Source organism: Spirosoma jeollabukense, assembly GCF_054777855.1.
In genome coordinates, this window is sequence record NZ_BAAHAD010000001.1 from 230,687 (window position 1) to 346,029 (window position 115,343).

Annotated in this window: 89 protein-coding genes, 1 tRNA gene and 1 riboswitch (1 of these 91 cut by a window edge); of the genes, 46 read left to right on the plus strand and 44 right to left on the minus strand. The window is 49.4% G+C overall.

The genetic code is table 11. The features are described 5' to 3' along the window. Positions 1 to 19 precede the first annotated feature (19 nt). Genes ACYVEA_RS00905 through ACYVEA_RS00915 form a run of 3 tightly spaced genes read left to right on the plus strand, consistent with a single transcriptional unit; the run spans position 20 to position 4,764 of the window. A complete protein-coding gene (locus ACYVEA_RS00905) occupies positions 20 to 2,497 on the plus strand; it encodes a DUF5686 and carboxypeptidase-like regulatory domain-containing protein (protein WP_461111413.1) in 2,478 nt (825 codons plus the stop codon). Between the two features lie 18 nt (positions 2,498 to 2,515). Further along, complete coding sequence (locus ACYVEA_RS00910) at positions 2,516 to 3,805, plus strand: DUF4833 domain-containing protein (RefSeq protein WP_461111414.1); 1,290 nt, start codon at positions 2,516 to 2,518, stop codon at positions 3,803 to 3,805. Between the two features lie 23 nt (positions 3,806 to 3,828). Next, positions 3,829 to 4,764 (plus strand): phosphatase PAP2 family protein, encoded by a 936-nt coding sequence (locus tag ACYVEA_RS00915; protein ID WP_461111415.1) that lies wholly within the window; start codon positions 3,829 to 3,831, stop codon positions 4,762 to 4,764. Between the two features lie 208 nt (positions 4,765 to 4,972). On the opposite strand, the gene ACYVEA_RS00920 is transcribed toward ACYVEA_RS00915, so the two are convergent. The 3 genes from ACYVEA_RS00920 to ACYVEA_RS00930 form a co-directional block, all read right to left on the minus strand. Further along, positions 4,973 to 7,453 (minus strand): hypothetical protein, encoded by a 2,481-nt coding sequence (locus ACYVEA_RS00920; RefSeq protein ID WP_461111416.1) that lies wholly within the window; start codon positions 7,451 to 7,453, stop codon positions 4,973 to 4,975. A gap of 44 nt (positions 7,454 to 7,497) precedes the next feature. Beyond that, positions 7,498 to 8,982, minus strand: coding sequence for a RagB/SusD family nutrient uptake outer membrane protein (locus tag ACYVEA_RS00925; protein ID WP_461111417.1), 1,485 nt, complete (start codon positions 8,980 to 8,982; stop codon positions 7,498 to 7,500). A 136-nt stretch (positions 8,983 to 9,118) separates the two neighbouring features. Further along, the gene (locus tag ACYVEA_RS00930; protein WP_461111418.1) at positions 9,119 to 12,286 is read right to left on the minus strand and encodes a SusC/RagA family TonB-linked outer membrane protein; all 3,168 of its coding nucleotides are present in this window, start codon (positions 12,284 to 12,286) and stop codon (positions 9,119 to 9,121) included. 173 nt (positions 12,287 to 12,459) lie between these two features. Here ACYVEA_RS00930 and ACYVEA_RS00935 point away from each other — a divergent pair, with 173 nt between their 5' ends. Further along, a complete protein-coding gene (locus ACYVEA_RS00935; RefSeq protein WP_461111419.1) occupies positions 12,460 to 13,812 on the plus strand; it encodes a hypothetical protein in 1,353 nt (450 codons plus the stop codon). Positions 13,813 to 13,942: 130 nt separating this feature from the next. Here the strand turns inward: ACYVEA_RS00935 and ACYVEA_RS00940 are convergent, their stop codons facing one another. From ACYVEA_RS00940 to ACYVEA_RS00950, 3 genes are all read right to left on the minus strand, one after another. Beyond that, entirely contained in the window at positions 13,943 to 15,028 is a 1,086-nt protein-coding gene (locus tag ACYVEA_RS00940; RefSeq protein ID WP_461111420.1) for a glycoside hydrolase family 43 protein, read from the minus strand. Between the two features lie 45 nt (positions 15,029 to 15,073). Continuing rightward, positions 15,074 to 16,240 (minus strand): glycoside hydrolase family 43 protein, encoded by a 1,167-nt coding sequence (locus ACYVEA_RS00945; protein WP_461111421.1) that lies wholly within the window; start codon positions 16,238 to 16,240, stop codon positions 15,074 to 15,076. Positions 16,241 to 16,457: 217 nt separating this feature from the next. Beyond that, a complete protein-coding gene (locus ACYVEA_RS00950) occupies positions 16,458 to 18,116 on the minus strand; it encodes an SMP-30/gluconolactonase/LRE family protein (protein ID WP_461111422.1) in 1,659 nt (552 codons plus the stop codon). A 931-nt stretch (positions 18,117 to 19,047) separates the two neighbouring features. Here ACYVEA_RS00950 and ACYVEA_RS00955 point away from each other — a divergent pair. After that, positions 19,048 to 20,034 (plus strand): glycoside hydrolase family 43 protein, encoded by a 987-nt coding sequence (locus ACYVEA_RS00955; protein ID WP_461111423.1) that lies wholly within the window; start codon positions 19,048 to 19,050, stop codon positions 20,032 to 20,034. Positions 20,035 to 20,096: 62 nt separating this feature from the next. Beyond that, the gene (locus ACYVEA_RS00960) at positions 20,097 to 20,219 is read left to right on the plus strand and encodes a 30S ribosomal protein THX (protein ID WP_461111424.1); all 123 of its coding nucleotides are present in this window, start codon (positions 20,097 to 20,099) and stop codon (positions 20,217 to 20,219) included. 68 nt (positions 20,220 to 20,287) lie between these two features. On the opposite strand, the gene ACYVEA_RS00965 is transcribed toward ACYVEA_RS00960, so the two are convergent. Beyond that, positions 20,288 to 22,879, minus strand: a complete 2,592-nt coding sequence (locus ACYVEA_RS00965; protein WP_461111425.1) for a hypothetical protein — start codon at positions 22,877 to 22,879, stop codon at positions 20,288 to 20,290. A 139-nt stretch (positions 22,880 to 23,018) separates the two neighbouring features. Here ACYVEA_RS00965 and ACYVEA_RS00970 point away from each other — a divergent pair, with 139 nt between their 5' ends. Then, complete coding sequence (locus ACYVEA_RS00970; RefSeq protein ID WP_461111426.1) at positions 23,019 to 23,273, plus strand: hypothetical protein; 255 nt, start codon at positions 23,019 to 23,021, stop codon at positions 23,271 to 23,273. Between the two features lie 283 nt (positions 23,274 to 23,556). Here ACYVEA_RS00970 and ACYVEA_RS00975 read toward each other — a convergent pair whose 3' ends face one another. The 4 genes from ACYVEA_RS00975 to pyrH form a co-directional block, all read right to left on the minus strand. Then, a complete protein-coding gene (locus ACYVEA_RS00975; protein WP_461111427.1) occupies positions 23,557 to 25,548 on the minus strand; it encodes a hypothetical protein in 1,992 nt (663 codons plus the stop codon). An 879-nt stretch (positions 25,549 to 26,427) separates the two neighbouring features. Continuing rightward, the gene (locus tag ACYVEA_RS00980) at positions 26,428 to 26,655 is read right to left on the minus strand and encodes a hypothetical protein (protein WP_461111428.1); all 228 of its coding nucleotides are present in this window, start codon (positions 26,653 to 26,655) and stop codon (positions 26,428 to 26,430) included. A gap of 31 nt (positions 26,656 to 26,686) precedes the next feature. After that, positions 26,687 to 27,247, minus strand: coding sequence for a ribosome recycling factor (gene frr, locus ACYVEA_RS00985; RefSeq protein ID WP_093823093.1), 561 nt, complete (start codon positions 27,245 to 27,247; stop codon positions 26,687 to 26,689). A gap of 139 nt (positions 27,248 to 27,386) precedes the next feature. After that, the gene (pyrH, locus tag ACYVEA_RS00990; RefSeq protein WP_461111429.1) at positions 27,387 to 28,127 is read right to left on the minus strand and encodes a UMP kinase; all 741 of its coding nucleotides are present in this window, start codon (positions 28,125 to 28,127) and stop codon (positions 27,387 to 27,389) included. A 193-nt stretch (positions 28,128 to 28,320) separates the two neighbouring features. Here pyrH and ACYVEA_RS00995 point away from each other — a divergent pair, with 193 nt between their 5' ends. The 5 genes from ACYVEA_RS00995 (at position 28,321) to ACYVEA_RS01015 (ending at position 33,648) form a co-directional block, all read left to right on the plus strand. Next, on the plus strand, positions 28,321 to 29,421 hold the full coding sequence (locus ACYVEA_RS00995) for an SMP-30/gluconolactonase/LRE family protein (RefSeq protein WP_461111430.1): 1,101 nt from the start codon (positions 28,321 to 28,323) through the stop codon (positions 29,419 to 29,421). Positions 29,422 to 29,458: 37 nt separating this feature from the next. Beyond that, positions 29,459 to 31,570, plus strand: a complete 2,112-nt coding sequence (locus ACYVEA_RS01000; protein WP_461111431.1) for a TonB-dependent receptor — start codon at positions 29,459 to 29,461, stop codon at positions 31,568 to 31,570. 103 nt (positions 31,571 to 31,673) lie between these two features. Then, positions 31,674 to 32,309 (plus strand): ABC transporter ATP-binding protein, encoded by a 636-nt coding sequence (locus ACYVEA_RS01005; RefSeq protein ID WP_461111432.1) that lies wholly within the window; start codon positions 31,674 to 31,676, stop codon positions 32,307 to 32,309. An 8-nt stretch (positions 32,310 to 32,317) separates the two neighbouring features. Continuing rightward, complete coding sequence (locus tag ACYVEA_RS01010; protein ID WP_461111433.1) at positions 32,318 to 33,391, plus strand: hypothetical protein; 1,074 nt, start codon at positions 32,318 to 32,320, stop codon at positions 33,389 to 33,391. Between the two features lie 56 nt (positions 33,392 to 33,447). Further along, entirely contained in the window at positions 33,448 to 33,648 is a 201-nt protein-coding gene (locus ACYVEA_RS01015) for a hypothetical protein (RefSeq protein ID WP_461111434.1), read from the plus strand. Between the two features lie 128 nt (positions 33,649 to 33,776). On the opposite strand, the gene ACYVEA_RS01020 is transcribed toward ACYVEA_RS01015, so the two are convergent. Beyond that, a complete protein-coding gene (locus ACYVEA_RS01020; RefSeq protein ID WP_461111435.1) occupies positions 33,777 to 36,434 on the minus strand; it encodes an ABC transporter permease in 2,658 nt (885 codons plus the stop codon). Continuing rightward, a complete protein-coding gene (locus tag ACYVEA_RS01025) occupies positions 36,431 to 36,766 on the minus strand; it encodes a PadR family transcriptional regulator (protein ID WP_461111436.1) in 336 nt (111 codons plus the stop codon). Before ACYVEA_RS01025 ends, ACYVEA_RS01020 begins: the two co-directional genes overlap by 4 nt. 496 nt (positions 36,767 to 37,262) lie before the next feature. On the opposite strand from ACYVEA_RS01025, the gene ACYVEA_RS01030 reads away from it, so the two are divergent. Further along, positions 37,263 to 38,231, plus strand: coding sequence for a hypothetical protein (locus tag ACYVEA_RS01030; RefSeq protein ID WP_461111437.1), 969 nt, complete (start codon positions 37,263 to 37,265; stop codon positions 38,229 to 38,231). A 513-nt stretch (positions 38,232 to 38,744) separates the two neighbouring features. On the opposite strand, the gene ACYVEA_RS01035 is transcribed toward ACYVEA_RS01030, so the two are convergent. Beyond that, positions 38,745 to 39,722, minus strand: coding sequence for a Gfo/Idh/MocA family protein (locus tag ACYVEA_RS01035; RefSeq protein WP_461111438.1), 978 nt, complete (start codon positions 39,720 to 39,722; stop codon positions 38,745 to 38,747). Between the two features lie 83 nt (positions 39,723 to 39,805). Beyond that, positions 39,806 to 41,125, minus strand: a complete 1,320-nt coding sequence (locus ACYVEA_RS01040) for an aminotransferase class V-fold PLP-dependent enzyme (RefSeq protein ID WP_461111439.1) — start codon at positions 41,123 to 41,125, stop codon at positions 39,806 to 39,808. 125 nt (positions 41,126 to 41,250) lie between these two features. Between ACYVEA_RS01040 and ACYVEA_RS01045 the strand changes: the two genes are divergently transcribed. Next, a complete protein-coding gene (locus ACYVEA_RS01045) occupies positions 41,251 to 41,649 on the plus strand; it encodes a VOC family protein (RefSeq protein ID WP_461111440.1) in 399 nt (132 codons plus the stop codon). Between the two features lie 32 nt (positions 41,650 to 41,681). After that, the gene (locus tag ACYVEA_RS01050; protein WP_461111441.1) at positions 41,682 to 42,503 is read left to right on the plus strand and encodes a DUF5694 domain-containing protein; all 822 of its coding nucleotides are present in this window, start codon (positions 41,682 to 41,684) and stop codon (positions 42,501 to 42,503) included. A 196-nt stretch (positions 42,504 to 42,699) separates the two neighbouring features. On the opposite strand, the gene ACYVEA_RS01055 is transcribed toward ACYVEA_RS01050, so the two are convergent. From ACYVEA_RS01055 to ACYVEA_RS01100, 10 genes are all read right to left on the minus strand, one after another. After that, positions 42,700 to 44,679, minus strand: a complete 1,980-nt coding sequence (locus ACYVEA_RS01055) for a heavy metal translocating P-type ATPase (RefSeq protein WP_461111442.1) — start codon at positions 44,677 to 44,679, stop codon at positions 42,700 to 42,702. 7 nt (positions 44,680 to 44,686) lie between these two features. Beyond that, positions 44,687 to 45,313, minus strand: coding sequence for a hypothetical protein (locus ACYVEA_RS01060; RefSeq protein WP_461111444.1), 627 nt, complete (start codon positions 45,311 to 45,313; stop codon positions 44,687 to 44,689). Positions 45,314 to 45,331: 18 nt separating this feature from the next. Further along, on the minus strand, positions 45,332 to 46,522 hold the full coding sequence (locus ACYVEA_RS01065; protein WP_461111445.1) for an efflux RND transporter periplasmic adaptor subunit: 1,191 nt from the start codon (positions 46,520 to 46,522) through the stop codon (positions 45,332 to 45,334). Continuing rightward, the gene (locus ACYVEA_RS01070; RefSeq protein ID WP_461111446.1) at positions 46,519 to 50,937 is read right to left on the minus strand and encodes a CusA/CzcA family heavy metal efflux RND transporter; all 4,419 of its coding nucleotides are present in this window, start codon (positions 50,935 to 50,937) and stop codon (positions 46,519 to 46,521) included. The genes ACYVEA_RS01065 and ACYVEA_RS01070 overlap by 4 nt, the downstream gene beginning before the upstream one ends. 97 nt (positions 50,938 to 51,034) lie before the next feature. Then, positions 51,035 to 51,370: a DUF6660 family protein gene (locus ACYVEA_RS01075; RefSeq protein WP_461111447.1), complete on the minus strand. Its 336-nt coding sequence runs from the start codon at positions 51,368 to 51,370 to the stop codon at positions 51,035 to 51,037. Positions 51,371 to 51,693: 323 nt separating this feature from the next. Further along, positions 51,694 to 53,703, minus strand: a complete 2,010-nt coding sequence (locus tag ACYVEA_RS01080) for an FAD-dependent oxidoreductase (RefSeq protein WP_461111448.1) — start codon at positions 53,701 to 53,703, stop codon at positions 51,694 to 51,696. A gap of 147 nt (positions 53,704 to 53,850) precedes the next feature. Beyond that, complete coding sequence (locus ACYVEA_RS01085; RefSeq protein ID WP_461111449.1) at positions 53,851 to 55,284, minus strand: RagB/SusD family nutrient uptake outer membrane protein; 1,434 nt, start codon at positions 55,282 to 55,284, stop codon at positions 53,851 to 53,853. Between the two features lie 114 nt (positions 55,285 to 55,398). Beyond that, entirely contained in the window at positions 55,399 to 58,875 is a 3,477-nt protein-coding gene (locus ACYVEA_RS01090) for a SusC/RagA family TonB-linked outer membrane protein (protein WP_461111450.1), read from the minus strand. After that, positions 58,872 to 59,891 (minus strand): FecR family protein, encoded by a 1,020-nt coding sequence (locus ACYVEA_RS01095; protein ID WP_461111451.1) that lies wholly within the window; start codon positions 59,889 to 59,891, stop codon positions 58,872 to 58,874. The genes ACYVEA_RS01090 and ACYVEA_RS01095 overlap by 4 nt, the downstream gene beginning before the upstream one ends. A 24-nt stretch (positions 59,892 to 59,915) precedes the next feature. Continuing rightward, positions 59,916 to 60,611 (minus strand): RNA polymerase sigma-70 factor, encoded by a 696-nt coding sequence (locus ACYVEA_RS01100; protein ID WP_461111452.1) that lies wholly within the window; start codon positions 60,609 to 60,611, stop codon positions 59,916 to 59,918. 397 nt (positions 60,612 to 61,008) lie between these two features. Between ACYVEA_RS01100 and ACYVEA_RS01105 the strand changes: the two genes are divergently transcribed. Next, positions 61,009 to 62,238 carry a hypothetical protein gene (locus ACYVEA_RS01105; protein WP_461111453.1) on the plus strand — a complete coding sequence of 410 codons (1,230 nt, stop codon included), beginning with the start codon at positions 61,009 to 61,011 and terminating at the stop codon, positions 62,236 to 62,238. 336 nt (positions 62,239 to 62,574) lie between these two features. Here the strand turns inward: ACYVEA_RS01105 and ACYVEA_RS01110 are convergent, their stop codons facing one another. Further along, the gene (locus tag ACYVEA_RS01110) at positions 62,575 to 63,498 is read right to left on the minus strand and encodes a TolB family protein (RefSeq protein WP_461111454.1); all 924 of its coding nucleotides are present in this window, start codon (positions 63,496 to 63,498) and stop codon (positions 62,575 to 62,577) included. Positions 63,499 to 63,608: 110 nt separating this feature from the next. Here ACYVEA_RS01110 and ACYVEA_RS01115 point away from each other — a divergent pair, with 110 nt between their 5' ends. The 4 genes from ACYVEA_RS01115 (at position 63,609) to ACYVEA_RS01130 (ending at position 67,638) form a co-directional block, all read left to right on the plus strand. Then, positions 63,609 to 64,796: a DUF819 family protein gene (locus tag ACYVEA_RS01115; RefSeq protein WP_461111455.1), complete on the plus strand. Its 1,188-nt coding sequence runs from the start codon at positions 63,609 to 63,611 to the stop codon at positions 64,794 to 64,796. A 148-nt stretch (positions 64,797 to 64,944) separates the two neighbouring features. After that, entirely contained in the window at positions 64,945 to 66,498 is a 1,554-nt protein-coding gene (locus ACYVEA_RS01120; protein ID WP_461111456.1) for a hypothetical protein, read from the plus strand. A gap of 105 nt (positions 66,499 to 66,603) precedes the next feature. Further along, on the plus strand, positions 66,604 to 67,065 hold the full coding sequence (locus ACYVEA_RS01125; protein WP_461111457.1) for a VOC family protein: 462 nt from the start codon (positions 66,604 to 66,606) through the stop codon (positions 67,063 to 67,065). A gap of 168 nt (positions 67,066 to 67,233) precedes the next feature. After that, positions 67,234 to 67,638 carry an iron chaperone gene (locus ACYVEA_RS01130; RefSeq protein WP_461111458.1) on the plus strand — a complete coding sequence of 135 codons (405 nt, stop codon included), beginning with the start codon at positions 67,234 to 67,236 and terminating at the stop codon, positions 67,636 to 67,638. A gap of 269 nt (positions 67,639 to 67,907) precedes the next feature. On the opposite strand, the gene ACYVEA_RS01135 is transcribed toward ACYVEA_RS01130, so the two are convergent. After that, a complete protein-coding gene (locus ACYVEA_RS01135; RefSeq protein ID WP_461111459.1) occupies positions 67,908 to 68,471 on the minus strand; it encodes a dihydrofolate reductase family protein in 564 nt (187 codons plus the stop codon). 170 nt (positions 68,472 to 68,641) lie between these two features. Here ACYVEA_RS01135 and ACYVEA_RS01140 point away from each other — a divergent pair, with 170 nt between their 5' ends. Further along, positions 68,642 to 69,079 carry an EVE domain-containing protein gene (locus tag ACYVEA_RS01140; RefSeq protein ID WP_461111460.1) on the plus strand — a complete coding sequence of 146 codons (438 nt, stop codon included), beginning with the start codon at positions 68,642 to 68,644 and terminating at the stop codon, positions 69,077 to 69,079. Continuing rightward, the gene (locus tag ACYVEA_RS01145; RefSeq protein ID WP_461111461.1) at positions 69,072 to 69,953 is read left to right on the plus strand and encodes an alpha/beta fold hydrolase; all 882 of its coding nucleotides are present in this window, start codon (positions 69,072 to 69,074) and stop codon (positions 69,951 to 69,953) included. Before ACYVEA_RS01140 ends, ACYVEA_RS01145 begins: the two co-directional genes overlap by 8 nt. Positions 69,954 to 69,955: 2 nt before the next feature. On the opposite strand, the gene ACYVEA_RS01150 is transcribed toward ACYVEA_RS01145, so the two are convergent. Then, positions 69,956 to 71,008, minus strand: a complete 1,053-nt coding sequence (locus ACYVEA_RS01150) for a S1C family serine protease (protein WP_461111462.1) — start codon at positions 71,006 to 71,008, stop codon at positions 69,956 to 69,958. A gap of 256 nt (positions 71,009 to 71,264) precedes the next feature. On the opposite strand from ACYVEA_RS01150, the gene ACYVEA_RS01155 reads away from it, so the two are divergent. From ACYVEA_RS01155 to ACYVEA_RS01180, 6 genes are all read left to right on the plus strand, one after another. After that, positions 71,265 to 73,373 (plus strand): outer membrane protein assembly factor BamB family protein, encoded by a 2,109-nt coding sequence (locus ACYVEA_RS01155; protein ID WP_461111463.1) that lies wholly within the window; start codon positions 71,265 to 71,267, stop codon positions 73,371 to 73,373. Positions 73,374 to 73,459: 86 nt separating this feature from the next. After that, complete coding sequence (locus tag ACYVEA_RS01160; RefSeq protein ID WP_461111465.1) at positions 73,460 to 74,497, plus strand: Gfo/Idh/MocA family oxidoreductase; 1,038 nt, start codon at positions 73,460 to 73,462, stop codon at positions 74,495 to 74,497. A gap of 2 nt (positions 74,498 to 74,499) precedes the next feature. Next, complete coding sequence (locus ACYVEA_RS01165) at positions 74,500 to 75,786, plus strand: MFS transporter (protein ID WP_461111466.1); 1,287 nt, start codon at positions 74,500 to 74,502, stop codon at positions 75,784 to 75,786. A 140-nt stretch (positions 75,787 to 75,926) separates the two neighbouring features. Beyond that, complete coding sequence (locus tag ACYVEA_RS01170; RefSeq protein WP_093823642.1) at positions 75,927 to 76,196, plus strand: ArsR/SmtB family transcription factor; 270 nt, start codon at positions 75,927 to 75,929, stop codon at positions 76,194 to 76,196. 104 nt (positions 76,197 to 76,300) lie between these two features. Continuing rightward, entirely contained in the window at positions 76,301 to 77,410 is a 1,110-nt protein-coding gene (locus ACYVEA_RS01175; protein WP_461111467.1) for an alkene reductase, read from the plus strand. Between the two features lie 372 nt (positions 77,411 to 77,782). Next, on the plus strand, positions 77,783 to 78,508 hold the full coding sequence (locus ACYVEA_RS01180) for a hypothetical protein (RefSeq protein ID WP_461111468.1): 726 nt from the start codon (positions 77,783 to 77,785) through the stop codon (positions 78,506 to 78,508). 25 nt (positions 78,509 to 78,533) lie between these two features. Here ACYVEA_RS01180 and ACYVEA_RS01185 read toward each other — a convergent pair whose 3' ends face one another. Next, entirely contained in the window at positions 78,534 to 79,526 is a 993-nt protein-coding gene (locus ACYVEA_RS01185; protein WP_461111469.1) for an MFS transporter, read from the minus strand. 434 nt (positions 79,527 to 79,960) lie between these two features. Between ACYVEA_RS01185 and ACYVEA_RS01190 the strand changes: the two genes are divergently transcribed. Together ACYVEA_RS01190 and ACYVEA_RS01195 are read left to right on the plus strand one after the other, a co-directional pair. Next, the gene (locus ACYVEA_RS01190) at positions 79,961 to 80,461 is read left to right on the plus strand and encodes an anthrone oxygenase family protein (protein WP_461111470.1); all 501 of its coding nucleotides are present in this window, start codon (positions 79,961 to 79,963) and stop codon (positions 80,459 to 80,461) included. A 203-nt stretch (positions 80,462 to 80,664) separates the two neighbouring features. Further along, positions 80,665 to 81,066 carry a Dabb family protein gene (locus ACYVEA_RS01195; RefSeq protein ID WP_461111471.1) on the plus strand — a complete coding sequence of 134 codons (402 nt, stop codon included), beginning with the start codon at positions 80,665 to 80,667 and terminating at the stop codon, positions 81,064 to 81,066. 223 nt (positions 81,067 to 81,289) lie between these two features. Here the strand turns inward: ACYVEA_RS01195 and ACYVEA_RS01200 are convergent, their stop codons facing one another. Next, the gene (locus ACYVEA_RS01200; RefSeq protein WP_461111472.1) at positions 81,290 to 82,762 is read right to left on the minus strand and encodes an MFS transporter; all 1,473 of its coding nucleotides are present in this window, start codon (positions 82,760 to 82,762) and stop codon (positions 81,290 to 81,292) included. Between the two features lie 161 nt (positions 82,763 to 82,923). Here ACYVEA_RS01200 and ACYVEA_RS01205 point away from each other — a divergent pair, with 161 nt between their 5' ends. From ACYVEA_RS01205 to ACYVEA_RS01240, 8 genes are all read left to right on the plus strand, one after another. Further along, the gene (locus ACYVEA_RS01205) at positions 82,924 to 84,072 is read left to right on the plus strand and encodes an acetamidase/formamidase family protein (RefSeq protein ID WP_461111473.1); all 1,149 of its coding nucleotides are present in this window, start codon (positions 82,924 to 82,926) and stop codon (positions 84,070 to 84,072) included. Positions 84,073 to 84,140: 68 nt separating this feature from the next. Beyond that, positions 84,141 to 84,479 (plus strand): YrdB family protein, encoded by a 339-nt coding sequence (locus ACYVEA_RS01210; RefSeq protein WP_461111474.1) that lies wholly within the window; start codon positions 84,141 to 84,143, stop codon positions 84,477 to 84,479. Between the two features lie 397 nt (positions 84,480 to 84,876). Further along, positions 84,877 to 85,293, plus strand: coding sequence for a hypothetical protein (locus ACYVEA_RS01215; protein ID WP_461111475.1), 417 nt, complete (start codon positions 84,877 to 84,879; stop codon positions 85,291 to 85,293). 595 nt (positions 85,294 to 85,888) lie between these two features. Next, positions 85,889 to 86,302 (plus strand): hypothetical protein, encoded by a 414-nt coding sequence (locus tag ACYVEA_RS01220; RefSeq protein ID WP_461111477.1) that lies wholly within the window; start codon positions 85,889 to 85,891, stop codon positions 86,300 to 86,302. Positions 86,303 to 86,316: 14 nt separating this feature from the next. Then, positions 86,317 to 87,582 carry a hypothetical protein gene (locus ACYVEA_RS01225; RefSeq protein WP_461111478.1) on the plus strand — a complete coding sequence of 422 codons (1,266 nt, stop codon included), beginning with the start codon at positions 86,317 to 86,319 and terminating at the stop codon, positions 87,580 to 87,582. A gap of 469 nt (positions 87,583 to 88,051) precedes the next feature. Then, positions 88,052 to 88,684: a hypothetical protein gene (locus ACYVEA_RS01230; RefSeq protein WP_461111479.1), complete on the plus strand. Its 633-nt coding sequence runs from the start codon at positions 88,052 to 88,054 to the stop codon at positions 88,682 to 88,684. Positions 88,685 to 89,077: 393 nt separating this feature from the next. Next, positions 89,078 to 89,335, plus strand: coding sequence for a hypothetical protein (locus ACYVEA_RS01235; RefSeq protein ID WP_461111480.1), 258 nt, complete (start codon positions 89,078 to 89,080; stop codon positions 89,333 to 89,335). Between the two features lie 544 nt (positions 89,336 to 89,879). Continuing rightward, positions 89,880 to 90,455, plus strand: coding sequence for a hypothetical protein (locus ACYVEA_RS01240; protein WP_461111481.1), 576 nt, complete (start codon positions 89,880 to 89,882; stop codon positions 90,453 to 90,455). Positions 90,456 to 90,605: 150 nt separating this feature from the next. On the opposite strand, the gene ACYVEA_RS01245 is transcribed toward ACYVEA_RS01240, so the two are convergent. Next, the gene (locus ACYVEA_RS01245) at positions 90,606 to 91,046 is read right to left on the minus strand and encodes a WapI family immunity protein (protein ID WP_461111483.1); all 441 of its coding nucleotides are present in this window, start codon (positions 91,044 to 91,046) and stop codon (positions 90,606 to 90,608) included. Positions 91,047 to 91,239: 193 nt separating this feature from the next. Between ACYVEA_RS01245 and ACYVEA_RS01250 the strand changes: the two genes are divergently transcribed. Both ACYVEA_RS01250 and ACYVEA_RS01255 read left to right on the plus strand, forming a co-directional pair. Next, positions 91,240 to 92,454, plus strand: a complete 1,215-nt coding sequence (locus tag ACYVEA_RS01250) for a saccharopine dehydrogenase family protein (RefSeq protein WP_461111485.1) — start codon at positions 91,240 to 91,242, stop codon at positions 92,452 to 92,454. Between the two features lie 97 nt (positions 92,455 to 92,551). Beyond that, positions 92,552 to 93,316 (plus strand): hypothetical protein, encoded by a 765-nt coding sequence (locus ACYVEA_RS01255; protein ID WP_461111486.1) that lies wholly within the window; start codon positions 92,552 to 92,554, stop codon positions 93,314 to 93,316. Positions 93,317 to 93,324: 8 nt separating this feature from the next. Here the strand turns inward: ACYVEA_RS01255 and ACYVEA_RS01260 are convergent, their stop codons facing one another. Further along, positions 93,325 to 94,128, minus strand: a complete 804-nt coding sequence (locus ACYVEA_RS01260; RefSeq protein WP_461111487.1) for a hypothetical protein — start codon at positions 94,126 to 94,128, stop codon at positions 93,325 to 93,327. Positions 94,129 to 94,386: 258 nt separating this feature from the next. On the opposite strand from ACYVEA_RS01260, the gene ACYVEA_RS01265 reads away from it, so the two are divergent. Then, the gene (locus ACYVEA_RS01265) at positions 94,387 to 95,922 is read left to right on the plus strand and encodes a Gfo/Idh/MocA family protein (protein WP_461111488.1); all 1,536 of its coding nucleotides are present in this window, start codon (positions 94,387 to 94,389) and stop codon (positions 95,920 to 95,922) included. A 68-nt stretch (positions 95,923 to 95,990) separates the two neighbouring features. Here the strand turns inward: ACYVEA_RS01265 and ACYVEA_RS01270 are convergent, their stop codons facing one another. The 10 genes from ACYVEA_RS01270 to ACYVEA_RS01315 all read right to left on the minus strand — a co-directional run bounded on the left by ACYVEA_RS01270 (position 95,991) and on the right by ACYVEA_RS01315 (position 108,727). Beyond that, on the minus strand, positions 95,991 to 96,398 hold the full coding sequence (locus ACYVEA_RS01270) for a hypothetical protein (protein ID WP_461111489.1): 408 nt from the start codon (positions 96,396 to 96,398) through the stop codon (positions 95,991 to 95,993). Positions 96,399 to 96,477: 79 nt separating this feature from the next. Next, positions 96,478 to 97,617, minus strand: a complete 1,140-nt coding sequence (locus ACYVEA_RS01275) for an FG-GAP repeat domain-containing protein (RefSeq protein WP_461111490.1) — start codon at positions 97,615 to 97,617, stop codon at positions 96,478 to 96,480. Between the two features lie 43 nt (positions 97,618 to 97,660). Continuing rightward, positions 97,661 to 99,292 carry a glycosyltransferase family 39 protein gene (locus ACYVEA_RS01280; RefSeq protein ID WP_461111492.1) on the minus strand — a complete coding sequence of 544 codons (1,632 nt, stop codon included), beginning with the start codon at positions 99,290 to 99,292 and terminating at the stop codon, positions 97,661 to 97,663. 62 nt (positions 99,293 to 99,354) lie between these two features. Next, positions 99,355 to 99,918 (minus strand): hypothetical protein, encoded by a 564-nt coding sequence (locus ACYVEA_RS01285; RefSeq protein ID WP_461111493.1) that lies wholly within the window; start codon positions 99,916 to 99,918, stop codon positions 99,355 to 99,357. Further along, complete coding sequence (locus ACYVEA_RS01290; RefSeq protein WP_461111494.1) at positions 99,918 to 101,015, minus strand: AAA family ATPase; 1,098 nt, start codon at positions 101,013 to 101,015, stop codon at positions 99,918 to 99,920. The genes ACYVEA_RS01285 and ACYVEA_RS01290 overlap by 1 nt, the downstream gene beginning before the upstream one ends. Positions 101,016 to 101,049: 34 nt before the next feature. Continuing rightward, entirely contained in the window at positions 101,050 to 104,841 is a 3,792-nt protein-coding gene (gene metH, locus ACYVEA_RS01295) for a methionine synthase (RefSeq protein WP_461111495.1), read from the minus strand. Between the two features lie 110 nt (positions 104,842 to 104,951). Then, positions 104,952 to 105,060, minus strand: a riboswitch (SAM riboswitch). Positions 105,061 to 105,130: 70 nt separating this feature from the next. Continuing rightward, positions 105,131 to 105,493: an SxtJ family membrane protein gene (locus ACYVEA_RS01300; RefSeq protein ID WP_461111496.1), complete on the minus strand. Its 363-nt coding sequence runs from the start codon at positions 105,491 to 105,493 to the stop codon at positions 105,131 to 105,133. A 3-nt stretch (positions 105,494 to 105,496) separates the two neighbouring features. Continuing rightward, positions 105,497 to 105,646, minus strand: coding sequence for a DUF5989 family protein (locus ACYVEA_RS01305; RefSeq protein WP_177236522.1), 150 nt, complete (start codon positions 105,644 to 105,646; stop codon positions 105,497 to 105,499). Between the two features lie 17 nt (positions 105,647 to 105,663). Continuing rightward, a complete protein-coding gene (locus ACYVEA_RS01310) occupies positions 105,664 to 106,830 on the minus strand; it encodes an SGNH/GDSL hydrolase family protein (RefSeq protein WP_461111497.1) in 1,167 nt (388 codons plus the stop codon). Positions 106,831 to 106,864: 34 nt separating this feature from the next. After that, positions 106,865 to 108,727: a carbamoyltransferase family protein gene (locus ACYVEA_RS01315; protein WP_461111498.1), complete on the minus strand. Its 1,863-nt coding sequence runs from the start codon at positions 108,725 to 108,727 to the stop codon at positions 106,865 to 106,867. A 174-nt stretch (positions 108,728 to 108,901) separates the two neighbouring features. Between ACYVEA_RS01315 and ACYVEA_RS01320 the strand changes: the two genes are divergently transcribed. The 4 genes from ACYVEA_RS01320 (at position 108,902) to ACYVEA_RS01335 (ending at position 113,335) form a co-directional block, all read left to right on the plus strand. Continuing rightward, complete coding sequence (locus tag ACYVEA_RS01320; protein ID WP_461111499.1) at positions 108,902 to 109,789, plus strand: Ppx/GppA phosphatase family protein; 888 nt, start codon at positions 108,902 to 108,904, stop codon at positions 109,787 to 109,789. Further along, the gene (locus tag ACYVEA_RS01325; protein WP_461111500.1) at positions 109,786 to 110,751 is read left to right on the plus strand and encodes a GNAT family N-acetyltransferase; all 966 of its coding nucleotides are present in this window, start codon (positions 109,786 to 109,788) and stop codon (positions 110,749 to 110,751) included. Before ACYVEA_RS01320 ends, ACYVEA_RS01325 begins: the two co-directional genes overlap by 4 nt. 140 nt (positions 110,752 to 110,891) lie before the next feature. Continuing rightward, positions 110,892 to 111,797: a hypothetical protein gene (locus ACYVEA_RS01330; RefSeq protein WP_461111501.1), complete on the plus strand. Its 906-nt coding sequence runs from the start codon at positions 110,892 to 110,894 to the stop codon at positions 111,795 to 111,797. A 17-nt stretch (positions 111,798 to 111,814) separates the two neighbouring features. Then, complete coding sequence (locus tag ACYVEA_RS01335) at positions 111,815 to 113,335, plus strand: sulfatase family protein (RefSeq protein ID WP_461111502.1); 1,521 nt, start codon at positions 111,815 to 111,817, stop codon at positions 113,333 to 113,335. A gap of 95 nt (positions 113,336 to 113,430) precedes the next feature. On the opposite strand, the gene ACYVEA_RS01340 is transcribed toward ACYVEA_RS01335, so the two are convergent. Then, positions 113,431 to 113,502, minus strand: a tRNA-Arg gene (locus ACYVEA_RS01340). A 68-nt stretch (positions 113,503 to 113,570) separates the two neighbouring features. After that, entirely contained in the window at positions 113,571 to 113,894 is a 324-nt protein-coding gene (locus ACYVEA_RS01345) for a hypothetical protein (protein ID WP_461111503.1), read from the minus strand. A gap of 681 nt (positions 113,895 to 114,575) precedes the next feature. On the opposite strand from ACYVEA_RS01345, the gene pseB reads away from it, so the two are divergent. Next, positions 114,576 to 115,343: the 5' portion of a UDP-N-acetylglucosamine 4,6-dehydratase (inverting) gene (gene pseB / locus ACYVEA_RS01350; protein WP_461111504.1), read on the plus strand. It continues 258 nt past the right edge of the window; the window shows 768 of its 1,026 coding nt (coding positions 1-768); its start codon is at positions 114,576 to 114,578; the stop codon falls past the right edge of the window.

A 115,343-nucleotide genomic window follows, 5' to 3' on the forward strand; every position in this document is an offset into this window, starting at 1 on the left:
TGGTTTAACCCGCGCACAGGTGACTACTGTTACTGGAATCATTATCGACGGGGCTACAAATCAGCCCCTGTCGTTTGCCAATATCGTTTTTGTGGGTACGACCATCGGTACGACCAGTAATGAACGAGGTGCTTATACGTTAACGGCTACTGGAAATTTTACGAAAGTAGCCGTTTCATTTATCGGTTATAAATCCGTCACCAAAACGATTACCCCCGGCACAAGCCAGCAAGTGATTATGAGGCTGGAACCGGACTCTCAACTCCTGAATGAAGTCGTTATCCGTAGCGGCAAACGGGAGCGCTACCGGAATAAAAACAACCCGGCGGTCGAACTGATTCGAAATGTGATCAGCCACCGGGAGCAGAATCAGATTGGCCATTATGACTTCGCGTCGTATGAGGAATACGACAAACTACAATTTTCCTTAAGCAGCCTGTCGACAAAAGTATCGGAGCGGAAAATCTTCCAGAAATATAAATTCCTGCTCGATAACCGGGATACCCTTACGTTGCCGGGCAAATCACTGTTGCCGGTTTATCTGGAAGAAAAAGTTTCCGATACGTATTATCGCAAAAGTCCGCAAAAGGAAAAGGTCATTGTCAAAGGCAAAAAACGGGTTGATTTTGGTCAGTATTTCGATAATAATGGACTCAGTCTCTACTTAAACCGGATGTATTCGAAAGTCGATATTTATTCGAATTCGATATTTCTGATGACCAACCAGTTCCTCAGTCCCATTGCCAGCAGTGCGCCCACATTTTACCAGTTTTATCTGGCGGATACCCTTATAGTTGGCAAAGTCAAACTGATCGGGTTGAACTTCGTGCCCCGCAATGCTACCGACATGCTGTTTGAAGGCAAGATGTACGTAACGATGGACAGCAATTATGCGGTGCAGCGAATCAACCTGTCGATCAACCCGAAGATTAACCTCAACTGGGTACGCGATTTACAGATTCATCAGCAATTTGAGCAGAATACGGATGGCCGGTATTATCTCAGCAAAAGTGATTTGCTAGCCGACTTCGGGATAAGCAAAGGCAAGGGGGGCGGCATCTTCGGTCAGCGAACCCTCTCCTATCGAAACTATAAAACAAACGAAGCCCACCCCGATGAATTTTATGATGGTCAGCAGCAGGTCGTAGCAGCCGATGCCGATGCCAAGCCCGACCAGTTCTGGAGAGAAAGCCGCCATGATACCCTCTCGGCCGCTGAATCGAAGGTATATGCGAATATTGATAGTTTGAAACGAATGCCCTCGTTCCGGCGCACAATGAGTACGCTGACGTTCTTACTGGCTGGCTACAAATCATTCGGTGCCTTTGAGGTAGGACCGGCCAATACGTTCTACAGCTTCAATCCGGTCGAGGGGTTTCGATTACGGCTGGGCGGACGTACCACACCTGAATTAAGCAAACGCTACTACGCCGAAACGTATGCGGCTTATGGTTTTAAAGACGAGCGCTGGAAGTATTTTCTGAGTGGAACGTACTCGATCAACAACAAGTCAATATACCAGTTTCCGCAAAATTATGTTCGGGCGAGCTTCCAGCGCGACACGAAAATTCCGGGCCAGGAGCTTCAGTTTGTGCAGGAAGATAACTTTCTACTGTCTTTCAAACGGGGCGTTAACGACAAGTGGCTTTATAACGACACCTGGCGCATTGACTACGTTCATGAGTTTGAAAACCACTTCTCCTACAGCTTTGGCTTTAAGAACTGGCAGCAGGCGCCCGCAGGCGCATTGCAGTTCAAGCGAGCCACCGACGATGAAAATACGCCGTCGCCTACGGTGATAACGTCTGAGTTTTCGGTGGAAACGCGCTGGGCGCCTAATGAACAATTCTATCAGGGCAAGATTTACCGGGTGCCTATTGTGGGCAAATATCCAGTCTATACCCTGCGATTTGCCGCTGGTGTAAAAGGGTTGCTCAATAGTTCATACAACTATCAAAACCTGACCGGCAGTATCAGCAAACGCTTTTTCCTATCCCAACTGGGGTATTCAAACGTAACACTACAGGGTGGCTATATTTTCGGTCAGGTGCCGTTCCCTCTCCTGACGATTCACCGGGCCAACCAAACCTATGCGTATCAGTTAAATTCGTATAACCTGATGAATTTTCTGGAATTTGTCAGCGATCACTACGCCAGTATAGCCGTAGACCACTCTTTTAATGGATTTTTCTTTAATAAAATCCCGTTATTCAAAAAGCTCAAGTGGCGGGAAGCGGTTTCGATCAAAGCGTTGTACGGCGGTTTACGGAGTCAGAATGATCCACAGCAGCATCCATCCCTGTATCAGTTTCCAACCGATGCCCAGGGTGTGCCTTCTACGTACACGTTAACCCGAACGCCCTATATCGAAGCCAGTGCTGGTGTAGCTAATGTGCTGAAGTTTTTCCGGATTGACCTGGTCAAACGACTTAATTATTTAGATCATCCAAACGTGTCTCAATGGGGTATCCGCGCCCGCGCCACCTTTGATTTTTAACATAAAACGCCTACCACTATGCAACAGGCACTTCCTTTCCGCACAAAAATTCAGTTGGGCATTTATACTGTCATCAACCCCTTTGTCAGAGTACTGATTCGGTTGGGACTAACCCCCAATATGATCACGACCATCGGTCTGGTTTTAAACATGGGGGTAGCAGGAATCTTTATTCTGGGCGCCCAACAAGGCAACCGGGGCGATTTGAGCTACGTTGGCTGGGCTGGAGCACTAGTGCTGTTCGCCGGTTTATTTGACATGCTGGACGGGCAGGTAGCGCGGCTGGGGAAGATGAGTTCACTTTATGGAGCTCTCTTCGATTCGGTACTGGATCGGTACAGCGAATTGATTATGTTTTTAGGCATATGCTATTACCTGATTGCTCATCACTATTTTTTTGGTTCGCTATTTGCCTTTATTGCCCTGATCGGTTCGATGATGGTCAGCTATACCCGCGCCCGCGCTGAAGGGCTGGGTATTGAAAGTAAAGGCGGTCTCATGCAGCGTCCCGAACGGGTCGTTACGATTGGCGTGTCAGCGCTGGCATGCGGCTGCCTGGCTCCTTTGCTGGGCCCTGATTTTAAAGTGTATGTACCAGGCATTCCGGTACACGTCTTTGAAACGATGTCGATTTTTACGTTACCGTTAACTCTTATGGCGTTCATGACGAATATAACCGCCTATAACCGGTTGATGGATGCCAAGAAAGCACTGGCTCAAAAAGAGAAATCTGCGACCCGGCAACCGGTGCTGATGCTGGCATTTCTTATATTGACGTCTGTAATGGGCCATTCGGCGGTAGCGAAGGGAGTAGCTTCCGGGCTCAGTCAGGAAAAGCCGAAACTAACTTTCCCCGTGCCCAAAAACATTCCCAATCAGTTATTCTATCTTCAACGGGACCCCAATCCGAATACGATTATCTGTGCATTAAACCTAAAAAATGGTCAATTGGACAGGCACGATCCCGTTCATGTTTTCTGGATTCGGTATACCGAGCAAAGCCAGCCGAAGGAGCTTTCCTATATTCAGCGTACGTTTGCCTACGGCATCAAAGCGCGCGCGCTGTCGAATGAAGAATACGAATTGAACTTTGTATCCTACAAAAAATTTCCGTTACGTCTGGTCAAATCGGAGCGGGACGCCGGCTACTACGTTTATGCAAATGTGAACCAGAAAAAAGTGATTTTGAGACGTCTTTATCTACACATAGAAGGTGGAACCTTGTGGATGCCGAATGTAAAGTACATCCAGGTAGAAGGTATTAACGCGTCTACCGGTGAAAGTACCGTCGAACGAATTATGGTCTGATACCGTACTTGTTTACCCATAAAATGACACCTGATTCTTCAATTGCCAGTCCATCTTTTTATAAGCAGGTGCTGACCTTAAGCCTCATATCACTTGGCTATCTGCTGTTGTCCTTTGTGCTGGTTGGGTTTAAATCAGATCAGTTGTTTCTGGTTGGGTTAGTGAATGGATTGTATTTTGCGTCAGCCCAAAGCCGCAAATTTGTTATCGGTTTTTCTATTTTCATCGTGTATTGGATCATTTTCGATTACATGAAAGCGTTTCCAAATTACCGATACAATGCGGTGCACCTTGAATCACTTTATTCGCTGGAGAAAGGCCTGTTCGGCATTGCCAACGGAGCTTCAATTCTAACGCCTAATGAGTACTGGCTAATTCATCGAACTACGCTACTGGACGTATTGACTGGCTTATTTTATGTAAGCTGGATTCCAATTCCGCTCCTGTTCGCTACGTATCTTTTTTTTAAAGACCGGCCATCGTTTTATCCCCTGGCGCTGACGTTTGTGCTGGTCAATCTGTTAGGGTTTATCATCTACTACCTCTACCCTGCCGCCCCCCCCTGGTACATACAGCACTACGGCTTTACGTTTCATCCGAACACGCCTGGCAATACGGCTGGCTTAGCTAATTTCGACCGGTACTTTGGCATCAATCTCTTTAGTTCCATTTACGCCAAAAGCTCCAATGTTTTTGCCGCGATGCCTTCATTACACTCGTCATATCCGGTGATTGTTTTGTACTATGGTATAAAGAATAAGGTAGGCCTGATTAATGTATTCTTTTTGATTGTGATGGGGGGCATCTGGTTTTCAGCCGTCTACACAAGCCATCACTACGTACTGGATGTGTTGGCAGGCATCAGTTGCGCCCTGGTCGGCATTCTTCTGTTTAACCAGTTGTATAAAACACGCTGGCTAACTGCTTTTAATCGGCGATTGGTTGCTTTAACAACCTAACCCTACTGCTCCTCACCAAAGATAATGACGATGTCAGGGCATTTATCCAGTCGTCAGATGGCTGAAACAGATGGATATAACCCTCCTTTTTCATTCCATTTTAAGAAACAGGCACAATACAAAGCCGTGTTCATGTTCTTTAAACACGGCTTTGTACGATCAGGTAGCGTTCGTTTGTCAGCACCTATTTCCAGCCAAAGGGCCAAGCTCACTTATAAATTAGAGACGTCGTCGCTTCACAGTCTTTGTCCGTTTTGAAGCGAATCCAGCGAGCTTGAAAATCCTTCGGAAATTCGTAATCGACCGATTTTCCAGGAGCGACCGTAAATGACTTATACGTCATCCAGACGCCTGAACCGACCGGATCTGCCTCGATGGTAAAGGTTATGGGCTGAGTAGCTTTGTGCGTAAGTTGCAGGCTGCGTTGGTCGTAGAAGCCGATCAGGTACGGATCAGAGGTTTCATTGGCTTTCACCGATGCATTTTTCCAGGGGCCACCGTGACCCGTTGGCTTGCCCAGCTTCCACAGATCATCAATGGCACCTGCCCAAATGGCCGCCTTTTTGTCGTCCGAAACAATGATGTGTTCGTTCTTTCCGGCCTCATTTAAATTTATACCGGTCATAACCAAAAGCCCACGATACGACGCATAATCATTGATGCGCAGATTATGAGACGAAACGGGGCGCATTTTAGCGTAGCCATCGGCATTTTCGGCAGGCAATTCGTAGAATGTGCCGTGGCAGTTGAGCAGGTCGCGTTCGGTGGCTACTTCCCGACAGATACGAAGAGCGGCCTGATTGGTCAAACCCGTATAGGCATCATTGCCGAGGGGTAACCGCCAGCGTCGTCCTTTGTCGTCAACAATCAAAACGCTCGATTCATCAATCGTTACTACGTTCTGCGGAATGGCAAACTTGGACTTAATAACATCTACCGTTCCGGCATCCTCCTTCCGAACGAGCTGCATGTCGGCGTTCAGTTCATAATACCCAACATCCGTGGCTTGTCCACCTTTGTAGGTCGACGCGGCCATGCCCAACGCCCGTCGATTAGCCCCTAATCCGTACATCAAACCACCTGATGTATTAACGGCTGCTACGTTGCTAAGCCCGGCAAATAATGAACCGGCCGTCGTATTGCGTGTATCGTTGGCTGAATATGAGAAGTGAGCGGATAGATTGGCCGCTTTGTCTGCCTTAATCCGAATCCACTCGCCGAGGACCTCTGCGCCGAAGGGGACATAGGTAGACTTATGCGCCCCAACGGTCACGGTTTGCTGCGAAGCCCAGCTACCCGTTCCAGTTTTATCGACCTCGAACGTGATCCGGACATCCGTGTCGCTGTTGTTTTGAATCCAGGCTGAACGGTTGGCCCAACCAGCAAATAAAAACGGCTCGGAGGTCTGATTCGCTTTGATGGGTTCATTGAGCCAGACGGCGCCTTCGGCTGTAGTTGGACCAAGTTGATCAGGTAGATTCAGGGAGGTGAACCACAGATTTGAATTCGATTGGCCGGGACCTTCCAGGCTACCCTTTACTTTTCGTTTATTCAGAAATTCTTTTTGCGCGGAATCATCGCAGCCAAAAACCAACTGATCATTCCAGCGGGCGTAATCACCAATCACTTTCAGATACGCAGATCGGGGCCTGATACCAGCCGTATTCGTTGCGGTGAAGCCACCGGGAAACCGCCAGAACATACCGTGCATGGTCATCAGATAGTCAGGTTGCTGGGTCGTACCAACATCCCGGATGCGGGGCCACTCGGTATTCCAGCCATGAGCGCCGTCGTATGAATGACTGGCTTTAGGAAGCCGAAAAAAATGCCAGCCCGTCGTTTTGTCACGCACGCCCAGCAGCACCGATTTATGGTCCCAGCCGGTGGCCCAGATGGGGTCCGTTTCCGGATTTTTGTTGCCGTAAATGCCACCCGGACCTGTCACCTCAACGAACTGATTTCGCCGGACTACTTTCCAGTCTTTGCCGTTCCATTCTGAAAGAGAGCCCGCATCCACATCGAACTGGACCAGCGCCTTAGCCCCCGGTTCGCCATTATTGGAATACACCATAACGCCCTGCCCCGAATAGACGCCTTTGCCGTGCGCACCGGGCAACAACGTGTTTTGCAGGTTATTCGATTCGTCCGATTCTTTTTTCCGATTGACATTGCCATCTTCATAGAGCATTGTCGGAGCCAGCGTCGTTACGTCCACTTCGTAAAACCCTTCTTCCATCGTTCCGTAGTAGATTTTTCCTTTCGGATCGGTCAGATGGCGCGCATTCCCCGTATGACGCCCAGGCATCGTTTTGTACGGAATAACCCGAACATGTGCCTTACTGTCAATAGCATAAGGGCCAATGAATAGCTGATTACTTTCGGGATGAATCATTCGGTTGGCGGGGGTGCCCCCAATGCTTTCAGCCCGGACGATCTGCTTTTTATCAGAGGTTATTTCGTATAATTTATCGGACGATCCGAACGGCAAATGGGGTCCATAGGTGACAACCCAGAGATTACCCGCCCAAGGAACAACGGCCCCCGTGCCACATTCACCTTCATTATTATACATGGCCAACTGCGGGTAAATTCCGCTGTAGGACGGCACCTTTTTAGACTGAGCGACGCCTAAATTACCGTGTGCAAGCAGCCATCCAATCAGGCCAACCGAAAGAAAAATCTTTTTCATTGCATTAAAAATAAGTTGATTACGGGACAGTAGCCGGAGTCGATCTACTCCCAGCCAGGATTCTGTGTTAACTTCGGATTGGCCTGAATTTCTTCCAGTGGAATGGGATAATACCGGTGCTTGGCCTGTGGCGTACGAGTGGGATACACATCGTTTACCGCTTTAGGAATTACGGTCAGGAACGTGTTCGTCCGGGTTAGATCGAACCAGCGGTCAGCCTCAGCAAACAGCTCCCACGAACGCTCCTGCAAAACAGCATCAATGAACGCGTCTTTGCTCAGGCCCGGAGTCAGGTCGCCTAACCCCGCCCGCTTCCGAACCGTGTTGATGTACCCGTAGGCTGCGGCTGTTGCTCCATTCTGCCGAGCTTCGGCTTCGGCGGCAACCAGATACACGTCGGCCAGCCGGATAATGGGAAAATTGCAGTTGTTGGCTTCGGCGATGGAATTTGGGTCGCGGTATTTACGAATCAAAACTCCTTTGGGCGTCACAGGCGTGATATCCCGTTGCGGAACGATCTTGCCCGACACATCACGATACGTCGTATCCAAGAGCTGTCGTCGTTTGTCGCTGGGTGAAAACGAGTTGAAGAAATTCTGATAAGCAAACCAGGAACCGAAGGAGACTTTGGCATAATCCGGGCCAGAGCTGTTGCGGGGGCCAGCAATACCCATGACGGTCAACCAGCGGCTGGGCGTTACCCGATCTGCTTCAACGGCCCACATATTCTCGATACGGGCCGCATCTTCTTTGTCCACATCGAACACATCCAGTACGTTCGGCATTAGCGAATACTTGCCTGAATTGATCGTTGCCTGCGCCATCTGCAACGCCTTTGTCCAGTCTTCGTTGTACAACGCCACTTTGGCATAGAGCCCCTGAATCGCTTCTTTGGAAGGTCGACCTTTTACCAAACTGGCTGAGTAAGATGGTAACCCGGCAATAGCCTGGTCTAAATCGCTGTAAATCTGCTTATAGATGTCGGCCCGTGAACTTTTGGTGATGAGCGCTTCGGCTTCACTGGAGCTGGCTTTTGTCTTCACTGGAATCTCGTTAAACGTTTTCGTAAGCGTCCAGTGATATAAGCCTCGTAAGGCATAGGCTTCAGCAACGATTTCTGTCCGGCGCGAGGCATCCATTGGAATGGCAGGAACCTTCTCAATCACCCAGTTGGCGTTTTCGATACCCTTGTAGCTAAAGCGCCAGACACCCTGTGGCCCTTCGGTTTCATGGCGTCCCGAGTTCCGTTGGGCGGTGTAATACGGATCGTAGGAAAACAGCGTAATGGTATTCCGGCCCACCACGGCACGCGGATACGCCTGATCGGCCGCGAAATCAGACACGGCCACTAACGGAAAGCCATACAGGTTGATGAGTGAACCCGCCGAGGATGCAATTCCCGCTTCGGCATCGGACACTGTTTTGTAGAAATTGGTCGTAAAAATGGATGAATACACCGTTTCATCTAGTTTGCTGCACGAGATCGTCAGGCCCGACATAGCCATCAGCAGCAGAATTTGTTTCTTCATGGTATTCGAGAGGTTGTCAGAACCGCATCGGCGGCCCGGCGGAATTAGTCTGATTTAATTGACCGACTATGATTTTTGAGTTCAGTTTTCTGAAAACAAAATCAGTGTAATCACTCAAATCAAAAAAAATCCCGGTTTATAAAGTGATTTGAAGACCGCCCAGAAACGACCGGGCAATTGGATACGTACCGTTGTCGACAAACTGCGTCGTGGCATTCCCGAAATTGTTCACTTCCGGATCGAAACCCGTATAGTTGGTGATGGTGAACGCGTTGTTGGCGCTGACATAAACCCGAATCTGGTTGATGCCTTTAATTTTAGGCAGGGTGTAGCCCAACGACACATTTTTCAGCCGAACAAAGGACGCATCCTCCACGTATCGATCTGAAATAGGCAATCGCCCGCCCTGAAATCCGCTGGAATACTCATTGTTCGGGTTCGTCGCCGACCAGCGATTGGCCATCCCCGCCAGTACATTCTGCTGACCAAGCGCCGTTTCGAAGGTATAGCGGAACAGATTCATGAGTTTGTTTCCCTGCACGCCCTGTACAAACATATTCAGGTCGAAGCCCCGATAGCGGAATGAAGACGAGAAACCAACCGTGTATTTCGGTTGGGAGTTGCCCACGATGAGCTGGTCAGCTGCCGTGATCGTGCCATCCCCGTTGACGTCTTTCACCTTTTGGCCACCAATACGTCCGTCATAGCCGGGTAGAACTGTCTCTCCGGTTTGACTGATTCCGTCGAAAATATAAGTCCGGTAAAGGCCCATCGGATACCCGATTTTGAGCAGCGCAAACGCCGAGCGAGGTAATTCATCCAGAATGCCGTCGAGGGCCAGCACTTCGTTTTTGTTGAACGTGATATTTGCCGACGCGTCCCATTGAAGCCCTCGTTTACCACCGGGCAGAATACGGCCGTTGACGGCCAGCTCAACGCCCCTGTTCTGGATTGACCCAAAGTTACCAGTGATGAACGTATAGCCCGATGACATGGGTAATACTTTCTCGAACAAGAGGTTATCAGTGCGTTTGTTATAATAATCGGCCACAATCGATAGGCGGTTATTAAACAAACTGACATCAAGCCCCACATCGACCTGCGTAGAGCGTTCCCATTTCAGATCCGGGTTCGGAATGGCGATAGGATTGATGCCGGTGACCGGGTTGTGATTGTAATTATAGTTCAGACCCGACGCGCTAACGGTAGCCAGCGATTTGTAGGGATCAATGGCCCCCGCGTTGCCGGTAATGCCCCAGCTACCACGTAGTTTCAGATCAGAAATAGCTGAAACCGACTTCATAAAGGGCTCTTCCACAAGGCGCCAGGCACCGGCGATAGCCGGAAAAAAGCCGTATTTATTGTTCTCGCCAAATTTGCTGGACCCATCGACCCGTGCCGTCAAATCCAGGAAGTATTTGTCTTTGTAGCCGTAGTTGATACGTCCCAGGTACGAGTCCAGTCTGGATTTGCTTTTTTCGCTGCTCAGGCGCTGGTTCACCGCCAGGCCAACGGAATTATTTTCGGTAATGTCGTTCGGAAAGTTAGTCGCGGTCTGCGTGTAGCTCTGATTTACATTGGCCTGGGTGGCTAGAACTGCGGTAGCCGCCAGGGTATGATGCTCCGCCAGACGGGTCCGGTACGTAAAAATACTTTCGTGCAGGAGCGTCCGGGCATAAGCGCTAATATTCGATGCACTACCACCTCCTGACGCTAACTGCGACTGACTCAGGAGCGACAACGGCGAGTAAAATTCAGATAGCGTGTTGCCCAGATCGACGTTGAAACTAGGCCGGTACGTGAAACCTTTGAACAGCGAAAAGTCAACGTAGATATTGGCCAAAATCCGCTGGCTCGTTTGTCGGTTGATGGGCGTGATGAAGTTGAGCGGGTTGGTTACTTCCTGATATTGCCCATTCATCTGGTCCTGAAACGGATACACGCTGCCATCGGCCCGATAAGGCACCAGCGTTGGTGGAGCCGCCACAGCCGCTCCGAGTACACCCGCCCGGCTGCTGGTTACGTCGGAACCCGTTCCGCCCACACTCACGCCATTACTAACCGAATAGCCATAGTACAAACTGGTGCCAATCTTCACCCGATCAGTCAATCTATGGTCGATGTTGGAGCGAAATGAGTAGCGATCGAAACTTGAGTTTCTGATTATCCCATCCTGATTGAAGTAATTCAGGGACAGGGCTAATTGTGTTTTCTGATTACCTCCCGTAACCGAAAGCTGATGGCTCTGGATAGGTGCTTTCCGGAAAATCAGATTCTGCCAGTTGGTGCCTTCACCAAGGGTCGTCGGGTCAGCATAGATCGATCGTTTGTAGACCTCATTTTCGAGCTGGGCAAACTGCCGGGCGTTCAGTACGTCCAGCGTTTTGTTAACCTGCTGTACACCGCCGTAACCGTCATAACTAACACGGGTCGCCCCATCTTTGCCGCGCTTGGTCGTGATCAGAACAACGCCGTTGGCTGCCCTTGCGCCGTAAATGGCTGTCGATGAAGCGTCTTTCAATACTTCAATCGATTCGATGTCATTCGGATTGATCTGGGAAAGCGGACTTACGTCGGTGATGCCCCCTGTGTTCGCAATCTGAATACCGTCAATGACATACAACGGCTCGGAGCTGCCATTAATCGAGTTTGTCCCCCGGATACGAACGCTGACATTACCACCCGGAGCGCCTGAATTCTGCGTGATCTGCACGCCAGCTACCCGAGCCTGTAACCCCTGCGCTACGTTTGCAACAGGTGTTTGCAACAAATCGGCAGCTTTGACAGAAGCGATGGCCCCTGTCGTTTCAATTTTTCGCTGTGTGCCATATCCTACCACAATAACTTCTTCCAGCGCTTTCGTATCGGGGGCGAGTTGAATGTTAATAGTCGACCGACTGCCAACCGCTATTTCCTGGGTCAAATAGCCAACAAAGCTCACAACAAGCGTGGCGCCATCGGGTACGGCTAACTGGAACATGCCTTTGGCATCCGTAACGACGCCACGTTGCCGACTCGTCGCGGCTCCTTTAAGCAGAACACTCACACCCGGAAGCGTAGCTCCTTTTTCGTCGGTGATGGTCCCTGTGATAAGCCGATCCTCTGCCTGAATCTGAGTGCTCTTTGCAGCTTGGGACAGGTCTTTTCCAGGCACCTGTTTCGCGCGGTCAACGATGGCGCTGGCACTAAGAAGACCTTTTGACGTTTTGCCTGGACCAAAACCAAACCGCTGCTGACCCTGCGTCAACAGCGGCAACAGAGACCCGAACAAAACGACGTAGTACAGTAAACGCTTTTGTCGCATATTATTGAGATATTTATAGAGTAAAGGACTAGTGTTCCCGAGTGATACTTACACCAAATGCGAGTATACAAAGGTAATTTTGCATTATACGACGATGGCAGGAGGTGCCTGACCATTTTGCTTGCCAAAATTTTGGACAATTCAACTTACTGGTTGACAGATCGTTACCTTGAATGATCACCGAGAATGGACAACCCGGAAAAGCCGAAGTCTTTGCGCTTTTAGATAGTAGCTGTCGACGGGTTAGCGAAACTTATGGCAAGCCCGACTGGGACACGTGGACGAACAGCGACTACGTTAGCCTGAGTCATATCCTTTTTAAGCAGACGCGTGTACGGATTAGCCCGAATACGCTGAAACGTATTTTTGGTAAAATCAAAACCGATTCCCGGTATTACCCCCAGAAGGCCACCCGGGACGCGCTGGCTACTTACATCGGACACCCCGACTGGGATCATTTTGTGAAAGTGCAGGAATGGACGACCCGGCATGCCGGGCGGATACCCGATGAATTTAGGCCGGAGGAGGCCCAACCTCCGTTAATTACACCTGTCAATTCATCTGTTCTCACTTTGGGGGGCAGAACGAAGCGTAACCGGCGACTGCCTTTATTGATTGGTGGCGCTATTTTGCTCACTATCGTCATACTGCTCATACAGCAGCGAAGCACAGGTCGCAAATCAACTCAGCTCATCTGTCGAAATCCGCTTGGGGAAAACCCGCATTCAGCCGTATTTCAACTCAAACACCCAGGTTCAAAAGTCGAAACAGGCACGTATTCGATTCTGTTTGGCGATGGCAAACGGGAACATCTTAACGCTACCGACAGCATTGCCACGCACTATTATGAACGGCCGGGCCGTTATTTTGCCATCCTGCAACGGGACGGCGTAAATATTGATACGTCAACTGTCTACTTGCAGACGAAAGGCTGGACGGTTACGGCCAACATGATGCACGATACCAGTCGGGTTTACCCGATTGAGGTTGAGCATTTATTCACCAAAGGACGCCGGAGTGTTAGCGCCCCCGAAGCCGCCCGCGCCGGTATTGACACGAACCGCACGTTTTTTATGGAGTTTATCAATAGCCATCCAACTCAGATTGATGGCGATAATTTTGAACTAACGACCCGTATAAAGACCTCTCTGGATAGAGCGGGGGTTCGCTGCTCGCAGGTCGGTATTACGGTATGGGGGGAATCGTCACAGCACATGTTTGAAGTGATGAGACCGGGTTGTGCACACTGGATTCTGATCCAGAATTCTGATATTCAGAAAAGCGGACAGCGCGACGATTTGAGTTTTATGGGTGCTGATTTGCGGTCGGGCGGCACATTGACGTTGCGGGTTGTCGATAAACAGGCCGTTATTTTTATTAACAATCGACAAGTTTACAAGACACGCTACACCCAGCCTCTTCACAAAATTTATGGCGTCAAAATCCGTTTTGCCGGCGTCGGAACCGTTGACTCCTTTTCGTTAAACGATTTAAAAACACGGTCTATATTCGATGGAAGCTTTTAACGTACGGATTAGCTGACTCTCAGATCGTGGCAGATTTTGGCACTTATGAAAACCATTTGTTTCGGGGATATATAAAATGTATGGGGGCGAAGGCTTATCCCTTTACACTTTTTAGGCCATTGGGCCTTTCTCAATGAGTCGTTGAATACGTTTTAAGTAAAGTCCTGGCTTCCTCAGGGGTTAATAGCGAAACGCAACCATGCCTGGCTTCAGACGGGAAACGTACATCTTCTTCCACTGTCCAGTGAATTAAATCAGGTGAATAGGAAGCCCCAAAACGGTTCGTCATGCAATAATCATATAGCAATAACCAACCCGGTCGGAGCGGGTCTTTTATAACCGTAGGCCCTTCGGTGATTACCGGAACAATTTGTCCCTTATTCAAGGGGCCCTCCACAAGGCTATAGGGCCCCTCAATGTTTTTCGATGTGGCTACTCGAATGGCCCGCCGTTCACCCGTTTTGACGCCAAATTCCTCCTCTTTATGAAACAGATAATAGGTTCCTTCATGGTCTAGCAATGTTCCATCGATCACGGAGTAAGGCGGAGCAAAAAATACTTTCGCCGGTGTAAATGTTTTCCAATCCCGTGTCCTGCAGGACCAGAGCCGACTTTCCTTCCAGCCCGCATCTTTAAAGGACGACGACCAGAGTAAGACATACTCCCCTGTTTTAGCATCGTAAAACCATTCGGGAGCCCAAATATTTCCAGCTAAGGCGCCTGACTCATCCCGTATGCCTTTCATTAAGGGCAACGAACCTTCAGGCTGCCAATGAATCAAATCTTTAGAGGTGATATAGAGACAGCTTGGTCCCACGTTCTCCCGTTCTTTACTTCTTCCGCCACCCGTTGATAGTATCCGCCAGAGCCCATCCGGCCCCCGACGAACGTATGGATCACGAACATGCTGCTCCCACACGGGTTTATTGTCATTTAACGGTGTCCAATGGCGTCCATCCGTAGATAAGGCTATGTGCAACTTATTAATCAGCATGGGATCTGGTAAGGGAACTTCAACTGTATTTCCCTTCGCATCAATCTCAATACGGGTTGGGTACCGCTGCCGAAAGTAAGTCAGCATCCAGACGTTTTTAGTATCGTCAATTTTAAGCTGTTCCTGGCCGGTTACGGCCTGGGATGCTACGTCGCTTTTAGGTTGTGCCAGGGCTTCCCCAAAGAAAATAAGCAAGGCAATAAATACTGTTGTAAGCCGCATCATTACTAAATTTTAACCTAGAGTCCTTTATCTAAACGAATGTTATCAATGGCCATAAACCGCCGTTGCAACACCTGAAGGGCGCTTTTGGGGCGTTGTGGTAGGCCCGTAGATTGTTATTTTTCCGTTTTTCACGTCCATACGATCAATACAAACCACTCGTTCTTCTCCGGTTTTTTCGGTCCTTGCGTGGTAGACACAGAACATTTCTTTACCGTCCGGCGAGTAAGCAATGCTGTTGTGCCCCGTGCCCGTTACCGCTCCTCCCTGATCGGTATTTTTCTGCAATACCGGATTATTGGCTGCTTTTTTAAACGGACCTAAGGGCGAGTTTGACGTAGCATACCCAATGGCGTAGTACTGACCACCGAAGTGATTAGCCGAATACATGATGTAATAGGTGTTGCCTTTTTTGAACGTAACCGAGCCCTCCGTCCAACGGCGGTTGACTTCGCGAGCCGTAACCGATCGACTTTCCCATTCGGCCTGTTTGTCGCTGAGGGCAACGGGTGGCCGTAGTAGTAAAACGGGTTCACCAATGACGCCGGAAAAATCGGGTTTGAGTTCGATGCCGTATACCCAGCTCTCTTCGATTTCGCTGAACCACCCTTTTTCCCGGGCTAATGTGGCCACTTCACTTTTGACCGGATGTTTGTAGCAGCAACGCGAGAAGTATAAATACGCTTTGCCACTGGGCTCAAACAACACATTGGCATCAATAACAGGGTATCCCGGATCGAAAAGTGGTTGGGTAGCCAGGTCAATAAACGGGCCGGTAGGCTTATCGGCCACGGCCACGCCAATCCGGAAGTTTTCCACTTCCCGGGTTGGGTTTTTCCGCCACTGGGCGCTGTAAAAAAGGTAAAACTTTCCCTTTACCTCATATACCTCAGGTGCCCAATAGGCACCATCCCATTTGGCGTTTGGATCGCTCCAGCCATTTTTATTCGTATGAAAATATACCTGTCCCTGCGGTTTCCAGTTCACCAGATCTGTTGATGAATACGTGACAAAACCCTTATCGGCCCCACCGCCGGTTCCGTACATATAATAGGTACCCTGGGTGTACAAAACGTAGGGGTCACCAAACTGGACGGGTAGTGGATTGGAATAGGTGGTTTTGACCGTAGTGATACGTTGTGGCGTTTGGGCCGTCAACTGGCCAAAAAATAGGGGTGCAAAAAAGCAAAGCAGGAGCCGTGAATAGTTCATGATACCGATTTTTTTAGTCGTGAGCCCGGGGCAAATACCTTCCTGAGCCGCTCGTCTGACAAGAAAGACATGAACGGGCTGTAGCCTACTACTTAAAATTGGCCCTAATCAAAACATTCACCCACTCTTCATCGAGTTCTAAATACAATCAAGTATCGATAAAAAAGTGAACGTTCGTAAGGCCACTGATTAGCAGGCTCAATCCTGTCAAATCAACTTATAACTTCGGTGCAACAGGCTTGCTGGGTTTTTCCCAGGCGTTAGCACCTTTGACATTCAGTTTGCGTTTGTACACGTTATCACCGCAGGTCGCATAGAGAATATCGAAGTTTGCTCCGCCAAAGCAGATATCAGACACGTTTCCATTGGGAGTCGGCAGGATGGCATTGACCCGTCCTGCCTGGTCGCATACCTGAATGCCCAGTCGTGAAGCTACATACAGTCGTCCGTCGCGGTCCGTTTTGATTCCGTCCGCACCCGCATCGTCGGCCGTATCCGGCGAATGAAGCCAGTAATATTTCTGTTTATTCGCCAGCGTCCCGTCGGGCTCGATTGAAAAACTGTATACCCAGTGCGAGCGTTTATCGGCAACATATAACAGCGTTTGGTCAGGTGAAAGCGCTACACCGCTAGCCCAAATAAGGCCCGTATCGACCTTAACTTTTTTACCACCGGGCCGAATCAACCACACGTTACTCCGCTCATTGGCATTCGGAGACGAGCTGGTAACGTAGCCGTTTCCCCGGCTGTCTACAACACGGCCATTTCCCGTAAGCCCCCCAGCAATAGGAGTAACTTTTTCAATGGTCTGATCAACCCGGTTTAGTTTACCGTCCAGGTCAATCTTCCATCGTCTAGCGCCCGCACCATCCTCAAAAAAAACGTCTCCTTTAGCATTAGCACGAAGCCCTGCTGACAGTCGATAGCCTTCGCCAACCAGTTGCCAGCCTTCATTGGGCACCAGAATATCGGTAAGCATCTGATTTTTAGACACTCCCGTTTTGATAGGCTCGGGCCAGCCTTTCCATAAGTAGCGCATGGCATCCGGAAAAATGGCCGTTCCGTGTTTGCCGTTATGGCCGCCCTCCCCCCAGACATGCTGCACATCGTAGCCCGCAAACGTCAACGCTCGTTCCATGGTCTGGTTCGCCATCCACCAGTCGCCCCCATAAATATTGAGGTCGTTGGCACCGTCCTGTAGAAAAATACGTAGTGGTTTGGGTTCAAACTTTCGTATCAGTGTATGATCCCGATCGGCCCCGCGCAAACCCACATATGTACCAATCGTGCTGAACACCCGGCTAAAGGCATCGGGACGTTCCCAGGCGGCCGTGAACGCACAAACGGCCCCACTGCTCGATCCGCCAATGGCACGATCATTGCCCCTGTGAGACAGGCGAATGGGGCGTCCGTCAGCCGTTTTTTTAGTTTCTACGTCGGGAAGAAGCTCCTCGAGCAAAAACCGGACGTAGTTATCCCCCAATCCGTCATACTCATAACTACGATTGAATCGGTCAAGGGCAGCGTCAGCATTGGCCGCTTTGACGCGCCCATGCATGACGAATATTCCAATCGTCACGGGCATTTCTTTTTTATGAATCAGATTGTCAAAAACAACAGGGGCCTGCCACTGAATACCGTCCTGATTGACATACACACAAGCCGGTTGGGAAGGCTGATACTGGGCGGGAACATACACCCAGTACTCACGCCATGTGCCGGGAAATATTTTGGACGTTTCAAACGTAAATTTAAGAACTTCACCTTTGGGAGTTCCTTCCTGTGGCTGCGCATCGGGATGAACCGGGTAGGTATCGGGCGTTTGAGCCAAAAGCCAAACCGGACAGAAAAAGAAAAGTAGATGAAGGACTTTCATGGACGTATGAATTCTAGGCTTGTTACAAGCCTGAAGTATGCAGGAAGGCATTTATACTTTTTGGGTACAGGCCGTCAGGCTGATCTGTTCAGCACGTCCCCGCCGATGCTTTAGTCCATAGCGATTACATAGGTCTCCCGTGAGACGATGAAAGACTATGACTTCCTGGATTTTTACTAACGCTTTTTATGAAGGCATTAGGATCCGCCCCGTTACCTGAAAAGCACTTTGCCCAAGCGGTCATCTATCCCCGTCCAGTGTTTCTCCAACTTTCGTTACCATGCTGCTCGTAGTGAATGTAGATGATTGGGTTCCTATGACATACGTACCTTGCGTATATAGTCCATTGAGGTTTGTGCCGTTACGCTGCCGTCCGTATACACCTTATAAGACGTATTGAGTTCGCCGGCAAATCATACGCACTGGCGGCCGTAGTCGTATTCCCTTCCGGCATGTAAACCGACGTAGTGGTACTGTCACTAGCCATGGGTGTACCCGTTGTTGCGCCAGCTCCGGCAATTACAGTATCACTTTCTTTGGAACAGGTAAAAAGCGTGGTCAACACAAAAAAAGAACGGTACTCATGGCTTTCATTCGCTTTTTCACCCTTCCGCCCGATAGGCTAGTCAAACTTTTTGTCAGGAATTCGTTGCCTTTTCCTGTCGTATGGCGCCTTGGTCGGTTATCTACGGATTAGGTCGTTGATCAGGGAAACAGGCTTGCGGTAAATGGCCCAATTGTGTCGGTGACGGCTGCGCACAATCAATCGGCGACCAGTCAATTTCACTTTCTGGCTCAGTAGTACCCTGATACGTTTTGTTTTTACTTTTCTTTGCAGGACTTTCAGTTAGGCCGTGCCACGGTTTCGAACCGTGGCACGGCCTAACTGAAAGTCCTGCTTTGTTATCAATACCGACTTTTCACTCCCTGTATGTCTCGTTTACGATTGGCTTTCGCCGTTTCCGCTTTTGCGTTCACTACGTTTCCCGGCCTGGCTCAAACTGCCGAAAAAGCGAATAACCCCGTCTTTCCGGGGTGGTACGCTGACCCCGAAGCAACCATCTTTGGCAAGAAGTACTGGATTTACCCAACCTTTTCGGCTCCCTACAAGCAACAGGTTTTCTTCGATGCGTTTTCGTCGCCGGATCTGGTAACCTGGACCAAACACAGCCGCATTCTGGATTCTACGGCGGTAAAATGGGCAAAAAAAGCCATGTGGGCTCCAGCTATAATCGAAAAAGGTGGTAAGTATTATTTGTTCTTCGGCGCCAACGACATTCATGACGGCAAGAAAGAAGTGGGCGGCATTGGCGTAGCCGTGGCTGATAATCCGGCGGGTCCTTTCCGCGATTATTTAGGCAAACCGTTGGTAGGTCAGATTCACAACGGTGCCCAGCCTATCGACCAGTTTGTTTTCAAAGACCAGGATGGGAAATATTATTTGATTTATGGCGGCTGGAGCCATTGCAACATCGCCCAACTGAACGATGATTTTACCGGCTTTCTCCCCTTTGCCGACGGCGCTACGTATCGGGAGATTACGCCCAAAAACTACGTGGAAGGCCCAATCATGTTTGTTCGCAATGGCCAATATTACTTCATGTGGTCGGAAGGCGGCTGGACCGGCCCCGATTACTCAGTAGCTTATGCCGTATCTAAATCGCCATTCGGGCCGTTTGAGCGGGTGGGTAAAATTCTCCAGCAAGACCCGACCGTAGCAACCGGCGCGGGCCATCATTCGGTTATTAAGGTACCCGGCACCGACGAATGGTACATCGTTTACCACCGTCGTCCACTGGGCGAAACGGATGGCAATCACCGCGAAACCTGCATTGACCGAATGTATTTCGATGCCAATGGCACCATCAAACCCGTTAAAATTACGGCTGCCGGTGTGAAGGCCCGATCCTTGAAGTAAGTAAACTGAACAAATACAGTCTTTTATCTGTACTACCTAGATAACTAAACGAATCTTCGATCATGGGCAAAGGCGATATAAAAACCCGCAAAGGAAAAATTGCAAGGAGTTCATACGGGCTTAGCCGTCCTCACCCAACCAGAAAGCTGATCGTCTCTATACCGGAGACAAAACCAAAAGACTGATTCGTTACAAAGCAAAACGCGTCGCCATCTGATTGATGGCGACGCGTTTTGCTTTGTAATCTACTCTTCTAGCGCGTTTTTACTTTTGCTCCTTTTGTGTCCGGTTTCAGTACGTCTGGAGCCACAGGGACAACGGGCGACGCAGGTGTTGATTCGGAACGCGGACTACGCCCTTCACGGAAGCCAACAAAACCAATCAGGGCAATCAGCAATACATTGCAAATCAGATCAATCGTGTCGCCGGTGTGCGCCAGGGGCGGATCGAACTTGAACTCAATGGTGTGTTTACCGGCCGGAACTTTCATGGCCCGCAATACGTAGTCGGCGCGTAGGTGTGGGGCTGGTTTGCCGTCGATAAAAGCCTGCCAGTCTTCATGCCCCCGGTAATACACTTCGGAGAAAACCACCAGGCCATCTTTAACCGCGTTGGCCTGATAAATCAGTTTATCGGGTCTATAGCTCGTGAGTTGGATCGTGCTGCCCGTATGGTCCAGGGTACCCGGCAAGCCATTTAGCTCGGCCGCAAACCGTTTGTCAACTACCGCCGAATCGCGTGGGTTCAGCGTCTTCATGGCCGCCATTTCTTCATCGGCATTGCCTACCTGCTGCACCGTTCCGACAAACCAGGCCGCGCCCATCACTTCAGGATTGGGTAACGCAACGGGTCCCGTTTGCTGTTGCGGATTTGCGGGGTCAGGCTGCCCCGCCTGAATCACGTATTTCGCATTCAGCATATTCAGGATCGGGTGTGTATTACTCTGGAAGGCGAAGTTGATTAGTTCGTTGTAGCGCCGTAAGCGGGTCGTATTGTAGCCGCCAATTGACCGGTGGAAATACGACGTCCGGTTGGTTTCCATGAACGAGCCACCCGACTGATCGAACACGCGGTAGCCCAGCGATTTATCCTGTAAAATCTGCTGGTCGGCGGCCGTCGGCTCAAAAATCTGGCTGGCCTGTGTTTTGGTAATGAAATCAGCGTTATTCAGGAACCGCTTATCTACGCCAAACAGGTCGAAAATAACGACGGCCAGCAACACGGGATAGAAAATACCGGATTTGATTTTGCCGGTTATAAACGCCCAAAGAGCCCCTGCCGTGATCAGGATCAGGATCAATGAACGAAAGGCATCACTACGTAGCATACTCTGCCGGTCGCTGATGAGCGCCGTCTGGAAGTCTTTGGCCGCTTCCCCAAAATAGGACGCTAGCCGGTCGAGGTCAACGGGTGTCTGAAAGCTAAAGAACGCACTACCCAGCAAGGCCAGTAGTAAGGCCGAACCGCCTGTCAGGCCGAAACTGATGAGCAACGGCTGCCGCAATTGCGCGAACGTTAATTTCTGGTTTACAATCGTTTGTATGCCCAGTGCCGCTCCGATACCCAGGAATAACTGCGCCAGGCAGAGCGCCATTGTCATGGCCCGAAACTTGTTCAGGTAGGGCAAAAAATCAAACAGGAATCCGTTGAATGCCAGCAGGTTTTTACCCCACGCCAGCATGATCATGAACACCGTGGCACTCAGCAGCCACCACCGGATCGGGGTTCGAATCACGAACATACCCAATACAAACAGGAAGATCAGGGCCGCACCCGCGTAGGCAGGACCGCCCACCATCGGCTGATCGCCCCAGTACGTTGGCGCACCCAGTTCGGCCATCTGCTTGGCAGCCGCGGGGTCAACCCCTCGGCTCGTCATGGCTTTGTAAAATTCGGAATCAGTACCCAGGCCACCACCCGAAGCGCCCCCAAATGCATTGGGTATGAGTAGCGTTAAGGTTTCGGCCTTACCATAACTATACGTGAACGCGTAGTCTTTATCCAATCCACCTTTCGATTCGCTACTGGCGGATTTCCCATCGGGATTAGTCGTTTTGGCCGTTAGCTCCGACGTACCGCGGATTGTTTCTTTGGTGTATTGATTAAGCACCAGCAACCGCTTGCCGAAGCTTCCGGCCGCCAAGGCACCCGCCACGGCCAGCGTTGCCAGACCCAGGGCCAGTTGGGTTGTCTTTCCCGCCCGAATCAGTGCAATACCCTCAATGAGCACATACAGCCCAATGGTCAGAAACAGATAATACGTAATCTGGATGTGGTTGGCTCCGAACTCTAAACTCAAAAACAGGCCCGTTACCGCAGCACCAAGCCAGTAACGACCCCGTAGCGCCAGTATTACGCCTGCCAGCAAACCCGCCCCAAAGCCCATAGCATAGAGCTTGGAAATGTGACCGGCCTCCAGACTAACGATACCCAGTGTACCGAAGCCATAAGCCGCTGCCCCTAAAGACGATAGCCACGGATTACATCCCAGTACAACCAGTAGCACATAGGCGCAGAGCATGACGACAAACACCACGCTCGCTGTATTGGGAAGCAGGCTAACTACCGCCATAACAGCCTTGTAAACAAAAATATAGGGATAATTAAAGTCAATCATGTAGGCCGGCATACCGCTGAAAACAGCATCCGTCCAGAGTGGCTTTTCGCCCGTTTGCCTGGCAAAATCACGAATTTCCTGGGCGGAGGCCATGCTCTGCTGCACATCGGACATGGAGAGTGTTTTGCCCGAAAGCACCGGCGAGAAGTAAATAATGGCCAGCACGAGCAGCCCCAGCACCGCAATCAGGTGCGGGCGTAGACGTTGGAACAGGGTTGGTTGATTCATATAACAAAGACAATACGTAGTCCAAAGATACGGCTTTGTGGTAAAACGGATAGACTAGGCATGCGATTGTTGGTAGGGAATTACCTAACAAAAAAAGGAACGACGCAACCGTAATGCCGCTCTTCGCGTATATAGTGATATGCGCTACATCGTTGTTTTCGCTCAGCAGGAAATTGGCTACGCCGTGGGGTTCGACAGCACCTCCGACGCATATGATTTTTTGTTCTGGGGTTACGAAGAATACGATCTGGTTCCCTACGGGATTTTCGACGCGCTCACGGGGGAGGTATGGCCTTACGAACATCGGGGCGAGCGCACATCTGATGTGGATGAGCAAATCATCAGCCGAACCGCCCTCGATTATCTGAAGGCCGCGATTCGACATACGACCTAGCATTTACCAACCTATGATGAATATAAGTGAACAAGCCCGACCAATGTGCCGGGCTTGTTCGATTATTTCGTATCGTGTTCGATGCGTTCGATCCTTATTATCCCGGAAGTCAATCATGTAGCGGCAAATTTTGTAGTTGAAACGAGCTGACTAACCTGCTTAAAGTATACGACTTAAACGTCTCGACTGCTCATGAAGAAGCAGCTTAAAACCAAAAAGCCGGTCACATCGAAATATGACCGGCTTTTTAGTTTTGTACACTACGCAAGCAACCTGCGTTACGTTAATTGCTCGGCAGGGCGCCTACTCGTCCCGCATAGCCGGGCTTTTCCCAGGCAGATTGCGCAGCAGGCAACGCTTCGTAAGTTTGATTACGATCGGCCGACTTGACTATAAACTCGTAGACCTGGGCCGCCGGACCCCGTAGCTTAACCTTGAACTGATTAGCGTTTAATCCGCCACCCGGTACGCGCACAATATCGATACGTTCTTCGCCCCAGTTCTGCACCATACCGCCCATGATCAGCACACGCCAGCCACCCGGAACAGCTTTGTAACGCAGCATATAGGCGGGTCGTTTGGGCCCATGAACTCCACCATTATTGTTTACCGCAGCCACGCCATTATACGCCACAAAACTACCCGTCTGATTAACCTGTACCTCCGGGTCTTCAACCAATGTACTGCCTGGATAATACGTCTCGTAAGGCTGCAAATCAGCGCGCGCCTGGAGCATGGCTGAAACCGGGTGCTGATAGAAATTATAGTAAGCCTTTGTATCGGGATCTGCCGGATTGCTCAGGTCTTTGGTAATGTCGGGCGGATCAGTAGGGAAGAGATAAAACCCCCAGTCGGGTTCGTCGCCCGCGAAAAACCGCGTGACCACGTAGCGCGAATACTGTTCGTAGGGAGGTTGCCAGAGTTTTGGCGTATCCCGGAAGTTATCATTTCCGTAACGGCGAATATTCTGAACCTCTGCGAACGGCGCGTGCCAGTCTCCTTCATAGAACGGCTCGATCTGACGCCAAATCGGACGTACCTTGCCATTTCTAAGCCGCATCAGCCGTCGGTTTTCCTGAATATATCCCTTCTCATCGCCCACCATGTGACGGGGCTTAATTTTACTCCAGATATACGGATACGTTTGCGTTCCAGCTTTTTTCTTTTTGAAGATATCATCCTTATCCCACTCGTCCATATCGGGATCCCCCCGATACCAATAGCCCTGATCAAAATCTTCGTGATCGTAAAATCCACCATTGAACCGAAAGGTTTCAGTACCTCCTCCCGGTTTGTTGAGCGTAAGATTTCCCTGGCTGTCACCGCCGATATGCGACACAACGCAAATTCCCTCCAGAAACAATGCGTTTTCCTTCTCAACGTCTACGCGGGGTTCACCCTGCGCCATCGAAGCGCCTAACGCGACTTTACTACCGGGTTTTCCTTTCCGGCGAGCAATTTCCAGGAGTAAGGTAAGTCGGTTAGCCCGGCGAACGAACATCTCGTTCATCCAGGCCGCTTGCCCACGTGCCGCCAGTTGCTCAATCGTAATTGTTTCCTTTGATCCTTCTAACTGAATAAGCCGCTTCTTGATATCGTGCCAATTGCCATTACTGCTTCCCTGTTTTGAGAAAAAGCCCGCATCAGTCCAGCCAGGTAATGGACCTTCTTCCCGGTTACCGGCATTGAGCCAGAGGCTACTTTCTATGTCGTAGACAAGGTACTTTGTATTGGCCCACCCACCATACCCCATGGCGGGAACGGCTCCCCAGACAAAATTAAAAAACGATTGTAAGGAGTTGAAATAGAAGTTCGCATTGCGCATATCTCCCAGGAAATTCTCGGTAGCATAGTGCATCTCATCGCCAAAAACCAGTTGCGATTTATGTTCAGGCTTAACCGACCAGTTTGTGAACGTATTGATACCCACTGCCTTTCGCTCCGTCACCGATTTATTTCCCAGTATGTCAATGCAGAAATGAAAGTTTGGCGAGAAATACTTTCCCGTACCGAACTGTGTCATATTAATCTGGCCTTTCGGTTCTGGTGCATAGGGTAATAACGAGCGCCCACCCGATCGTCCCTGCACAGCGTCTGACGGCAGGGTGCTGACTACCTGGTCAAAGACATTGGAGTTGGGTTTCGATTCTTTTTTAATGACCTGCGTATTATTAGGCCCCTCTACTATCGAATAACGATACGGCTGTGCTTCGACCGAATGCAGGATGGCGATTAACGTAACCCACTGCCCAAAAAGAAATTTACTTGCCTTCATACTGACCTTAACGCTTTATTCCCCAATTACGTCTGATCCCTGAATCGCTACGACAGGGAAGATACCGCATAATTAACGATTAAAAACTAATTCAATCAACGTAAGCTAAGCCACGAAGTAAATGTCACTATCTAGCCAATTATTCAGCATAAGCGTCTGATAGTAGTTTACATCACTTCGTACAGCATCTGCCTTCGGTTTATTGTACTATTCACTTGTATATATAGGCTACCCTTCAACAAATAACCATTTACTGAAGGTCTACTAGTAGTTACATTTGAGATACATATAATAACTGTTACTTTTTAGTTAGTTATATATCTATTACGTATGAAAAAAAATCGTTCCTCCTTATTCCAGACCCCTGGACACTTATTTTTTTATTTCAGGTACGCTCCTACTCTTCATCGCCCACTGGATTATAGGGCTGTTTTAAGCTAATTACTGCACTACATATATCTCACCGATTACTATATAAAATGCGCAATGCGAGTACATGTCATTAAATGATCTCGTTACAGGTGAAACAGTGCAGGTGAGATCCACTCAAAGACAAAAATAGGCGGACTTGATTCAACCAGTTACTTAGCTGGAAATTTATACGAAATGGGAACGAAAAATCCCGGCCAGCACATGCCAACCGGGATTCCAATAGTTTATCTAGCCCAATGACTTGGGTATTGCAAGGTAATAATTTGACTAACCAAAATATAGAAATCGGTGTCAAAAGCCGTCACAATCATCATTTGGGAGGTATCCTATGGCATAAGCAGCCTTGACATCTCGAAAACCTTACTTACACACAAACGCCGACCCTTGACAGGATCGGCGTTTGTGTAGTCAACAAATAAGTGGTATCGATACCACACATTACAGAGATCATTTGCACGTAGTGACAACGGTTACGCTGCTATTACTGGTCGTGTTAGCTACAATATGCGCGGCCACTTCGTCGTCCCCACAAACATCATTTGTGATGCGCGTTGGCTGCGAGTTTTGACCGGTGGTCACGGTTTCGCAGCTTTTACAGTTCTTTTTCTTGAAACTTCCTCCCTCGCACGACCAAAACCCGATGGCGCCAAGTACAATAAGTGTTGCTATCTTCATCGCCAGTCGTATTTTGTTGATTTGCAAGGCATTACACCACTAAAATATCCCGCTCCTTGGCCACAAACGTCTCGTCAACCCGGGCGATGAACGCATCGGTTAATTTCTGAACACGCTCTTCACCCACTTTCACCGCATCTTCCGATACGCCGTCTTTCACCAGTTTGCGAATATCATCGTTGGTGGCTTTACGGATGTTACGAATATTGACTTTAGCCGTTTCGGCCTCCTGCTTCACCTTCTTCACCAGATCACGACGACGTTCTTCGGTCATGGGCGGGATACTCAACCGAATCTGCTCACCGTCGTTGTTGGGGTTGAGGCCAAGGTTGGAATTACGGATCGCCTTTTCTACCTCGCCAATGAGTTTCTTTTCAAAAGGCTTGATCACAATGGTACGAGCGTCGGGTGTGTTGATGGAAGCTACTGTATGCAACTGCGAGGGCATCCCGTAATATTCGACCTGAATTCCATCAAGCATGCCAGCGTTGGCCTTACCGGCACGAATTTTGGTTAATTCAATGGACAAGTGCTTAAGTGCCTTTTCCATCGTGTCTTTTGCATCGTCGAGAAACAGCTCGATCTCTTCCATTTTTTTAATTTGTCATGCTGACGAAGGAAGCATCTTCTTTCAGCTATTTTTAGTCACTAATGAACCAAGGCTACCGAAGATGCTTCCTTCGGCACCGGGCTGGTACGGACCGCCTTTGCGGTTCCAGCATGACAAATTTTTACGCAGACTCCGACGCGCATTCGGATGAAATCAACGTACCAACGTCTTCACCCTGAATCAGTCTTACCAGACTTCCACCCTGATTCATGTTAAAAACAATAATTGGCAAATTGTTTTCCTGACAAAGTGTGAAAGCGGTCAGGTCCATAACACTTAGTTTCTTCTCGTAAACGTCGTCGAAGGTAATGCAGGTATACCGCGTGGCTGTTTTATCCTTCATGGGGTCGGCGGTATAAACACCGTCTACCTTGGTGCCCTTCAGCACGGCATCGGCTTCAATTTCAATAGCCCGCAGAGCCGCCGTCGAATCCGTTGTGAAATAAGGGTTACCCATCCCCGCCCCAAAGATAACGACCCGGCCTTTTTCGAGGTGTCGTACAGCCCGACGACGTACGTAAGGCTCACAAACCTGTTCCATTTTAATGGCCGACATCACACGCGTGTACATGCCGTGCTTTTCGAGCGAACTCTGGATGGCCATGGCATTGATGACCGTTGCGAGCATACCCATGTAGTCGCCCTGGACGCGGTCGATACCCGAGCGTTCGCCCGAAACACCCCGGAAGATGTTGCCACCGCCAATAACGATAGCTACCTGTACACCCATGTCGACTACTTTCTTAATCTCTTTGCTGTACTGTTCCAGTACGGCGGGGTCAATGTGGTAGCCGGTAGGCCCAGCCAAAGCCTCCCCACTCAATTTGAGCAGGATGCGTTTATACTTGGTTTGCGATGTCATGAAGGGAAATTTTGCGGGCAAAGATAGGTAAAAAGGGAGGAAGCAGGAAAGAGCAACGGGCGAAGATGGCCTAAAAGGTTGTTGGAAGACCTTTGCTTATGGCCGCTTCCTTTTGTGTGACAGATGTTATTAACGCGTGTAAACTCTATCCAGCATCAGGCGTTATACCTGTACCTCCGACGCTATTTTTCTTATGAAAGTACTATTCGTCACTACGTTCTTCCTCTGTATCAGCCTGATTGTCAAGGCGCAACCGACTCAATCGCCGAAGCTGGAAACAGTGGTCGAGTTTGGCAAACATCAACCCATCGGCCTTGGTGTCTCGGCCGAAAACCGAGTTTTTGTTACGTTTCCAAAAAACCCGGAAAATTACGATTACGGCCTGGTGGAAATTATTGACCGGAAAGCTGGTAAGGGAACGCGACGCCCTTACCCCAATGCCGAATGGAATCAATGGGATTCCCTGAATCCGCAGCATCGATTCATCAATGTTCAGGCACTCTTCGTCGATCAGACCAATGCGCTCTGGGTACTTGACCCGGCCAGCCCTGCGGGCATGAAGGCCATGCCCAACGGCATTAAACTCCTGAAAATCAACCTAGCTACTAATAAAGTGGAGAAAATCTATCGCTTCGAGGATTTACCCCGCGACCGTACGGGGCTGAATGATGTACAGATCGACACGCGTCGGCAGTTAGCCTATTTATCGGACCCAGGGCGGGGCGCCATCGTTGTGCTGGATCTGGCGTCGGGCAAAAGCCGGACGGTGCTGGAGAATGATAAATCCACAAAAGCTGATCCGACTTTTGTGCTGAACATCGACAATAAAGAGGTGCGCGACAGCAAGGGAAACCCATTCAAGAGTAACGTCAACGGCATTGCCCTGACTCACGATTTTAAGTACCTCTACTTTCGACCGATTACGCAAACCAAACTGTTTCGTATCGCCACCGAGTACCTGGCGAACCCGGCCCTCAACCCCGCTGAACTGGTCTCGCACGTAGAGACGATGGGTGAAACGGGCGTCTCGCACGGCATGATCGCGGATAAAGCTGGCAACGTTTACCTGACCGATTCGCCAGACAAATCAATACGTTATTTTACGCCCGCCCGCCAGCTTAAAACGTTGGTGCAGGACGATCGACTACTATGGCCAGACAGTTTCGGCATTGGCTCCGATGGGTATCTCTACGTAACGGCCGCCCAGATTCACCGTACCAAACGCTACAATAACGGCGAAGATAAAGTTAGCTATCCGTTCGGATTATATCGGGTCAAATTGCCAACTCCATAACGCTACGTTGTACTTTTACAGACATTCCTGAAATTACATGCGCAACGTACTTTTACTATTAGCTACTTCAATCCTTGGAGCTTCCTCAACGGTTCTTCTCGCCCAAACCCCTACCCCAACCTCTTTAGATGACACGCTCCAGCTCAGCGAGGTCGTTGTGCGGGGGTACGCCACCAATCGGCGGTTACTGGAAACGCCCGCTTCGGTCGGGTTGCTTACCCGGCGGGATTTGAACCAGCGGTTTGGCATTCCCACGCTCGTACCCGCGCTCAATACGTTGCCAGGTGTTCGGGCCGATGAGCGGTCGCCGGGGAGTTACCGACTGGCCATCCGGGGCAGCGCGATACGTTCGCCGTTTGGGGTACGGAACATTAAGACCTACTGGAATGAATTACCACTTACAGACGCGGGCGGCAACACACCCCTTAATGCGCTGGACGTGCGGGCGCTGGGCCGAATCGAGGTCATCAAAGGCCCCTCAGGGAGTTTGTACGGCGCCGGAACGGGCGGAACGATTCTATTTAGTGGACTGGCCGTTCCGGCCAATAAAAGCAGTGTCGAAGTGTCGGCGTTGGGGGGAAGTTACGGCCTGTATGGCAATGGAATCTCGGTGCAAACCGGCAAGAACAACTCCGCTATTTCGCTTACCTATAATCATTTGCAGTCGGATGGCTATCGGGACCAGAGTGCCGTAGTGCGCGACAATCTGAGCTTGATCGGTTCATTTTCAGTTAGTCCAAAACGGACGGTGTCCGTGCTGGCCTTATATTCAGATTTGCATTATCAAACACCCGGCGGCCTGACCGAAGCCCAGTTCAGAGCAAACCCACGCGCGTCGCGACCGGCCACCGCAACGCTGCCGAGCAGTGCCGCCCAACAGGCGGGCATCTATCAGAAAGTAGGTTACCTGGGGCTTTCGCACGAGTATAAGTGGAACGACCGAATTCAGAATACAACGGTCATTTTCGGTTCCACCACCGATTTTGCCAATCCATTTATCACCAACTACGAAAGACGTACAGATCAGGGACTTGGCGGCCGAACCGTTACGCAAGTTCGGTTTCCAGATGGCCCGCTACCAACAACCGTTACGTTCGGAGGAGAGTTTCTGCGCACGTTTACAGTAGACCGCAACTTTGGCAATCGGCTCGGCATCGCTGACACGATCCAGACTGACGAAGAATTAATAGCCCGGCAATCGACACTTTTTGCCCAGGCCGAAGCGGAACTTCCCGCTCGTTTCCGACTGACAGCGGGTCTGAGCCGCAATAACGTTAGCTATGATTTCACCCGCTTTCCAACACGGGCCGTTGGTGCATTGCCCGCTACGTTGCTGGCCCGAACCTTTTCGCCGGTATGGCTGCCGCGCGTCTCGCTGCTCCGCACCTTTGGCCAGAACGTATCAGCTTTTTTGAGCATCAGCACCGGGTATTCTGCCCCATCGAGTCAGGAAGTTCGACCGTCGGCGGGCGGTTTTAATACGACACTTAACCCTGAACGCGGCACCAGTTATGAGGTGGGCGTCCGTGGCTTAGCGATCAACAGCAAGCTTCGTTTTGACGTTGCCGTATATCAGTTTCAGCTCCGCGAAACCATTGTCCGTCGGTCAGATGCCGCTGGGGCCGAATACTTTGTCAATGCAGGACGTACTGATCAGCAGGGTCTGGAAGCCCAGTTAGCCTATGATTTCGTTTCACCTTCGGCTACCCCGGCTTCCTTTTTCTCACTGGTCAGATTCTGGAACACCCTGACGCTCACGAATTATCGGTTTAAAGACTACCAGCAAGGCACAGCCGACCTGTCGAACAACCGGGTACCGGGCGTAGCGCCAACCACCTACGTAACGGGCCTGGACGCCGAAACCCGATCGGGATTTTATGCGCATGTGACGTTCCAGTTCCTGAAAGAATTTCCACTCAACGATGCCAACACCGCGTTGTCGGACCCTTATCAATTGCTACAGGCAACGGTGGGGTACCGGCGGTCGCTGGGCAAAAACTGGGGGCTTGACCTTTACGCCAGTGGCGACAATTTACTGGACCGAACCTACTCACTGGGTTACGACCTGAATGCTGTTGGCAACCGCTATTTTAACGCAGCTCCCGCCCGTAATGGCGTCGGTGGCGTTCGGTTGAGTGTGAAATGGTAACAGGCATGATGAATTATAAATGATGAATGATGAATTTTGCCCATAATGCTAAGCATTACAAGAGAACTCATTCATCACTTATAATTCATCATTCCTGTTACCATTGCTTACCGTCACTAATTTCACCAAATCATACAGTGGCCGCACTGTTCTGACGGTACCGGAACTGCATCTGCCGCCCGGTATCCATTATTTTCGGGGAGGCAACGGCTCCGGGAAAACCACGTTTTTTCGAACCGTAGCGGGTCTGTTGCCATTTTCAGGGGAAATTTTACTGGAAAATCAGTACGAAATCAACCACGCCCCCGTCGCCTACCGATTTCGCGTCAATTATGCTGAAGCAGAACCACTTTACCCCTCCTTTCTAACCCCCCGAGACCTGGTCGGATTCGTTGGACAGGCCAAGAAAGCGCCAACTGGTCAAGTCGATACGTTGCTGGAAACGTTGGGCGTAGATAAATTCTGGACACAAACGACCGGTACGTTTTCGAGTGGGATGCTCAAAAAACTATCCTTACTGCTGGCCTTGCTCGGAGAACCCCGGCTTGTATTACTCGACGAACCCCTGACGACTGTAGACGTAGCAACAGCCGCAAAGCTGTTTGACTATATCCGGCAACTCCGCACCGAACAGAACGTATCATTTCTGCTCACGTCGCACCAGGATATCAGCCTGACGGGCCTCGACCTAACCAGCGCCTGGCAAGTTGGTGAGGGAGTTATTACAGCCGTAAACTGACCCAGCCAATGCTGACTTTTTTATACCGTATTTTCGTTGGTCCGTTTTACGCCAAAAATGCCGGTACGTTTCTGGTTATCTTGTTGCTGGCGTTTGGCTTTCTGAGTGCCCGTGAACACAAAGCGCTCATTACTGCAGCTCTCGGCTCGCCGTTCCTTTTAGGTATCGTGTTCGTTCTGTGGGGCCTGTATTTGCTAAAAACTACCTCATTTGTCCGGCAGATGTTAAGTGCGCCTGAGCATTTGTTTCTGCAATCCTTCTGGCTCGTGCCGAACGTAACACGCTTTACGCTATGGCTGGCGGTACAAACGGCCCTGTTATTTCCTGTCATTGCCTATGCAGGCTGGATGGTTCAACTTGGAATAACCTATCAGAAATGGGATTCACTGAGTGCTATTGTTGTATGCGTAGTGAGTTTGGTTTTGACAGGGGCTACAATGAACGATTACCGCCTGCGCCATCCAAGCCCCGATACGTTCCGCTTACCGCATCTTAGCATCCGGCTGCCTTATGAGCTGTTCTTTCCGACGTACTGGCTCCGATACGAACCGCTCTCGCTCGTGCTGACAAAAGCCTTCTCTGGTCTATTATTAGCGGGCGTTTGTCGGCTCTACCCAACCGACGATTATGATCAGCGATTGTTACTCATCGGCCTGATGCTAGCCATTTTAGGGCATTCTCAGGTGAGTGGGCAAGTCAGCGCATTCGAGCGGCAGTATCTACTTATTCTGCCGAACCTGCCGCTATCCTGGTTACAGCGTTTTGGCCGATACGCACTCACCTACGGCCTGATCTGGCTCCCTGAATGGCTGATTCTTCTACGTAACTGCCCCCCTGACGTCCGGCTCGACTACATCAATTGGCTCTGGTTGACGGGCTGGGGCTGGCTGATGTTGATGCACAGCCTTGCATACGGTCGCGACATTGTGCCCGACCGCTGGTTAACGGGCGTGTTTGCAGGCTTCATTATTGGTTTGATGGCCATTATGTTCGGGCTACCCGCTGGTGTATGGCTGGTGTTGGGTTGGCTGGGGGCAGTGGGATATTGGTATAGATCGTTTACCACACGTAGCAGTATATAACAATCAACTTTTCTGATTAAAAAATTGTATCTTGGATGATATTAATCACGACAACGATGGAAACGCAACAGCCAACAACCAAAGATCGGGAAGCGTACGAACGTTTCCTGAAGGGTGTCAAGCGGATGGTCGCTGAAAAAGAAGAAGAGCGCAAAACCGCTGCCGAACGCTATCAGAACGACCCTGAAAAACAGGCGCTTGTAGCCGAACTAAAACGCAAACAAAAGGAACGTGGCACACCCTACATTAATTTATGAGTTTGGCTTTCCTGGAGATGACAACAATACCTATAAATTCACAACTGATGTAGGCTCACTACCAGTCTCTACACGACATCATCACTGAATTTCAGCGCGTCGCCAACGGCTACAACGACCCGAAGTAATCATTCGCTTTTCAATACGTTAGCAGGGTTCTTACGGGCGGCTTTTAGTGTTTGTGAGCCAATCAGTAAGAAGGCCAGGAACATCACGATTACGACGCCCGCCAACAATTCGCTCAGGCCAATGGGCTGGTGGTAGGCGAAGTTGGTTAAAACCACTTTGTCGAAGAAGAAGTAGGTAGCCGGAAGCGCCACGAACGTAGCAATCATGAGCATACTCAGAAATCCTTTGCTCAATAAATAAATCAGCCCTTCTTCGCTGGCTCCCAGCACTTTACGGATACTGATCTCTTTCAATCGGGTTTCAGTTGTGAACACCACCATGCCAAATAAACCCAGCGAGGCAATGCAGATGGCCAGAAAGGCAATAAAGCCAATTACCTTCACCATGACCACAAACTGACTGTAGGCCAGTTCAATCTGATCGTCGTAAAACTTGGCATCTAGGGGGTGAATCTTGTCAATCCTGCGCCAGGCATTGTCAATACTTGCCATCGTGGACGACAAATCGGTGGACGAAATCTTGACATTCAGATACCCCCAGGGTTCGTCGGACGAATAGCGGAACATGACGGGTTCAATCTTCTTGTCCATCGTTCCATAATGGAAATCCTTTAGTACACCCACAATGGCCAGCTTCTTTCCGTCTACGGTTATCATTTTACCAAGGGCTTTTTGCGGGTCTTTATTGGCAATATTGAACCGTTTCAGTACCTGTTGATTCACAATAACTTCGCTTTCTTCACCCTTCTTCGGACGTAAGGTGAAATTTTTTCCGGCTATCAGCTTATGGTTGTGCACGGGTAAATAATGTTCATCAACCAGATTTAGCCAGACCATCGCCGAGTCGTCCGGATTTGTGTATTTCATGCTGGTACCATGAATGCTCCCCAGGCTTGTGATCATCATCGATTGAGAGATTTCACGTACTTCCGGAATTTCGGCCAGCTCTTTTCTCAGGAGATTTCCTTTATTCTGCTGCAATCGGATATTCAGAATATTTTCGGTAGTGAACCCTAAGTCGAACGAGAGAAACCCCCGGTATTGGTTATACCCAATTAAGGTGGTAGCAATGAAAATCAACGAGATGGTATACTGAATGACAATCAACGCTTTGCGCATGCTGACATGCCGGAATACTTTCATCGTTGATACGTCTTTGATCACCTGTAGGGCGTTGATGCGGGAGAAAAACAGCGCAGGAAAAAAGCCAGCGACCAAACCAACTACCACCGCCATCACGACAAAATAGAGAATGATTTTGGGTGACAGGTTGAGCGAAACCAGATCGCTGATATGTGAGTCGAGTGCCAGAAACTGAGTCCGCAGGAACAGAAACAGGCCAAATGAAAACACCAGCGCCAACAGGGCGATAAGTACCGATTCGGCCATAAACTGGCCAAGCACGTGGCTTTTCAGCGCACCGATAATTTTGCGAATGCCTACTTCGCGCGAGCGACGCAACGAACGGGCAATGGAGAGATTGGTGTAGTTAAAGCAGGCCGAGAGCATAACGATGAGTGCCAGACCGCCCAAAATCCAAATGACCATGGGCATCATGGTTGGCCCAATGGCGTTTTCAAGTTTCCGCCCCAGGGCGGCTTCTTTTAGTGGCTGTAGCGCTACTGTATATTTTCGGTTCTTTATAACGGCATTTTCCTGCGTGTTTAAGGTAGCCAGCGTAGCCTGCACCGATTCAGGGGTCTGCGTTGAGGGCAGAACGATGTACACATAGTTCTGCCAGATATTGCCCCAGCTATAGAAATTGGGGTCTTTCCTGGATTCCAGTATGTCGGCGGTAGCGAACGAAACTAAAGCGCCAAATCGAAGGTGGGACAATTTAGGCACCTCTTTGGCTACGCCGGTAACTGTATAAGTCAACGTATCAAACCGTACGATTTTCCCTAGCGGGTCGGCCTCGCCAAATAGTTTTTGGGCTGTTTTCTCGGTCAATACCAACGAATAGGGCTCTTTCAGGGCGGTGGCCGGATCACCTTTTAGTAAGGGGAACGTAAATACCTTAAAAAATGAACGATCCGCATAAAAGGCGTCGATCGGTATAATCGTCTCGCCAACGTGCGCATCGCCCGAAAACCCATTGCGGAGAATCGTTACGTCTTCCACGCCCGCCACCGTTTCCCGAATTTTCTGGCCGACCTTAACCGATGTAGACGCCAATTCCATAGCGGGTTGATCCCGGTCCTGATACGTCGTGATGACGCGGTACGTCCGGTCTTTTTTTAGTTGAAAATCATCGTACGAACGTAAATCCGTAGTCAGGGCAATGACGAGCAAGCCCACTGACATGCTCACGGCCAGCCCGAAGATATTGATAAAGGAGAATAATTTGTTGCGCACCAGGCTGCGCCGGGAGGTTTTAAGGTAGCTGCCAATCATGATCCAATGGATGAAGAGGTTAATGAAATCGGGTTTGCGAACGGTATACGGCCTGAAAAATTTCAGCGCATCGAGGCAGTAAATCAGCCGGGCTCGTTTGACTCCTTTGGTTTTCAGGTTGCGGGCAAAGTATTCATTCAGATCCCCCTGCAAGTCTTCGAGCAGGTCGGGCCGACAATACCAACGGATCAGACGCTGCGCCCAGCGGGGTGGCTGTGGCGACTCAGCCTCTGACCGATCGTTCTGGCTGTCAAATCGTTTCATATCGAGCCTTCCAGATTAAAACCGGGAATACTATTCCAGAGCGATTCACGTACTTCTTTGGCTTTGGTGATGGCTACTTTTCCAGCGTGCGTTACTTCGTAATAGCGCTTTCGTTTGCCTCCGCGTGCGCTGGTCGATTCGCCCATTCTGCTTTTCACCAGTCCCTTCTCTTCCAACCGATTCAGCACGGCATGGACAACGCCCAGCTTTGCAGCTCGGCCTGTGTGCTTTTCCAGTTCATCGCAAACGGCCACGCTATAGGCGTCATTAACCAGCGCGGCAATCGTCAGCAGCACCAGTTCTTCAAATTCTCCCAGGTTAGTCCCCTTCATGGGCTAGTTCAATCAGTAGTCAGAATCCATTAATTCACCAAATGTATGTAAAATTGCTTTTATTAATTTAGTATTTGTATGTAAAATATATTTTCTGACAGAATTATAGAATCCGACTCGTTGGTTCAGTACTTAAGAACCATCAGGGCCATTGTACCAGAAATCCTGAATACCGTTTAGTTACTTCGCAGAATTACTGTTTGGAAGTTATAGCGATAAAGCATTCCTTTAAGCTATAGTCAAGTTTCAACAGATAAAAGCTTATGAAACTAAGGGTGACTTATAATATGAGAAATCTAGTTCTATAGCACGTAGCTCTGCTACACGTCTAAGTTTGTAGCGACTAGTAAACACTATTTACTTGTAAATTGAAATTAGACAATCTTTTTTTCTACAATACAAATGCAAGATTGATTTAACAGCGTGAGTATGTATTTATTTACTAAATACGCTACTTACATATTCAACAATAACCCTTATAAGTTCAAACATATATATGAATATCTCAGAAGAGCAAAAGTCAATTAAAATCAAAATACCTGTATATGTTTCCGAATTGACAGAAAAACCTACTGGCTTATTTGGAGCAATTACGCAACACGAAATGATAGATAAAATCAAGAAAAACATAGATGATTTTAACAGAGAAGCAATTATATTAAAATCTAAAAGGAAAAATAAAACGTTCGAAAAAGGCATACAGGGCATTTCCTATGAGGAAATTAAAATAAATACTGAACCTACTTTATTATTAAAAATCACAGCTTTCAACACCAATTATAGCGATGGCTATTTTGAAAAGGATAATAAAATAGAATTTACCAGAGAATCTAAAATTGGGAGTGAAAACAACTTTGTACTTATATACCCTCTTATAGAAGGAAATGATTTTCATTCTTTTCGATATCAGTGGGTGATTTTAATTTACGAAGACCCGAATAAGGAGAGCTCAGATATAATAAGTAGTGCAAAAATAGCGTTGAGCAAAATTCTTAAAATAAAAATAAAAAACATAAAATTAAAATCCGCACTTGAAGCTATTGAGAGAGAGGAAACAATACCTGATGTAATCATAAGGGTATCCTCTGTTGATTACGACTATGAGTCAGATATGCCAATATTCAGGACGTATCTGGTGGGTAGCCAAACTAGAATAATAACTGAAAGCCATTATAAAGATCTACCTGCTGAAAGTGCAATCAATCTTATCTCAACGTCAGCGCTTAAGAATGTGGCTTTTAGAGCGGTTAAACGTTTTATTAAAGGGAAAAAGGAAATAAAATTCACTCAATATTCTAATGAAGAGGTAGGCGATTCTATTAAGCAAATGGTTGAAGAAATATACAACTCTGAGACGGAAATTACCGAAGAAGACTTGAAAAATAATATTTATAATATTAACTTTATCATGAACACAATGCAGCCAGTATTATTTGAGTATTTAAGCCAAATCGATGGAAAATAAAACGATTTTAGAGCTGCTATCTGATGTAGCAAATTTCAATTTAACCATGTTTGGAATATCAATGTCTATTTTTACTGTTTTGTATGCGTTCATATTAAGTAGAAAAGATAGTTTAAGAGAGTTGAGTGACATTATAAAAAGTACCCAAGCCTCCCCTAGTCAAATGCGCAGATCATCACTTTTTATAATGCATACCAACAAATGGACGCAATTAAATAGTCATTTACGAAATATAGTTGCGACTTCTTTTCTTTTATATTGTACAAGCATAATATTAAAATACCAAAAAATAAGTGAGCATATTAAATACATCTCCTTTTCAGTATTTGGATTGACAAGTATTTTATTTATCTACATTGTCATTATATTAATCTTAGTCTTTAACAATTATAAGAAAAGTGTATTGGTAGTTTGATATTGATACTTCTAATTCCGAACACTTCTTTAACTACCTTCTTAGCAATAACACTTTTTTACTATTCAATACCAGACATAGGCTCGTTAGACTTTCTACTACGCCGTTATCCAGTCGATTAGTTCGTTAGCGCGAGCGCCGGTTTCGCCTGTGCTGGGGCTTCTGCTTTCACCCCGTAAATCCCTCACAATCAAATCGATCAGAGGCTGTTGTACGTGCTCTGGAAATGGAATGTCGTAATTCTCCACGCCCATTTCTGTTTCGACCCGGATGAAGTATTTTTCGAAGAACGAAAACGTCAGTTTCCCTTTGGAGCCAATGAACTCGGTTTGCTCAAGACGTTGCTCTTTATTTACGGTGAAGCACCAGCTTCCGGTGCCGAGAGCGCCGGATTCGAATTCAAAATTTGCCATGACAATGTCGTCGGCCTCATATAAACCAGCCTGATTCCGGGAAATTCCGCTGGCCGTTTTGATAGGGCCGAGTACGTATTCCAGGAAATCGAACTGGTGAGAGGCTAAATCGTGGAAAAGCCCACCCCCTGAAATGTCTGGAGACACCCGCCAGTTTGGTTCTGGCCCTTCCCCTAACTCTCTGGCGGCTGGTTGCCAGTTCAACTGAACGCGCACGTAGCGAATATCGCCAATGGCGTTCGTGTCAACCAGCTCTTTTATTTTCAGAAAATAGGGAAGCGCCCGACGATAAAACGCGACAAACAGCGGCATGCCCGTTTCCCGACTCACCTGATTCATAGCCTCGCATTCGGCGGCATTCCGCGCCATCGGCTTTTCCACGTAGACCGGCTTGCCCGCCCGCATCGCCCGAATGGCATAGTCCGCATGACTACCGGGGGGTGTCGCTACGTATATCGCGTTGACATGGGGGTCATTAATCAGGGCGTCGGCATCGGCATACCAGGTTGGTACGTTATGCCGTTTGGCATAATCGGCGGCCTTTTCGGCATCTCTCCGCATCACCGCTACCAGCTTCGAATGCGGCACTTTATTAAATGCCTGCCCACTTTTCACTTCCGTTACGTCTCCGCAACCAATAATTCCCCAATTTATTTGATCCATACTGTTCGATACGTAGCAAGCGCTGTAGCCTGTTACGCAAGAAGGATCAATCGGGAATTTTCTACCAAAAAACGACCTCTACATTAATCGGCTTTTTTCTGCTTGCTGGCCACGGCCTGTTTTTCGGATAGGGCGGTAATGGCAGCCACCAGTCGGTCGAGGTCTTTGGGCGAATGATACACGTGGGGCGTTACGCGGACGCCGTGAATATTTTCCCAGTCAATGCCCGTCGTATGGATTTTGTACTTGTTCAGCAACACACCGTCCACTTCGCTGGTTTTCATGCCGTCGATGGAAAACAGTGCAACGGCTCCGGCAAATTCGGGTTTGAGCGAGGTATGAATTTTTACACCGGGCAACTCCTTGACCTTCTCCATCCAATAATTCTTAAGGTAGTGCGCCCGTGCAAACTTTCGGGCCGTTCCAATGCTGTTATGAAAGTCGACAGCCGTGCCGATTGCCATTTCGGACGCAAAAGAACGCGTACCCAGACTCTCGAATTTGCGAATATCAGGCCCGTCGGGTTCGTTGTTCGACAGTAACGCCCATACGTTACGTATCTTGTTTTGCCTGATGTAGAGCATGCCACTACCAAAGGGTGCACAAAGCCATTTGTGCAGGCTGGTCGCGTAATAATCGGCACCGAGATCAGGAATTTTGAAGTCGAATAACGCAAACGAGTGCGCTCCATCGGCAATCACTTCAATGCCGCGCTTGTGAGCTTCATCCGCAATTTTCCGAACGGGCATGACCTGCCCAATCCAGTTGATCATGTGCGTTACGTGGACCACTTTTGTTTTGGCTGTAAATGCCTTAACGTACTGATCGACAAGTGCATTTTCATTTTCGCTGGGCAGATCCAGGTTTAAATACACCAGCTTGATGCCATCACGTTTTTCGCGCTGTTTCCAGGCGTTCAGCATGTTTGGGTAATCCTGTTTCGTTAAAACAACCTCATCACCGGGTTTGAGATTCAGGCCAAAAATAACGGTATTCAGTCCTTCGGTGGCATTCCGGTTAATGGCGATTTCTTCGGCAGAACAGCCGCCTAAATCAGCCAGTTTCTCGCGTAGCGATTCGCGGCCCTGATCCAGAATTCGCCACATGTAATACGACGGCGCTTCGTTGGAGTACTGATAAAAACGGATGTGCGCATCCTGAACAACTTTCGGCTGCGGACAAACTCCTCCGTTATTGAGATTCAGCAACGTTGGCGATACTGTATATTCTGACTTTACCCACGACCAGAAATCCTCGTCCTGCGCCCACTGAGCGGCCGATTTCAGTCCGGCATCAGCAAAGGCAGCGGGTCGGGCAAACGTTTCGGGTAAAAATTGTGGGAGCGTCAGGGCACCGGTTGCTGCAGCTGCGGTTTGGCGAAAGAAGGTTCTGCGAGTCGACATGGCTGTATGTACGTGAGGATGAACGAGGTAGGGTAAAAATACATGTTTTTAACCCAATAGCAAACAAAACCTAGGGCACTAGTACGTTTCGCCATAGATAAATTTAAAATCACTTTCTTAGCAGTATGAAACAACGTATCGCCCATATCACCCTTGTCGTCGATGACTACGACGAGGCCATTACATTTTATACTGGGAAGCTCAATTTCACGCTTATTGAAGATACAATCCTCAGTGAATCAAAGCGCTGGGTATTGGTTGCGCCTGCCGGTAGCGAAGGGGTATCGTTATTGCTTGCCAAAGCCGACGGAGACGAGCAGCGAAGCCGCGTTGGCAACCAGACCGGCGGACGCGTTTTTCTGTTTTTGTTTACGGATAATTTCTGGCGGGATTATTCCAATATGGTCGCTAACAACATAAACTTCGTACGACCGCCGGTTGAGCAGCCCTACGGCACAGTAGCTGTTTTTGAAGATTTATATGGCAACCTGTGGGATTTTATTGAACCCAGAACGGCTCTCTAATACGTGTAAAATCTCTCTCCATCAACCTACTTATGTATCGAATCATCAATTACCTGACTGCTTTTTTAGTCACTACGTCTGTTTGCGCACAGCCAACGCCTAAAATCAAAATTTTACTACTCGGTACCTTCCACTTTGCTGAAACCGCCGATAAGGGCAAAACTTCCTTTACGGATCTGTTTTCGGCGAAGCGGCAGCAGGAACTTCAGCAACTGACGAGCCAGTTGGCCCACCTGAAGCCCGATAAAATATTTATTGAGAACGAACCCGATCAGCAGGCACACTGGGATAGTCTTTATAGCACGTATCGCCAGGGCAAGCTCGACACAACGGCGCTACGTAACGAGATTTTTCAGGTGGGCTTCCGAATTGCGCGTAAAGCGGGCCTGCCACGGGTAGTTTGTGTCGATCATCAGCAACCACTTCCGTACGACAAACTGGCTACCTTTGAGCAACGGACCAGTAAGGATTCGGTGGCGCTACGTAAAATGGCTGGGTACAAATTGCTTAGCCTGCCGTATCCATACCCAAAGAAGACCCAAAAGTTGGCCAGCTCAACACTCCGGGACTACTACACCTATATCAATTCGGCTGAGTATGACGCCGGAAACCGAGCCGATTATTTCGTTTATGCGCCCGCAGGAGGCTATGACAATGACTATACAGGCGTTGAGTTTATCACGAGCTGGTATGATCGTAATGCCAAAATTTTCACCAATATTTTACGCCAGGCCGAGCCAACGGATAAGCTACACATTGTGCTGTTCGGGTCTTCACACATGCTACCTCTGCGGCACTATTTCCAGACGCACCCGTTTTTTGAAGTAATCGAAGTCGCAGACGTATTGAAATGAGTACAAACCAATAGCGTGTGTTTGAGTTGGAGGAGTTGAGCATAGTTTTTAGCTATGTTCGAGTGTTATCCGGTCTCCGACCGGCGTAAAACGCAGCTAGTAGGCCGGTCGGAGACCGGATAACACGCCGACGAAGTTGAAAACTTCGCCGAACCACAGCTTAAAAGCCTACTCAAATACACTTATAAGGTTTAGTTTAAGGGTTGTCAAATTTCAGATTCTGGACCCGCACCGCATTCAGAATGGCCAGCATCGCTACGCCCACGTCTGCGAATACGGCTTCCCACATTGTAGCCAGCCCGCCAGCGCCCAGAATCAGCACAATGGCTTTGACCACGAAGGCCAGCGTGATATTCTGCCAGACAATGCGCCGGGTGGCCCGGCCAATCCGAATGGCCGTGGCAATACGTGAAGGCTCGTCGTTCTGGATCACAATATCAGCGGTTTCGATGGTCGCATCAGACCCCAGGCCCCCCATCGCGATACCCGCATCGGCCAGGGCAACTACCGGCGCATCATTCACGCCATCGCCGACAAAAGCTAATTTTGCTTTGGGTGTATTGGCCAACTCCGCTTTCAAAGCTTCGACTTGTTTGACCTTGTCTTCGGGCAGCAGATCGCCGATAGCCGTATCAATGCCTAACGTATCACCGACGGCTTTTACTACCGCCGATTTATCGCCGGAAAGCATCACCGTTTTCAGTCCCAGTTCATGCAGTTGCCGAACGGCGTCTTTCGCATCGTCTTTGATCTGATCGGCAATAACAAAGTGGCCCGCAAACGTATTATCCACCGCCACCAGCACCACCGTATACGGAATCTGGGTTAGTTTCTCATCAAACGCAACCCCAAACTGTTGCAGCAATTTAGCATTTCCCGCCAGCATCGACTTCCCATCCACCGTACCTTTCAAACCCCGTCCAGGAATCTCTTCGACGCCTTCGACGGCGAGTGATACGTAGTCTTTAGGGGCATACGCCAGCACCGCCGTGGCAACCGGGTGTGTCGATTTACTTTCCAGCGCAGCCGTTAGTCGGGCAAATTCAGTTTTGTCCATTCCCCCGGTTTGCACGTCGGTAACGCTGAAAACACCTTTAGTCAACGTACCGGTCTTGTCCATCACGACGGTTTTGACCTGCGTCATAATGTCCAGAAAAACCGAACCTTTAAACAGAATACCGTGCCGCGAAGCCGCCCCAATACCACCAAAATAGCCTAGTGGAATGGAGACAACCAACGCGCAGGGGCAACCAATCACCAGAAAGACCAGTCCCCGGTAGAGCCATTGACTGAACTGGTAATCGGCCACAAAAAAGTAGGGCAGCACCGTAATCAGCAGAGCTAATGCGCAGATAATCGGTGTGTAAACCTTAGCAAATCTGGCAATAAACTCCTGGGTCTGCGCTTTCCGGCCCGTAGCTTCCTGTACCATTTTCAGAATACGCGACAGCTTGGAATCGGCGTAAACAGCCGTTACATCCATATCCACCAGCGACTGCCGGTTGATCATTCCTGCCAGTACCGACTCACCTTTTCGGATGGTGCGCGGTACGGATTCTCCCGTTAGCGCAGCCGTATCGAACGAGCCGCTGTCGGAGCGCATGGTGCCGTCGAGCCCCACCTTCTCCCCTGCTTTTACCTGTACTACGTCGCCGATGGCCACGTCAGCGGCTTTCACTACCGTCGCTTGCCCATTTCGCAAAACCGTCACCTGATCGGGTCGCACGTCCAGCAACGCTTTCACGGACCGACGTGCCCGCAAGACGGCCGCATCCTGAAACAATTCGCCAATGGTATAGAACAGCATTACAGCGACGCCTTCGGGATACTCGCCAATACCAAATGCGCCTACCGTGGCCACGCCCATCAGGAAAAATTCAGTAAATACGTCGCGTTGTAAAATGCGGCTCCACGCCCGACGCAAGACCGGCCAGCCGACAGGCAAATAGGTGGCCAAATACCAGCCCAGTCGCAGCGGCCCAGTGAACCAGGCTGGTTTCAGATTGTCCAGGAGAATGCCGATCAGGAGTCCGACAAAACTCAGCATCACCGGCAAATAGGTCATCCAGGTTTGTTCCGGGCCCTTTTTAGAGGATGCCTCCGCTGCCGGGGTAGTTCCTTCTTCGATCAACTCCACATCGTCGTGGTCATGATCATCATCGTGCGTATGCGCCATAGGAATATCAGAGTTCAATAAAAAAAGTAAGAATGCCGAGAACGATCAGAATACCACCCGTGATCCGTTTCTCGTGATGGTCGAGCCAGTGCCAGTTTAAATGCGCTAAACCCTTGAAAGACACAGCCGTTAAGGCAACCATGCTGGCGATGGTAACCAGCGTATAAGCGATTGACAACGTAATGATGGCCGGCCATCCGAGCGTACCGGCCGTAAAGAAAAAGGTCTCGATTTCCAGACAGGGCGAAAACAACATGGCTACTGACAAGGTCGTCACAATGGCTCGTTTGGATCGGCCGGGACGATCCAATCCTTTAGGAATATGTTCATGAGGGGCGCTGGCATTGTGCATGGCGAAATAAATTAAGCCCATAAACACCAGCAGCACCGACGCAATGAGCCGGGTCTGGTCTTCCAGCCGGGATGAGATTTCCAGGCCGATAGCCCCAATAAGCACGCCGATCAATACCGTACTCAGGGTATGAAAAAATCCGCTCAGCGCCACCACACCCAGCGTTTCCCGCTCCGACCAGCCTTCCGCCCGTCCAATGAGAACCACCGGTAACCAGTGGTTGGGAATGGCCGCGTGAACGGCTCCCAGTAAAACACTTCCAATGAGCAGATTCCAGAGCATACTTTCGCCAACGTTTATTTATTCTTCTTCCTCCACATTGTTCATGACCGACAGCAGGTCATAGGCACCGGCGATTACGATTTTCCAGTCGGGTTTGAAATCGGTCGGCAACGTAACGGCCCGGTAGCCATTTTCAACAATACCCGCCCGCACGGGCACCGGCCGAAACCGGTAATGCGTCGCGCCGTCATGGGTTATCTTTTGGTCAAACACGAATACCTGCGATTGATTCCCGGCCTGTACGATAGCGCCTTCGGGCAAGGCTGATTCAGGCGATGCGGTTGTTTCAATGGCCGCTTTGAGGAAGGTGCCCGGCCGAGATAAACCGGAGCCATCCAGCGATGCGTAGACTTTGACGGTGCGATCCGTACCCGTCTGGCGGTTAATGAGTTTGATACGTCCCATCCGTTCCTTCGTTTCGCCCACAACGGATATTCGAACCCGTTGTCCTATCTGAACTTTAGCGATGTCGCCCTCAAAAACGGCCAGTTCAGCTAGCAGGCCACTGGTACCGACCAACTCAAAAAGCACATCGTTGGCGTTAACGTAGTGCCCCCGGTTCACGTTGGACTCGGTGATGGTGCCATCAATGGGCGAACGAATTTCGACCGTACGGCTGATTGTCCCGGCCTGCAACCTAGCCATTGAAATACCCAATAAGGCGAGTTGTTGCCGGAGCCCTTCGGCGCGGGCTTTGAGAAGGCCTAGTTGCGCGGTGGCCTGCTGAAACGTTTTCAGCGCGCCCACGTTTTCGCGGCTGAGTTCGCGCTGCCGCTCGTATTCCTGCTGCTGGAACGTCAGTTGACTCACTGTTTCCAGATATTCCTGTTGCAGGCGAATAAATTCGGGGTTTTCCAGCACGGCCAGCACCTGCCCCTTCCGCACGGACGTACCCGCCAGATGATTGGCCGTAGCCAGAATACCCCCGTAATGCGTCGCTACCGATACCTGTTGCTGAGGGGGCGCATTCAGTATCCCATTGACCCGGATAAGGTTGCTCAGCGTTCGGGATTCAACCGTGCCCAGCTTAATACCCACCGTCTCATATTGGGCTTCGGTGAGTTCAACCGTGCCTGCTTCGGCTTCCTTTTGGGTGGAATCTCCCGAGGTTTCCGGGTTTCCCGCTTCCACTGGCTTATCAGTTTGCTGGCAACCGCCCAGATAAGCCAGCAAAAGTGTAGTTATAAAGAGTCGTTTAGAGAACGTCATGGTTGGGTAATGCCTAAGAGCAGTTCAATGGTGATAACGGTTTGATTCAGTTCGTTGAGAGCCGCCAGGTAGCCCGTCTGGATATCGCTCACGGTACGCAGATTTTGCAGTACCTCGACGTAGCCAATCTCGCCAGCTCGATACGCCTTATCAACCTGCGTTCGAATCTGAACCGCCTGGGGAAGAGCCGATGTCTGGTAATAGGCCAGAGCTTGCTGGTTTTTGGCATAGGCTTGCAGGCGCTCGGCTAATTCGCCCTCCAGACTACGCTGTCGGGCTGTCAGGCTGGCTTCCGTTCGTTGCTGGGCCAGTTCACTGGCCTGTACCCGCGCCCGCAATGGCTTGGAAAAGATGGGGAGCGAGAGCCCGAACTGGCCATACGTAAAGCGGTTGCCGAATCCGTAGAAACGATCCACGCCATTCACCTGCTCCACGCCCTGCAACGACTGGTTGGTCAGGCTGACGAAAAGATCGGGTTTGAGCCGGGCCCGCTCGACGTCCGTTTCGCGCCGAACAATCTCAATCTGCTGCCGTAATAAAGCCAGTTCTGGATTCGCAGATAACATCATCGAATCAACGACGGGCAGCGGACGAGCCCTCAGCACCGAATCACCCGTTGCAGGCAAAGCAGGAAGCCCCAGCAATGTTTGCAGTCGCCGACGCAGTATCTGTTGATCAGCTTCGTTCTGTTGCTGCAATAAAGCGGCCTGCCGGGCGGCTGTTTCGGCGGCCGTTTGCTCCAGTAATGTTCCTTCGCCCGTTCGTCGGCGCACAGCCGCTCCGCGTGCAACAGCCGTTAGCAGACTATCCTGCGTAACCAGCGTTTGCCGTAAGGCTTTGAGGTAGGTCAGAACGTAGTAGGTGGACTTGATCTGGTAGGCCAGTTCCTGCCGACTGAGTCGGCCTTCGGCCTCGGCTCCATTAATGCGGGCATCGGCTAACGACCGCAGGCCCCGCACCAAGGCAGGCGCAGGCAAACGCTGCGCCACCGTAATCGAGCCATCGAAATACTGGCTATTGTACTGTCCCGCCGAGACGGAAATATCCGTTTTCCCAACGTCGCCCGCCGTACCGCGCAAGGCCCGCTGATACCCCACACCAAGCGCCGACACACGGAGCGTTGGATTGGCCTGATACGCCTGATCGAGCGCTTGTGAAAGATTGAATGAAGCCGTTTGTCGTACAGGACTTGGCTGATTCGTAACCTGCGCGTGGACTGAACCACCCAGCCCCAGCAACGTACCCATGAATAGCCAAGGCCACCAACCAGCCGTTTGCGTGATGGGAACAGGGGGAGCCTGATTTTTGCCAAACGTCTTTTCTTCCAGATAATACAGAACCGGCAATACGATCAGTGTCAGCAACGTAGCTGTGATCAAGCCGCCGATGACGACCGTGGCCAGCGGCTTTTGTACTTCGGCTCCCGCCGACGAAGACAGGGCCATCGGCAGAAAACCCAGCGACGCAACGGTCGCCGTCATCAGCACGGGCCGCAACCGGATGTACGTTCCGCGGAAGATAACTTCGTGCAGATCAGACTCGTTTTCTTCCCGTCGGATGCGGTTGAATTCGGCGATCAATACGATACCGTTGAGTACCGCTACGCCAAACAGGGCGATAAACCCGACACCCGCCGAGATGCTGAAAGGCATATCGCGGAGCCATAACGCCAGCACGCCCCCAATGGCGGACAGGGGAATGGCGGTAAAAATCAGCAGTGCCTGCCGCACCGAATTGAACGTAACGAACAGAAGCACAAAAATGAGGATCAGGGCTACTGGCACGGCCACGGCCAACCGATCCCGCGCTTCGATCAAATTCTCAAACTGCCCGCCATATACTACGTAGTACCCCATTGGAAACTTGATTTTCTCATTGATTTTTTGCGATAACTCATTCACTACGTGCTCCACATCACGCCCGCGCACGTTGAAACCGATCGTTAACCGTCGTTTGGCATCTTCGCGCTGGATCTGATTAGGGCCAGGCTTTAGCTCTACACTAGCCAGTTGACCTAGAGGAACCGGCGTGCCGCCGGGGATGGCGACCGTCAGGTTCCGTACGTCGTCGATACTTCGGCGGCTCTGATCGCCCAGGCGCACGACGACATCGTAGCGTTGTTCACCTTCATAGACCAGCCCCGCACTCTCGCCCGCGAAGGCCGCACTGAGGGTATGGTTGATATCATCGACTGCCAGACCGTAGCGAGCCAGTGCTTCACGATCAGCCTTTACCACAATCTGGGGCAAGCCTTCTACCTGTTCGACATACAAGTCCGTCGCCCCTTTGACGCTGCCGACCAGTCGGCTGATACGGGCGGCTAGCTGCGTGAGTTGATCCAGGTCTTCACCAAAAATCTTGACGGCTACGTCCTGTTTGACGCCCGAGGCCAGTTCATTGAAGCGCATTTGAATGGGTTGTTGAAATCCGAACGTAACCCCCGGAATCGCTTTCAAAGCCTCCGCCATTTTATCAGCCAGTTCTTCCTGTGTATCGGCGGATGTCCACTCAGCTTGAGGTTTTAGGATTATCATCAGGTCGGCCGCTTCGACGGGCATGGGGTCGGTAGGTATTTCGCCGGAGCCAATTTTTCCGATCACCTCCTTTACTTCGGGAAACTGCCGTTTGAGAAGCCCCGATGCCTGGAGTGTTTTATCCACCGTTTGCGAGAGCGACGAACCGGTCAGTACACGCGTTTCAACCGCGAAATCGCCTTCTGAGAGTGTAGGGATAAACTCGCCCCCCAACGTAGTAAAGAGCCAGATTGCGCCGACCAGAAACCCGGCCGCCACCAGCAGAACCAACGTTTTAGCCTGTAATGACCAGCGAATGACAGGCGTATAGAACCGGTGGGCGGCCTTCATCAGTCGGTCGGACAAGGTCTGTTTGTGGGTTCCGTTCTTGCTCAGAAACAGCGCGGAAGCCATCGGCACGTAGGTTATTGACAGCAGAAAGGCCCCCAGAATAGCGAAGCTTACGACCTCAGCCATCGGCCGGAACATTTTGCCTTCGGTGCCGATCAGCGCCAGAATTGGTAGATAAACGATCAGGATAATGATTTCCCCGAAAGCGGCCGAGGTACGGATGCGGCTGGCCGATACAAAGACCTCCTCGTCCATTTGAGGCTGTGAGAATCGTTTCAGTTTGCTCTGTCCCAGATGATGCAGGGTAGCTTCTACGATAATAACGGCTCCGTCGACAATGAGGCCGAAATCTATGGCCCCTAGGCTCATCAGGTTACCCGATACGCCAAAGACGTTCATCATCCCAATCGCAAAGAGCATGGCCAGCGGAATAACGGACGCTACAATCAGCCCGGCCCGGAGGTTTCCCAGAAAGAGGATCAGGACGAAAATAACGATCAACGCGCCTTCAATGAGGTTTTTGGTCACCGTACCAATCGCGCGATTGACCAGCTCCGAGCGATCCAGATAGGCATGAATATCGACGCCTTCGGGCAATGTCCGGCGAATCTGGTCCATGCGCGCTTTCACCCGGCTAATAACCTGACTGGCATTTTCGCCTTTAAGCATCAGCACCAGGGCGCCCACGGCTTCGCCTTCTGCGTTACGGGTCAGTGCCCCATACCGAACCGCCGAACCAAATTGTACCGTCGCTACGTCCCGAATCAGCACCGGAGCCCCGCCCGATGTTCGCCGGACGACGATGCGGCCAATGTCGTCCAAGCTCCCCACTAAACCCTCAGACCGGATAAAGTAAGCATTGGGTTTTTTATCAATGTAAGCGCCCCCTGTGTTCTGGTTGTTACGGGACAGTGCCGTAAACAAATCATTGATACCCAGACCATACGCCCGAAGTCGGTCGGGATCAATAGCGATTTCGTATTGTTTGACAAACCCTCCAAAGCTGCTGACATCCGCTACACCCGGCGTACCCAGTAGCTGCCGACGGACTACCCAGTCCTGGAGCGACCGCAGTTCCATCGGCGAATACCGTTTCTCAAAGCCGGGTTTGGCGTAGATAACGTACTGGTAAATTTCACCCAGACCCGTACTGACAGGCCCCAGCGTCGGTTCGCCCGTACCCGCCGGAATCACGGTTCGGGCATCTGCCAGGCGCTCGCTCACCTGCTGGCGCGCCCAATATAGATCGGTCGATTCCGTAAATACAATCGTGACTACCGATAAGCCGAAACGTGAGATCGACCGTACTTCGACAACCTGGGGAATGGTCGCCATCGTCTGTTCGACGGGAAACGTGATCAGTCGTTCGACTTCCTGTGCCGCCAGCGCGGGCGATCGGGTAATGATTTGAACCTGATTGGTGGTGATGTCGGGCAGGGCGTCGATGGGAAGCTGACTAAACGAATAGGCACCCCAGGCAATCAAGGCTAGTGTAAAGAGCCCAATAATGAGCTTGTTGTGAATGGAAAAGCGGATGATAGAATCCAGCATAAAACCAGGTAGCTAAGATGAACAGATGAGTAGCGCGCGAACGAGATTCCATACGCAACATGGTTGCACAGGTTCGTTAAGACGCACGTATCCAGTCTTAGCTTACTTTGGGTGGCTGCCAGGTGGTCAGCGAGGGGGAAGGGAAATCAGATTCAACCAACTCAAAAAGGGCACGTTGCCAATCTGACGGTTGGTCAACGTAGTGAAAGCTGAATACAGGCGGGGGTGTATCGATGGGCAACCCACAGCAACTACAAACACAAAAAGGAGAGCAGGAATCACCCGTGGCTGAATTGATCGGGTGCTGATGACCATCAGCCGCAATCATTGTTGCCTGCGCTGGCAAGCATACCGGCTCGCATTGGTCGGCGCAGGGAAGCATCGACAGCGCAAGCAGATAAAGGCCCAACAGCAGACACACAGGGGATTTCATGTGTCAAATATACACCATTGATTGATGCAACCGGTAGTCAAATAGGCTTCAGGCACTCAAAAAAGGCCATTATACTCATCTTCATTAGCTATTTCGTCTTACTCCCAACCCCCTGAAGGAAGGACGGTCGGCCGCTGCCGGACTCAGGTTGAGAATAGTCGAGCTAAGCCCCTTTATTGAGTTGTATTAAATGACCTGCGGTATTGTTTCGTTCTCGCCGGGTTAAAACCCGGCGCAAAAATATAGAATGGATGAACTGCGTCGGGCTTTAACCCGGCGAGAACGAAATAATACGCAATAAGGGGGTTGGGGTGTAATATACGTTAATTCGGCACGAATAGCACGGCATCGGCCACGACAATGCCATCCGCATCTTTGGTGGTTACGTCAACGTAGTTTTTCTCCCCCGGCGACAGTTTATAAGTTCCCAAGGATACCCACTCACCCGACGTTTGCCCCTCCACCCGAATGTCGGCTTCCCGAATCGTTATGTCTTTCGTCTGGCTGCCCGCCGACACCACCAGATTTGTTTTGCTCGAAGCACCGGCAATTTTCGGAAAATAGATATACACCTGATACGTAGCGGCTTTGGTAACGGTAGGGCTGAAACGTATCGTTTTGACATCCCCGCCAGAGGCCAACGCAGTAAAATAACTGGGACCATACGCCCCTTTTGGGTTGTTGTCACGCGTCCAGTCAGTTGCGCGGGTCACCTGCGTGGGGTCGTCATTGTCCACCAGTATTTCGGGCGTACTGCCATCGGCTAATGGATTGGTTTTGAGTAGGCTTTGCAATTTCTTAACGTCGATGGCCTGCACGGATGTTTTTCCGTCAATGGCCATGCTGGCCGCAATCGCCGACGATTGCGCGAGCACCATGAAGACCGGTTCCATCCGGATGGAACCGTAGGCAATGTGACTCGCTGACAGACAAACAGGCACCAGCAGATTTTTGCATTCCTCGGCTTTGGGAATCAAACAGCGGTACGAGATTGGGTAAGGCGGAAAGCCTCCGATCTGCACGTCGCCTTCGTTTTTGACCATTCGCTGACCGTTTTTCTCCACCACGAGCCGCTGGCAATTGTGCGAATCCATCGTGTAGGCTGCCATGCCAACGCCGTCCTTCACCACCTCTTTACCCTGGCAGTTGGCCTGCGTCATGACGTAGTCGCCGATCATGCGCCGGGCTTCGCGCACGTACATCTGGGTCGACCAGTTGCCCGAATCGGTATATTCATCTTTCGGATACCCAAACTTCAGCATCTCCGTTTGAATGTCTTTGCGCATCCGGGGATCGTGCCCAATGAAATACAAGAGGCCTTTGTTATACAGTTCGTGCTCCCGCTGAATTTTGGCCCGGCGTTCGTAGCTGCCTTCGGGGAAGTCCTGATTTTCACCAATCATATCGGTTGAAAACGGTCCATTGTTGTTGATGTCCGTCTTCTGATTCGGCATGCGGTCGGGTTTTAGAATAGTGTTGAATGCCAGCTTGGGATTCTTGTCGATGGCACGTAGCAGCAACTCATATCGCGTGGAATCGTAGCCTTCGGGCTTTGTAATGGGAATTATGTTAGCGGGATCGCTACTCAGGCAAATTCTAAAATTATAGGCCTGCACTAGTTTACTGCCTGTACCATTGGCCAGCACGGGTGCCGTACTGATGCCCCATAACAGCCCGCTTTCGGGCTTGCCGGGCGTTTTGTACGGATCAACGCCGTCGGCAAATTGGTGTTTGTCGAGCAGTTGAAAGCCGTTGTAGGTTTCGTTATACGTCTTGTTGTCTTCACGTCCAACGGTGTATTTAACCCCTGCTTTAGCCATCAGATCGCCCTCGTAGGTGCAGTCCAGAAAAACTTTCGCGTTGATGGTACGTAGCGTTTTACTGGCTGCCGACGATGGCTCTACCGTAATGCTCTGGATAACACCATTCTGTTTATTTACCGATGCGAGTCGATACGAATAAAGGACGTTGACGTCGGCCCGTTTGACGTATTGCTGAAAAAGGTCTTCGGCGACGTGAGGTTCAAAAATCCACTGTTCAAACTTGCCGTAATGTTTCCCGATCTGGCGGTAATAATCGCGGGCGATGCCTGAAATCGCGTATTTATTACCAATGTCGGTGTAGCCTAAACCGCCCGTCGTTAATCCGCCCAGATGACGGCCGGGTTCAATCAGAATGACGGATTTCCCCATTTTCTTCGCGGTATAAGCCGCAATGACACCCGCCGATGAACCGCCGTAAATGCAGATGTCTACGGTAGTTAGCGATGATTGAGCAATGGTCAGCGTATTGAAAAAAGGAAGGCAGGCGAAAAGAATAAGCAGTTTTTTCATACTGATTGACTGGGTTAATGATATAAACCTTGTGGGTGTAGTTGCGTAAGCTTTAAGGATGTGGCTCGGCGAAGTTGAAAACGATGCTCAACACCTCCAATACACTCTGTAGGTTTCAACGACCTTATAGGTTTGAACGACTACTGCTTAATACCCCGGATTCTGATCCAGTTTGGGATTTACATCGCGTTCCGTCTGAGGGATCGGAAATAGGTAATGCCGTTCTTCGACCACAATCGTCGGGTTTTGGGCTTTCATGGCGCTGATCAATCGTTTCGTACGCGCCAGATCATACCAGCGATGGCCTTCAAACGCCAGTTCCAGCCGACGTTCCAGCAGCAGGCTGTCACGAAATTGGGCCTGACTCAGGTTAGCCGTTAGGTTCGGCAAGCCCGCCCGATTTCGAATGCGATTAATCGTCGAATACGCATCCGTGCTGTTGGCGGCCTGCTCGTTCAGGGCCTCCGCATACATCAGCAGTACGTCGGGATACCGAATAATTGGGTAGTTATTTCCCCCATCGCTCGTTCCGGTTGCGCTGGGGTCCAGGTATTTATAGACGTAGCAGGGAAACAAAACACTGGCCGGAGCCGCGGGTGTGCTGGTCGCCGAATACAGTTTCAGCGTTACGTTCCGGCGCTTGTCATCGGCACGATAGGCTCTGTACAGATTTTCGGTAGCGGGGTCATCACCGAAACCGGCCACTCCGTTGACGCGGTCAAAGTTCGGGCGCATGTACCCCTGCATCAGGCTTCCTTCGTTAAAACCACCGCTTAGGGCCTGCATCTCGAAGACGGCTTCTTTCCCATTTTTATTGGCGATCAGGAAGGCATCAGCGAAGTTGGCCCATAAGTCATACACACCCAAATCGATCACTTCCTTGGCTTTGGCCGAGGCTTTCGGCCAGTCCTGACGAGTCAGATAGACCTTGGCCAGAAAGGCTTTCGCAGTTCCTTTGGTAGCTCGCCCTCTATCGGCCGTAGAATAGGTCGTTGGCAGTACAGCCTCGGCATCGGTGAAATCCTGAATAACCAATTTGTACACATCATCCACTGATGCCCGGGCGACAGCTAAATCATTCAACGACGTTGTCTCAACCGTAATCAGTGGTACACCACCGAACAGCCGAACCAGGGTGAAATAATAAAAGCCGCGCATGAACTTTGCTTCCGCCACGTAGCGGGCTTTCAGGCTCTCATCCATCGTGATAGCTGGTACACGGCCGATCACGGCGTTGGCCCGGTTAATGGCCGAATACACAGTCGACCAGATCGACTGAAACGTATTGGTGGCCGGGGTAAACGTGTATTTATCGAGGTCGTTTTTGGGCTGGTTGGCCGTCGACCGACCATTGCCCCATTCGGCATCATCGGTTGCCTGATCCTGCAAGATCCACATGATCTGACCGTACAGGTTGGCGTTGTTCAGCGGATCATACACGGCACTAACGGCGGCCTTGGCATCGTCGGCGTTTTTATAAAAATTCGCGGGTGTAAAATTCGATTCGGGCTTCTGGTCCAGCACTTCGCAGGACGTCATTGCGCCGAGTAGAAGCAGGGTAAGGAATATGTTTTTTCTCATGGCTCAGGATTTGAAAATGATGTATGAAATAGAATACAGGATCGGGGCCGCCCGTGCGGTATTGCTTTCGCGTCAGCCACATCATACAGTATATATCATACCTCATATATATTTTTAAAAACCTACGTTAAGTCCAAACAGGATGGTTTTGGCGGACGGATAGCTGGCGTAATCAAACCCCTGACTTCGGCTGTCCTGACCAAAGCGGTTTACTTCCGGATCGTAGCCCGAATAGCTCGTCCAGGTCAGGTAGTTCTGCGCCGTTACATACACCCGTACGGATTGAATTTTCAACGTACTCAGAACCGCTGCCGGTAAGTTGTAGGCAAGCTGAATGTTCTTCAGCCGCAGGTACGAACCATCTTCAATCTGCCGGGTCGAGACGCGGTTGGCCGGGCGGGTCGTCGATGCCCGGGGCATATCGGTGTTGGTGTTCGTGGGCGTCCAGCGATTTAGTACGTCCCGATCCTGATTGGTGGTAGCGTTTAGGTACTCCAGTTCGTAGCGATTGGCATTCAGGATGTTATTCCCATAAACACCCTGGAAGAAAGCCGTCAGTTCCACCCCTTTATACGAGAACGTATTGCTGATACCACCCAGGAATTTGGGTTGCGCCCGACCAATGATCGTACGGTCATTGTCGTCAATCTTCTTGTCGCCGTTCAGGTCGAGGTATTTGCGGTCGCCGGGTTTGCGGGCTTGTGGATCGGCCAGTGCCGTCAGTTCGTCGGCGGTTTGATACAGGCCATTGGTCACGTAGCCAAAAAATGACCCCAGCGGCTCACCCACCCGAATAATACCCGAATTCAGGCCCTGACCAATGTTCGCTACACTACCGGCGAAAATTTGCGGTGTCCCCCCAATGTCGAGCACTTTGTTCCGGTTCAAGGCGAAATTGAAATCGGTACTCCATTTGAAGGCACCGTCGATGTTGCGCGACGAAATACTCAGTTCGACACCTTTATTTTCGACTTTACCAAGGTTTTTAATCGCGCTCGAAAATCCCGACGTACTCGGAACCGTTACGTTTAGCAGCAGGTCTTTCGTACGTTTCAGGTACACATCGGCGGTCAGGGTAATACGGTTGTTAAGAAAACCAACATCCACACCCAGATCAGCCTGGGTTGTCGTTTCCCACGACAGGTCAGGATTCGCAATCTGATTCGGTCCAAGGCCTGTTGATACGGTATTCCCGAAAACGTAATTCTGGGTAGCCAGCAGCGAATAGGCAGGGTAATTACCAACGCCATCCTGATTCCCGGTGGAGCCGTAGGTGGCTCGTAATTTCAGGTCATTTATAACACGATTATTCTTCAGAAACGCTTCTTCGGAAACCCGCCACGCGATGGCCCCCGATGGGAAATAACCGTACTGTTTGTTGGCCCCAAAACGTGAGGAACCATCACTTCGGAACGAAGCCGTCAGCAGGTATTTGTCTTTGTAGCCGTAATTAATCCTGGCCAGGTAAGATTGCAATCCCCATGTGCCAATACCGGATTCAGGCGTTAAGGGCACCGAACCCGACGCCAGGTTGCCTGATCCTAGATTGTCATTTACAAAATTCCGCGCCTGCGACCGGTTGCTTTCCGTCCGGTTGGCCTGCTGCGTGTAGCCCAGCAACGCCGTTACGTTATGAATGCTATTGAACGTGCGCGTGTACGTCAGCAGGTTTTCATTCAGCCACGTCATGGATTGACTATTAAAAATCGAAGCGGTCCCCCCCTGTGCCAGCCCGCTGGAAACCGATCTCGGCACGTAGGAATCCTGCTTTTGTAATATGCCATCCATACCCAGCGATACGCGCAGGTTCAGCCCGTCGATAATCTGATAATCACCGAAGACGCTCCCAAAGATGCGGTATGCCGTATTCCGGTTTTTATTGTCGCGGGCCAGCGCCACCGGATTGTCGGCGGTAAAGGGAAGTGCGGGGTCCGTCAGCAGATACGTACCGTCGGGGTTGCGAACGGGCAGAATCGGCGGAAATTGCAGGGCCGCGATGGTCACCAGACCGGCACTGCCCAGATCCCCATCCGAACGCGCCTGGTTGGCAACGGTTCGGTTAACCGTCAGGCTGTTACCTATTTTGATTTTGCTGGTCAGTTTTCGATCCAGGTTGATTCGAAACGAATACCGGTCGAAATCGGAGTTGACAATCAGCCCGCCCTGTTTAAAATACCCGCCCCCAATCGCGTACTGCGTTTTTTCGTCACCCCCGCTAAAGGAGAGCTGGTAATTCTGAATGGGTGCCTGCTGAAAAATTTCATCCTGCCAGTCGGTGCCTACCCCAAAGGCATCGACCTGCGCCTGGGTATAAACCGCCGGGCGGCCTTCGTTCGTATTGGCATCGTTCACGAATTGGGCATACTCTCGTCCATTCAGTAATGGATATTTCCGGCGAACAGTCTGAACGCCGTAATAGGCATCAAAGGTGATTGTTGATTTACCGGCTTTACCCCGTTTGGTCGTGATAATGACGACCCCGTTCGACCCGCGCGATCCGTAGATGGCCGTTGAAGACGCGTCTTTCAGGACCGAAATTGACTCAATATCACTGGGATTCAGCGTACTCAATACGTTGAAATTACCTCCGGAACTGGCGCCATCATTTTTGAAGGGAATGCCATCAATAACGTACAGCGGCTCGTTATCGCCCTGAATCGAGTTGCCACCCCGGATGCGTATGCTTGTGGTTCCGCCCGGTGCACCTGAATTCTGCGTAATCTGAACACCTGCTGCCCGACCCTGTAACGCCTGATCGAGGGACGTGACGGCCACTTTACGGATTTCGTCAACGGGTACCGTGGCCACCGCGCCCGTCAGATCGCTTTTTTTGACCTGGCCGTAGCCAACCACCACGACCTCGTTCAGGGATTTGTTGTCGGGCACTAACTGGACGTCAATAACCGACTTATTATTAACCGCCTGTTCCTGCGTAACGTAGCCAACAAAGCTGAATACCAATGTAGCACTCCCATTCGGAATGTTGAGTTGATAGCGACCCTGTGCGTCGGACGTAGTGCCTCTGGGAGAGCCTTTTACCACGACGCTCACGCCCGGCAATCCTTCACCCGTTTCGCCAGTGACCCGGCCGCTGATCCGTACGTCGGTCGGTACCGATTCGGTCAATTGAACGGTGGATAGATTTGTCAGGCCAGCTAATGGAACCGGACCGGTAGCTGCGGTTGTCGCTGGTTGTTCAGGTACGCTGATCGTGGCCCGATCGCTGTTTTTAGGCGGCAGGATCAGGTAAGCGCCGGACCGAAGTTTTTTAAACCGAAGTCCATGCGGTTTTAATATAGTATTGAGATTCGTTTCTAAGCGGGCGTTCAGATTGAGTGGTTCGAGCGGTCCAAGCTGATACGCCACAACCGATTCTTCGAACAACACATCGACACTATAATGCTCCTTAAGCTGCAACAAGGTCTGCTTAAGTGTCTGATTGGCAACGACAAGGTTATTAATTTTAGTAGGGTGCGTATTGTCGACCTGTTGAGCAGATCGGGCAAAGGCCAGAGTTTGAGCCACGGTGTGGCCATAACCCACACTTAACAACCAACTGGTTGCCAGCGCAAGGGGTAGCGATTTTCTCATTGAGTAAGTTGGGGTTCGGAAGCAGTTGAAAAAATTAGATTTTGATCACGGTGACTGACCCGCAGGTTGAGCAGTTCGGCCAGCGCTTCGGCCAGTTCGTCCGACGATCCGGCCCGTATGGTACCCGTGAGCGTTCGGCGGGCTAAGGCCGGATCGGTGAGTTGGACGGATACTCCGAATACGCTCTGGATCTGGTGAGCCACTTCACGCAGCGAGGTATTGTTGAAACGAAACAGTCGATAGCGCCACGTAGCAAATCGGGTGGTGTCGAGCCGGTCCTGTAGGCGCAGGGAGCCCTTTCCATCAACCATGACCTTATCGCCGGGCTTCATGAGCAGATCCTGGGTTGTCTGATTGTTCGTCTTGTAATGGAGATTTACTTTGCCCCGCTTCAGCACAACCTCCGCGCTGGCAGCCCGGCTACGTACCGAAAATTCGGTGCCTAACACTTCAACCGCCAGCCCATCGGTAGCCTGCACCACAAACGGCTGATTGGTCGACAGATGGGTTACATCGAAGACTGCATCACCCGTTAGCGACACGCGTCGCGACAGCCACCCATACCCGATACGTGGGATTTTCAGGGACGAATTGCTATTCAGCGCTACGGTCGAACCGTCGGGCAGACGTAGCGAACGAAGCTGGCGCGGCCCCGTCGTAATCGTTTTATAGACTAGCGGCTCCCTGACGAACCAGCCGCCAGCGAGCACCGTAACGGCAATCGTAGCTGCCGCCAGCCAGCGGCCCGGATGCCAGAATGGTCGCGGCTCGTCCGGGGATTGACGTAGTAATCGGGGTTGTTCGTCCACCGGGCTGTCGAGCCGTTGGCGAAACCGGTCCAGGTGGCGATCAACATCGGGGGCGTATTGGGGGACACTCCGCTCCCATTCGTCAAGCCATTGAAAATACGTTTCCCGGCTGGTAGGCCGGGCCAGCCACTCACCGATCACTTTCTGCTGAACAGACGTTGCCTGTCCGGCGAAATAGGTAAATAACAAATCTCGGGTAGGTTCCATGATGAGGTAGAAAGTCGTTGAGCGTTACGATAAAGCCGACAATAGCAACAGTCCCCAGCTAATCAATTTCTGTTGGCGAAGAATTTGCCGAACGGCCGAAATGGCACGTAGCAGATGATTTTCAACCGTTTTGGGGGATAGGTTCATTTCGGCAGCGATCTCTTTGTAGGACTTACCTTCAAACCGACTCAGCAGAAACACCCGCTGCCGTTGGGGCGACAGTTGCTGAACGGCCTGCTCCAGCGCCCGGTAGAGTTCGTCCTGCTGCAACAGCCGGTCGGGTTGGGTGGCGTCAAGATCGGGGCGGTCGAGGTCGTCGGGTAGCGGCTCCTGCCGGTTTAATTCCCAACGCAAACTATTGTAGGCACGATTACGCACGGCCTGAAACAGATACGCGCGGTATGACCCCTGAATCTGTTTATACAACTCTTTGGTATACAGCGCATAAAACAGATCAGCCACTACGTCCTCCGCAACTTGCCGGTCGTAGACAAACCGAATGGCATGGCTGCATAAAGGCGCGAAATACTGCCTGAAAAGCAACTCGCAGCCGACTCGTGGATCAGCCGCAAAGGCGTTACGGATGAACAATTCGCTATCGACGGGCGCGGGTCGGACCGACGTATCACTTGTCACTTCGGCATCATTCCGTACTAATTGCGTCGTTCCGGCAGGTGTCGGATCGGCCGATTGCCGAAAGAGAAATACATCTGAAGCCATCCAGTCTAAGGGTCTAGTATATAGAAGACAAGTTGGCGCAATAAATCCCCCAATCGGATTTTATTTTTTATGTATAAAATGCAAAATACCAGCAATGACACGCGCATAGTGCATGCTGGTAAAGATTCCGGGACGATAACGTTGGGGCAGAGCATTACAGAAAATCGGCGTATTTTATAACCGCCATACCACGGCGACACATAATTACACGGATGGTGCAACAAATAAGCTCGACTTTAGTGTCTGTCTTCCAGAAAGCTGCTCTTAAAAGTGATTTTAAGAACGTAGCAGGCAAAGCTGGCTCATACAGGCCGACGACCGTTATGGGTATAGAAATACTTTCTTCTTTTTTTGTTCGATGGATAGCCAAGTCTTCAGGTTCATTTTAGCAACTGGTATGAAAAAATTACTCGTCTTCTTCGTTCTAGGGTGGGCTGGCTTGGCCTGCCAGCACCCCGATTCGGCTAATCCAACGCCAGCGGAGCTAGCCCATCGCAGTATACTAATCTATAGCACCAATTTTCCCGGGGGCTTCGAGGTGACGGATTATGATGCTACGGGTATTCCAACACGGGCCAGAACGGCTATTGACTACACCATGGACGTGATTCCGGCGGGCCGGTATACCTCGACGATTCTCCTGAGTTACGATGACCAGTTACGAATAAAAAAAACGGTGCAAACCTATGATCAACGGGGAATCGCTTCGTGTTGCCCGAACTCCGTGGTGCACGATCCCGATCAGCAGATCATCAATGAGTATGACTATTGGAAGAATACGACTAGCCTCACCCATGAAGTTTCGTATTCAGTCAATGCTAAGAAAGCAGAAACCAGGATTATTTCCGAATCGTTTCGCACCTACACCGATCAGGGGCAGTTAGTCCAGGAAAAAAGGGGAAATAAAGTCGTCTACGAAGCTGCCTATGATGCCAATGGTAACGTCATTAGCGAAACACAATCCTCAATAGATGACCCTTCCTCTTTTACCCGACGCTGGCGCTACGACTACGACGCCAGTAAACGAATGCTGAGCCGAAGAATCGTGGACGCAACCGGCTTCGAAAACAACAGCTATGATGAACAAGGGCGCCTTGTGCGCCAGGTGAGCAATTTATTTTTGATTACACCCTTCAAACCTCAACCCGATGCCATAGGTCGGTTCATTGATTATGCCAGCTTTAGTCGGTCTCAGGAGCGGTATACGATGAGCTTCTCGTACCTCAACGGGCAATTTTGGTCGGATGCTCCCCGCGTTGTTACCTACGCCTATGAGGAAGATCAGACGTTGATCAGTTGCACTACGTATGCACTGGTCAACAATCTGGCTGGCCTTGACCAGCCGGGCTTTGATTTTGCCCAAATACCCAAAGAAAATCTTCTGTGGATCAGGCAAACCACCTGGCGACTCAATAAGGCCAACAAGCTACTTGAAGAAACATCGAGTTATACCTACCAGAGTGATAAAGTGACTGACGCCAATCGGGATGCCACCTATGCCTTTGGAAATAGTTATAGCTACGATGCGTCAGGAAATCTGGTGGGGCAAAAAGGCTATAGCATTTCGTCCTCCACCATGGCCCGGACCGATTTCTCAGGACCAGTGGCCCGTTACAAAACGTTCTAAACGTAGTAATTCTATCGCTATTCCAGGGACCATTAGTTTTCAACGTGTATGACCTCTTTCCGGTTTATGTCAATTCAACCCGTTGGCAGCTTACTTATCAGGTGACTATTGATCGATTGCCAGCCTTGAGCAGACTTGACACCGGCTCTGCAGCCCTTTCTAGATACGCCCCCTTGAGTAGATTTTAAGTCCTTGCCCAGATCATTCGCTTGCCAACTACCATCGGTTACCCTGATGACGTAACACATTAGTCCCGCTCGTGTATCGCTCTACGCTAACGTAGGACAGCCTGAATCGACTCCGGCCGATCCGGCATGAGCCGTCTATCCATCATCTTTATTGACCGACTAACGCTAATTTTTTGCCCGCTGCATCAATGTCCAGCCGGTTCAACTGTTTAATACCCAGTGAACTGAAGTCAGCCAGCTTCGTCCAGGCTGGTGTAGCGCCCGGTTTAAGCTGATATAAGGCCGTTCCCTGACACATGAGCAACGTACCATCGGGTGTCCAGACGAAATCTTCGCTCCCGGCTAATGTGGGCGCAATCGTCGTAAGCTGGTTCGACTTCAGGTCAAGCTGCTTTATGTCCCACTCGGTGGCCGTGCGTTTATGCACAAAACTCAGCGCATTTTTACCCGGAATTTTGTGAAGCGACCGCCCAATACTGCTTTCGATTCGGGTCGTATCACCAGCGCCGACGTGGGCCAATTGAAGTGAGTTCGGTGCTCCCAGGACGAACAGCGCCAGCCAGTCGGGAGTAAGCCAGCAGTGATACCCCACCGGTTTAACCTTTTCCAGTACCAGCGTTGGCTCACCGGTGCCGGAGATGGGAAATTTCCACAGGCGCTGGGTTTTATCTTTTTCCACCCGAATGACGGAAAAATACGCCTTATCCGGGGTCACCGTGGCCGAATATTCACTTTCGGCGGTTCGGGTCAGGGGTGAACTCGTTTTTTGCTGAAGATCATAGCGGTAGATGTCCGTCTGTCCGTCGTCCTGCATGGCGGTGTATAAAATACTCTTGCCATCCGGGGTAAACGAAGGCTGATTGTCATAGCCCTTACGCTGGGTAATGTTAACGGGATTTCCGACCTGAGCAGGCTGGCTTGTCAACGTAAGATCCACCAGGAAAATATCGGCGTCGGGTGGTGATTGCCCGAGGGCTAGGTTGACGCTGAAGATGGCGAAGGCCAGAGCCATCCAGCACAAGGCAGATAAGCGGTTTACGCTCTTGAAGAGTAGTTTTTTGAGGAAAGACATGATTTTTCTTTTTCAGGTTGAAACAACAGGCGCAGGGTGAACCAGAAACGATTGTCTGTCGGGTAAGCTCGTCATTTTTTTTGTATATTCCGCTTTTCAACCCCCTCCCTATGTCCCTGATCCAGGACCCATTAGCTATTTTAGCGTTACTGATGGGCAATATCCTCGTGGCTGACCAATTGACCAAACTGCCCGTTTTCCGTCAACTGGGCACATCGCTCACCGTCATTCTGCTAACCGCTGTAACGGCTAACATTGGGTTGATTCCCACGTCGACCAATGCCCCTCCCCTATACGATGGCATTTTTACATACCTGGCTCCGATTTCGATTTTTTACCTGCTCCTGACGGTTAACCTGAGCAGCCTGCGACGCGCCGGGACGCCGATGGTGATGAACTTCTTTCTTGGCGCAGCCGGTACGTTGCTGGGTGTGGTGGCGGGTATGTGGGCAGTAGCCGGGCCCAAAGGATTTGGGACCTTGTATTATGCACTGGGCGGCATGTTTGCCGGAACCTATACCGGCGGCAGCAGTAACCTCAACGCCATTGCCCTCCACTACGGAGTCAATAAAGCAGGTAACTTATATGCCGCGGCCATTGCGACCGACAATATCGTCACGGCAGTCTGGATGGGCGTCACGCTGCTGTTACCACCACTGCTCAACAAATACTTCCCCCGACAATTGGTGTATGACTGGACACCGGCTGAAAAGGAGCAGTTCGAGGTCGAAGCCAATGCCCAGATCAGCGATGTCGAAACCATGTCTCCAACCGACCTGGCCCTGCTCATCGGCCTTGGTGTGCTGGGTTTATTTCTGGCAGGACAGCTCGCCATTTACGTACCCGCTATCCCTAAAATCTTGACGTTAACGACTTTAGCCCTGATCTTGGCCCAATGGCCTCCTATTCAGAAATTGCGGGGTGTCCGGGTGGTCAGCATCTTTTGTATTTACCTGTTTCTGGCCGTGATCGGTGCCTACTGCGACATTGCAGCGCTCTTAAAAGACGGGCATTTAGCCCTAATGATGCTTCTGTTTGTCAGCATTCTTGTGGCCGTCCATTCCCTGGTTCAGTTTGGCGTTGGGGCCTTGCTCCGCCAGGATTGGGCCGTACTCAGCGTAGCCTCTCAGGCATGTCTGGGCGGCTCGGCTTCCTGTCTGGCGCTGACCAAAAGTCTGAACCGACCCGATTTGCATTTGCCGGGCATTCTGGCGGGTGCGCTGGGCAACGCCGTCGGTACGTACTGTGGTCTGCTGATTGCGGAGTACCTGCGCGGAGCAAGCTGGCTGATCGGCTAATGAAACCAGGCGAAGGGCCATCTGACCCCCGGCTCCTAAAGTGGTTTTTCTCATCTCGGACAAAGTCCCTTTTAGTGCTTTGGGGTTAATAAATGACAGGCCGTTCAGTAGCAAAGGGTAGTCGACTGGCTTTCTTCAGGTACCTTTTATGACCTTAGCCACAATTAACCCCATGCCCCATTTCCTACAGGCTGGCCCGCTTCGGGTTCGCTATGAAAACGGTTTCCTACGGTACGTTTCACTCGGTGATGCGGAAATTCTCCGAATGATTTATTTCGCGATTCGGGACCGCCATTGGGTTACGGCCGCGTTCACTATTACCGACGAAGTGATCGAGCAAAACGCCGATTCTTTCCAAATTCACTACGCCTGGCACATAGACGATCTCGGTATTCAAATGACGGGACGAGTTGAGATCCAGGGAAAGACAGATGGTTCCATCAATGTCGATTTTTACGGTAAAGCGCTGAACGCCTTCGAGAAAAACCGAATTGGTTTGTGCGTACTGCATCCACTCGATGGCGTACTGGGCCAGCCCGCAGAGGTGACTTCGCCCGATGGACGTACTACCAATGAGAACTTTCCGGTCTACATCAACCCGCATCAACCTTTCCTGAACATACAAACGCTACGTTGGCAACCAGCTTCCGGAACCGTCTGGCAGCTTGACTTTTCGGGCGATATATTCGAAATGGAGGACCAGCGCAACTGGACGGATGCCTCCTTTAAAACGTATTCGACACCGAACAGTCTGCCATTTCCGGTAGCGGTTTCTGTTGACGAGGAATTCCGTCAAACCGTGACGTTCGGGCTGTCAGAACAGGCTATACAAAATGACGTAACAGCCGTTGAAAGGCCGGAGCAGGTAATAGAGATTACTCCGACTCGTCCACGTATTGGCGTTGGGCAACGAACCGACGGACCACCGTTAACCACTTCCGAACTGGCTTTATTGAAAAAACTAAACCTGTCGCACCTGCGGGCTGATGTATTTTTTCGCTTCCGATTCTGGCAAACGCTCCTGACCAATGCCATAAAAGATGCGCAACGGTTGGGCGTCCCCCTTGAACTCGCCGTGTTCTTCGGCAATGAGCCCGCGAATGAACTGGGTGCCCTACAGGGTTTCCTTCAGAATCATGCCGTACCGGTTCGCTCAATGATGCTCTACAATACCGAAACGCTGACGACGTCGAATGAACTCCTACACACACTGGTACCAATACTACGCAGTGAGTGGCCGGGGCTGCTTATTGGGGGAGGCACCGACGATAATTTCGCCGAGCTGAACCGTAATCATTTTGATTTCGAGTTGGTTGATTTTGTATCTTTTTCCATCACTCCGGAGGCTCACGCGTCCGATGACCTAACGATACAGGAGAATATTGCCGGGCAGCCGGAAACGGTTCTGGCGGCCCGGCGGTTCAGCGATGGCAAGCCTATCCACATTTCGCCCCTAACCTTACGTCCCCGGTTTACGACACGGGCTGGAACGATCGTTGAACGCCTTAACGCGCTGGCTGATCCACGTCAAACAACAGCATTTGGGGCCGACTGGACGCGCCAGAGTCTGAGCGCCTTAACGAACACAGGGGTTGCCTCGATCACCTATTACCAGTCGCACGGGCCTGCCGGGTTAGTGAGTGGCGACATCGTTTACCCCGTGTTCGATGTCTTTGACGAGTATCAAAACGGGGTAAAATAAGCCAGGTATTTCTTGTCGCAAAGACCCTACATTTTGTCGTCTTCGCCCTCCTTTCCCTGTTTCGATCTGGCGTACATTTGTTTCGGCAATAAACCAGTAAACAACATGCAAAAGATCACGACATTCCTGACCTTCAACAACCAGGCCGAAGAAGCGGCACAGCGGTACACCTCCATCTTCAAAAATTCAAAAATCAATAACATCAGCTACTATGGCGCAGGAGCACCTGTACCAGCGGGAAGTGTCATGTCCGTTACGTTCCACCTGGATGGCCAGGATTTTTACGCCCTGAACGGTGGCCCGCATTTTAAATTTGCCGAAGGCATGTCGCTCTTCGTTACCTGCGAGACGCAGGCCGAAGTGGACGCATTCTGGGAGAAACTTTCTGAAGGCGGAGAACAGGGACCGTGCGGCTGGTTGAAAGATAAATTCGGTGTATCATGGCAGATTGTCCCCTCAGCCTTAAGCCGGTTACTAGGCGATAAAGACCGGGAGAAAGCCAAACGCGTGATGCAGGCCATGATGACCATGTCGAAGCTCGACATCCAGGCCCTAGAGGACGCGTAGAGGTTTATTAGTTTCGAAAGATGGCTTGTTTTTGTCATTCTGACGAAGGAAGAATCTTAAAGTTAAGTACCCTAAGATTCTTCCTTCGTCAGAATGACAAAAACAAGCTCTTCACAAAATCATACTTCTAATCGACTTTTGACATATACTATTGACCTAAAAAGCATCATGACCTTGGCAATAGACGAAAAAATCAGATTTCCTACGGTCGACGACTATATAGCGGACCAACCGGCTCCACTACGTGCTACGTTGACGCAGTTAAGAAAGGTAATTGCAGAAGCCGCTCCAGACGCTGAAGAATTAATCAGCTACCAAATGCCAGCGTTCCGGTTTCATGGCCGGTTCGTGTGGTATGCCGCTACTAAAAATCACATTGGGCTCTATGTGTTGCCCATAGTGCTTAAGGTCTTTAAAGAACGACTCGCAGGATATGAACTTACAAAGTCGACGATTCGGTTTCCGTTAAATGAACCCATACCTGAAGCATTAGTGACAGAAATTATCGAGTACGGCGTAAAAATAAACCTTGAGCGCGTACTGATGAAGAATGCAGGGAAAAGCCAAAAATAAATAAGTAAGTGGCTGGTTAGTAGTAGCTAACTCAAACCTACACGGTTCCCAAAACCTTACAGGTTTATAAATTGATCAGCATACGGGTGTAGAAACGCTGGCATTCGTTCGGCACGAAATTGCAGAAATCCTTTTGACAAGTCAGGTAGCGGAAATAGCTTTTTTGGCCTGCTGACCCAGGGAGCACCTTCGGCAGGAGCAGACGACTCCAGCCACTGAAGGTGCTTTCCGGGTCAGCAGGCCAAAATGTATAATTTAGGTTCGTCGTATTAAACGCATTGGTAGTGAAGGACCACAATACCACACGCGAACGACTTGGTTTCTACCAACTTAAGGTTTAACCTGCCGGTTAGGTCGCCAAATATGGCCATGCCTTTTCCTAAAGCTACCGGATTGACGAAGAGGTAATAGTCTTCGATCAGATTATTTTTGATCAGTGACGACGCGAAGTCGCCACCCCCGTAAGCAATCAGGTCGCCACCTTCCGCCTGTTTCAAGGCGTTAATTTCCTCAACTATATCGCCCCGGTTCAACGTAACGTTTTTGCCGTTGATCCGCTCCAGTTGCCTTGAAAACACAACTTTGGGCGTGCTATTCATTTTGTGCGTACCGGCATCAGCGGTTTCTGGATTTAAGGCTCTCGATTCCCAGGCACCAATAAATCCTTCGGCCAACTTTCTGCCCAGTAGAATCGTGCTGACCGGTTCGGTCAGTCCGGCAACGTAGCGGTTGATGTCTTCCCCCCAGTTATGCACTAACCAATCCATTTCGCCATTGGGCCCGGCAATAAATCCATCCAGCGTAATCTGTACCTGCAACTTTAATTTCCTCATGATCGACTACCGTTTATACTTAGATAGGTAAATATATTTTCTCAATCGGAATTCTTTATGCTTCTTCGCTCCTACGGGATAAATTGGTCAAAAGTCGGGACGACATTTTATAAGAAAGCCCGTAGCAACGTCCAGATTCAACATTATTGGCTGTAAACAGTTTTCAGGATATGGACGAATCGCCTAAATACTGGATCGTAGTAGCCTCGAAAGACCATGTGCAACGGGGTCTCACCGGTGGATTTATGCAGGCCAACCACGGAAAGCAAGCTCCGCTGAAACGCCTGAAGCCCAACGATTGGGTTTTGTTTTACTCGCCCAAACAAGTGCTGGAGCAGGATGAGAAATGTCAGGCCTTTACGGCAATCGGGCAGGTGAGCGACGACGCGATTTATCAGGTTACCCTGGCAGAAACCTTTACGCCCTTCCGGCGCAACGTAACGTTTTACCCCTGCAAAGAGGCATCCATCCTACCGCTTATCGATGACCTTGCGTTTATACCGAACAAGAAATCCTGGGGCTACCCGTTTCGCTTCGGCTTTTTCGAGATCGGCAAACTTGATTTTGACTTGATCCGTAAAAACATGCTCGACCATGACCATGACTAATTCAGCAAATACAACCGAACAGGCTGCTTTTAACCACCGCCAGGTACTTGTAGACGGCGTATCCCTGCACGTCGTTACGGCTGGTGAGGCCGCTAAACCCGCTATCCTGTTTCTGCACGGCTTTCCAGAAAACTGGCAGGCGTTCAGGCACGTAATGACCGGACTCAGCGATGAGTTTTATACCATTGCCATCGATTTACCCGGCATCGGTTCGTCCGGAAAAATAGAATCCAACGATAAGCGCACGATAGCCCGCTATGTGAAAGGCGTCATCGACGCGCTGAAAGTGAAGGATGTAACGCTGGTGGGGCACGACGCCGGCGGGATGGTTACCTATGCGTATCTGCACGCGTATCCCAACGAATTAGCCAAAGCGGTCATTATGAACGTAGTGATTCCAGGTATTGACCCCTGGGAGACCGTCAAGAACAATCCGCGAATCTGGCATTTCGCGTTTCATGCGATTCCTGAGTTACCAGAAGCCCTGATAACCGGCAGTCAGCGCGTCTATTTTGATTATTACTATAACACCATAACCGCACAGCCAGACCGGATTGACGAGCAGACCCGCAATAGCTACGCCGAAGCCTATTCGAGCCCCGATGCTCTCCACACGGGCTTCGAATGGTACCGCACGTTCCCGCAGGATGAGAAGGATAATGCCCGTACCAAAGGAAACCAGATTTCAATCCCCATACTTTACCTGAGAGAGGATCGTGAATACGGAAATATCGACGACTATTTGAAAAGTTTTCGTGAAAGCGGCCTTGTCAACGTTCAGGGAAAACTTCTTACCGGCAGCGGCCATTTCGCCCCCGAAGAAGTTTCCGAGGACGTAGTAAACAGCCTGAAAACGTTTATGACGACGACCTGAGGTTAGTTCAGTTCGCCGGGCGTCACTACGATGGTTATCTGACGGTTCTCCCGCAGCACGGCTAGTTTGGTACGTTTACCAATCGTTTCGTCGGTCAGTAATCGATGCAGATCATTCATGGTAGAAATGGACTGCTCATTGAACCCTACGATAATATCTCCCTGTTTCAGTTGGCTGTTCCCTGCCACACCATCGGCTTCAATACTGGAGACGATGACGCCCGTTTTGGTCGTTAGCTGGTTGTACTGTTTGATACGTTCGGTCAGGTTTATAAGCTGACCGGCAATGCCCAGATAGCCCCGACGAACCCGGCCATGCATGATAAGTTTACCCGCCACAAACGCAGCCAGGTTCGATGAAACGGCAAAACAAAGGCCCTGAGCGGGCAGAATGACCGCGGTGTTGACGCCAATCACATCGCCATTGCCATTCACCAAAGGCCCACCCGAATTACCCGGATTCAGCGCAGCATCCGTCTGAATAACATCGTCGATGAGCCGCCCCGATTCCGACCGTAACGTCCGGCCAAGTGCACTCACTACACCCGCCGTTAGCGAGTACTGAAACCCATACGGATTGCCTATCGCGATCGCAATCTGTCCCACCTGCACCTGTTTCGAGTCAGCAAATCGGATGGCTTTCAACCCATCGGCATAAATCTTGATCACGGCAATGTCGGTGGCCGGGTCGCGACCAATAAGGGTAGCTTCATAGTCCCGGCTGGGTTCATCGTTGCGGGCTGGCAGGGCCACCTCAATCTTACTGGCCCCGGCTACTACGTGGTTATTGGTAATAATATACCCATCGGTCGAGATGATAAAGCCCGATCCTGTCCCTCCAGCCTCATTACCCCGGCCCTGACGTCTTCGCTGAAGATCGACACCGGACTGACCGTTGGCCTGACCACTCACTTTGATCTGCACCACCGACGGGCTTACTTTTTTGGCTACGGCCACCACCGTATTGGAATAGGCATCCAGCAGAACGGCGTCCTGCTCTCCCCTACCGGCCGGTTGTGAGGCCGACTCGGCAAATGTCACAAAATTCGTATCCATTAGATTATTGTTTACTGTGAAATCAGCACCTGATCAGTAACTGTTCCAGAACAATCACTACAGAAATTCAGGGGAATTATTCCGCCAATCTGTCACCTATATCGTCTTAATTCGACCTATAGCAACCCAACCGGGAAGAAAATAGGGATAGTTTGCTGAAACTACCTGCTAAACTGGCAGTCATAGGTGGTTTAGCCTACATTCACGGATTTGATTTCAACAGTAAAATAGTTGCCATGCCTTGCTTTCCTGAGGCATGAGATACCTCTTTATCGCGGCATCCCTGTTGTTGGTGGCAACGCGTTTCTCGGCCGATCTGCCCGATACCAACTGGACGGAGTATAACGGTGATGGCGCCCGAAGTCATTATTCGCCATTGACGCAGGTCGACGCGTCAACCGTGCGACAGTTGAAGGTGGCCTGGACCTATGCGTCGGCCGGGGCTGATACAGTGGGCAATCGAACCCAGATGCAGTGTAACCCCATTGTCATTGACGGTGTTTTGTATGGCGTGTCGGCGAACACACAGGCATTTGCGCTGAATGCCGCTACGGGGCAGGAAATCTGGCGAACGAATCTGTCCGACAATGGCGGCACGACCAGCCGGGGCGTAACCTACTGGGCTGACGGCCAGGACAAACGTATCCTGTTCGGGGCGGGCAAATGGATCTACGCGTTCAATGCGCAAACGGGTAAATCGATTGTCAGTTTTGGAAAGGCCGGACGTATTGATTTGAAAGAAGGCATTGAACGACCAGGTGGCGATGACTACGTCCAGCCGAACACGCCCAATACCATTTACAAAAACCTGATTATTGTCGGTGCCCGCTTATCGGAAGGGGAAACCGCCTTGCTGGGCGATGTGCGGGCGTATGACGTTCGAACTGGCCGGAACGTGTGGACGTTTCACACCATTCCGCAATCCGGCGAATTTGGGTACGACACTTGGGCTCCCGCGAATCCGCGCCAACGGCTGGGCGGTGCCAATGCCTGGGCGGGCATGGCCATTGACCGGCAGCGCGGCATTGTGTACATCCCGACCGGGTCGGCGGCTTATGATTTTTACGGCGGCAATCGCAAAGGCAACAACCTCTTCGCAAACTGCCTGCTGGCGCTGGATGCCACAACGGGCAAGCGGCTCTGGCATTTTCAGTTTGTCCATCACGACATCTGGGACCGCGACCCGCCCGCTCCGCCCAGCCTGCTAACTGTTGTGCAAAAGGGTCCCGACGGTCGGCCCCGACGTATCGATGCCGTAGCGCAAACGACGAAGCAGGGCCACGTTTTCGTTTTTGACCGGGTTTCCGGAAAACCGTTGTTCCCGGTAGTCGAGACAGCCTTTCCGGGCGATGCCGTAGCGGGCGAGCAGACGAGCCGAACCCAACCCATTCCGCAGAAACCCGCCCCATTTACGAAGCAGGCATTCACCGAAAACGACATTAATTCCTGGGCTTCCAATCGGGATGAGATCGTCGCTACGTTACGAAAAGCCCGTACTGGAAGTCCGTATATTCCGCTGACGGCAGACATGACGATCTTCTTCCCGGGCACCGACGGAGGTGCTCAATGGGGCGGCTCGGCCGTTGACCCTGAGGGAGTGATCTACATACCCGCCAAACAAAATCCCTGTTTTTCCACGCTGGTCAGAAAAGAACAGCCCGCCGAAAATGCGTCTGTGACGGGCGCTCAATTGTACCGTTTGCGTTGCGCGTCCTGCCACGGGACTGACCGTCGGGGCAATCATGATGGTTCTTATCCATCGCTATTGGGTGTGGAAGCCCGACTCTCGACGGATGCGGTCCAACAGGTTTTGTTGAAAGGACGCGGCATGATGCCTTCGTTTTCGCACCTTCCCGAAGCTGAACGTAAAGCCATCGTCGATTTTCTATTTAATAAAGGAACAACGTCACAAACGGTCAGCAGTACCGGAAAAGGCGGGTTGCCTTACCAGCATACGGGCTATAACCGATGGTACGACAGCCAGGGCTATCCCGTGAGTGCACCACCCTGGGGTACACTCACCGCCATTGACCTCAACACGGGCGAACACCGCTGGCAGGTCCCGCTGGGCGAATACAAGGAATTAACCGCCAAAGGCATCCCTCCCACCGGCACCGATAACTACGGCGGACCACTCGTAACAGGCAGCGGCTTGCTGTTCATTGCGGCCAGTAAAGACGAACAGTTCCGGGCGATCGACAAAAAAACGGGTAACATTCTGTGGCAGGTTCAACTACCGGCCGCGGGCTACGCGTCGCCCAGTACGTACTCAGTTGGCGGGAAACAATACGTAGTCATTGCCTGCGGGGGTGGAAAATTGAACACCAAATCAGGAGATAAGTACGTAGCGTTTGCTTTACCATAATTAGGTGGATGGTTTACGGTTGTCCGTCGCAACGGTGGCCTGTCGCATTCAATACCGTAAACCAAAAACCGTAAACCAGATTCACTATGTCTAAAGTTCTCAACGTTGGTTTGGTTGGCTTCGGCCTGTCAGGACGGTATTTCCACACGCCGTTTTTATCCGTTAATCCAAAATTCCGACTAAAGAAGATTGCCAGCAGTCGCCCCGATGCGGTTCGCGCGTTCGATCCGTCAATTGAGTGGGTGGCTACACCTGCTGAGTTATTTGCCGACCCAACCATCGACCTTGTTTTCATCTGCTCGCCCAACGAAACCCATGTCGAGTATGCCCGTCAGGGGCTGGAACAGGGAAAACACGTAGTGGTCGAAAAACCCTTTGCCCTCTCCGAAGCGGGCGCGATTGAGTTACTGGAATTAGCGCAAAAGCAGGGCTGCATCGCTACGGCTTATCAGAATCGCCGATGGGATTCTGATTTTTTAACGATCAAACGTCTCTTGGCCGAGGGATCGTTAGGGACGCTGGTGGAGTATGAAGGCCGTTACGATCGGTACGCACCCGTCCCACCCGATTCCCAGAGCTGGAAAGAGTTACCGGGTATTGGCCGGGGCAATCTATATAATTTAGGACCGCATATGCTCGACCAGGCCCTGAACCTGTTTGGCAAACCCGATACGGTTGAGGCCACCGTTCGCCTGATTCGCCCGAACAGCCGGGTTACTGATTATTTTGACATTAAACTAGGCTACGCCGACAAGGTTGTCCGGGTGGAATCCAACTACATGGTCTATCACAATCAGCCCCGCTACAGACTGAATGGCACGGAAGGTTCCTTTATCAAAGGTGGTCTGGATGTTCAGGAAGAACGGCAGCGACTGAACCAACTACCGAATCTGCCCGACTGGGGCGTTGAGCCGCCCGATCGTTGGGGCACACTTTATCGGGATGGTCAGGCAGTCATCATAGAAAGTGAACGAGGAAATTACACGCCGTTTTACGATAATCTGTACGACGCTATCGTCAACGGAGCCGAACCCGCCATTACGCCCACCGACATTCAACAACTCGCCCGTGTGATTGATCTAGCCCAGGAAAGCAGCCAGACACTACGTACCCTCTCCTTTTAATTATGACCAATTACCGCTGGCGAATTGTCGTGCTGCTGTTTGTCGCTACGACCATAAATTACCTTGACCGGCAGGTTATTAGTCTGCTCAAACCCACCCTAGAAGTCGTTTTTAACTGGACCGAAACCGATTACAGCCACGTTGTCATGGCGTTTCAGGGCGCTTATGCTCTCAGCTACGTTGTTTTTGGCCGACTCATTGACCTGATCGGCACGAAGTTAGGCTATACCATTGCCGTTTGTTTATGGAGTATAGCGGCCATGATGCACGCCCTGGCGACCAGTACGTTCGGGTTTGGGGCGTATCGGGCGTTGTTGGGGCTGGGTGAAGGAGGAAACTTCCCGGCTGCCATAAAAACCGTAGCCGAGTGGTTTCCCCGAAAAGAACGGGCGTTGGCAACGGGCATTTTCAATTCCGGCACCAACATCGGCGCGGTGGTGGCACCCATTCTGGTGCCCTGGGTATTGGGCGTATACGGCTGGCAGATGGCTTTTTTACTGACCGGGCTGGTTGGCTTTATCTGGGTGATTTTCTGGTGGTGGAGCTACGAAAATCCACAGCGGCACAAAAAGCTATCCAAAGAAGAGCTAGTATACATCACCAGCGACGCAGAAAGCAATGCGGGCGGATCGGTGCCGTGGCTCGATTTGCTACGTTATCGCCAGACCTGGGCGTTTGTGCTGGGCAAATTGCTGACCGATCCGGTCTGGTGGTTTTTCCTGTTCTGGCTACCCTCCTACTTTGCCTCTTCGTTCAATCTGGACCTCAAAAAGCCAAGCTTGCCACTCATTTTTGTGTACACCGCAGCTACGCTTGGCAGCGTCGGGGGCGGCTACCTGTCTGGATATTTCATTCGCCGGGGCTGGACGGTCAACCGGTCCCGCAAAACCGCGATGTTTCTGTATGCGCTCTGCATTGTGCCGATTGCCCTGACCCGTTACGCGACCAATATCTGGGAAGTTGTTGGGCTGCTTAGTCTGGCGGTGGCGGCTCACCAGGCCTGGAGCGCCAATCTCTTTACGCTGGTATCGGACATGTTTCCTAAAAACGCCGTCAGTTCGGTTGTTGGACTTGGTGGCATGGCTGGGTCAGTCGGCGGACTCCTCTTCCCGATTGTGGTGGGTGCTTTGCTGGATACATATAAAACCGCGGGTAACATTTCGATCGGGTATAATTATCTGTTCGTGATTTGTGGCAGTGCGTATTTACTGGCCTGGTTATGTATTCATCTGTTTGCCCCCCGGATGAAGCCAATCGATTTGCCAACTAATTCTCCAGAAGTGCCTTAACAGGCCGTAGCTGTCTTTCAGAATCGATGATTCTGAAAGACAGCTACGGCCTGTTGATTTAACGGTGGCACCTTAGCCAGTAAATTTGTGTTAATTTTACGAGTAGATCAGTACGTATTATACGTCCTACTTAGACTTTTATGGATTGTAAATTCATCGAAAAAGCGGCTGGAGCCATCGCCGATAAATCACGATTGTCAATTTTAATCGAGTTACGGAAGAAAGAAACCCTGACCAATGCTGAGGTGATGGACCTTGTTGGCCTGTCGCAGCCCTGTGTGTCACATCATATTAAGTTATTGATCGATAGCGGATTGGTCAATTCGTCCAAGGAAGGTCGTAACGTGCACCTGCAACTGAATAAAGAAGCCGTTCAACAGTTGTCATCTTTTCTGGATGGCCTTGTTTAATTAGTTTTTTCAACCCATCCAAACTTTTAAATATATGAATCTGTTAGTCCAGAGAATTCAGGGCAAAGCCTTCACTTTGTCCATCACTTTAGCTACCAGATAAAATGGCACATAAGCTATTCGCAGAAGCCACACTCGGCAAATTAACCCTCTCCAATCACGTAGTAATGGCCCCCATGACGCGGAGCCGCGCGTTGGGCAATATTCCTAATGACATGATCGCCGAGTATTACGCCCAACGGGCGTCGGCCGGTTTGATCATTACAGAAGGTACGTCACCTTCACCCAATGGCCTGGGCTACGCCCGGATACCCGGTATTTATAGTGCCGAGCAAATTGAAGGCTGGAAGAAAACAACCTCAGCCGTACACGCAAAAGGCAGTAAAATTTTTATCCAGCTGATGCATACCGGCCGTATTTCGCATGACGCTAATTTGCCCGAAGGGGGCGAAATTCTGGCCCCATCCTCGGTGGCTGCGGCTGGCGATATGTGGACCGATTCGGATGGTATGCAGGCCAATGGTACACCCCGCGAAATGACTAAGGCGGAGATAAAAGCAACGATTCAGGAATACGTTCAGGCCGCTAAGAATGCCATCGAAGCTGGTTTTGACGGGATCGAACTACACGGTGCCAATGGCTACCTGATCGAGCAATTTCTGAGTGACCGCAGCAATCAACGGACGGACGAGTACGGTGGCTCTGTCGAAAACCGGTCCCGGTTTTTGCTTGAAATCGCCGAAGAGTCAATTGCCGCTATCGGTGCCGATAAAGTGGGCTTGCGGCTGTCGCCGTTTGGCGCTGCGGGCGATCTGCTGCCACACGCCGACGACACGCATGATTTATATGTGTATCTGACCGGCAAACTAAACGATCTCGGTCTTGTCTACCTGCACCTGGTTGACCACTCGGGCATGGGCGCACCGCCGGTGCCAGCAACGGTTGTTGAAGCCATTCGCGAAACGTTTAAAGGAACGATTATTTTGTGCGGCAGTTACAATGTCGATCGGGCCGAAGCCGATCTTGAAAGCGGCAAAGCTGACCTGATTGCCTTTGGCCGCCCGTTTATCGCTAATCCTGACCTGGTCACCCGGCTTGAAACAGGCGCGGAATTAGCTCAATTTGATCCCGCTACGCTCTATGCACCCGGTGCCAATGGCTTTGAGCAGGGCTTCATCGATTATCCTGCGCTGGCCGAAGTTCAGGCCCACTAGTCAACTTATTGCTTAGCTGCTTATACGATAGAGGCTCCCCGGACTACCAGGGAGCCTTTTTCATGTTTAAGTGATTCCTCAATCTATTGTAAATAGAAACTCTTTGATCCAGAGATGTTGAGCCTAGTTTTTAACTGTGCTCGAGCGTTATCCGGTCTCTGAGCGGCAAAAAACGCAGTAAGAAGGAAGGCCGGTCGGAGGCCGGGTAACACTTCGACGAAGATAAAAACTTCGCCGAACCGTCTCCACCTACACCAAACAGCATCTAGACTCTGTGCTACAACGGCGGATCGATGTGTAGATAAAAAGGTTTTCTGTGGTAGATGTGATCTAAAAATGCTTTTACGTTCATACCCCTTTTAAACGTATCGGATGGTCGAGTTCCTTAATCCCATGAAATACCACGCGAACTGCTTTATAGAACGGCTAAGCATCGTCTTGTTTTTGATGAGTAGCGTCACCTCGACAACCTTTGGCCAGATACCTAAAGATTATAAAGGCAAACCCTTCAAAGACATCGAATACACAAAAGGGCCCCAACTCATTCCTGGACGTGTGGAACTGGCTTACTATGATCTGGGGGGCGAAGGCATTGCGTACCATGATACCGATCCGATCAATAAGGGCAGTGGCGAACTCAACCGGAAACCCGATCATCAACGGCCGGGCATTCCTGATTATCTGGTGCATTTCAGGGAAAAAGAAGGCGTCGATATTTCATTTACCAAAGACTTTGCCGACTTCAACCATCCCAACAAAGTCGACCCTAAAGTGAACCAGCTATACATCGGCTGGCAGGAAGATGGCGAATGGACGAATTATACGATTGACGTAAAAGTGCCCGGTGTGTATAGAATCATTACTGTCTACGGCTATCAGGATAACAAATCAGAACTTTGGCTAAATAACAAAAAGGTGGTTAATCTGGTCATGCCAGAGAATACGGGCGACTTCCATCGCTGGACACAAGCGACGGTTGGCGAAATTACGTTCCCGGTAGCCGGTCCCAATCTGCTTACCTTACACTACAATAAGGGGTCTAATCTGGCCTATCTGGACTTTGTGCTTGTCTATAAAGAACCGTCAGCTAACAAATAACAACGTAGTACTTAGGGACGAGTCATTACGATTTGTTATCCAAAGCCGTTTGGCGCATTGACCAAATGCCCAACAGAGGACCGGGAAGCAAGATGTAAAATAACCAGTCTGAAATCCCGACCTGAGCAACCAGCCAGGCCATCAGTTGAATGGATAGTACCGTCAGGAAAAAACCAAAACAGGTAATAAGCGTTAGCACACTCCCCCGATTGTCAGTAGTGGCGCGACTGGCTACCAGGGTAGAGAACTGCGGTGAGTCGCCAGCCGCCGTAGCTCCCCATATGAGCAGAAAAAGCCCAAACAGAAAAGGTGGCGCACTTAGCATCAAAGGTGTCAGGGCAATACATAGGCCAGAGGCCATCAGTAACACCCGGGCTACACGCGTACTCCCAACCCGCAGGGCAGCGTATCCCCCACCCACACACCCGATTACACCAGCCGCAATTGCGCCAAACGTCCATAAAGGAATCGGTAACTCAGCGGTAGGATGTTGCTGTTTGTAGTAGGCGATCAACGTTGGGAGAAAAGCCCAAAGGGTGTAGAGTTCCCACATATGGCCGAAGTAACCCAACATGGCGGGCCTAAAAGCTGACGGCCTGACCAACGAAAGCAGCGCCTGAAAGCGAAAGAAATTCCCCTGGTTCAGTGCCGGTTTTGCGGGAACAACGGCTGTCAGCAAAACGCCCCCACTCATCGCTAAAAGGCTTACCGACAACATGAGTGTCCGATAGGGGAAACTTCCCCCTACGCCCCGAATCAGGTAAGGGAAGGCCGTGCCCAGCACCAGCGCACCCACCAGAAAGCCCATCGCTCTGCCTAATCCAGCTTTAAACAGATCAGCCGCAATCTTCATTCCAACCGGATAAACACCCGCCAGAAAGAAACCGGTCATAAATCGACTAACTAGCAGCGTTTCTGCTTCTACGAGAAGCAATAACCAGATCAGATTGACCAGGGCGGCCAACGTAACGGATACTAAAAAGACATAGGTGGAGCGAAACCGATCGGGTATGGACAATAAATAATGCGTAAAGTAATGTACCCGTAATGAAGCCAATCTGGACGGATGAGGTAATCCAACCACTAAGCTCTGTATCCTTCAGAAAAGGTTGCAGTTCAGGCAAAATGGCGTTACCGGCAAACCAAAGGGACGTACCGGCAAATTGAGCAAATACAATAACCAGCAATTGAAGATTGGTTTGTGCGGCAGTGGACATGTCCAAAGATAGGCATTCGATCCAGCTTGCTTGCCGTTGCAGGAAGCTGAGCGGCCTAATCAGTAACTAACAATCTTCATGAAAGAAGACGCACGTCTGTCATTTGATTGCCCTGTCGACCGAAATTGTCGTATTTGCTTCCGTATAGACTTGGACTGGTACCCAATGAAGTCATCCGGAATCAGGTATCGGGAATGACCATTTTTCCCGTCAACTCAGGGAAGCGAAAAACGATATGCCTACAACCCAGAATATATTGCTCGTCACCACCGCAACGACAACAGCCCTGATGGCCGGGCTTTTCTACGCCTATTCCTTTTCGGTAAACCCAGGGCTGAATCGTTTATCAGACGCTGCCTACGTAGCCGCTATGCAGTCCATCAACCGGGCTATTTTGAATCCGGTTTTCTTCGCCGGATTTATGGGAGCGGCCCTACTGTTACCCTTGTGTACCTACTTGAACTATGCACAGCCGTTATCCATGCGGTTCTGGCTTTTACTAGCGGCCACAGTGGTGTATCTCATTGGGGTAATGGGGGTTACGATGGCGGGCAATGTCCCCCTCAATGAAGCGTTGGATGCGTTTAATCTATCCTCAGCTTCTGCTTCGGAGATTGCGGCTCAACGGGTTGCGTTTGAAATGCCCTGGAATCGCCTGAATACCATCCGAACAATTGCATCAATTCTGGCCGTCGTTTTCACCATACTTGCCTGCCTTAATGCACCCGATCAATAAATACTACTCTTTTAAACAGGCGTATTGACAGGCAAAAAAACGCATAGCCGCATAATTCGTCTGTCATTCCTGACGGAGTTAAAGCTAAAAAAGTACAGATCGTGCGGTAAGGCGGCTAAATTATCAGGTAGATTTGTCGGAACAATAATGAGTTGGCATTTTTGCCGCTGTTAGTTTTTATTCGCCAAACGTCGGAATATCTCATGAACCAACCATCACGGAGAACATTTGTTAAAAATAGCGTTGCCGCCGGGCTAGGCGCGGGCTTGCCAGCCCTGGAAAGCGCCCCCAAAGAGTTGTTTGTTCACCACGTTTTATTCTATCTGAAAAACGCAGGGAACGCGGCCGATAAAGCAAAATTGCTGGAAGGCCTGAATAAGCTGGCGAGGTGCCCTACCATCAAAATGGTACATATTGGCACGCCTGCCGCCACAAACCGGGATGTAATTGAGCGAAGCTATGCCTACTCGTGGTTGTGTTTCTTCGATAGTCCCGCCGATGAAGAAGCCTATCAAAAACACCCTATTCACGATGATTTTCGCAAGAATTATTCGTCTTTGTGGGAAAAAGTTGTCATCTACGACGCCATCGGCCCAAAGCGATAAGGCTTTTTCAGTACATCCCCTTGCAAAACATCCCGTAGGGATTCAACAGCGTAGCGTCGGTAGATAACATGATTGTAGGAACTATTTAACGCGCCGTCAGGTACGTAATCAGTCGCGTACCTAATGGCACTAGGGATTAAACGATCTATTTTTTCACTACCGACGCTGCGCTGTTAAGCCGCAGTGGCGGACCATCCCTAAGGGGGCAAAAAAAATGGCTCTCCTACCCGGCGGCCCCGGCCATCGGACCATCAGGGACAACAACCGGTGGGGATGGCTGGCTGGTTTTGCCCCGCGTAAAGGAAATGATGGCGCCCGTTAGTACTAAACCCGTCATGATCAGGTACGCGTAATGCATGCCGAGCAGTTGGGCCGCCGTCGCTTCAGGCGATACGTTATGAGCCATCCCATAACGGTTGCGTGTGCTGTACCAGACGGCAGCCGCCAGCGCAATACCGACGACAAATCCTAAGTTACGCATGAAGGCAATCATGCTGCTGGCAATGCCGCGTTGAGCCAACGGTGCCGAATTCAGGGCGCTGCTGCTGTTGGGCGACTGGAACAGACCAAAGCCCAAGCTTACCAGTGAACTCCGCCAGACGACATCTTTCCAATCCCAACCGGCGTCCAGAAATGAAAAAGCAAAGTAGCCAGTAGCGGCCATCAACAAGCCAAAACTAGACAACCATCGGGTACTGACCCGGCTGGAAAGGTAGCCGCCAAGTGGCGCCACAATGCTCAGCGTTAACGGACCGGCCAGCAACACCAGCCCGGCCCGTTCGGGGTTTAGACCCAGTAACTGCTGCAGGAAGAAAGGGATAATGAACAGATTCCCGCCAGAAGCCACGAATCCACAAAAAGCCGCCAGAATAGCAGCGGTAAACGGTCGGACACGGAACAGGCTGAGTCGTAGCATCGGCTCACTGACCCGCATTTCCCAAAGGAGAAACAATACCAGCAGAATTGCTCCGATTGATAATAATCCAATGACGAGTGGTGCATCCCAGCCGTATTGGGGCTCCGGGCCGAAATCCAGCCCAGTCAGCAACGTAGTAACGCCAATCAAAAATAATCCTGCACCCACCAGATCGAAGCGTTGGTTAGCGGCTTTGGGGCTTTTAGGCAGTATCGTCCACGCCCGCCAGATAGCGATTAAGCCAATCGGTACGTTCACAAAAAAGATACTCGACCACCCAAATTTCCCCAATAGTAACCCGCCAATAACGGGCCCGGCACTGGAACCCGCAGCCACCACCGATCCCATGAGGCCCAACGCCTGACCCCGCTCCTGTGGCGAAAAGGCATCGCTGATAATGGCTGGTCCGATGGCATAGATCATGGAAGCACCTAGGCCCTGAAGTACCCGAAAGGCCACCAGCGACCAAAGATTCCAGGCTAATCCGCAAAGCAAAGAACCCAGCACAAACACACAGAATCCAGTGATGTAAAGCTGCCGACGGCCAACCCAATCCGACAGTTTGCCCATAATAAGCAACGTACTGGTTGTAGTGAGCAGGTAACACAACACAATCCACTCGACACTGTCGCCCGCGTTCAGCTGGCGCCGGATCGTTGGCAACGCAATATTGACGATGCTGCTGTCGAGCGTTGACATGAACGTCCCAAATACGACAGTGCCCAGAATAATCCATTTGTTGGGTGCCGACTGTTCGACGGCAGATGTGGGTATAGCCACAGGAAAATCAGGTTAATGCTGGAACGTAAACGTAAGAACAGGACGGTTGTTTAGCCTATTTTACACATAATTAGCTATATACCATCCGGGAAACTACCAATTGATTATCCGTTTTTTATCTTAGTAGGCTTATTGGCTGAGCCACTCAATCATACAACCTGATGAAAACATCCCGACGATCTTTTTTGCAAAAGACCACCCGAAATGGGCTGGCAATTATTTCAACAGGCGGCCTGACCGCCAACGTTCTTGATCAGGCAAAGCTCAATACGGACCAAGCCGAAGCTCTGCCTGGCAATACGTTATCAATTAAAGCTGACCATGTCGTTCGATCCCTGCCGGAAAACATGGTTTGGGGATATTTTGGTGCCGATGTGCCACCCGTGTATAAAGTGAAAGATGGCGATGTCGTTGAAATTCAGACGGTCAATCCGTCGGGTGTGAGTCGAACCAATCCAGAGGAGTTTTACACCAAAAACAACCTGCCCCTTGATCAGCATGCACAGGAAGTCATCGCGATTATGAAAAACGTGAAGCCCGAACCATCGGGCATTCGCGGACATATGCTAACGGGACCCGTATACATTGACGGTGCACAACCCGGTGATAGCCTGGAGATTCGCATCCTCGACATGACGTTTCCGGCTCCTTTTGGCGTTAACAGCGTGTGGCCGGGTGGCGGTGGTATCCCCGATGAAGTGAAGACCCGCGAAACGTTCGTCTATCGGTACGACATGAAACGGAAAACGGCGTCCCTCAAAGAAGGTGTCGAGATTCCGTTGAAGCCTTTTATGGGGGTGATGGCCCTATCGCCACCCGCCGATCTGGGTCGACAGAGTTCGATCCCGCCCAATTTTTTCGGGGGCAATCTCGATATTAAACATTTAACGAAAGGCACTACGTTGCACCTGCCCGTATCGGTGCCGGGCGGCCTATTCACCACGGGCGATGGACATGGTGCACAGGGAAATGGCGAAGTGAGTGGCGTCGCCATTGAAACGGCCATTACGTTAACCGTCAAGTTTATTGTTCACAAAGGTAAAGCACTCAAACAACCGCGCGCCGAAACACCCACTCATTTCATTGCCGTCGGGCTGGACAAAGACCTCAACAAAGCCATGAAAATGGCCCTTTCCGAAGCCTGTGCCTTCATTAAAGATGAGTTGGGTTTTACGTTCAACGAAGCTCTGTCCATTGCCAGCACCGCCGTCGATTTTGAAGTCAGTCAGGTGGTCGATCAGACATTGGGCGTGCATGCCATGATTCCAAAGTCAATTTTCACCAAAAAGAAATTTGACTACTGGTCGTAAACGTTCAAGAGCTAAACCGACTTTCCGAAAGCTGCGAGCCTTCGGAAATTTTTTACTCAATTCATCTTATGCAACTGCTAAAAGGCCTTAATCAGCTACTTTATTTTCTGCTTGAACTCGGCATGTTGGGCTCTTTCGGCTACGCTGGTTTTCAAAGTAGTCAACACCCTGTCTGGAAATATATCATCGCCCTAGGCCTGCCTTTGGTTGCGGCTACGTTGTGGGGACACTTTGCGGCTCCCCGTTCGTCCCACCGATTGGAGTTTCCCTTTCGCTCCCTTTTTGCCTTAACTATGTTTGGCCTTGCGTTCTTTCTTCTGTACCGCACTGGGCAAACTCGACTGGCCATTACATTGGGGATTCTGGCGTTGGCGAGCGAAGTAACAGCTATAGCGCTGAAGCAGTAGATTGACGTAGTATAAGGCGATCCGTTACGTTAAACTATGAAGAATTCTCTGTTGCGAGCGTCTGCTCAAAAGCACAATATTGCGCTATTGAGCAGACGCTCATGGGTTCTCACCAAGCAGCCAAAACGTATTCTCACTGAAGAGGATGCGCTTAATTGCTTTTTACTGCATATGAGCTAGATATGATTAAGTGCTTTTGCGTATAGTAAAATGTTGGGTGAACGCAATAAGATGGGAGTCAAAGGCGGGTTCCGGGCGACAGGCCGCACGACTTAACAAGTCAGCTTTATAAGCTCGCTTGGCGGGTTACGGCTGACAAAGTAAACGGACCGATTAGGTAAGTATAAAGTTGACAAGGGCAGTTTCGTGCGACAGGCTACGATCCCAAAAGGAAAATATGCAGACAGTCAAACCTAATTATATCGATTTGGGTCTCTCTCCCCCCAAGGGTCCTCAACTCAGGACATTAGTTGATAAGCAATTGGTAGCCGATTTAGCCAGTTATGGAATAGCCGGTTTAGGGCTAAAATTTGACTGGTCTAACAGTTGCATTGAAGGTCATGATAGCAGTTACTTAAATAGCGACTTAGAAAATTACTCTAGTATTTTGGTTTTTGATGAGCATGATAATTTGGTTGCTGATGGCTGGATGGAATTTATTCATGAAGGCGATTTCTTTCTGGTGTATTGGGACTACATAACAATTTGGCAGAATGGTGGAAAGATTTTTGTCAAATCTGAAGATGGACTTCCAGACCACGTTTGGGCTCAAATACCGGATAGTATCAAACGGAATATGAAAAAGAACGCTTAAAATAGATAAGGCAAGCTTTCCGCTGACAGGCAGCACGTCCCGAAGGAGAGTTTTCAGCCCAACATGCAGAGGGTGTAAAGGTTGTAACTTGTTCGTGGTCAAACATCTTGTGCGCTTAGCTATCAACCCTCTGGGCCGTTGGGTGGCCCGTCCAAGTAGTGCTTCCATTTTGGGGTTTCGTGCGACAGTTTTAACACCCCACAAAGACAAGTTTAGGCTTGCATTTCGGCGTTTCAGTCGACAGGCCACACGTCACAGAGGTTATGATTTTTGCTCGTTCGGCGAGTTTCGTCCGACAAAGCGAACGCCCCAAGCAGGTTTAGGACTCCTATGTCTTGGTCTTGGCCGATAGTACGCACGACCCGACAGGCAATTTATGGTTTGCTCCGTGAATTCTGTCTGACATGAGGCACTGTGGATTAGCGATGTCTTTAAGATTCGTTAGTAAACTGGCATTTTATTGATAGGGAAAGCACGCAGTAAAATACGGGAAAAACCACCTATTTATGATTCACTTGTACTATTAGCTTTGGACTGCTTTCGATGAGAGAGTTCTTGAAATCACTTCCCTTAATCAAGCAAATTCTATACAATTATGGACAAGGAAATCAACTTTAATCCAGCAGACGGAGCATTATGGGTTACCATTAATATGGAAGGTCTCTATTCCGTTACCTATACCTACCAATTGTGGTCAGCAAATCCTAATGAGCCGCCAATTCTAACCAATCCTTTACGAGCCGGAAGTAATGAAATTCCGCATCTTGATGCTTTTCAGGTAATTAATGACTTCAATGTTGATGAGCCAATCGCCAGCTTTAACGACCGAATAATCGACGTTCGATTCTGGGTGAAGAAGAAGGTCGATGATGACGGATATAATTTGATAGTTACTGTTCTTCAAGGTAATACCTTGAATGGAGCTACAGGACTGGGTGATGTTGTAATCTCCGGTCAAGTAGGTTCACAATCTTTAAAGGAAGAGTTTGTACTTATTCGTCTTATTTAAGGTATAGGTAAACCATGAGAAAAACCACTTACTTCCTCTGCACACTGCTTATGGCGGTATGTTTACATTCTACGGCTATATGTCAGACTCAACCGGACTCCACATTAATTGAGAAGTACTTGTTAGATTTCGTGGTACCCGACATGCCTGCTTTTAAAGCACTTGGAACCGACCCAAGTAACCTTCTGAGACCTTCAGATATCAAGAAATTCGCAGCAATGCTAACACCGTTTTATTCAAATCGCACCGGAGTCATTCCTAAGAATTTTGCTTTAGAATTTGCCCCTTGGAAGCTAGCGTCTAAAAATTGGAAACTTAATGATTATAATACCCAGATCGTAAAACGGTTTCTTTATCGTTCCTCATTCAGCTTTGGTACGATCAATGATACCACGAAATATCCCGCTAAACTGTCAGTTGGCTATAGAGTTTCTTTCCTTTCAAAAAGAGCCGATATATATCGCGCAGCAGAAATAAGAAACTTATTTGTGAACACACCCGCAACTATGGTTGCCTTTGTAAATCTCACTAATCATTGGGTTTTAAATGTGGTAAAACCTACCCCGAGTATAGCTGATAGACCCAGCTATTATCAAAAACATCGTGGCGAATTTAACGACTTTCTAAGTACCCTTGATCAGCGACTAAAATCCACACCCGATCCGGTTCTTCAAGGTTTGTATGATGCTCTTATTAATACTTGTAAAGGTCTTCCTGGTGGTACTACTTTTACAGATAAAGAATTGAAGAATTTTATTCAAGTACTTGCAGAGCGAGCGGATGACTTTATTGAAAAGTACAAAAAGAATAACTGGAACGCAAGTAGGTTGGATATTGCACTTGCTCTGGCCGCACAGTCACCAGATACACTCATTTCTAACGCGCAGTTTTCTTTATTTTCGGTTTGGGCAACTTGGGCATTACGTATTCATAAAGGAGGCCAACTATTAATCGGCGGAAATTTTACCTTGCCAAGAACCGATAATATTTCGTCTGAACCTGCGTCAAAGCAAGCTAGAAATGTAAGTTATAATGCAAATATAAGGTATTATTTAGGGACTCAGGATGTTAGAGGTTTTATAGAAACCCAGTACAAGTATAAAAATTTCACTGTAGCGAATGAGTCATTATTGTTCAACCTTGGAGCTGAGTTTAGATTAGGAAGTATGTTCTGGGTAGTGGCAAGTGCAGGAATTGATAATTACTTAAATGAACCCAAGCCGTTAAATAAATTCGTTTCAAGTCTTGATTTAAGATATTTTTTCAATAAACCGAGGTAAAAAACTTAGTAAACAATCTCGTTAATTCTGTATTGCCTTTTTTCATAGTTTAGTAAGATACCGTCGATCTCAGCTGACGAGAGTGAGCAGAGTTTCAAAAAAAGATTAGTGCGCTTTTGGTCGCTCCATGTGAGCAAGTTTACCGCTGACATGACGCTCGCCGGGTATACAAAGTCGGCAGCCCAATCGCCCGTGTGTATAAATGTCTCCCTACGGTCGTCATCAGCACACGGAGTCGTTGGGTGCGGGTCTATGATGGGCGTATAAGGCGGGTCACCTGCGACAGGCTACCTAGCTTAACTGGTCAGCTTTGGGCTCGTTAGTCGGGTTTCGGTTGACAGGCGAACGCCCCGTTTGGGAAAAATAACCAGTGAGTTGCAACACTTCTCTATGACAAGCCAACTCTCCCAGCTATGCAAACTGAATTATGGAAAAAGCATATAGAAACCATCTTGGCTAAAAATCACATATGCGTATTTCAATACTTTTTTTTGCCTCAATAGTATCTGTCTGTCTGGGTTGTACTCCGTTCACTGAGCAGGAGAAATATCAGGATGAAGAGTTTAATGCCATCGAATCTGTTGTTAATGACTACCTGAAAATTTACAGACTGCCTGAACTTCTAGATCAGAGAAATTATCCGATCTTGCCCCTGTTACCCAAACCTTCAATTGATACAATTGATGCAAAGGTTTATTTATCTGATGCACTAATGTCTTTAGCCCAAACAAAAGAAGAGGATGAGTCGACATACCACCCCGACAAGGCTAACTCATTTGATATAGTCTATAAAAACCTAATGGCTTCCTCTACTTTTTCTGAACTTGGCTATCGAGAATTTGATAAGAAAGAAATTATTTTACAAAAGCCGTTTCGGCAAATATTTCGACCAAATAGGGATGTAAAAGAGGAAGAACAATATTCAGAGCTAAGGCTGTCAAGAATATGTTTTGACGATAACCTAAATCGTGGTATGTTGTATTTATACTTTAGTCAAGGAAATAGTGGTGCCGCAACCAGCCACAGCACCTTACTCTTAATCGAGAAAAAGATAGATAAATGGGTTATTGTTGATGAGACATATGATAGAGATAAAGAGTAATATTTATTTCGTTTTAAATGGTGAGTTGTCTGGTGGCAGGAAGCCGTCCCGTAGGACAGTCGGCAGCCCAACCAAACAAGGGTATAAAGGTTGACACTATGCTTGTTCAGGCACGTAGGGTGCTCATCCATCAGCCCTCATATTAACAGTGAATAACGTAGCGGTTAGCTATCGGTCGAAAGGGGCACGGATGAGGCAGGTCAGCTTTGGGACTCTATCTCGGGCTTCATACGACAGGGAAAGCGCCCCGATTGAGTAAGCCTGGGGTTTCATTGCCGGGTCTCGGCTGACACCGAGAGCGCCCCCAACAGAAAGACTGGACATCCATTTCAACCTCCCAAGCGAGACGGTAAACGCTTGACGTATTTAAATTTTCTTAACCTAAATAGCCGTATGCTTTCAAGTAAAGACTACTCCAAGATGACACTGGACGAATTGGTGGCAGAACAGAAAAAAATGAAATCACAAAAAATTCTAACGGCACTCCTCATAGGTGCCTTGGTTGGCATTGCCGTTTGGTCAGCTACCCATAAAGGAAGTACTTTGCTAACTTTTGGTTTGCTGATTGTTGGTTTATTGATTGGGTCCAGATATTCGAAAAACCTAAAAAACGTCCAGACGGAAATAAGCCGCAGGGATACCCTTGGTTAATTTGCTGGTCTCGTGACAGAGCGGTTTTGGCTCGTTTACCAGCTTCCATTGAACCATCCCGCTTATTCGGGTTTAGGCAGCTTTCCTGCGATACAGAAAACGCCCCGGTTAGTCGGCTTTGGTTAGCAAACTATATACTCATGAAGCAGTTAAGTCATACTCTATAAAAGACAAAGAAATGGAAGCATTGGAAGTGTTAGCCAGATGGGCCTTTTGGTTATTCGATGCGTTTCTTGGGAGCTTGTTGCTAAAAAAAGTGTCCAACAAAGAATCGGAAGAACGTTAGTGATAAGTTCAACGTAGGCGGCTGTCTGGCTATGGGTCGCCGTCCCGAAGAAAAGTAAGCAGTTCAGTCAACCGGGTACGTAACGGTTGAGAGTGGCTTGTGTTCAGGGTAATCTGCTCTCATCCATCACTTCGGTGGAGGTTGGGTGAACAGCCAGCGGAAACACCTATTTGTCAGCGCTTCGGCAATAGAACGCATGTCGTGTGACACGAAGGAACAGCCGAATTTACCACATTTAGCAGGGCAGCGTGAACATCTATGGTAACTAGTCCTTTCGTTTGCCGAGTCGCCAAAGGGATCTCAGTCCTAGGTCATCCTTTGTTGATTTTACCCCTTGTCTTTACCTGTTTAGCTTTTCAACACCTGCCGGTTCGACAGGCAACGGCAATCTCGGCAGCACTCATTAGTCTGGTCATTTTGCCGATCACATGGCATACCTATCGTAAAGTTAAACAAGGGAAGTACACTAATTTTGACCTGTCTGACCAAGCCCAACGGTCTGGATTATATCCTATTCTGCTGATTTTAAGTGGCTTGTTCATTTTGTTTTTATTTTTTACAAATCAATTTCAGCCATTTAACCGTGGTGCCGTTTGCTTCTTTCTGCTACTGGTTAGCTCGTATGCAATCAATTTTTTCCTTAAAATATCTTTGCATACGTCAATCAGCTTTTTTCTGGCTTGTATCCTGTACAGCTTGAGTGCGCCCTTTGGTAGTCTGATGTGTATTTTTTCGGTTTTGGTGGCAGCCTCTCGACTCGTATTGAAACGGCACAGTTTATCAGAGATTTTATCAGGAATTTTGGTCGGTTTAATGGCGGGTGCCGGTCTATAAATTTAGTTGGTTCGCTCTGCCTGAGGTCGCTTTATAACGAATCAACCTTATAAGAACACCTGGGCAAACAAAAACAAGTATGCTTAAAACAGTGGCGGGGCGTTATACCAAATTTGGTACAACGCCCCGCCACTGTTTTGAAACTATAGTTTATCGTTCGGGATACGTAGTCAATTCCCCGGAAAGTTCATGAATAGCCTCTTTCAATTGATTCCGGCTGAGCAGAATATCGACTTCCAGCGGAAAATCCGGGTAAGCGTGCCAGGATGGTGTCAACGTATCAGCTAACTGAATTTGAAGACTATATTTATCGCCGGGCAACGCCTTTGCCTCCATACTCAGACCCGGCTCAGAAAACGTCAGGGCCACATGGTTGGTCGCTTTATTCCAAAGAGAACGCAGACCACTTAGCAGTCGGTTAACTTCCCAGGTTTGCAGGGGAATGGATTGCGTATCGGCTTTTTGTCGCCAAAAAGTTGAAAAACGACATTGCAACCGATTCCGATCCCGCCAAGTCGTAGTTGCCTTACCATAGCCTAAAATGGCTAATTCAAACGAATCGAGCGTGCCGGAGGAAGAGACTAGTTTCATACGTAAATAGTTTGGGAATCAGCGATATGTCTACTTAACAAATATACTAAGAGATTGTTAAAGAGTTCCATTAATTTATCACAGAATCTTCATACGTATCATTCATCATCTACAGGGCGTTCTACGCACGCACGTCCCGACTTTCCCTATATTTGCGGCCGAAAGAAATACACAATCAATTAAATTCAGTTAGATGGCAAACGTGCTCATTATCGGAGCCGGTGGGGTTGGCAGCGTTGTCGCGCACAAATGCGCCCTGAACAGCGATGTCTTCACAACTATTACGCTGGCAAGCCGCACCAAATCGAAGTGCGATCGTATTGCAGCAGAAATCAAGGAGATGCACGACGTAACGATTCAGACGGCGCAGATCGATGCCGACGTCGTGGCCGACATGGTTGCGCTGATCCGCTCGGTCAATCCGGTGCTGGTCATCAATGTGGCGCTTCCCTACCAGGATTTGCCCATTATGGATGCCTGTCTGGAAGCGGGCGTGCATTATATGGACACGGCTAATTACGAACCGAAAGATGTTGCCAAATTTGAGTATAGCTGGCAATGGGCTTACAAAGAGCGTTTTGAACAGGCTGGGCTGATGGCCTTATTGGGCTGCGGTTTCGATCCCGGTGCTACACAGGTCTTCACGGCCTATGCCAACAAGCATTATTTCGACCGGATGGATTACCTGGACATTGTTGACTGCAATGCCGGTAACCACGGGAAAGCCTTCGCTACGAATTTCAATCCCGAAATCAACATCCGGGAGATCACGCAACCCGGTCGTTACTGGGAAAATGGCGAATGGATCGAAATTCCGGCCATGAGCATCCATAAACCGATCGAGTACCCAGGCATTGGTGCCCGAGAGTCTTACGTGCTTTATCATGAAGAGCTGGAATCGCTGGTTAAAAACTTCCCGACGCTAAAGCGGGCGCGCTTCTGGATGACCTTCGGCCAGGCATATTTAACACATCTAGAAGTACTCCAGAACGTAGGGATGACCCGTATTGATCCGATCAAATTTCAGGGAATGGACGTAATTCCCCTTGAGTTTCTGAAAGCAGTGCTCCCCGCGCCCGATAGCCTCGGCGAGAATTACACGGGTCAAACCAGCATTGGCTGCCAGATTAAAGGGGTGAAAGATGGTGAAGAGCGCACGTGTTTTATCTGGAATAACTGCGACCATGCCGAGACTTATCGCGAAGTGCGGGGGCAGGCCGTCAGCTATACGACTGGCGTTCCGGCCATGATTGGGGCCATGCTCATGCTGACGGGCGTATGGATGAAACCGGGCGTATGGAACTGCGAAGAACTGGACCCCGATCCATTTATTGAGCAGATGAACAAGCAGGGACTGCCTGTTAATGAACGGATTAACGTACCACTGCCCCATGAGTATCCGGCCTGACTACCGGTCCAGTAAAATTCAGAAATCCCGCTATGTACCAATAGCGGGATTTTTCGTTATTTAGCCAAACGGCAAGCCTGCCCTAACCCATACGTCCATGAGATGCCTGCTCTTTACTACATTGTATTGTTTCTCATTTGTCATTGCGGTTGCTCAACCCCGCGATTCGACCAGAACCAGGCCAGCCTTTAACCCGAACGCCCAACGAAATGGCTATGAAACATATCAATCGACAAGCCAGATTGTCGGTGCAGGCCCCTACACAATGATCAATACCATCGATCAACGCTATGAAGGTCTCCGGGGCACGCCCTATTTTCTGCCGGAATGGAATAAAGGGTTAATTGAAATGGCCGCCGGTCAGAACTACAAGGATGTATCCATCAAATTTGACGCCCTTCGGCAACAATTGATTCTGCTACGTCCCTGGGTAGGCAACGATTCAATCATTGTCAATGCGAATCAGGTAAAATCATTTCAGTTACAAAGCGCTGACGGCCAGTTCTATTTATTCAAGCACATACCAACGGCGAAAACCGATGATGAAACATTAAAAGAAGGGTACTTTATGGTTTTGTATCAAGGCCAATCGTCTCTCCTTAAGCGAATTACGAAGACACTCAACCAGGCTGACTTTAAAAATCCGTACTCCAATGACGTGCGTTACGATGAGTTAAAAACGCTCTCTTCCTACTACGTCCTCAAACCTGATCAAACGCTGCTCAAAGTAAAGCTTACAAAAAAAGCGCTGCTGGATGCACTGAAAGACAAAAGCGACGCGCTGAAACCAATTGCCGATAAGCTCAATGTCAAGTCAGAAGCCGACGCCGTTGCCTTGCTAACTCAGTACGATAGTTTATAGATAACCCCTCACTCAATGACCGAAACGATCACGTAGTTGTCGTTACGCGTGATGCCATAAAGCACCTGTTTTTCTTTGCTACTTCGGTCAATAGCGAATGCCTGCCCCTCACTTATAGTTGGCACAGTTTTGACGTAGTGCAGCGTATGTCCGCGCTCTGGCAATTTCAGTACGTAGAGTTCAGGCTTATCGTGACCGGTACAGTAAATCAGCCCATCTGGGCCCCAGGTTCCGCCCGAAGTGCTGTAAGGAGAAAACGCCTGTAATACGTTGGCGGGAAATGCCCAGGACTCTAGTTGCTGCCAGGTTGAATTGAATTTTACCAGCGTTGTCCATCGGTTATCGCGCCCTTCGGCCATGGATTTATTTGAATAATTGGCAAACGCAACCCACCAGTACCCCTCATAAAAATCGGCCCAGGTAACGGAACCCGGAAATAGACCAAAGCTATGATTACCAACGTGACGTAGCGTTTTGGTATCAAAAATCTCGATGGAGCTGGCCATCGGTACGTCAGGGTAATTGGAATGCGTACAATAGAGTTTCTGGCCAACTACGACGCCACTATTCATGTGTTTCAGTAAGCCGGTCGTATCCTGCCAGGATGCTACCTCCCTCCCATCGGATTTGATATGTTTCGTTAACGAATGGTTGTTGATGACATAGAAATGCGTTTGATCGACCGCTACCCCCTGCTGAACTTCTTTCGGCTGAAACCGCCGGATTTCAGTCACCTTCTGGGCCTGGGTAGCTACAGAAAAAAGCAGGAATAACAATAGACTGGCATTCGTCAGTGAATGATGTGATCGCATGGTTTTTGAGTTAATCTGGTAATGAGAGCAAGTTAAGCCTGCGTTTATCCAAACGTTACGTATACACACGTCACGGCGTAAAAATTTGCTGGAATGGCATGGATCTCGAACCTTTACTATCTTATAATTTTTGCAAAAAATGATTTCTTCATTAATAGATCAATAATTATAGCAAGTCACTGAAAAATCATACCGGCCAATTGGGTAAATTTCGGCGGATATTCTCTTATCAGTCAATACAACTCCAATACGTTTCTCATGAACCAATCAGATAACTCAACGCCAACGCCCGAGCAAACTAATCCGGTCGAATCCACCGCATCGGCGGACCGGACGGGCACGACCCGACGGCAGTTTATTCAGGCTGGGGCTTTGGCTACAGCGAGCTTCTTTATTGTGCCCCGTCACGTACTGGGCGGCAAAGGCTTCATTGCCCCAAGCGATAAACTTAATATTGCCGGTGTTGGCTTTGGTGGCAAAGGCTTCAGCGATACCAACAATTCGTATAACAACGGGGCCAATAATATTGTCGCGCTCTGCGACGTAGATTGGGGCTTGCCCAGGGTCAAAGAGAACTTTACCAAACATCCCAACGCGAAACGCTACAAGGATTTTCGGGAGATGCTGGATAAGGAAGGCAAAGCGATCGATGCCGTCACGGTGTCGACTGCCGACCATACCCACGCCGTTGTCGCTATGGCGGCCATGCAGCGCGGCAAACACGTATACGTGCAAAAGCCCCTGACGCATAACATCTACGAAGCCCGAATGCTAACCGAAGCTGCTCGTAAATATAAAGTCGTTACACAGATGGGCAACCAGGGGTCATCGAATCCACAGCAGAAACAAATGGTGGATTGGTTCGATAAGGGTCTGCTGGGTACGGTGCACACCGTTAACCTCTGGACTAACCGGCCCGTTTGGCCACAGGGTATTCCCGTACCACAGGCCGTTGATCAGGTCCCCGTTGATCTGGACTGGGATCTTTGGCTCGGACCCGCCCAGAAAGTTGGCTATACGCCCGCTTATCATCCGTTCAAATGGCGCGGCTGGTGGAATTTTGGCGCTGGTGCGCTGGGCGATATCGGTTGTCACATCATGGATACGCCCTTCCGGGTGCTCGGCCTTGGCTACCCAACTGAAGTGGAAACCAGCATTGGCCAGGTATTCCTGAAAGACTGGACACCTGAATACATTCCCGAGGGTTGTCCGCCATCGTCGCATGTGGAATTAAAATTCCCGGCCACGGCGAAAAATAAATCGGTGGTAAAAATGATCTGGGAAGATGGCGGTATTCGTCCCTTCCGTCCGGATATGCTGCCAGAAGGCGAGCCGATGCCTGAAAATGGCGAAAACGGTGTACTCATCCACGGCGATAAAGGGCTACTGATATGTGGTATGTACGGCGAAGATCCGAAACTTTATACGAAAGACGGGCAGAAAATAGTAGGTGATCCAAAGCCAAAACCGGCTGATGGGTCCAAGCCCCTACCTGAGAACGGACACCAGGTACTGTGGACGGAAGCCTGCAAAGCAGGGTTCAACAGCAAAGAACACAAGGCGCTTACTTCCTCGTTCGATTTCGCAGGTCCGTTAACAGAGTCTGTGCTGATGGGTAATTTAGCCATTCGTAGTTATACGGTTCGCCAGCCCAAAGCCGACGGCAAGGGTTTCAACTATCCTGGTCGTAAACAACTGTCATGGGATGGCAAAAACATGAAGATCACCAACTTCGACGAAGCAAATCAGTTCGTTAAGCGCGAATATCGTCAAGGCTGGTCGCTGACAGCGTAGTTTTTTACTGAGAAACACAAAGGCCACAGAGACGTTTCTCTGTGGCCTTTGTGTTTAAAAACTTTTAGTTATTTACTCGTTCTTAAAAACAACGACTGTACCATTGTCCGCAAGCGGCTGTGGGCAACATATGCCCAGATCAGCAGCATATACATCGAAAAATCCTGGTAGGATACAGGAAATGCAGTGCTGTTAAAGTAGTATTGCGTCGATGTGAAATCGAGGGTGGGTGTGAAGCCCACCAAATTTTCGTAGCCCAGTACAAGCGTGAGGCCGAGGGCATAAAATAGATATTGTGGCTTACGAAAGGCCCATAGAACGGCCGCTAACGTAGTAGCGCCAAATCCTACATAATGTTGCCAGGTTAGTGACAAATCGGTTGTGGACGCGACATAAATCGAATAAACCTGAACGGCTGTCAGCACGGAAAGTATAAGACCATAGCCGTAAAACTCCTTTAATTGAGCACGTTGCATACTGAGATAAGTTACGGAAGAAGAAAAAACGAAGAATAAAATTACAAGAAAAACTACTATATAGATAGGCTAACGTACATTATTTTTTAGGCATCCCTTCATTAAAAAAGACATACAGACCATCTTTTCCGGCCACAACTATGTCTTTACGGCCCGTTTTACGCAAATCCGCCAAGGCAAAATAAATGCCGGTTCCTTTCCCAACACCGGGTTGGCCATACGAAATGTCGTGTTTCACAAACTTCTTCTGCGACGTATCCCAGGTGAAATAATACAGACCTACCGGATCATACCCACCGGCATCACCGTCGTTATGGGCACGGAAACGTTTGCCCGTTATCAAATCAGGTCGGCCGTCTCCGGTAATGTCTATCCATTCCAGGCAATGATACTGGGAGTTTTTATCGTCGATCAGGTGCTTTGTCCAGCCTCGCTGGCCATTGGCATCACGGGTTTGTTCGTACCAGTGCAGGCCATAGCTATGGCCCTGCCCTACAATCAGGTCATTACGTTGGTCGCCATTGACGTCGGCGACAATGATCGGAACACTGGCCGTTCCGAGGGCAAACTCTTTGTGTAACGTCCAGGGACCAGCGCTGCGATCCTGCGGGGCTTCGAGCCAGCCATCACTCACAATCAAATCTCCCCGGCCATCGCCGTTCACATCCCCAAAGCCCAAGCCGTGACCCTGCGTTGGAGCTACCGTAATCATTTTGAAATTACCAGGGCTAACCAGTTTGACGTATTTCAGCGGATGGCTGGGATTGTTGGGCACAATATCAAGTTTGCCATCACCGTCGATATCCCAGGCACGGGTGGTTTCCACGTTCCCTACGTTACCAATCTCATGCAACGGCCAGGTAGCTTTGCCATTGCCCGGATTCTCGACCCAACGTAGTGTTTGATCGAACCAGCCGCCGGTAACGAAATCCAGCCGACCGTCGGCATTGACATCCATGGGAATGGTCGAAAAATCGTCGAAATACTCATTCTTGCGCGGCTCGTTCCCGATCAAGTGCCGACGCCGAAAGAGCGGGCCTTCATACCAGAAATCGCCCGAAACGATATCGAGCGTATCGTTTTTATCGACGTCGAATACGCCCACCGATTCATAGCTTTCGGCGGCTACAAAATAGCGATTGAAGCGAATGGTTGGTTCAGGAGCAGTCAGGCCAGCCAGAAGAAAACCCACAACGAGGCTACTTATAATACGAAGCATAAACGCAGGTGTTTTTGCATCATAAGTCTGGTTGCCAGCTTGCCTACTCCCCTACGTGACCTTCTTTGATGGGCACACTGGTCACCTGATAGATTTTGATGCTATCAATCGGAAATTTGGAATATGCCCAGGAGGCTCCCCGGCCATAAAAGCAGTTGTAATAGCCCGTAGAGACAAAAGTCAACCAGGTAAACGGAGCTGTCAGCGCGTTGACGGGCCTAAGCTGAACACCGCTGGGAATTTCCTGGCTATCGACTCCCGAAGGCCTGACCAGGTAGTCGCCGGTGTGAAATTGCATCGAATCGGTCTGTACTTCCCGGAATCCATTTTGCTGAGCGTACCACTGCCATCCCCAATGCCCTGCTGTCCAGATACGACTTTGAGGAGGTAGCACGCCAGCAACTTCTTTCGCTTTGCGACGGTAAAAATCCGCAAATTGCCAGTCAGAAACTGCCAGAATTAACCCAATAGACGCTGCAACAAGAATCGCCTGCGCGGCATTAACTATTGAAATAGTATCTAACCAACGTCCACCTAAGAATAATATGGGTGGAATAATCAATAAAACGTGTCGGCTGGCAATAAAAGGAGCGAATAAAATAACAAATCCACTTACTGCAGCAATCCACACAACGAGTACAACATCGGCTATGTCTATTTTCTTATTGATGACGAAGCTATTACGCCAAACACTTAGAATGATTAATACAAGTATCAGCAAGCCATTTATCAAAAAGGCAGTCGATAGAATATCATTCGATGTTAAAATAAATAGTCGATTTTCCGCCGTAGCAACCGTCAATCCAGCAAATAATAATGCGACAAGAGGAATGAAAAAAGTAATGATTTTATAGCGGGATAAATAGCCAACAAAAAAGGCCAGCGAAAATGGGGCAATAGCCCCTACACAGGTAATAAAATCCACCAGATTTTTTGTAAACAGATCAAGCGTCATTGGATTTCTGGGCCTGTTCACAATATGAACCGCGGAGAATTCCACGTAATTCCACAGTGACCAAAGTCCCAATATAACAACAGGGATCAACACTACGTATAAAAGCCGGTATTGCTTGCGCCAGAGTATGGTAATGAGTAATACAACCAGCAGCGGAATATTTGTGTATTTAATTAATAAACTCAGGCCCAAGATTAGACTGGCCTTCCAGTAACGAACCGGCTCAGAACGAATTTCCTGTTGAAGTAAATAACAAAGAAACCATAGGTCAAAACATAATAGTGGCACATCGACCATTAAGTTTTGATTTACTAAAAAAGCGGGGCAAAAGGTAAAGAGTGCCGTTAAAAGTAAACCCTTTTTTAATTTTAGTATTTTCGTTATTCTGCAAAAAGCAATTAGGGAAAACAACGTAAAAATTGATTGAAAAAGATGCAAAACTAATTCACCATTTCCGAATAATTTACTAACGAATGCAATCAGAAAGAAATATAAAGGTGGCTGATTGGCTACGTACATCGGCTCCTTATTATCGTCCCAGTTAATTAAACCGGACATGGGACGTAGTGGATTGTCTTTAATCCAGTTAGCCGCTTCTAAATGAAATGTATCGTCAATGTGATACGCTTTATTACTATTAATCGCCGTAGCTATAAAATATAAAAGACTAATAATTAACCATTCGTTACGCGATAAACTCAAAAATTTAGGTTTTACCATTTTTTAACAGAGATTGTATTCAACAAATAAATACCACTTCCTAAATAAAATTATGTACATAATTAAGCAAGCAACAATCGCTCTGTTTCTTGAACAAGAAAATTCATATCTGCGGTGTACGGGTTGGCTTTAAGGTAACTAAGCCAAAATGATAGAATCATCCAATAACATGCTTCTCTTCTCTTTATCTCTTTAAATAGTTGATGAATGTTCCCCGAATAAGGATCATCATTTTCACTTTTTGATGTTTTTGTAATAACTTTAAGTTGATTAAAATCATGAGGTAAGCCAAATTCCGTTAGCGATAAATTGACCTCATCGGCGTTCAGCAATATCCATTTTTCAACAGCCGGACAAATAAAAATTAGATAATGATGTTTATCTGGATGTTTAAGTAGTTGTAATACGTTCATCACATCATATATCACATTAAATTGATCAACATAGACTTGTATTTGCTTGTCCTTATCAATTATTCCTACTGCAAAATCATCGGTAAATTTTTCCTGCATCGTCTTTAATACAGTTGAGCAGCCTTTCTGATGATTATATCTTGTCTGTGGCGGTACGGCTACTTTGACTAATTTCGTGTCAACGTAGCATTCTGGAATAATATGTAGATCCATTAAGACAAGTACGATTCGTTATTGAAAAATAAATCAACGCCGTACTGATATACTTCTTTTATTTCTTCTCTTGTCAGAGGCTTAGTAATAGTTTGTCCATCTTTAAAATCAACCATGAAGATGGCTAAATCATTAATAGCACCTTCAAGAAAGTCATTAACGATAAGTGGACTGTGCGTAACTATAAAAAACTGATTCGTCTCCGATTTAATTACTTCCTGAGTGAACTCTGTAATGTAAGGAGGGTAAGCGTGGGCTTCTGGTTCCTCAAAAAGCAACACCGAATTTTTGTTTGATGCAACGGCTGTTTTATAGAAAATGATACGTTGCAACGTATCAGCAACCGATGAATATGGCAGCTGAAAAACCTCATCGCCTTTATCTTTTTGAATCTTTACAGATTGACTTGCCGTGTCAAGCACTAAACGTAATCCATATTGGCGAAACCACTGAGCGTAGAATTGTCTCAGCTCAGGCATTAACTCAAGAATATAGAGTAGATTTATTCCAAAGGGAGGATACAAAAAAGGTGTCTTATTCTCCTTGTATTTTACATCAGTATTAAAAGTATAACGCTTTATATAATCTACAAAATTAATTTCATTTAGTTTTGTGCGGTAGTCAAGTCTGAACTTCTCATCAACTCTAAAAAAAGCTCTATATGGCATTTGTGGAGTTGATAAATATCCATTCACATGAGTAAAAGAAATATCAACATCTAATCCGCCTGTTTCAAAATTAAAATTAACGTAGCAGTTCTCTAAAGTCTGCCTATCTTTTCCAGCACGTATAAGCACCTCATTGGAAATATTACCTTCATGAAAAATCTCTCGCTGATTTTCCAAACGAATTATTTCAGTTAATTTCCTTGGCGAGTTCTCCCATATATAAGGTAAACTGAATAACGACAAGGCTTCCAACAGGTTGGATTTACCAACATTTGGCCTGCCAATAAACAGATTAATTTTCTTAAAATCAGTAAGTTCTAAATGTCGTATAGACTTGAAATTGCTGATTTCTATATAATTAATAAAATCACCCATGGATAACTGACATTTGCGGGTTAAAGTTAATAACAAAAAGACGGTCGCCTGCACAACCGTCTTTTTCTATAGAACCTAGCGATTCAGGCTACGCGTCATAACTCAACACGGGCGCCAGCCACTTTTCGATTTCTTCAACCGGCATGTCTTTACGCTGGGCGTAATCCAGGATCTGGTCTTTGTTGATTTTACCAACCGCAAAGTATTTCGATTCAGGATGCGAGAAGTAAAAACCGCTCACGGATGAAGCCGGATACATGGCATAACTTTCGGTGAGTTCAATCCCAATTTTAGTGGCATCCAATAGATCAAAGAGCTTGCCTTTCTCGGTGTGGTCTGGGCAGGCAGGATAACCTGGCGCAGGCCGAATTCCCTGGTAAGCTTCCTTAATCAGTTGCTCATTTGGCAGGTTTTCATCTGTCGCATACGGCCAGAATTCTTTCCTAACGCGTTCGTGCATCCGTTCTGCAAAGGCCTCAGCCAGCCGGTCGGCCAGGGCTTTAACCATGATGCTACTATAATCATCGTGGTCGCGCTCGTATTTTTCCAGCAACGCTTCAATGCCGATTCCAGCCGTTACAGCGAAGGCCCCAATATAATCTTCCCGACTGCTGTCTAACGGAGCAATGAAATCCGACAAACAGAGATTGGGCAAACCCGGGGCTTTCTGATTTTGCTGACGCAGGAAATGCAGCACCGTTTTGGTATCATAAATTAACTCACCAGCCGGACTCACAGCCGTCTGCGACTGAGCTTTGCTGATTTTATACTCGATATGTTGGTGAGAACCGTGCCGCTCGCAGGGAACATCACGCACATGCTCTTCAAAATCGTGCAGCAATACGTCGTCGTCAGCTGAGTTGGCGGGGTAGAACCCAATGACGGCCTTAGCCTTCAGCAGTTTTTTATCAATAATTTCCTGTAAAAGCTGCGTGGCATCGTCAAACAATTTCTTTGCTTCGCTACCAACAACCGCGTCATCGAAAATGGCTGGATATTTACCATGCAACTGCCACGTCTGGAAAAATGGCGTCCAGTCGATATATTTCGCTAATTCGCCAATGTCATAATCGTCAAAATAGCGATTACCGAGGAACGTCGGCTTTGTAGGTTCGAAAACAGTCCAATCAATTTTCGTACGGTTCTCCCGCGCTTTTGAAATCGTCAGACTGGCCTTTTCTTTTTGCCGTTTGGCGTGATCTTCCCGAAGTTTGACGTACTCCGCCTTGATTTCCGTGAAGATTTTCTCCTTCGTACCATCCGTTTCACTAACCAGCTTTCCCGCAACAGGAACGCTTCGGCTGGCATCCAGTACGTGTACTACCGGCCCGGCATAATGCGGATCAATCTTGACGGCGGTGTGTATGCGCGACGTAGTGGCACCGCCAATCAGCAATGGCATCGTGAAACCCTGCCGCTGCATCTCCTTCGCTACGCCAACCATTTCATCCAGTGAGGGCGTAATCAGACCACTCAGGCCAATAATGTCTACGTTGTGTTCGCGGGCGGCATCCAGAATTTTCTGCGTCGGCACCATCACGCCAAGGTCAATAATTTCGTAGTTATTGCACCCCAGCACAACACCAACGATGTTTTTACCAATATCGTGAACATCACCTTTAACGGTTGCCAGCAGGATTTTCCCGGCATTCTTGGATGTATCTCCACCGATAAGCTTCTCGGCTTCAATAAACGGTGTCAGATAAGCCACCGCTTTTTTCATAACCCGCGCCGATTTTACCACCTGTGGCAGGAACATTTTACCCGCACCAAACAAATCACCCACTACGTTCATCCCGTCCATCAATGGACCTTCAATAACATGCAATGGGCGCTCCACCAACTGCCGGATTTCTTCAACGTCCTGGTCAATGTAATCGGTAATGCCCTTGATCAGTGCGTGTTTAAGCCGCTCACGAACGGGTTCGAGCCGCCAGCTTTCATCCTGTACGATCTCTTTTCCTTTGGCTTTCACCGTTTCGGCAAACTCCACCAGGCGCTCGGTGGCGTCGTCCCGGCGGTTAAGCAATACGTCCTCACAGCGCTCTAGTAGCTCTTTCGGAATGCTATCATACACTTCCAACTGCCCTGCATTTACGATGCCCATGTCCATACCAGCCCGAATAGCGTGGTACAGGAACGCCGAGTGCATAGCCTCACGCACGACATCGTTGCCCCGGAAGCTGAACGAAATATTCGAGACACCCCCGCTCACTTTGGCCAGTGGCAGATTTTCTTTAATCCAGCGCGTCGCGTTAATAAAGTCAACAGCGTAGTTGTTATGTTCCTCAATCCCCGTGGCAACGGTGAGGATATTTGGGTCGAAAATAATGTCCTGAGGAGCAAAATGGACTTTATCAACCAGAATCCGATAAGCACGTTCGCAGATCTGGATGCGTCGTTCGTACGAATCGGCCTGACCGTTTTCGTCGAACGCCATAACCACGGCAGCGGCACCGTAGCGACGAACCAGTTGCGCCCGTTCAATGAACGCGTCTTCGCCTTCTTTCAGCGAAATGGAGTTGACAATGGCTTTCCCCTGTACGCACTTCAAACCAGCTTCGATAACCTCCCACTTCGAGGAATCGACCATGATGGGCACGCGGGCAATGTCGGGCTCGGCGGCAATCAGGTTCAGGAACGTTGTCATGGCCTCCACCGAATCCAACATACCTTCATCCATGTTGATGTCAATCACCTGCGCTCCACCTTCAACCTGTCCACGGGCAATGCTCAGGGCTTCATCGAAATTCCCCGCTTTGATCAGCCGGGCAAATTTCTTCGAGCCTGTTACGTTCGTACGTTCGCCAACGTTCAGGAAGTTGGTGAGTTCCGTAATTTTCAGTGGTTCCAGCCCGCTCAGTTTCTGATAGGGCTCAGGTTGAGGCAATTGCCGGGGCGGGTACTTGGCCGCTACGTCTGCAATGGCCCGAATGTGATCGGGTGTAGAGCCGCAGCAACCACCAACAATATTGACAAAGCTACTTTTAACAAAGTCCTCAATCTGCAACGCCATCATCTCCGGCGTCTCGTCGTACTCGCCAAATTCGTTGGGCAAGCCAGCGTTTGGATAAGCCGACGTAAAGAACGGCGCTTCGCTGGCGAGCGTCTGAATATAGGGGCGCATCAAAGCGGCACCCAGCGCACAGTTCAATCCCACACTCAGCAACGGCAAGTGCGAAACAGAATACAAAAACGCTTCCGTCGTCTGGCCCGACAGTGTCCGACCACTGGCATCCGTGATGGTGCCAGAGATCATAATGGGCAGAACGGTCTTCTGTGGATTTAAATTAAAATACTTATCAATGGCGAACATGGCCGCCTTGGCATTCAACGTATCAAAGATCGTTTCAACCAACAGCAAATCCGAACCACCATCAACCAGCCCGCTAACCTGCTCATAATATGCATTTACTAAGTCATCGAACGTAACAGCGCGGTAGGCCGGATTATTAACGTCGGGCGAGAGCGAAGCTGTGCGGTTGGTTGGTCCCATTGCCCCGGCCACAAAGCGTGGCTTGTCGGGATTTTGGCACGTCACGTCCAAGGCCACCTCTTTCGCAATCCGAGCCGACTCGTAGTTGAGTTCATATGCCAACTCTTCCATGCGATAATCCGCCATGGCAATGGACGTACCACTGAACGTATTAGTCTCAATAATATCAGCTCCTGCTTCCAGATATTGCTTATGGATCGCCTGAATTACTTCTGGCTTAGTCAGCGACAGCAAATCGTTGTTGCCTTTCAAATCATGCGGCCAATCGCGAAATCGTTCACCCCGGTAGTCGGCGTCGGTCAGGTTATACCGCTGAATCATGGTACCCATTGCCCCATCAAGGACAAGGATACGCTCCTGTAGAAGTTCCTGTATAGTTTTCAATGGCGGTGTTTCAGTGCATAGTTGTTAGATACGCTAACAAACAGCTGGCTTAAAAAAGTCCAAAAAATCAAAAAAGGCTTATGACCAAAAAGATAGGTAGCAGACGGCTAATCTTATCTATCCCGGTTGGTGACCGGGCGGAAATTGGCACCATTCCCTGAGGCTGGTTGGTTGCCAAGACATCATCGGGTCCTTTCCCTCCGTCTTTCTGGATAAGCTACAGCAAATCTAAACAAAAAAAAGGGTACACCGACAACCAGTGTACCCAAAATAAGTCAATTTTATTCGTCTACCAAGTCTGCTCTAAATCTTCTTTTGTATACAGATGATTCCGTTCGTTATAGAAAGAAGCATCGTCTGTTCGCTTGATGCCCAGTGGATTTTTGGCTGTCATGCGATAGAGCAGGGCAATAGGGAATAAAAAGACGAAGAACATAATAGACAGAATGATCTTGCCATTTATATTCCCCAGGATTTCGGCCAGTTTGAACCAGGCTTTCACAATCAGGTCACCCGCGGCTGGAATGGCTAGGCTCAATACGCCTACAGTTGCTGCTCCATAGAGCCACCAGGGCGATTTGAACACAAAATACAGCACCACCAGGCCAGTTACGATGACTAGCTGGGCTTTCACTTTTTCGGTAATATCCATGCCTTAAAACAATGTGTAGATAAACGGAGCAACGGCCGAGCCACCGCCAATAACGATCAGAATACCAATGAGTAGCAATAAAATAATCATTGGTGCCAGCCACCATTTTTTGCGCTGCTTGAGAAATTTAAAAATGTCCTGTAAGAATTCCATGAGTTAATCCAGTTTGCTTATTTGTTAACAGAGGTAATGGATGAGTCTTGAAGTACACCAGGGTTCGACTGCATCAGTTGAAATAAAGCTTCGCCGACACGTTTATTCACAATTGGGCTAGCGTGCCCATCATTACGTCCTACCACCCGATCCTTGATATCGATGTCGCCGATGAGTTTGCCAACCTCCAGAATCGGGACGTTATTCTTCCGAAAAAAGTCAACGACGGGCTTCGTATACTCAGCCGACTGTTCCAGGTTATGGACAAACGGGAACATCACCACATAGAGCCGGGCGTTATTGGCTTTAGCGTATTCTACGAATTGGTTGAGATCGTTCAGGTGGTCGTTAATGATGGCGGGTGTGCCATAAGCCGTTCGGGCATACGTATCAAAAGGCGCAAAATTACCGTGCGGAAACTGCCAGTACAGATAGTTGAGTAAGTAGGATTTAATGAACAAGGGCTGAAGCGGCCGCGGCAAATCAGAGTAGGGAGCAAAACCCGTCGGCACTAAACCATGATCATGCGCTACCTTTTCGATGTCATTGGGAAAATATTGCAATATCAGCACATCCGGCTTTACGGCAAATTTAGTCAGTCGTTTAAACTCGTCACGGGTATCGGACCCCGATATGCCCAGGTTATAGGTTACGTATTGTTTGCCATCCAGTTTTTCACTCAACACGTTCCCGTAGCGCTCATCGGCCGATTTCAAGCCGTGTCCTGATGTGAACGAATCGCCAACAATCAGAACTTTCTTTTTACCCAACGTATCGGTTTTCGGTGAATCACGGTAGTTATCCGGAGTCATCGGCAACCAGTAGCGTTCAAACCAAATATGCGATGCCAGCGTCAGGCCACCCTCCTGACTTTGGGCGACAAACATAAACCCAATCTCCAGCGCGACCAGTATCAATACAACCGGCACAAACAAAGTCGCTATGTTTCCACCCAGTTTGGGTGGCTTCGGATTTTTGACAATGCCATAGTAATAGATACGTAGCAGCTCAATGACAATCAGCAGCAACAGGCAGCCTTTTATCAACCGGACGTATACATTATCGAATAACCCGAAATGTGGGTAATCGAAGCTAACGCCAAAGTGATCACCAAAAAATAGAATGAATGCCAGGAATCCCAGTAGCAGTAAGCGAACAGCACTGGAAACGAGTTTTGAGCCCATTAAACGAAGTCGTTCGTCAAGTGAATGACGTATATTAGTCTAAAACAAATTCTTCTTTCCAGTTGTCACTTCCCTGCCATTCGGGCTGTTTCCGCTTGTCGAACAGGAAGTTACCTACGGCTAGATAATCCATTTCGGTACGCATGAAGCATCGATACGCATCGTCGGGCGTGCAGACGATTGGCTCACCCCGCACGTTAAAACTGGTGTTAACAATCACGCCAAATCCCGTAAGCTGTTTGAACGCATCGATCAACTGATAGTAACGGGGGTTCGTGTCTTTGTGCACCGTTTGAATCCGGGCCGAATAATCAATGTGCGTAATGGACGGCAAATCAGACCGTTGGTAATAGAGCTTGTCGCGCAACGAAAAACTGGCATAGTTGGCCGGAACCGGTGTCCGACGCTTCTGGGCTACTGGGTGTACCAGCAGCATATACGGCGAAATGCCGTCGTAATCGAAATATTCAGCGCAATCTTCAGCCAGCACTGACGGAGCAAATGGCCGGAACGATTCGCGGTATTTAATTTTCAGGTTTAGCTTCTTTTGCATCTCCGCGTTCCGTGGATCGCCCAGAATGCTACGTCCACCCAGCGCCCGTGGGCCAAATTCCATCTGCCCCTGCACCCACCCTACTACGTTGCCGTCGGCAAGCAATTTGGCAGCATCGCGACTCAGGTCATCGAAATTCTCATAATGGGTGGCAACGCCTTTGTACTTTTTGGCCATCAACTCAACATCCAGATCCGAGAATGTTGGTCCCAGGTAAGAGCCGCGCATGGCATCACGCTCGGTCGTAACCTCCCGCTCCTGCTGGAAATAGATATGATAAGCGGCTAGAGCAGCCCCCAAGGCGCCACCGGCATCACCAGCGGCTGGCTGAATAAAGATGTCTTTAAAGATCCCGGCGGCCTGAAGCTTTCCGTTCGATACGCAGTTCAGCGCTACACCACCCGCCATAACGATCGCATCGGCATTGGTCAGACGTTTGGCTTCGCGCGCCATGTTCAGCACGACCTCTTCGGTCAGGTACTGAATGGCCAGTCCCAGATTGCAATGATGCGCCTGCAATTCGTCTTCGGGTTGGCGAAGCGGAAAACCAAACAGCTCTTCCCATTTGCTGGCGTGCACCATGCGCAGCCCTGTAGCATAATCGAAATACTCCTGATTTAGCCAGATGGAGCCGTCGGGTTTAAGGTCAGCAAGTTTTTCTTTGATAAGTGTCATGTACCGGGCTACGTCCGGCGAGGTCGGATCGCCATAGGGAGCCAGGCCCATCAGTTTGTATTCGCCTGAGTTAACCCGGAAGCCGAGAAAATAAGTAAAGGCTGAATACAACAGCCCGAGCGAGTGCGGAAACCGCATTTCCTTAAGGATCGAAATATCTTTCCCATCGCCCAAACCGATGGAAGCCGTAGCCCATTCGCCTACCCCATCAACGGTTAAAATGGCGGCCCGCTTAAAGGGAGATGGATAAAAAGCACTGGCTCCGTGCGAAAGATGGTGCTCTGGAAATAGTAATTTCACCTTGTTTGAAGGATCATATCCTAACTTTTCCAATTCCTCACGAATCAACCGCTTGAGAAATAATTTCTCTTTCAGCCAAACCGGAATCGACATCAGAAACGAACGTATACCCTTGGGAGCAAAGGCATAATACGTCTCCAGCAACCGCTCAAATTTGAGCAGTGGTTTATCGTAGAAGACAATGGAATCCAGTTTATTTATGTCGACACCGCCATATTGAAGACAGTATTTAATCGCTTGAGCGGGGAAACCCGGATCGTGCTTTTTTCTAGTAAATCGCTCCTCCTGAGCGGCCGCAACGATTCGGCCATCTTCAATCAATGCAGCTGCCGAATCGTGATAAAAAGCAGAAATACCTAATATGGTCATGAACTAGTATACCAGTAACGAGGGGTCAAAAGTAAGGGTTTTTTCTGGCAATCGACGTATCGGGCCCATTTAGACTTACTTTCCGGTTAAATAGTAATCGCTACGTAACATAGGGTGCGCCGTTTTGAAATAAACTATCTTTGGCCGTTTTTCAGCAACAACGCCTAATTTATTGTGAAACTGGCAGCCATTGATATCGGCTCTAATGCAGCCCGCATGCAGATCTCGACCGTTCTGCATAATGACAACCTCGTTAGCTTCAAACGCGTCGAATATGTACGATTTCCACTCCGTTTGGGTCACGACGTCTTCAACTACGGTGCGCTAACGCCCGAAAGTGAAGCCCGAACCACCAAACTCATGCAGGCCTATAAGCTGCTCATGGAACTGCACGAAGTAGAAGGATACATGGCTTGTGCTACGTCGGCTATGCGCGAAGCCTCGAATGGCCCGGAGATTGCCAAACGTATCGAAGCAGCTACGGGTATAAAAATTCATATCATTGACGGCCAGAAAGAAGCCGAACTCATTAATAATGTGGTTGTTCAGGCGCTGGACGACCGGCAATATCTGCACATCGATGTGGGGGGCGGCAGCACCGAATTGAACGTGTACGTAAATCGACAAAAAATTAATTCTAAATCCTTCAAAATTGGCTCAGTACGTCTGCTGGAAGGTAAAGAATCAAAAGGGGCCTGGCGGAAAATTGAAGATTGGGTTCAGGACAATATCGATACAACGCAGGAAGTGACAGCCGTTGGTACGGGCGGCAACATCAGCAAACTGTTTAATCTGGCGGCCAAAGTATCTGAAACGGAAACAAGCCTGGCCGAAATCGAACGTATCCGACATTACATTGCGGGCTTCAGCCAGGAGGATCGGATCAATAAGCTACGCCTGAATGCTGACCGTGCTGATGTAATCGTTCCAGCCGCCGATATTTATATTTCGGTGATGAAATGGGCGGGAGCCGAAAAAATTATCGTGCCTGATTTAGGCTTAAAAGATGGCATTATTCAGTTGGTCTACGGCCAACTGAATCGTCGAAAGCCAGTGTGGTGAACCAAATTTCCGTAACCAGTCACACGATTCTACATCAGTATAATCCGAAACCGATTGATATTCCGGCCTTCTGTCAGCCCGGTTTTTTCTTTAACGAAACGGCCCATCTCCGCCAGCAACTCGATGGGCAGTTTCATCTACTCTCGGCACTGAACCAACGTACCGGACTGGCTGATGCCCGGTGTGCTTTCTTTATAAAGGCTGGCGATGCGGTTAGTCCCGGTGCCGCTCCGTTCGGGTCCATCGAATTTGTGTCAACCTTGCCGGATTCGATCCTGGACCAGTTTTTGTGTTCATTGAGTGAAGCCGTTAAATCAACTGGCGCGACTATGTTTCGACTCATTACGTATCCGCACTGTTATGCACCCGAACAGTCTATGAGACTCGGCACTAAATTATTGACATATGGATTTCAATTAATCGCCGAAAATCCGACCTTTTTCCTGTCCGTTTCCGATCAGAATTTTGACAGCAACCTGGTTCCGGCCGAACGTCGGCGACTGCGCAAATGCCAGGAAGCGGGTTTCGGGTTTGAACACCAGCTAAGTCCGAACATCAGCAACATAGTAAAGTTTGTCCAGAAAGCCCGCCAGCAGCAAGGTTACCCACTACCGGTTAGCGCTGATTATCTGTCCCATTTATTACGGACATTCCCGGATCATTTTTCTGTGTTCACCGTTTCCGATAACCAGACGCTGGCGGCTATGATGATAACTGTTCGCATCCGAGAAGACATTTTGTATAGTTTTCTGCCTGCTTCAAATACTGATTATAGAACGTTCAGCCCTATGGTGATGCTACATGATGGCCTGTACACGTACTGCCAGCAACAAGGTATACAGCTTCTTGACCTCGGTCTATCGCTCGACAGTTTTCGTCTACCCAAACCCAGCCTGATGCGTTTCAAACATAACCTCGGTGCGCAGGAGTCGCCAAAGCAGGTTTTCGAGAAGCAATTCTGAAACGAGTGACGTATGCTTTTTGTGTAGTTTTACGCTACTCTTTTTCGGACTCACCGAGTTCAACCCAGTGCAGAAGCGGTTGGATTTGTACTGGGTCAAAACCGGTGAGTCCGAAAAATCAACTACAGCTATTTTCACCAATGCTTGAAACCATTTTTAATGCCGTTGCTGCTTTCTTCACCAATTTAGTGCAGTCGCTGTTGTCGCTGGTCAAAGTGCTGCTACGTTCACGGTGGGGAGTACAGTTGCCTCCTCGACAACAGCTACGTTGTTCAGTTCTGGGCAATGGCCCTTCCTTAAATGATTCGCTGGCCAATCACCTGGATTTTCTGCTGGAAACTGAATTGATCGTTGTCAATGGCTTTGCGCTTACGGAGTATTTTACGCGCTTACGTCCGGCCAATTATATTATTGCTGACCCCAACGCCTTTACGTTTCATGACGCTACAACCGGGCGTGAAGATCTACACCAGATCTTGCAGGCGCTGATTACGCAGGTCGATTGGCCCATGCGTTTGTTCATCCCCAATTTTGCGAAGGGTTCTTATTTCATTCAGCAAATCGAAACCGGTAATCCACGCATTGAGCTTATTTATTTTAACCCTACCATCGTTCGTGGATTCAACTGGTTTTGCTACTGGCTCTACACGGCTAATCTTGGTATGCCCCAGGCCCAGACGGTTATTGTTACGGCGCTGTTTCTGATGATCAATCGGAAGTTCGACCAGATTTTCCTGTTTGGGGCCGACACGTCCTGGCATGAACAAATTCGCATCAACGATGATAATCAGCTATTAATCAAACAGGTACACTTTTATGATAAACCTAAGGACGTAGCATTTATGCCCGTTTATAAAGATGCTCATCGTACCCAGACATTCACGATGGCGAGCCAGTTTTTGTCATTGCACAAGGTATTCCGGGGATATGAAGTGCTACGTGAATACGCCGACTATCGGAAAGTTCGCGTGTTGAATGCCAGTAGTAAAAGCTATATCGATGCTCTTGAACGAGTGCAACTGGTCAACCAGTCGGTTGGTCAATAAGGCACTTACGTTTTACCATGAAGAGTAACTTTTTTGTCCTGGCCGTCAGCTTTTTCTTGCTGGGCGAACTGAGCGTCAGGGGTCAACAGAAACCGAACATCGTCCTGATTTATGCTGATGATTTAGGCTATGGCGATATTAGTTGTCAGGGAGCGACCAAAATCCAGACACCTGCTATTGACCGGCTCGCCAAGGAAGGGTTGCGATTCACCAACGCTCACGCGTCTTCGTCCACCTGTACCCCTTCCCGCTATTCGCTACTGACGGGTGAATATGCCTGGCGGAAAACGGGAACCGGTATTGCGCCGGGTGACGCGGCTCTGCTTATCCCAACGGACCGTATTACGTTGCCGGGCGTTCTTCAAAAGGCCGGGTATAAAACAGGCGTTGTAGGCAAATGGCATTTGGGTTTAGGGCCTAAAGGTGGCCCCGACTGGAACGCTGACATCAAACCAGGTCCGCTCGAAATTGGCTTTACATACTCCTTTTTATTACCCGCCACTGGCGACCGTGTGCCGTGCGTATATGTAGAGAATCACCGCATTGTTGGGCTGAACCCCAGCGACCCGATTCAGGTGAGTTACAAGGGCCCGATCGGGAATGAGCCTACCGGAAAAGACCATCCCGAACTACTTAAAATGAAGTATTCGCACGGCCACGACCAGACAATTATCAATGGCGTCAGCCGGATTGGCTACATGAGTGGTGGTAAATCAGCGCGGTGGGTTGACGAAGAAATGGCGGACGTGCTAACCGGGAAAGTGAGCCAGTTCATCGAAAACAGCAAGAGTAATCCTTTTTTCGTTTATTTCTCCACCCACGATATTCACGTACCGCGTTTACCAAATTCTCGTTTTCTGGGTAAAAGTGGCATGGGTCCACGGGGCGATGCTATCCTGCAATTAGACTGGTGTGTTGGCGAAGTACTGAAAACGCTGGACCGCCTGGATTTAGCCAAAAATACGATCGTTATCCTAAGTAGTGACAATGGCCCAGTAGTAGACGATGGCTATCAGGATCAGGCTGTTGAAAAACTAAACGGCCACAAACCCGCTGGTCCGCTACGTGGCGGTAAATACAGTGCCTTCGACGCCGGAACCCGCATTCCTTTCATCGTTCGTTGGCCTGGCCACGTAAAATCAGGCGTATCCAATGCCTTGGTGAGTCAGGTTGATTTACTGGCATCGTTTGCCACCCTGACTGGTCAGCCCCTGGCAAAAACAGACGCTCGGGATAGCTTTAATACACTGGACGTGTTTCTCGGAAAATCCCGAAAAAACCGCGACTACGTTATCGAACACGCCATTGATGGCAACCTTTCCCTGATTCGGGGAAACTGGAAATACATAGAACCGCATGCGGGAGTCAAGGTGATGAAGGAAGTAACTGTTGAAACGGGTAATGACCTCCAGCCACAACTATACGATTTAAAAACAGACCTCGGCGAAACCAGAAATGTGGCTGGTCAACATCCCAAGATCGTCTCTGAATTGGCGACGTTACTGAAAAATATTCGAGATAGAGAGGGCAGCAAATGAAAAGAGCTTAACAACCAAATGTTAAGCTCTTCTTGATCTTAGAGGAGCGATAAAACGCTTCCATCACCACAATTTCTGTACTATACCTGGATTTGTGACCCTATAGGGACTCGAACCCCAACCAACAGTTCCGAAGACTGTGATGCTATCCATTACACCATAGAGTCGTTGCATAGGACAACAAATCCTATAAGGGCCGCAAGATACGCAAAAACCCGTGTCATTAGGAATTAACTTACCACTTACGTCTATTTTCGTCAACATCAAACCCGACCTGATACTCCTGTTCGTGCGTGTTGTCATACTGGCGAACCCGTAGACCAAGCGTACCAGGCACAAAGCCGGCCATTTCAAAACCAAGTTCTACGCATTTTCGATAATACCGTTCAGTTGCATCGTAATAAGCTTCAAAATTCATCAATCCTTGGTATCCATCTGGCCTGTCAATCTTGACCCGGTCATTTTCGTGCTCATCGCCAGCCTTCTGGTGAATGTTTGCCCAAAGATCATCATGAACCAGGCTGCCTATTTGCAGGCTAAAGAATACGCGTGAAACCATGTGGTCGGCGTTACTACCAAGCTCCTGCGAGTCCTGAATACATTTAGAGAAACGTATGATCGCTTTTTGAATCATCTATAGGCAAAAGGAAAGCCTGTTCTGACATACAACCAGTGTTGCTCCCTCTTTATAAATCTACCAACGCGTATTATCCCTAATTAATCCAGCAAGCAACGATTCTATTGAATGTTAATTTCGATGACTCCAGACGTTAATGAGCTATGCGCCAAAACGAACGTTACATATGTATGAACAAGTGTTGTCCCGTGGCGTGGTACCTACTTTGTCAGTTCGGAATAGGCATACTCATTATTAGGCAATTTTTACGACAGCGACTTTAGACGTAGTATACTTCTAGAAGTAACGTCGTCAGCAAAAAATATTTTCGTTTATATCGATTTAGCCTGCCTGGGGATTGTTAAAAGTATAAGGCCATAGGTGTTATCACGTTTTCACATGCACGAATTGCCCATATAACAAATCGCAACGTAGTGACAACTGAATAGTATGTAAGCCGGGCAACTGAGTAATTGTGCTTTTTTTGCTACACTCAGATAGGCTACCTTTGTCTGGTAGACGCCTAAACAATAGCAATCGGGTACTTTTTCAATTCAATAATAGTTCAGTAGCCGGTTAATAAATTTAAGATAACCTACTGATTACAAGAATCTTATAAAGAACGTGTTAGATTTAACAGATAAATCCATTTTGATTACGGGCGGCACCGGCTCGTTCGGCAAGAAATTCGTCGAGATGGTGTACCAGCGGTTTCCGAATATAAAACGCCTGGTTGTTTACTCCCGCGACGAGCTGAAACAGTTCGAAATGGCCCAGTATTACCCCCAATCGAAATACAAGTCCATTCGGTTTTTTATTGGCGACGTGCGCGATGGTGAACGACTCAAACGGGCCTGCGAAGGAGTAGACATCATTGTCCATGCGGCCGCCCTGAAGCAGGTCCCTGCCGCTGAATACAATCCGATGGAGTGCATAAAAACCAACGTCTTCGGCGCCGAAAACGTCATCAACGCAGCCCTAGACAATGGCGTCAAGCGTGTTGTGGCCCTTTCGACCGACAAGGCAGCCGCCCCGATCAACCTCTACGGAGCCACAAAACTCTGCTCCGACAAATTATTCGTAGCAGCTAACAACATGCGCGGTAGTCGCGATCTGCGGTTTTCCGTTGTGCGTTACGGCAATGTAATCGGTTCACGGGGCTCAGTCGTACCGTTTTTTCTCGATAAGCGAAAAGATGGCATATTGCCGATTACGCATCCTGACATGACCCGCTTCAACATTTCTCTTGAGGAAGGGGTTGAAATGGTATTCCATGCGCTCGAACATGCCTGGGGTGGTGAGATTTTCGTGCCTAAAATTCCGTCCTACCGCATCACCGATGTTGCCGAAGCCATTGCCCCCAACGCTGAACAGAAAATCGTAGGCATTCGT

What these genes read in the sequence shown, in the direction of transcription:
- ACYVEA_RS01095 (WP_461111451.1), bottom strand. Translation starts at nt 59,891, where the DNA reads ATGGAACCTACCCGAGATTTGTTATTTACCTATTTCGCCGGACAGGCA.
- ACYVEA_RS01300 (WP_461111496.1), bottom strand. Translation starts at nt 105,493, where the DNA reads ATGGATATTACCGAAAAAGTGAAAGCCCAGCTAGTCATCGTAACTGGC.
- ACYVEA_RS01105 (WP_461111453.1), top strand. Translation starts at nt 61,009, where the DNA reads ATGAAAAAATTACTCGTCTTCTTCGTTCTAGGGTGGGCTGGCTTGGCC.
- ACYVEA_RS01195 (WP_461111471.1), top strand. Translation starts at nt 80,665, where the DNA reads ATGAACCAACCATCACGGAGAACATTTGTTAAAAATAGCGTTGCCGCC.
- ACYVEA_RS01035 (WP_461111438.1), bottom strand. Translation starts at nt 39,722, where the DNA reads ATGGATCAAATAAATTGGGGAATTATTGGTTGCGGAGACGTAACGGAA.
- ACYVEA_RS01065 (WP_461111445.1), bottom strand. Translation starts at nt 46,522, where the DNA reads ATGACGTTCTCTAAACGACTCTTTATAACTACACTTTTGCTGGCTTAT.
- ACYVEA_RS01250 (WP_461111485.1), top strand. Translation starts at nt 91,240, where the DNA reads ATGGCAAACGTGCTCATTATCGGAGCCGGTGGGGTTGGCAGCGTTGTC.
- ACYVEA_RS01285 (WP_461111493.1), bottom strand. Translation starts at nt 99,918, where the DNA reads ATGGATCTACATATTATTCCAGAATGCTACGTTGACACGAAATTAGTC.
- ACYVEA_RS01335 (WP_461111502.1), top strand. Translation starts at nt 111,815, where the DNA reads ATGAAGAGTAACTTTTTTGTCCTGGCCGTCAGCTTTTTCTTGCTGGGC.
- ACYVEA_RS01045 (WP_461111440.1), top strand. Translation starts at nt 41,251, where the DNA reads ATGAAACAACGTATCGCCCATATCACCCTTGTCGTCGATGACTACGAC.
- ACYVEA_RS01125 (WP_461111457.1), top strand. Translation starts at nt 66,604, where the DNA reads ATGCAAAAGATCACGACATTCCTGACCTTCAACAACCAGGCCGAAGAA.
- ACYVEA_RS01175 (WP_461111467.1), top strand. Translation starts at nt 76,301, where the DNA reads ATGGCACATAAGCTATTCGCAGAAGCCACACTCGGCAAATTAACCCTC.
- ACYVEA_RS00970 (WP_461111426.1), top strand. Translation starts at nt 23,019, where the DNA reads ATGCGCTACATCGTTGTTTTCGCTCAGCAGGAAATTGGCTACGCCGTG.
- ACYVEA_RS00915 (WP_461111415.1), top strand. Translation starts at nt 3,829, where the DNA reads ATGACACCTGATTCTTCAATTGCCAGTCCATCTTTTTATAAGCAGGTG.
- ACYVEA_RS01245 (WP_461111483.1), bottom strand. Translation starts at nt 91,046, where the DNA reads ATGAAACTAGTCTCTTCCTCCGGCACGCTCGATTCGTTTGAATTAGCC.
- ACYVEA_RS01330 (WP_461111501.1), top strand. Translation starts at nt 110,892, where the DNA reads ATGCTTGAAACCATTTTTAATGCCGTTGCTGCTTTCTTCACCAATTTA.
- ACYVEA_RS00980 (WP_461111428.1), bottom strand. Translation starts at nt 26,655, where the DNA reads ATGAAGATAGCAACACTTATTGTACTTGGCGCCATCGGGTTTTGGTCG.
- ACYVEA_RS00995 (WP_461111430.1), top strand. Translation starts at nt 28,321, where the DNA reads ATGAAAGTACTATTCGTCACTACGTTCTTCCTCTGTATCAGCCTGATT.
- ACYVEA_RS01100 (WP_461111452.1), bottom strand. Translation starts at nt 60,611, where the DNA reads ATGGCTTCAGATGTATTTCTCTTTCGGCAATCGGCCGATCCGACACCT.
- ACYVEA_RS01240 (WP_461111481.1), top strand. Translation starts at nt 89,880, where the DNA reads ATGGTAACTAGTCCTTTCGTTTGCCGAGTCGCCAAAGGGATCTCAGTC.
- ACYVEA_RS01015 (WP_461111434.1), top strand. Translation starts at nt 33,448, where the DNA reads ATGGAAACGCAACAGCCAACAACCAAAGATCGGGAAGCGTACGAACGT.
- ACYVEA_RS00965 (WP_461111425.1), bottom strand. Translation starts at nt 22,879, where the DNA reads ATGAATCAACCAACCCTGTTCCAACGTCTACGCCCGCACCTGATTGCG.
- ACYVEA_RS00960 (WP_461111424.1), top strand. Translation starts at nt 20,097, where the DNA reads ATGGGCAAAGGCGATATAAAAACCCGCAAAGGAAAAATTGCAAGGAGT.
- ACYVEA_RS01235 (WP_461111480.1), top strand. Translation starts at nt 89,078, where the DNA reads ATGCTTTCAAGTAAAGACTACTCCAAGATGACACTGGACGAATTGGTG.
- ACYVEA_RS00930 (WP_461111418.1), bottom strand. Translation starts at nt 12,286, where the DNA reads ATGCGACAAAAGCGTTTACTGTACTACGTCGTTTTGTTCGGGTCTCTG.
- ACYVEA_RS01220 (WP_461111477.1), top strand. Translation starts at nt 85,889, where the DNA reads ATGGACAAGGAAATCAACTTTAATCCAGCAGACGGAGCATTATGGGTT.
- ACYVEA_RS01345 (WP_461111503.1), bottom strand. Translation starts at nt 113,894, where the DNA reads ATGGTTTCACGCGTATTCTTTAGCCTGCAAATAGGCAGCCTGGTTCAT.
- ACYVEA_RS00975 (WP_461111427.1), bottom strand. Translation starts at nt 25,548, where the DNA reads ATGAAGGCAAGTAAATTTCTTTTTGGGCAGTGGGTTACGTTAATCGCC.
- ACYVEA_RS01170 (WP_093823642.1), top strand. Translation starts at nt 75,927, where the DNA reads ATGGATTGTAAATTCATCGAAAAAGCGGCTGGAGCCATCGCCGATAAA.
- ACYVEA_RS01070 (WP_461111446.1), bottom strand. Translation starts at nt 50,937, where the DNA reads ATGCTGGATTCTATCATCCGCTTTTCCATTCACAACAAGCTCATTATT.
- ACYVEA_RS00955 (WP_461111423.1), top strand. Translation starts at nt 19,048, where the DNA reads ATGTCTCGTTTACGATTGGCTTTCGCCGTTTCCGCTTTTGCGTTCACT.
- ACYVEA_RS01000 (WP_461111431.1), top strand. Translation starts at nt 29,459, where the DNA reads ATGCGCAACGTACTTTTACTATTAGCTACTTCAATCCTTGGAGCTTCC.
- ACYVEA_RS01050 (WP_461111441.1), top strand. Translation starts at nt 41,682, where the DNA reads ATGTATCGAATCATCAATTACCTGACTGCTTTTTTAGTCACTACGTCT.
- ACYVEA_RS01210 (WP_461111474.1), top strand. Translation starts at nt 84,141, where the DNA reads ATGCAACTGCTAAAAGGCCTTAATCAGCTACTTTATTTTCTGCTTGAA.
- ACYVEA_RS01020 (WP_461111435.1), bottom strand. Translation starts at nt 36,434, where the DNA reads ATGAAACGATTTGACAGCCAGAACGATCGGTCAGAGGCTGAGTCGCCA.
- ACYVEA_RS00935 (WP_461111419.1), top strand. Translation starts at nt 12,460, where the DNA reads ATGATCACCGAGAATGGACAACCCGGAAAAGCCGAAGTCTTTGCGCTT.
- ACYVEA_RS00940 (WP_461111420.1), bottom strand. Translation starts at nt 15,028, where the DNA reads ATGCGGCTTACAACAGTATTTATTGCCTTGCTTATTTTCTTTGGGGAA.
- ACYVEA_RS01010 (WP_461111433.1), top strand. Translation starts at nt 32,318, where the DNA reads ATGCTGACTTTTTTATACCGTATTTTCGTTGGTCCGTTTTACGCCAAA.
- ACYVEA_RS01090 (WP_461111450.1), bottom strand. Translation starts at nt 58,875, where the DNA reads ATGAGAAAATCGCTACCCCTTGCGCTGGCAACCAGTTGGTTGTTAAGT.
- ACYVEA_RS01260 (WP_461111487.1), bottom strand. Translation starts at nt 94,128, where the DNA reads ATGCGATCACATCATTCACTGACGAATGCCAGTCTATTGTTATTCCTG.
- ACYVEA_RS01150 (WP_461111462.1), bottom strand. Translation starts at nt 71,008, where the DNA reads ATGGATACGAATTTTGTGACATTTGCCGAGTCGGCCTCACAACCGGCC.
- ACYVEA_RS01060 (WP_461111444.1), bottom strand. Translation starts at nt 45,313, where the DNA reads ATGCTCTGGAATCTGCTCATTGGAAGTGTTTTACTGGGAGCCGTTCAC.
- ACYVEA_RS01215 (WP_461111475.1), top strand. Translation starts at nt 84,877, where the DNA reads ATGCAGACAGTCAAACCTAATTATATCGATTTGGGTCTCTCTCCCCCC.
- ACYVEA_RS01165 (WP_461111466.1), top strand. Translation starts at nt 74,500, where the DNA reads ATGACCAATTACCGCTGGCGAATTGTCGTGCTGCTGTTTGTCGCTACG.
- ACYVEA_RS01280 (WP_461111492.1), bottom strand. Translation starts at nt 99,292, where the DNA reads ATGGTAAAACCTAAATTTTTGAGTTTATCGCGTAACGAATGGTTAATT.
- ACYVEA_RS01130 (WP_461111458.1), top strand. Translation starts at nt 67,234, where the DNA reads ATGACCTTGGCAATAGACGAAAAAATCAGATTTCCTACGGTCGACGAC.
- ACYVEA_RS01080 (WP_461111448.1), bottom strand. Translation starts at nt 53,703, where the DNA reads ATGAAAAAACTGCTTATTCTTTTCGCCTGCCTTCCTTTTTTCAATACG.
- ACYVEA_RS01110 (WP_461111454.1), bottom strand. Translation starts at nt 63,498, where the DNA reads ATGTCTTTCCTCAAAAAACTACTCTTCAAGAGCGTAAACCGCTTATCT.
- pyrH (WP_461111429.1), bottom strand. Translation starts at nt 28,127, where the DNA reads ATGACATCGCAAACCAAGTATAAACGCATCCTGCTCAAATTGAGTGGG.
- ACYVEA_RS01230 (WP_461111479.1), top strand. Translation starts at nt 88,052, where the DNA reads ATGCGTATTTCAATACTTTTTTTTGCCTCAATAGTATCTGTCTGTCTG.
- ACYVEA_RS01305 (WP_177236522.1), bottom strand. Translation starts at nt 105,646, where the DNA reads ATGGAATTCTTACAGGACATTTTTAAATTTCTCAAGCAGCGCAAAAAA.
- ACYVEA_RS01030 (WP_461111437.1), top strand. Translation starts at nt 37,263, where the DNA reads ATGAATATCTCAGAAGAGCAAAAGTCAATTAAAATCAAAATACCTGTA.
- ACYVEA_RS00925 (WP_461111417.1), bottom strand. Translation starts at nt 8,982, where the DNA reads ATGAAGAAACAAATTCTGCTGCTGATGGCTATGTCGGGCCTGACGATC.
- ACYVEA_RS01190 (WP_461111470.1), top strand. Translation starts at nt 79,961, where the DNA reads ATGCCTACAACCCAGAATATATTGCTCGTCACCACCGCAACGACAACA.
- ACYVEA_RS01085 (WP_461111449.1), bottom strand. Translation starts at nt 55,284, where the DNA reads ATGAGAAAAAACATATTCCTTACCCTGCTTCTACTCGGCGCAATGACG.
- ACYVEA_RS01310 (WP_461111497.1), bottom strand. Translation starts at nt 106,830, where the DNA reads ATGGGCTCAAAACTCGTTTCCAGTGCTGTTCGCTTACTGCTACTGGGA.
- ACYVEA_RS01270 (WP_461111489.1), bottom strand. Translation starts at nt 96,398, where the DNA reads ATGCAACGTGCTCAATTAAAGGAGTTTTACGGCTATGGTCTTATACTT.
- ACYVEA_RS00950 (WP_461111422.1), bottom strand. Translation starts at nt 18,116, where the DNA reads ATGAAAGTCCTTCATCTACTTTTCTTTTTCTGTCCGGTTTGGCTTTTG.
- ACYVEA_RS01120 (WP_461111456.1), top strand. Translation starts at nt 64,945, where the DNA reads ATGACCTTAGCCACAATTAACCCCATGCCCCATTTCCTACAGGCTGGC.
- ACYVEA_RS01155 (WP_461111463.1), top strand. Translation starts at nt 71,265, where the DNA reads ATGAGATACCTCTTTATCGCGGCATCCCTGTTGTTGGTGGCAACGCGT.
- ACYVEA_RS01205 (WP_461111473.1), top strand. Translation starts at nt 82,924, where the DNA reads ATGAAAACATCCCGACGATCTTTTTTGCAAAAGACCACCCGAAATGGG.
- ACYVEA_RS01115 (WP_461111455.1), top strand. Translation starts at nt 63,609, where the DNA reads ATGTCCCTGATCCAGGACCCATTAGCTATTTTAGCGTTACTGATGGGC.
- frr (WP_093823093.1), bottom strand. Translation starts at nt 27,247, where the DNA reads ATGGAAGAGATCGAGCTGTTTCTCGACGATGCAAAAGACACGATGGAA.
- ACYVEA_RS01145 (WP_461111461.1), top strand. Translation starts at nt 69,072, where the DNA reads ATGACTAATTCAGCAAATACAACCGAACAGGCTGCTTTTAACCACCGC.
- ACYVEA_RS01140 (WP_461111460.1), top strand. Translation starts at nt 68,642, where the DNA reads ATGGACGAATCGCCTAAATACTGGATCGTAGTAGCCTCGAAAGACCAT.
- ACYVEA_RS01040 (WP_461111439.1), bottom strand. Translation starts at nt 41,125, where the DNA reads ATGTCGACTCGCAGAACCTTCTTTCGCCAAACCGCAGCTGCAGCAACC.
- ACYVEA_RS00945 (WP_461111421.1), bottom strand. Translation starts at nt 16,240, where the DNA reads ATGAACTATTCACGGCTCCTGCTTTGCTTTTTTGCACCCCTATTTTTT.
- ACYVEA_RS01180 (WP_461111468.1), top strand. Translation starts at nt 77,783, where the DNA reads ATGGTCGAGTTCCTTAATCCCATGAAATACCACGCGAACTGCTTTATA.
- ACYVEA_RS01265 (WP_461111488.1), top strand. Translation starts at nt 94,387, where the DNA reads ATGAACCAATCAGATAACTCAACGCCAACGCCCGAGCAAACTAATCCG.
- ACYVEA_RS01275 (WP_461111490.1), bottom strand. Translation starts at nt 97,617, where the DNA reads ATGCTTCGTATTATAAGTAGCCTCGTTGTGGGTTTTCTTCTGGCTGGC.
- ACYVEA_RS01225 (WP_461111478.1), top strand. Translation starts at nt 86,317, where the DNA reads ATGAGAAAAACCACTTACTTCCTCTGCACACTGCTTATGGCGGTATGT.
- ACYVEA_RS01135 (WP_461111459.1), bottom strand. Translation starts at nt 68,471, where the DNA reads ATGAGGAAATTAAAGTTGCAGGTACAGATTACGCTGGATGGATTTATT.
- ACYVEA_RS00920 (WP_461111416.1), bottom strand. Translation starts at nt 7,453, where the DNA reads ATGAAAAAGATTTTTCTTTCGGTTGGCCTGATTGGATGGCTGCTTGCA.
- ACYVEA_RS01025 (WP_461111436.1), bottom strand. Translation starts at nt 36,766, where the DNA reads ATGAAGGGGACTAACCTGGGAGAATTTGAAGAACTGGTGCTGCTGACG.
- ACYVEA_RS01255 (WP_461111486.1), top strand. Translation starts at nt 92,552, where the DNA reads ATGAGATGCCTGCTCTTTACTACATTGTATTGTTTCTCATTTGTCATT.
- ACYVEA_RS01075 (WP_461111447.1), bottom strand. Translation starts at nt 51,370, where the DNA reads ATGAAATCCCCTGTGTGTCTGCTGTTGGGCCTTTATCTGCTTGCGCTG.
- ACYVEA_RS01160 (WP_461111465.1), top strand. Translation starts at nt 73,460, where the DNA reads ATGTCTAAAGTTCTCAACGTTGGTTTGGTTGGCTTCGGCCTGTCAGGA.
- ACYVEA_RS01315 (WP_461111498.1), bottom strand. Translation starts at nt 108,727, where the DNA reads ATGACCATATTAGGTATTTCTGCTTTTTATCACGATTCGGCAGCTGCA.
- ACYVEA_RS01055 (WP_461111442.1), bottom strand. Translation starts at nt 44,679, where the DNA reads ATGGCGCATACGCACGATGATGATCATGACCACGACGATGTGGAGTTG.
- ACYVEA_RS00910 (WP_461111414.1), top strand. Translation starts at nt 2,516, where the DNA reads ATGCAACAGGCACTTCCTTTCCGCACAAAAATTCAGTTGGGCATTTAT.